Origin of the sequence: Solirubrobacter phytolaccae, assembly GCF_027587195.1 — a bacterium.
In the GTDB taxonomy this organism is placed as follows: domain Bacteria; phylum Actinomycetota; class Thermoleophilia; order Solirubrobacterales; family Solirubrobacteraceae; genus Solirubrobacter; species Solirubrobacter phytolaccae.
In genome coordinates this window covers 115,343-230,685 of record NZ_JAPDDP010000001.1, presented here as the reverse complement: position 1 = coordinate 230,685, position 115,343 = coordinate 115,343, and the positions used below count along the sequence as shown (strand labels likewise).

The 115,343-nt window shown below is 70.8% G+C and carries 88 protein-coding genes, 1 tRNA gene and 2 pseudogenes (2 of these 91 running past the window's edge); 35 read left to right on the top strand and 56 right to left on the bottom strand.

Going from position 1 to position 115,343, the window contains the following annotated elements:
* From OJ997_RS00875 to OJ997_RS00845, 7 genes are all read right to left on the bottom strand, one after another.
* Positions 1-695 carry the 5' portion of an SDR family NAD(P)-dependent oxidoreductase gene (locus OJ997_RS00875; protein WP_270023100.1) on the bottom strand. Its footprint begins 79 nt before the window's first position, so only the first 695 of its 774 coding nucleotides appear in the window; it begins with the start codon at positions 693-695; its stop codon lies off the left edge, out of view.
* Between the two features lie 63 nt (positions 696-758).
* On the bottom strand, positions 759-2,531 hold the full coding sequence (recD, locus tag OJ997_RS00870) for an exodeoxyribonuclease V subunit alpha (protein WP_270023099.1): 1,773 nt from the start codon (positions 2,529-2,531) through the stop codon (positions 759-761).
* The gene (locus OJ997_RS00865) at positions 2,528-5,851 is read right to left on the bottom strand and encodes a UvrD-helicase domain-containing protein (protein WP_270023098.1); all 3,324 of its coding nucleotides are present in this window, start codon (positions 5,849-5,851) and stop codon (positions 2,528-2,530) included. Before OJ997_RS00865 ends, recD begins: the two co-directional genes overlap by 4 nt.
* Positions 5,848-9,033 (bottom strand): exodeoxyribonuclease V subunit gamma, encoded by a 3,186-nt coding sequence (gene recC / locus OJ997_RS00860; protein WP_270023097.1) that lies wholly within the window; start codon positions 9,031-9,033, stop codon positions 5,848-5,850. Before recC ends, OJ997_RS00865 begins: the two co-directional genes overlap by 4 nt.
* Positions 9,034-9,044: 11 nt before the next feature.
* Positions 9,045-9,368, bottom strand: a complete 324-nt coding sequence (locus OJ997_RS00855; protein WP_270023096.1) for a YnfA family protein — start codon at positions 9,366-9,368, stop codon at positions 9,045-9,047.
* 89 nt (positions 9,369-9,457) lie between these two features.
* Complete coding sequence (locus tag OJ997_RS00850; RefSeq protein WP_270023095.1) at positions 9,458-10,156, bottom strand: hypothetical protein; 699 nt, start codon at positions 10,154-10,156, stop codon at positions 9,458-9,460.
* Entirely contained in the window at positions 10,153-10,644 is a 492-nt protein-coding gene (locus tag OJ997_RS00845) for an RNA polymerase sigma factor (protein WP_270023094.1), read from the bottom strand. Before OJ997_RS00845 ends, OJ997_RS00850 begins: the two co-directional genes overlap by 4 nt.
* Positions 10,645-10,682: 38 nt before the next feature.
* Between OJ997_RS00845 and OJ997_RS00840 the strand changes: the two genes are divergently transcribed.
* Positions 10,683-11,432 (top strand): DUF429 domain-containing protein, encoded by a 750-nt coding sequence (locus tag OJ997_RS00840; RefSeq protein WP_270023093.1) that lies wholly within the window; start codon positions 10,683-10,685, stop codon positions 11,430-11,432.
* On the opposite strand, the gene OJ997_RS00835 is transcribed toward OJ997_RS00840, so the two are convergent.
* From OJ997_RS00835 to OJ997_RS00820, 4 genes are all read right to left on the bottom strand, one after another.
* Positions 11,429-12,001: a C40 family peptidase gene (locus tag OJ997_RS00835; RefSeq protein WP_270023092.1), complete on the bottom strand. Its 573-nt coding sequence runs from the start codon at positions 11,999-12,001 to the stop codon at positions 11,429-11,431. The genes OJ997_RS00840 and OJ997_RS00835 overlap by 4 nt on opposite strands.
* A 141-nt stretch (positions 12,002-12,142) precedes the next feature.
* On the bottom strand, positions 12,143-12,697 hold the full coding sequence (locus OJ997_RS00830) for a hypothetical protein (RefSeq protein ID WP_270023091.1): 555 nt from the start codon (positions 12,695-12,697) through the stop codon (positions 12,143-12,145).
* An 85-nt stretch (positions 12,698-12,782) separates the two neighbouring features.
* Positions 12,783-13,646 carry a sulfurtransferase gene (locus OJ997_RS00825; RefSeq protein WP_270023090.1) on the bottom strand — a complete coding sequence of 288 codons (864 nt, stop codon included), beginning with the start codon at positions 13,644-13,646 and terminating at the stop codon, positions 12,783-12,785.
* A 24-nt stretch (positions 13,647-13,670) separates the two neighbouring features.
* On the bottom strand, positions 13,671-14,291 hold the full coding sequence (locus tag OJ997_RS00820) for a hypothetical protein (RefSeq protein ID WP_270023089.1): 621 nt from the start codon (positions 14,289-14,291) through the stop codon (positions 13,671-13,673).
* Between the two features lie 27 nt (positions 14,292-14,318).
* On the opposite strand from OJ997_RS00820, the gene OJ997_RS00815 reads away from it, so the two are divergent.
* The 3 genes from OJ997_RS00815 to OJ997_RS00805 are packed head-to-tail and all read left to right on the top strand — an operon-like array spanning position 14,319 to position 16,915.
* Entirely contained in the window at positions 14,319-15,050 is a 732-nt protein-coding gene (locus tag OJ997_RS00815) for an SDR family oxidoreductase (protein ID WP_270023088.1), read from the top strand.
* A complete protein-coding gene (locus tag OJ997_RS00810; RefSeq protein ID WP_270023087.1) occupies positions 15,007-15,993 on the top strand; it encodes an EamA family transporter in 987 nt (328 codons plus the stop codon). Before OJ997_RS00815 ends, OJ997_RS00810 begins: the two co-directional genes overlap by 44 nt.
* A 58-nt stretch (positions 15,994-16,051) precedes the next feature.
* Positions 16,052-16,915 (top strand): putative metal-binding motif-containing protein, encoded by an 864-nt coding sequence (locus tag OJ997_RS00805; RefSeq protein ID WP_270023086.1) that lies wholly within the window; start codon positions 16,052-16,054, stop codon positions 16,913-16,915.
* Here the strand turns inward: OJ997_RS00805 and OJ997_RS00800 are convergent, their stop codons facing one another.
* Positions 16,916-18,130: a type II secretion system F family protein gene (locus OJ997_RS00800; protein WP_270023085.1), complete on the bottom strand. Its 1,215-nt coding sequence runs from the start codon at positions 18,128-18,130 to the stop codon at positions 16,916-16,918.
* Positions 18,130-19,236, bottom strand: coding sequence for a type IV pilus twitching motility protein PilT (locus OJ997_RS00795; protein ID WP_270023084.1), 1,107 nt, complete (start codon positions 19,234-19,236; stop codon positions 18,130-18,132). The genes OJ997_RS00800 and OJ997_RS00795 overlap by 1 nt, the downstream gene beginning before the upstream one ends.
* Before the next feature lie 121 nt (positions 19,237-19,357).
* Here OJ997_RS00795 and OJ997_RS00790 point away from each other — a divergent pair, with 121 nt between their 5' ends.
* Positions 19,358-20,221, top strand: coding sequence for a protein kinase domain-containing protein (locus OJ997_RS00790; protein WP_270023083.1), 864 nt, complete (start codon positions 19,358-19,360; stop codon positions 20,219-20,221).
* A 19-nt stretch (positions 20,222-20,240) separates the two neighbouring features.
* Here the strand turns inward: OJ997_RS00790 and OJ997_RS00785 are convergent, their stop codons facing one another.
* The 6 genes from OJ997_RS00785 to alaS form a co-directional block, all read right to left on the bottom strand.
* Positions 20,241-22,037 (bottom strand): GspE/PulE family protein, encoded by a 1,797-nt coding sequence (locus tag OJ997_RS00785; protein ID WP_270023082.1) that lies wholly within the window; start codon positions 22,035-22,037, stop codon positions 20,241-20,243.
* The gene (aroE, locus tag OJ997_RS00780; protein ID WP_270023081.1) at positions 22,034-22,822 is read right to left on the bottom strand and encodes a shikimate dehydrogenase; all 789 of its coding nucleotides are present in this window, start codon (positions 22,820-22,822) and stop codon (positions 22,034-22,036) included. Before aroE ends, OJ997_RS00785 begins: the two co-directional genes overlap by 4 nt.
* Positions 22,822-24,726: an endolytic transglycosylase MltG gene (gene mltG / locus OJ997_RS00775; RefSeq protein WP_270023080.1), complete on the bottom strand. Its 1,905-nt coding sequence runs from the start codon at positions 24,724-24,726 to the stop codon at positions 22,822-22,824. Before mltG ends, aroE begins: the two co-directional genes overlap by 1 nt.
* A 189-nt stretch (positions 24,727-24,915) precedes the next feature.
* Entirely contained in the window at positions 24,916-31,026 is a 6,111-nt protein-coding gene (locus tag OJ997_RS00770) for a PAS domain-containing protein (RefSeq protein ID WP_270023079.1), read from the bottom strand.
* Between the two features lie 69 nt (positions 31,027-31,095).
* Positions 31,096-31,572: a Holliday junction resolvase RuvX gene (gene ruvX / locus OJ997_RS00765; protein WP_270023078.1), complete on the bottom strand. Its 477-nt coding sequence runs from the start codon at positions 31,570-31,572 to the stop codon at positions 31,096-31,098.
* Positions 31,460-34,096 carry an alanine--tRNA ligase gene (gene alaS, locus OJ997_RS00760; RefSeq protein WP_270023077.1) on the bottom strand — a complete coding sequence of 879 codons (2,637 nt, stop codon included), beginning with the start codon at positions 34,094-34,096 and terminating at the stop codon, positions 31,460-31,462. The genes ruvX and alaS overlap by 113 nt, the downstream gene beginning before the upstream one ends.
* A gap of 27 nt (positions 34,097-34,123) precedes the next feature.
* Between alaS and OJ997_RS00755 the strand changes: the two genes are divergently transcribed.
* A complete protein-coding gene (locus OJ997_RS00755; RefSeq protein WP_270023076.1) occupies positions 34,124-34,639 on the top strand; it encodes an NUDIX domain-containing protein in 516 nt (171 codons plus the stop codon).
* Here OJ997_RS00755 and mnmA read toward each other — a convergent pair.
* The 7 genes from mnmA to OJ997_RS00720 form a co-directional block, all read right to left on the bottom strand.
* Positions 34,629-36,029 (bottom strand): tRNA 2-thiouridine(34) synthase MnmA, encoded by a 1,401-nt coding sequence (gene mnmA / locus OJ997_RS00750; RefSeq protein ID WP_270023075.1) that lies wholly within the window; start codon positions 36,027-36,029, stop codon positions 34,629-34,631. The genes OJ997_RS00755 and mnmA overlap by 11 nt on opposite strands.
* A 13-nt stretch (positions 36,030-36,042) precedes the next feature.
* A complete protein-coding gene (locus OJ997_RS00745) occupies positions 36,043-36,984 on the bottom strand; it encodes a hypothetical protein (protein ID WP_270023074.1) in 942 nt (313 codons plus the stop codon).
* A gap of 68 nt (positions 36,985-37,052) precedes the next feature.
* A complete protein-coding gene (aspS, locus tag OJ997_RS00740; RefSeq protein WP_270023073.1) occupies positions 37,053-38,825 on the bottom strand; it encodes an aspartate--tRNA ligase in 1,773 nt (590 codons plus the stop codon).
* Positions 38,822-40,057: a histidine--tRNA ligase gene (hisS, locus tag OJ997_RS00735; protein WP_270023072.1), complete on the bottom strand. Its 1,236-nt coding sequence runs from the start codon at positions 40,055-40,057 to the stop codon at positions 38,822-38,824. The genes aspS and hisS overlap by 4 nt, the downstream gene beginning before the upstream one ends.
* Positions 40,054-40,689, bottom strand: coding sequence for an MBL fold metallo-hydrolase (locus OJ997_RS00730; protein WP_270023071.1), 636 nt, complete (start codon positions 40,687-40,689; stop codon positions 40,054-40,056). The genes hisS and OJ997_RS00730 overlap by 4 nt, the downstream gene beginning before the upstream one ends.
* On the bottom strand, positions 40,689-41,054 hold the full coding sequence (locus OJ997_RS00725) for a hypothetical protein (protein ID WP_270023070.1): 366 nt from the start codon (positions 41,052-41,054) through the stop codon (positions 40,689-40,691). Before OJ997_RS00725 ends, OJ997_RS00730 begins: the two co-directional genes overlap by 1 nt.
* A 5-nt stretch (positions 41,055-41,059) precedes the next feature.
* Positions 41,060-41,854 (bottom strand): hypothetical protein, encoded by a 795-nt coding sequence (locus tag OJ997_RS00720; RefSeq protein ID WP_270023069.1) that lies wholly within the window; start codon positions 41,852-41,854, stop codon positions 41,060-41,062.
* Positions 41,855-41,892: 38 nt separating this feature from the next.
* On the opposite strand from OJ997_RS00720, the gene OJ997_RS00715 reads away from it, so the two are divergent.
* The 3 genes from OJ997_RS00715 to OJ997_RS00705 are packed head-to-tail and all read left to right on the top strand — an operon-like array spanning position 41,893 to position 44,130.
* On the top strand, positions 41,893-42,318 hold the full coding sequence (locus tag OJ997_RS00715) for a MarR family transcriptional regulator (protein WP_270023068.1): 426 nt from the start codon (positions 41,893-41,895) through the stop codon (positions 42,316-42,318).
* Positions 42,315-43,643 carry an MFS transporter gene (locus tag OJ997_RS00710; protein ID WP_270023067.1) on the top strand — a complete coding sequence of 443 codons (1,329 nt, stop codon included), beginning with the start codon at positions 42,315-42,317 and terminating at the stop codon, positions 43,641-43,643. The genes OJ997_RS00715 and OJ997_RS00710 overlap by 4 nt, the downstream gene beginning before the upstream one ends.
* A complete protein-coding gene (locus OJ997_RS00705) occupies positions 43,585-44,130 on the top strand; it encodes a hypothetical protein (protein ID WP_270023066.1) in 546 nt (181 codons plus the stop codon). The genes OJ997_RS00710 and OJ997_RS00705 overlap by 59 nt, the downstream gene beginning before the upstream one ends.
* Here OJ997_RS00705 and OJ997_RS00700 read toward each other — a convergent pair.
* Positions 44,127-44,399 carry a hypothetical protein gene (locus OJ997_RS00700; RefSeq protein WP_270023065.1) on the bottom strand — a complete coding sequence of 91 codons (273 nt, stop codon included), beginning with the start codon at positions 44,397-44,399 and terminating at the stop codon, positions 44,127-44,129. The genes OJ997_RS00705 and OJ997_RS00700 overlap by 4 nt on opposite strands.
* A gap of 549 nt (positions 44,400-44,948) precedes the next feature.
* On the opposite strand from OJ997_RS00700, the gene OJ997_RS00695 reads away from it, so the two are divergent.
* Complete coding sequence (locus tag OJ997_RS00695; protein ID WP_270023064.1) at positions 44,949-45,914, top strand: tyrosine-type recombinase/integrase; 966 nt, start codon at positions 44,949-44,951, stop codon at positions 45,912-45,914.
* Positions 45,915-46,364: 450 nt separating this feature from the next.
* The gene (locus OJ997_RS00690) at positions 46,365-46,628 is read left to right on the top strand and encodes a type II toxin-antitoxin system Phd/YefM family antitoxin (RefSeq protein ID WP_270023063.1); all 264 of its coding nucleotides are present in this window, start codon (positions 46,365-46,367) and stop codon (positions 46,626-46,628) included.
* A 200-nt stretch (positions 46,629-46,828) separates the two neighbouring features.
* Here the strand turns inward: OJ997_RS00690 and OJ997_RS00685 are convergent, their stop codons facing one another.
* Positions 46,829-47,725 (bottom strand): hypothetical protein, encoded by an 897-nt coding sequence (locus tag OJ997_RS00685; RefSeq protein WP_270023062.1) that lies wholly within the window; start codon positions 47,723-47,725, stop codon positions 46,829-46,831.
* A gap of 327 nt (positions 47,726-48,052) precedes the next feature.
* On the opposite strand from OJ997_RS00685, the gene OJ997_RS00680 reads away from it, so the two are divergent.
* Positions 48,053-49,792 (top strand): AAA family ATPase, encoded by a 1,740-nt coding sequence (locus OJ997_RS00680; RefSeq protein WP_270023061.1) that lies wholly within the window; start codon positions 48,053-48,055, stop codon positions 49,790-49,792.
* 58 nt (positions 49,793-49,850) lie between these two features.
* Here the strand turns inward: OJ997_RS00680 and OJ997_RS00675 are convergent, their stop codons facing one another.
* Genes OJ997_RS00675 through OJ997_RS00665 form a run of 3 tightly spaced genes read right to left on the bottom strand, consistent with a single transcriptional unit; the run spans position 49,851 to position 52,910 of the window.
* Positions 49,851-51,536, bottom strand: coding sequence for a tetratricopeptide repeat protein (locus OJ997_RS00675; RefSeq protein ID WP_270023060.1), 1,686 nt, complete (start codon positions 51,534-51,536; stop codon positions 49,851-49,853).
* Positions 51,533-52,633: a protein kinase family protein gene (locus OJ997_RS00670; protein WP_270023059.1), complete on the bottom strand. Its 1,101-nt coding sequence runs from the start codon at positions 52,631-52,633 to the stop codon at positions 51,533-51,535. Before OJ997_RS00670 ends, OJ997_RS00675 begins: the two co-directional genes overlap by 4 nt.
* Positions 52,620-52,910: a helix-turn-helix domain-containing protein gene (locus OJ997_RS00665; protein WP_270023058.1), complete on the bottom strand. Its 291-nt coding sequence runs from the start codon at positions 52,908-52,910 to the stop codon at positions 52,620-52,622. Before OJ997_RS00665 ends, OJ997_RS00670 begins: the two co-directional genes overlap by 14 nt.
* 358 nt (positions 52,911-53,268) lie before the next feature.
* Between OJ997_RS00665 and OJ997_RS00660 the strand changes: the two genes are divergently transcribed.
* Positions 53,269-54,816, top strand: coding sequence for a S53 family peptidase (locus tag OJ997_RS00660; protein WP_270023057.1), 1,548 nt, complete (start codon positions 53,269-53,271; stop codon positions 54,814-54,816).
* Between the two features lie 14 nt (positions 54,817-54,830).
* On the opposite strand, the gene OJ997_RS00655 is transcribed toward OJ997_RS00660, so the two are convergent.
* Genes OJ997_RS00655 through OJ997_RS00640 form a run of 4 tightly spaced genes read right to left on the bottom strand, consistent with a single transcriptional unit; the run spans position 54,831 to position 58,521 of the window.
* Complete coding sequence (locus tag OJ997_RS00655; RefSeq protein WP_270023055.1) at positions 54,831-55,022, bottom strand: hypothetical protein; 192 nt, start codon at positions 55,020-55,022, stop codon at positions 54,831-54,833.
* A gap of 12 nt (positions 55,023-55,034) precedes the next feature.
* The gene (locus OJ997_RS00650; protein ID WP_270023054.1) at positions 55,035-56,606 is read right to left on the bottom strand and encodes a hypothetical protein; all 1,572 of its coding nucleotides are present in this window, start codon (positions 56,604-56,606) and stop codon (positions 55,035-55,037) included.
* Positions 56,606-57,118 carry a hypothetical protein gene (locus OJ997_RS00645; protein WP_270023053.1) on the bottom strand — a complete coding sequence of 171 codons (513 nt, stop codon included), beginning with the start codon at positions 57,116-57,118 and terminating at the stop codon, positions 56,606-56,608. Before OJ997_RS00645 ends, OJ997_RS00650 begins: the two co-directional genes overlap by 1 nt.
* 23 nt (positions 57,119-57,141) lie before the next feature.
* Positions 57,142-58,521, bottom strand: a complete 1,380-nt coding sequence (locus tag OJ997_RS00640) for a DUF4474 domain-containing protein (RefSeq protein ID WP_270023052.1) — start codon at positions 58,519-58,521, stop codon at positions 57,142-57,144.
* 574 nt (positions 58,522-59,095) lie between these two features.
* Between OJ997_RS00640 and OJ997_RS00635 the strand changes: the two genes are divergently transcribed.
* From OJ997_RS00635 to OJ997_RS00615, 5 genes are read left to right on the top strand one after another with little or no spacing between them, the layout of a single operon-like run.
* The gene (locus tag OJ997_RS00635) at positions 59,096-60,811 is read left to right on the top strand and encodes a hypothetical protein (RefSeq protein ID WP_270023050.1); all 1,716 of its coding nucleotides are present in this window, start codon (positions 59,096-59,098) and stop codon (positions 60,809-60,811) included.
* A gap of 14 nt (positions 60,812-60,825) precedes the next feature.
* On the top strand, positions 60,826-63,510 hold the full coding sequence (locus OJ997_RS00630; protein ID WP_270023049.1) for a hypothetical protein: 2,685 nt from the start codon (positions 60,826-60,828) through the stop codon (positions 63,508-63,510).
* A gap of 21 nt (positions 63,511-63,531) precedes the next feature.
* Positions 63,532-63,813 (top strand): hypothetical protein, encoded by a 282-nt coding sequence (locus tag OJ997_RS00625; protein WP_270023048.1) that lies wholly within the window; start codon positions 63,532-63,534, stop codon positions 63,811-63,813.
* Between the two features lie 3 nt (positions 63,814-63,816).
* Complete coding sequence (locus tag OJ997_RS00620; protein WP_270023047.1) at positions 63,817-64,605, top strand: hypothetical protein; 789 nt, start codon at positions 63,817-63,819, stop codon at positions 64,603-64,605.
* Positions 64,602-65,336: an SAM-dependent methyltransferase gene (locus OJ997_RS00615; protein ID WP_270023046.1), complete on the top strand. Its 735-nt coding sequence runs from the start codon at positions 64,602-64,604 to the stop codon at positions 65,334-65,336. Before OJ997_RS00620 ends, OJ997_RS00615 begins: the two co-directional genes overlap by 4 nt.
* A 42-nt stretch (positions 65,337-65,378) precedes the next feature.
* On the opposite strand, the gene OJ997_RS00610 is transcribed toward OJ997_RS00615, so the two are convergent.
* A tRNA-Met gene (locus OJ997_RS00610) sits at positions 65,379-65,452 on the bottom strand.
* Positions 65,453-65,625: 173 nt separating this feature from the next.
* Here OJ997_RS00610 and OJ997_RS00605 point away from each other — a divergent pair.
* The gene (locus tag OJ997_RS00605; RefSeq protein ID WP_270023045.1) at positions 65,626-66,843 is read left to right on the top strand and encodes a hypothetical protein; all 1,218 of its coding nucleotides are present in this window, start codon (positions 65,626-65,628) and stop codon (positions 66,841-66,843) included.
* A 5-nt stretch (positions 66,844-66,848) separates the two neighbouring features.
* Here the strand turns inward: OJ997_RS00605 and OJ997_RS00600 are convergent, their stop codons facing one another.
* Positions 66,849-67,262 carry a PaaI family thioesterase gene (locus OJ997_RS00600; protein ID WP_270023043.1) on the bottom strand — a complete coding sequence of 138 codons (414 nt, stop codon included), beginning with the start codon at positions 67,260-67,262 and terminating at the stop codon, positions 66,849-66,851.
* Between the two features lie 116 nt (positions 67,263-67,378).
* Between OJ997_RS00600 and OJ997_RS00595 the strand changes: the two genes are divergently transcribed.
* The 3 genes from OJ997_RS00595 (at position 67,379) to OJ997_RS00585 (ending at position 73,591) form a co-directional block, all read left to right on the top strand.
* A complete protein-coding gene (locus tag OJ997_RS00595; protein WP_270023041.1) occupies positions 67,379-71,104 on the top strand; it encodes an alpha-glucuronidase family glycosyl hydrolase in 3,726 nt (1,241 codons plus the stop codon).
* Positions 71,105-71,128: 24 nt separating this feature from the next.
* Complete coding sequence (locus OJ997_RS38230; RefSeq protein WP_270023039.1) at positions 71,129-72,925, top strand: endo-1,4-beta-xylanase; 1,797 nt, start codon at positions 71,129-71,131, stop codon at positions 72,923-72,925.
* A gap of 75 nt (positions 72,926-73,000) precedes the next feature.
* Entirely contained in the window at positions 73,001-73,591 is a 591-nt protein-coding gene (locus OJ997_RS00585; protein WP_270023037.1) for a TetR/AcrR family transcriptional regulator, read from the top strand.
* On the opposite strand, the gene OJ997_RS00580 is transcribed toward OJ997_RS00585, so the two are convergent.
* Together OJ997_RS00580 and OJ997_RS00575 are read right to left on the bottom strand one after the other, a co-directional pair.
* Positions 73,588-74,202: an O-methyltransferase gene (locus OJ997_RS00580; protein ID WP_270023035.1), complete on the bottom strand. Its 615-nt coding sequence runs from the start codon at positions 74,200-74,202 to the stop codon at positions 73,588-73,590. The two genes, OJ997_RS00585 and OJ997_RS00580, sit on opposite strands and share 4 nt — an antisense overlap.
* Positions 74,199-75,092: an NAD(P)H-binding protein gene (locus OJ997_RS00575; RefSeq protein WP_270023033.1), complete on the bottom strand. Its 894-nt coding sequence runs from the start codon at positions 75,090-75,092 to the stop codon at positions 74,199-74,201. Before OJ997_RS00575 ends, OJ997_RS00580 begins: the two co-directional genes overlap by 4 nt.
* Positions 75,093-75,295: 203 nt before the next feature.
* Between OJ997_RS00575 and OJ997_RS00570 the strand changes: the two genes are divergently transcribed.
* Positions 75,296-77,116 carry an Ig-like domain-containing protein gene (locus OJ997_RS00570; RefSeq protein ID WP_270023031.1) on the top strand — a complete coding sequence of 607 codons (1,821 nt, stop codon included), beginning with the start codon at positions 75,296-75,298 and terminating at the stop codon, positions 77,114-77,116.
* A gap of 70 nt (positions 77,117-77,186) precedes the next feature.
* Here the strand turns inward: OJ997_RS00570 and OJ997_RS00565 are convergent, their stop codons facing one another.
* The 3 genes from OJ997_RS00565 to OJ997_RS00555 all read right to left on the bottom strand — a co-directional run bounded on the left by OJ997_RS00565 (position 77,187) and on the right by OJ997_RS00555 (position 79,175).
* A complete protein-coding gene (locus OJ997_RS00565) occupies positions 77,187-77,687 on the bottom strand; it encodes an Ltp family lipoprotein (RefSeq protein ID WP_270023029.1) in 501 nt (166 codons plus the stop codon).
* Positions 77,688-77,770: 83 nt separating this feature from the next.
* Positions 77,771-78,895, bottom strand: a complete 1,125-nt coding sequence (locus tag OJ997_RS00560) for a serine/threonine-protein kinase (RefSeq protein WP_270023027.1) — start codon at positions 78,893-78,895, stop codon at positions 77,771-77,773.
* Between the two features lie 91 nt (positions 78,896-78,986).
* Positions 78,987-79,175, bottom strand: coding sequence for a hypothetical protein (locus OJ997_RS00555; RefSeq protein ID WP_270023025.1), 189 nt, complete (start codon positions 79,173-79,175; stop codon positions 78,987-78,989).
* 163 nt (positions 79,176-79,338) lie between these two features.
* Between OJ997_RS00555 and OJ997_RS00550 the strand changes: the two genes are divergently transcribed.
* Together OJ997_RS00550 and OJ997_RS00545 are read left to right on the top strand one after the other, a co-directional pair.
* Complete coding sequence (locus OJ997_RS00550) at positions 79,339-82,197, top strand: ATP-binding protein (protein WP_270023023.1); 2,859 nt, start codon at positions 79,339-79,341, stop codon at positions 82,195-82,197.
* A 91-nt stretch (positions 82,198-82,288) separates the two neighbouring features.
* Positions 82,289-82,816 carry a hypothetical protein gene (locus tag OJ997_RS00545; protein WP_270023022.1) on the top strand — a complete coding sequence of 176 codons (528 nt, stop codon included), beginning with the start codon at positions 82,289-82,291 and terminating at the stop codon, positions 82,814-82,816.
* Between the two features lie 5 nt (positions 82,817-82,821).
* Here OJ997_RS00545 and OJ997_RS00540 read toward each other — a convergent pair whose 3' ends face one another.
* A complete protein-coding gene (locus OJ997_RS00540) occupies positions 82,822-83,559 on the bottom strand; it encodes an FHA domain-containing protein (protein WP_270023021.1) in 738 nt (245 codons plus the stop codon).
* 56 nt (positions 83,560-83,615) lie between these two features.
* On the opposite strand from OJ997_RS00540, the gene OJ997_RS00535 reads away from it, so the two are divergent.
* On the top strand, positions 83,616-84,539 hold the full coding sequence (locus OJ997_RS00535) for an NAD(P)-binding protein (protein WP_270023020.1): 924 nt from the start codon (positions 83,616-83,618) through the stop codon (positions 84,537-84,539).
* On the opposite strand, the gene OJ997_RS00530 is transcribed toward OJ997_RS00535, so the two are convergent.
* From OJ997_RS00530 to OJ997_RS00515, 4 genes are all read right to left on the bottom strand, one after another.
* The gene (locus OJ997_RS00530; RefSeq protein WP_270023019.1) at positions 84,529-85,242 is read right to left on the bottom strand and encodes a L,D-transpeptidase; all 714 of its coding nucleotides are present in this window, start codon (positions 85,240-85,242) and stop codon (positions 84,529-84,531) included. The genes OJ997_RS00535 and OJ997_RS00530 overlap by 11 nt on opposite strands.
* Positions 85,239-86,363, bottom strand: a complete 1,125-nt coding sequence (locus OJ997_RS00525) for an ice-binding family protein (protein ID WP_270023018.1) — start codon at positions 86,361-86,363, stop codon at positions 85,239-85,241. Before OJ997_RS00525 ends, OJ997_RS00530 begins: the two co-directional genes overlap by 4 nt.
* Before the next feature lie 119 nt (positions 86,364-86,482).
* On the bottom strand, positions 86,483-86,761 hold the full coding sequence (locus tag OJ997_RS00520) for a hypothetical protein (protein ID WP_270023017.1): 279 nt from the start codon (positions 86,759-86,761) through the stop codon (positions 86,483-86,485).
* Entirely contained in the window at positions 86,758-87,333 is a 576-nt protein-coding gene (locus OJ997_RS00515) for a CAP domain-containing protein (protein ID WP_270023016.1), read from the bottom strand. The genes OJ997_RS00520 and OJ997_RS00515 overlap by 4 nt, the downstream gene beginning before the upstream one ends.
* A 697-nt stretch (positions 87,334-88,030) precedes the next feature.
* Here OJ997_RS00515 and OJ997_RS00510 point away from each other — a divergent pair.
* On the top strand, positions 88,031-89,425 hold the full coding sequence (locus OJ997_RS00510; RefSeq protein ID WP_270023015.1) for a hypothetical protein: 1,395 nt from the start codon (positions 88,031-88,033) through the stop codon (positions 89,423-89,425).
* On the opposite strand, the pseudogene OJ997_RS38225 reads toward OJ997_RS00510, so the two are convergent.
* Positions 89,422-90,591, bottom strand: a pseudogene (locus tag OJ997_RS38225) (choice-of-anchor D domain-containing protein); the annotation flags it as partial. The gene OJ997_RS00510 and the pseudogene OJ997_RS38225 overlap by 4 nt on opposite strands.
* A gap of 21 nt (positions 90,592-90,612) precedes the next feature.
* Positions 90,613-91,563, bottom strand: a pseudogene (locus OJ997_RS38220) (Vgb family protein); the annotation flags it as partial.
* A 143-nt stretch (positions 91,564-91,706) separates the two neighbouring features.
* Here OJ997_RS38220 and OJ997_RS00500 point away from each other — a divergent pair.
* Positions 91,707-92,051: a putative quinol monooxygenase gene (locus OJ997_RS00500; protein WP_270023013.1), complete on the top strand. Its 345-nt coding sequence runs from the start codon at positions 91,707-91,709 to the stop codon at positions 92,049-92,051.
* 3 nt (positions 92,052-92,054) lie between these two features.
* Here the strand turns inward: OJ997_RS00500 and OJ997_RS00495 are convergent, their stop codons facing one another.
* Entirely contained in the window at positions 92,055-92,408 is a 354-nt protein-coding gene (locus OJ997_RS00495; protein WP_270023012.1) for a response regulator, read from the bottom strand.
* Between the two features lie 109 nt (positions 92,409-92,517).
* On the opposite strand from OJ997_RS00495, the gene OJ997_RS00490 reads away from it, so the two are divergent.
* The 5 genes from OJ997_RS00490 (at position 92,518) to OJ997_RS00470 (ending at position 99,300) form a co-directional block, all read left to right on the top strand.
* On the top strand, positions 92,518-93,483 hold the full coding sequence (locus OJ997_RS00490) for an alpha/beta hydrolase (protein ID WP_270023011.1): 966 nt from the start codon (positions 92,518-92,520) through the stop codon (positions 93,481-93,483).
* Positions 93,480-93,962: a Dps family protein gene (locus OJ997_RS00485; RefSeq protein WP_270023010.1), complete on the top strand. Its 483-nt coding sequence runs from the start codon at positions 93,480-93,482 to the stop codon at positions 93,960-93,962. The genes OJ997_RS00490 and OJ997_RS00485 overlap by 4 nt, the downstream gene beginning before the upstream one ends.
* Before the next feature lie 4 nt (positions 93,963-93,966).
* Positions 93,967-95,694, top strand: a complete 1,728-nt coding sequence (gene poxB, locus OJ997_RS00480; RefSeq protein WP_270023009.1) for a ubiquinone-dependent pyruvate dehydrogenase — start codon at positions 93,967-93,969, stop codon at positions 95,692-95,694.
* Positions 95,695-95,818: 124 nt separating this feature from the next.
* Positions 95,819-97,603 (top strand): Vgb family protein, encoded by a 1,785-nt coding sequence (locus OJ997_RS00475; RefSeq protein ID WP_270023008.1) that lies wholly within the window; start codon positions 95,819-95,821, stop codon positions 97,601-97,603.
* Complete coding sequence (locus OJ997_RS00470; protein WP_270023007.1) at positions 97,600-99,300, top strand: CHASE2 domain-containing protein; 1,701 nt, start codon at positions 97,600-97,602, stop codon at positions 99,298-99,300. The genes OJ997_RS00475 and OJ997_RS00470 overlap by 4 nt, the downstream gene beginning before the upstream one ends.
* On the opposite strand, the gene OJ997_RS00465 is transcribed toward OJ997_RS00470, so the two are convergent.
* The 4 genes from OJ997_RS00465 to OJ997_RS00450 all read right to left on the bottom strand — a co-directional run bounded on the left by OJ997_RS00465 (position 99,297) and on the right by OJ997_RS00450 (position 110,798).
* Complete coding sequence (locus OJ997_RS00465; RefSeq protein WP_270023006.1) at positions 99,297-100,016, bottom strand: alkaline phosphatase; 720 nt, start codon at positions 100,014-100,016, stop codon at positions 99,297-99,299. The genes OJ997_RS00470 and OJ997_RS00465 overlap by 4 nt on opposite strands.
* Before the next feature lie 316 nt (positions 100,017-100,332).
* Positions 100,333-100,641 carry a hypothetical protein gene (locus OJ997_RS00460; RefSeq protein ID WP_270023005.1) on the bottom strand — a complete coding sequence of 103 codons (309 nt, stop codon included), beginning with the start codon at positions 100,639-100,641 and terminating at the stop codon, positions 100,333-100,335.
* 8 nt (positions 100,642-100,649) lie between these two features.
* Positions 100,650-109,787 (bottom strand): polymorphic toxin-type HINT domain-containing protein, encoded by a 9,138-nt coding sequence (locus tag OJ997_RS00455; protein WP_270023004.1) that lies wholly within the window; start codon positions 109,785-109,787, stop codon positions 100,650-100,652.
* An 837-nt stretch (positions 109,788-110,624) separates the two neighbouring features.
* Positions 110,625-110,798: a CsbD family protein gene (locus OJ997_RS00450; protein WP_270023003.1), complete on the bottom strand. Its 174-nt coding sequence runs from the start codon at positions 110,796-110,798 to the stop codon at positions 110,625-110,627.
* A 205-nt stretch (positions 110,799-111,003) separates the two neighbouring features.
* Here OJ997_RS00450 and OJ997_RS00445 point away from each other — a divergent pair, with 205 nt between their 5' ends.
* A complete protein-coding gene (locus OJ997_RS00445; RefSeq protein ID WP_270023002.1) occupies positions 111,004-113,610 on the top strand; it encodes a M1 family aminopeptidase in 2,607 nt (868 codons plus the stop codon).
* Between the two features lie 46 nt (positions 113,611-113,656).
* Here OJ997_RS00445 and OJ997_RS00440 read toward each other — a convergent pair whose 3' ends face one another.
* Complete coding sequence (locus OJ997_RS00440; RefSeq protein ID WP_270023001.1) at positions 113,657-114,229, bottom strand: hypothetical protein; 573 nt, start codon at positions 114,227-114,229, stop codon at positions 113,657-113,659.
* Positions 114,226-114,636: a hypothetical protein gene (locus OJ997_RS00435; RefSeq protein WP_270023000.1), complete on the bottom strand. Its 411-nt coding sequence runs from the start codon at positions 114,634-114,636 to the stop codon at positions 114,226-114,228. Before OJ997_RS00435 ends, OJ997_RS00440 begins: the two co-directional genes overlap by 4 nt.
* 144 nt (positions 114,637-114,780) lie before the next feature.
* Between OJ997_RS00435 and OJ997_RS00430 the strand changes: the two genes are divergently transcribed.
* Positions 114,781-115,343: the 5' portion of an RNA polymerase sigma factor gene (locus OJ997_RS00430; protein ID WP_270022999.1), read on the top strand. 43 nt of this gene lie beyond the right edge of the window; the window shows 563 of its 606 coding nt (coding positions 1-563); it begins with the start codon at positions 114,781-114,783; its stop codon lies beyond the right edge, outside the window.

Genomic DNA, 115,343 nt, shown 5'->3' with positions numbered 1-115,343 from the left:
AGGTAGGCGACCAGGTTCGCGATCTCGTCGGGCTCGATGAGCCGGCCGAGCAGCGAGTTCGGGCGGTGCTCGGCGACGAACTTGCGCTGCGCGTCGTCCCAGTCGAGGTCGTCACCGACGAGCTCGCGGACGAAGTCCTCCACGCCCTCGGTGTGCGTCGGGCCCGCGATCACGCTGTTGACGGTCACGCCGCTGCCTTTGACGGCCTTCGCGAACCCGCGCGAGACGCCGAGCAGCGCCGTCTTGGTGACGCCGTAGTGGACCATCTCCTCGGGGATGACGACCGCGGAGTCGCTCGCCATGAACTGCACGCGGCCGTGGCCGCGCTCGACCATGCCCGGCAGGTAGCCGCGGGTGAGTCGGATCGCGGACATCACGTTGACGTCCCAGAAGCGCTGCCAGGTGTCATCGTCGATCTCGAGCACCGGAGCCGGCGCGAAGATCCCGAGGTTGTTGACGAGGATGTCGACGGCGGGCAGCTGGTCGAGCACCTTCCGCGCGCCCTCGGCGGTCCCGACGTCGGCGGCGATCCCGCTCACGCCCAGCTCTGAGGCGACCGCGGCGACCTTCGCCTCGTCGCGCCCGTTGATGGTCACGGCGGCACCGGCGCCGGCGAGCTTCGCGGCGATCGCGCGGCCGATGCCCTGCGTGGACCCGCTGATGAAGGCCGTGCGGCCCGAGAGGTCGATGTCCATGCGATCACCCTAGGCGCCGCCCGCGAACGGACGCCGCGCGGGCGGCGGGCGGCGTGAGCCGCCCTAGGCGAGCCGGCGGCCCAGGCCGGAGGCGCGTGCGACCGGGCGGGCGACCGCGGCGCGGATCGTCTCCTCGGTGCCCGCGAGGATCAGGCGCTTGTTCGCGCGGGTGATGGCGGTGTAGAGCAGCTCGCGCGTGAGGATCGGCGAGGTCGCCGCGGGTAGCAGCACGGCGGCGGTCGCGAACTGCGAGCCCTGGCTCTTGTGGACCGTCATCGCGTACACGGTCTCGATCGCGTTCAGGCGCGAGGGCGCGAACGGCACGGGCTTGCCGCGCCGCTCGAAGACCGCCGACACCTTGCCCGGCGCCGTGGAGACGACCACGCCCGCGTCGCCGTTGTAGAGGTCCAGCCCGTAGTCGTTCTTGGTCACGAGCAGCGGCCGGCCCGGGTACCAGCGCCCGCGGCCGATCGCGCTGCCGAGCCAGCGCTCGATCCGCGCCGTCCACACCGACACGCCGTGCGACCCGCGGCGGTGCGCGCACAGCACGCGGAACGCGCCGAGCGCCGCCATCGCCGCCGTGTCCTGCCCCGCGCGTGCCGCCTCGATCACCTCGGTGGCGGCCGCGACCGCGCCCTCGCGGATCGGCGCGAGCTGCGCGAGCGACTCGGGCTCCCCCACGTCCACCGGGATCCACGTGATGTCGTCGTAGCCGTGGCGGAGCGCCTCGATCGCCGCGTCCGCGTTGCCGCTGCGAATCGCGGGCGCGAGCGTCTTGATGCCCTCCTGCCCGCGGTGGACGACGTCGAGCTCCACGACACCCGGCCCGCGCACCCCTACGATGTCGCCGAGCACGGCTCCCGCCTCGATCGAGGTCAGCTGCCCGGGGTCGCCGACGAGCACGAGCCGCGCGCCGGGCCGCACCGCCTCGACCAACCGCGCCATCTGCGTCAGCGACACCATCGAGGTCTCGTCGACGATCACGACGTCGTGCGGCAGCCGGTTGCCACGATCGTGCCGGAAGCGGCTGTGGCTCCCGGGCTTCCACCCCAGCAGTCGGTGCAGCGTGGACGCGTTGAGCGCGAGCAGCTCGTCGCGCACCCGCGGGGCGACGTCCATCTCGAGCGCCGCCGCGTGGACCGCCTCCTTCAGGCGCGTCGCGGCCTTGCCGGTCGGCGCGGCGAGCGCGACCAGCGGCAGCTCGTCGCCTTGCTCGGCCAGCGCGGCGACGATCCGCGCGACCGTCGTCGTCTTGCCCGTCCCCGGTCCGCCCGCGACCACCGCGAACCGCCGCTCGACCGCGGTCTGCGCCGCGAGCCGCTGCGCGCCAGGCTTGTCGAAGAGCCGGTTGAGCGAATCCTCGAGCTGCAGCGTGTTGACCGCCTCCGCCTGGCCGAGCGCGCGCAGGTCGTCGGCGACCTGCCCCTCCTCGCGCCAGTAGCGATCCAGATACAGCGCGGAGTCCACCAGCCGCAGCGGGCGGGGATCGTGCGCGTCGCGCTCACCGACGTGCACCAGCACGGACTCGCGCACCCGGTCGAGCCAGTCGCCCGGCGCGGGCCACGGCAGCGCGGACAGGTCGACCGGCTCGTCGGCGTCGACCGTCGCCGTCTCGCGGATGGTCGCAAGGTCCACGTACACGTGCCCGAGCCGCGGCGCACGCACGGCCAGCGCGGCCGCGAGCACCACGAGCTCGTCCTCCTCGCCGCCCAGCAGCGCCAGCCGCTCGGCGACGTGCACGTCGGCCGCAGCCAGCACGCCGATCGCGTTGAACTCGCGCAGCACGCCGGTCGCCCGCAGCGCGTGCCGGACCTCGAAGTCGTCCAGGGCGCTCATGCGAAGACCCCGATCTCGAGCAGGTCGCTCAGCGCGACGACCAGCGGCGCCGGCGGCTTCCACGCGAACACGCCCGACTCCGGCGCGCCGGTCATCCCGCGCACGAACAGGTACAGGACGCCGCCGAGGTGGCGATCGGGGTCGTAGCCGGGCAGGCGCCAGCGCAGGTAGCGGTGCAGCGCGGCGGTGTAGAGCAGCGCCTGCAGCCCGTAGTGGGCGTGTTCCATCTCCGCCCGCAGCGCCGCGGGCGCGTAGTGCGCGGGCGTGAGCGTCTCGCCGGGTGAGGCGAGCATGTTGGTCTTGTAGTCAACGATCGAGAAGCGCTCGCCGACGCGGAACACGAGGTCGATGCTGCCCGTCAGGTAGCCGCGGACGGCGGCGCGCAGCTCCGGGTCCTCCAGGCGCGCGGCGTAGCCCGCCAGCGGATCGTCGGCGCCGAGGTGCTCACGCAGCACGGCGCCGATCGCGCCCGGCGTCAGCCAGGCGTGCGGGTCGTCGCCACCCGCGAGCGGCAATTCGAAGCCGAGCTCGTCCAGCCGGTCCGCGCGCAGCACGTCGCGCAGGCGGATGCCGTCGACCAGCGGGCCGAGCGGCGTCTCGATCGCCGCGCGCAGCCCTTCGACGACCGCGGCCTGGGAGCCGATGTCGACCGGCCGTCGCGCCAGCGTCTCGCGCACGCGTGTGGTCAGCTCGAGGTCCAGGTCGCCCGCCGCGAAGTCCACCGCTTCGAAGACCGAGTGCACGAACGTGCCGAACGCGGTGCCGCCGGGAATGCCCGCGAGCGGCAGCGCGGGCGCGACCGCGGGGTCGAACAGCGACGGCACGACCGGAGCGGTGCCCACCTCGGTCTCGTCCATCAGCAGCTCGTCCGAGCGGTCGTCGTCGGGCTCGTCGGTGACCACCGTCTCCTCGGGCTCGCTCGCGACGCGGGCCTCGTGCGCGGCCGCCGTCATGTCGCTGTAGGAGGTGCGCCGCCACGAGCGGTCCAGCTCGCGGTCGAACACCGCCGTGGCCAGCTGCGCCGGCTCGGGCCGCGTTCCCGACCATGGCTTCGTCCCCTCCGGCAGCGTCGCGCGCTCCACGCTCACGCAGCCGGGCGCGTTCGCCGCGAGCGCACGGAAGTGGTCCATCGCCGCGTCGTCCGTCGGCGGATTCGGGCCGCGCGTGGCGACACGACCGTCCGCGTCGCGCGCGAGCAGCAGGCGGCTGAGCGCCGAGTCGCGGCTGTTCCACGTGCCCGCCCACCACGTGACCGCCTGGTGCTTCGCGCGCGTCAGCGCCACGTACGCGAGCCGGAGATCCTCCCCACGCTGCTCGGCCTCATACAGCCGCTTGTGCCGGCTGTACGCGCTGCCGGCGAGCCCGACGTCGATCGTGCGCTGGAACCCGGCGTCGGGATCGTGGTAGACGATCGGGACGGGCTTGTCGTCGACCCACGTCGGCTCCCACAGGTACGGCACGTACACGACCGGGAACTCCAGCCCTTTCGAGCGGTGGATCGTCAGGACCTGGACCGCCTCGGCGTCCGACTCCAGCCGCCGTGAGCGCTCCTCGTCACCCTCGCGGTCGGCGTCCTGGACGCGCTGACGCAGCCACACCGCGAGGGCGGCCGTGCCGAACCGCTCGGCCGCCGCGGCGCTGTGCAGCAGCTGACCGACGTGGCGCAGGTCGGTCAGCTTGCGCTCGCCGTCGGCCTGGGCCAGCACGCGCCCCGGCAACCGCTCGATCAGGGTGATCGTCTCGAACAGCGACGCGAGGCCGCGGCGGCGCAGCAGCGACGCCCAGGCGTGCAGCCGCCGGTGCACGTCCTCCCAGTCCTCGTCGCCCGCCGTCGCCACGCGCTCCGCGCTCCAGCCCAGGAACGAGGTCATCGTCGCCGCCCGCGCGCGCGGCACCGACGACGGGCGCTCGAGCGCCTCCAGCAGCCGCAGCCACTCGCGCGCCGCGGGCGTGCCGAAGACGCTGCCCGCGCCGTTGATCACGGCGGGCACGCCGGCCTTGTCGAGCGCGTCCCGCACCGGCAGCGCGTGGGCCCGGTTGTAGCGGACGAGCACCGCGATGTCGCCCGGCTTGGCCTTCCCGGACTCGAGCAGCCGCACGATGTCCGCCGCGAGGTCGCTCGCCACGTACAGCCGGGCGGACGTGAGGTTCGCGTACCCCTTGCCCGTGAGCGTGATCGACGGGTGGCTGCGATCCACGACCCGCATCCGCAGCGGCGCGCCGAGCAGGTCGTGGCGCTTGTCCGGGTCGTTCGCGCGGACGTGCAGGTACTGGATCCGCTCGTCACCGAGCTGCGCGCCCCCGAACATCGCGTCGTAGGCGTCGATCAACCCCTGGTCGCTGCGCCAGTTGACGTCGAGCGTCTCCGTCGCCGTCGCCGCCTCCTTGGCCTCGAGGTAGGAGTAGATGTCGGCCCCGCGGAAGGCGTAGATGGCCTGTTTCGGGTCGCCGATCAGCACGAGCGTCACGCCGCCCCCGCCGAACGCGTTCTTGAGGATCTCCCACTGGATCGGGTCGGTGTCCTGGAACTCGTCGACGAGCACCACCCGGTAGCGCGCCCGCAGCTTCTCCACGCCGCTGCGGCGCAGCGCGTCGCGCAGCCGCGTCAACAGGTCGTCGTAGGTGATGATCGAGCGCGCCCGCTTGCGCGCCTCGAACTCGACCCGCGCGGCCGCCGCGAGGCGTGCCCGCATCGCGGCCAGGTCGGTGCCGGAGGTGTCCCGCGGCTCGATCGGAGCGCCCGGGTTCTCGATCGCGTCGGTCGCGATCAGCTTGGCCTCCGCCCGGGTGATCGACGGCGGCTCTTCGGACTTCATGAAGCGCCGCACGTAGAGGTCGTCGACGATCTCGCCGATCAGGTCGTCGACGTCCTCGACCAGCTGGGCGTCGCGCTCGAGGTCTCCGGCCACGCCGAGGCCACCGAGCACCTCCTGGCAGAACTGGTGCGTGGTCGCGATGGTCGCGGCGTCGAAGTCGGCGAGCGCGCGCGTGAGCCGATCGCGCCGCACCACGATCTCCTCCTTCTCCCCCGTGGCCAGCAGCCGCGCGACCGCGTCCTCGAGGTCTCTGAGCGGCGCGCCCGCGAGCACCTCGCCGAGGTCTCGCTCGGTCTGCACGAGCCGCTCGCGTACGCGGTCGCGCAGCTCCCCCGTCGCCATCCGCGTGAACGTGACGAGCAGGAGCTCGTGCAGCGGCGTGCCCTCGGCGACGTAGCGCGCCGCCAGCGCCGCGATCGTGTACGTCTTGCCCGTCCCCGCGCTGGCCTCGAGCACGGTGACGCCGCTCGGCAGCTGGCCGCAGATGTCGAACGCGTAGCTCACTGGTCATTCACGTCCTCGACGCGGATGAGCCCGCTCCACAGGCGGCGCGCGTACTGCCCGAAGCGGCTCGTCTCGCTCGGCTCCCACCGCTCGTCCTCGTGCGCGGGGATCGCAAGCAGGTCGTCGAACGCGAAGCCGGAGAAGACCAGCTCGTGCTCGGGCTCGCGATCCTCCTTCGGGAAGCGGTCGGACTCCCACTCGCCGCGGGCGTTCTGGCCCGTCGCGTACGCCGCCGACGTGCGGCACGCCAGCGGCAGCGGCTCGCGCATCCCGCGGTCGTACAGGTCCAGCAGCAGCTCCAGCTGCTCGATCGCGGCGGCCCGATCGATCACCGGGATCCGCGCCACGGTGACCGAGGCCATGTGGTGCGCGCCCGTCTGCGCGCGCCCGACGGTGAGCGCCTCGTATTCCCCGCCCGCGGCGCTGAGCGCGAGCAGCCGCACCCACGCGCCGAGCCGGTGGCGCGGGTTGACCTTCGAGTACGTGACCGTGGTCAGCAGCGAGCCGCGCACGCCGGCCACCGTGCCCGAGAGGCGCCGCCCCGCGACGTCCACCTTCACGTCCACCGACCCCGGATCGCCCGCGGCGCCGATCAGCGCACGTGCCTTACCCGCGATGTCGTTGACGCCCTGCCAGATGCCGTCGATCACCGGCCGCCCGAGCTGGCCGGGCGGCAGCGTGCCGCGCGCGATCTCGGCACGGATCGCCGCGCGGCTGTCCGCGCCCGCCATCACCGCGCTCAGCAGCCGGTCGCCGACGGCCCACTGCTCGAGGTTGTCGAGCTGCACCGGCAGCGCGTCCGCGACGTCCTGCGCGTAGTCGCCGACGCTGATCTCCAGCCGCTGGCGCAGGAACGCGCGCACCGGGCGCTCGACGAAGTACACGAGCGCGTCGAGCTCCACGGGACCGGCCGCGCGCGATGGGAGCGGCCCGGGCAGGAACGGCCGCTCGCCGGAGCGCGGCGCCGTCAGCGCCCGCGCGCCCTCGAGCGTCACGCGGTCGAAGCTCCAGGGCTTCGCAGCGCTGAAGTTGCGCGGGTCGAACGGCTGCAGCGGATGCTCGGTGACGACGCCCTTGCCGACGACGTCGAGCAGCTCGCCGACCGGCACCGCGGGCGGGCGCGGGACGTTCGTGCGCTCGTCGTTGCCGGTGTAGGTGATGATCAGCCGGTCACGCGCGGCGAGCAGCGCGTCGAGCAGCAGCTGGCGATCCTCCGCGCGGGCGTCGCGGTCGCCCACGTGCGGCGCGTCTAGCGTCAGATCGTCACCGTCGCGCGGCGCCTTGCGCGGGAACGTCCCGTCATCGAGCCCGAGCAGGCAGACGACGCGGTGCGGCACCGAGCGCATCGGCATCAGCGTGCAGATCGTCAGGTGGCCCGTGCGGAAGTTCGCGCGGGTCGGGCGGCCCCTCAGGCGGTCGGCGAGCAACGCGCGCACCTCCTCCAGCGACAGCCGGCCCTCGAACGACGCCGCTTCCTGGACGACGTCGTCGAGCAGCCGCTGCAGTTCCGAGCGCTGCCAGCCCTCCAGCGGCGGCACCGCGCACAGCGCGTCCGCCGCCGCGAGCAGCGCTTCGGCCCAGGCCCAGACCGGTTGCTCGACCGCGAGCGCGTCCACGGCCGTCTGGAGCCGCGCGATGTACTCCGCGAGCCGGCCCGCCAGCTCGATCGCGCCGCTCTCGACGTCGTCCAGCGGCAGCACGCCCGCGAACTGACGCTGCTGCTCGTCGGTCATCGTGACGCCGACCAGCAGCCGATCCAGCCCGAAGCGCCACGTGCCCGCGTGCAGCTCGGCGAGCTTGAACGGCGCGCGGTGCTCGGCGTCCAGGCCCCAGCGGATGCCGCTCGTGCGCACCCAGTCCTGCAGGCGGGCGATCGCGTCGTCGTCCAGCCGGAAGCGCCGGCGCACCGGCTCGCGCTCGGCCAGCTCGAGCGCCTCGGAGGCCGTGAGCCGCCGCCCCGCCAGCTCCAGCAGCCGCGCGACCACGCCCAGCACGGGGTTCGTCTGCCGCAGCGACCGGTCGGCGAGCCGGACCCGCAGGTTCGGCGGACGGTCCTCCGGCGGCAGCGTGTCCAGCTCGTCGTCCTCGTCCTCGGCGATCTCCCCCGCCCCGAACGTCGCCTGGATCAGCGGCGCGAACGCCTCGATGTCCGGGCACATGACGATCACGTCACGCGGCTCCAGCGACGGGTCCTCGGCGAGCAGGTGCAGGACGGCGTCGCGGACGACCTCGACCTGCCGTGCGCGTCCGTGGCAGGCGTGGACCTGGACGCTGTCGTCGGGCTCGCCCGGCTCGGGCACGCGGTCCTCGCGCACCGCGGCCTGCAGCTCGGTGAGCATCGTGCCCGTCCGGTGCGCGACCGGATGCTCGTGCGCGGCGATGTCCGGCCCGAGCACGAGCTGCAGCTCGCGCGAGTCCTGCCCCCACGAGGCGAGCAGCCGGTTGCGGGGCATGCGGGCGCTCTCGTCCTTCGCCCGCAGCACCGGCCACTGCCCGGCACCCGCGATCGCCTCCCACAACGCCGGCGACGGATGCAGCAGGAACAGGTGCACGTCGCGGTGCACCGCGAGCGCCCTGAGCACGTGCAGCTGCGCGGCCGGGAGCCGCGTGAGACCGAACAGGCTGAGGCGTTGGGGCAGCTCGACCACTTCCGGCTCCCCGCGCAGGCGGGCGCACGCCGCCTCGACCCGCGCCGCCGGATCGGGCACCGCGACCCGCGTCCGCAGGCGTGCGAACAGCTCCGCCTGCCAGTGGGTGCCGCTCAGCAGCTCCGGACGGTGCGTGGCGTAGCGGTCGAACAGGTTCGCGAGGTGCCGGACGGCCGCGAACCGCCGGGCCCGCGGATGCCCCGCGAGCGCCGCCATCCACGGCTCGGCGAGTGAGTCCTCGACCACCTCCAGCAGCGGCCACACGAGCCGCTCGGGCAACCACGGGTCGCGGTCCACGTCGATCCCGGACGCCGCGGCCACCGCGGCGCCCGTGAGCCGGCGCGGGAACGGGAACTCCACGTTCGCGCAGATGCCGAGCGCGTTCGAGAGCTGCTGCGTGAGCCAGCGCTCCATGCCGCGCGTGGGCACGGCCACGACCTCGCCCGCGAACGGGTCCGCGGGCGGCACGGCCAGCAGCGCCCGCAGGGCTTCAATCAGGCCGTCGGCCCGGTCGGATCGGTGGACGTGGAGCATGGCGACAGGCGCTACCGCGAATACATGATGATCCCGACACCGGTCAGGCACACCAGCGCGCCGATCAGGTCGAAGCGGTCAGGTCTGAAGCCGTCGAAGACGACGCCCCACAGGAGCGAGCCGACGATGAACACGCCGCCGTACGCGGCGAGCACGCGACCGAACTCGTTGCTGGGCTGGAACGCCGCCACCACGCCGTACGCGGTGAGCGCCATCGCCCCGAGCGCGACGAACGCGACGCCCTTGTGCTCCTTGATCCCGAGCCACACGAGATACGCGCCGCCGATCTCGGCGAGCGCGGCGGCTATGAAGAGCGCGATCGAACGGCCGGTCATCGTCGGCGACCGTAGCGAATGCCCGGTCGCCTGCCGCCCGGGTGCGTGAAAAGTGGCACTTGCGTTGCACTTTCGGCACAGAGCGCGCGTCAGCCGTCACGTTCGGGCGCGAGCTTGCCGGGCGGGCAGCCACGGACCTCGCGGCAGATGCGCAGGTCGACGGGCCGCATGTCCTTGCGCTCGATGACCGCCCCCGCCGCGTCGTAGCCGATCAGCTCGCCGAGCGCTCGCCTGAGGTCCACGATCAGCGCGAAGCCGCCCGTCGCGCTGGACGTGAAGGTCGAAGAGCCGCGCGCGTAGGTGAGCTCGACCCGCGTGATCCCGCGCGCGGTCAGCCCGAACAGCGGCCGCTGGGTGTCGTTCGCCCGGGGAGCGCTCGGGCCGAGCACGATCAGCCGGCGGTCTCCGAGCTGCTTCGCCCAGTCCTCGACCGGGCCGCTCTGGCCGAACGAGCTGTCGAGGCTGACGTGCACGATGTCCCCTTCGCGGCGCACGAACAGCTTGGCGCCGTCGTTCTCGGCGAGCACGCGGGTCCCCTTCTCGCGCAGCCAGTCCGGCGCGTCCGGCGCGGGCCGGCCGGCGTCGCTGCTGAGCAACGACTCCAGCGCGCCGCGGAACGGCTCGACCGCGGTGGCGGCGGTCCCGGTCACGGCGATCGCGGCGGCCACGCCGAGGAACACCGGCCAGCGACGACGGCGACGCGGACGCAACGCGCGCGCGAGCTCCGCCGCGGTCGGCTCGAGGGTGCGGGCCGGCTCGAACGCCGCGCGCAGCATCGACTCGTTCATCGCGTCAGCTCCTGCAGTCGGGGCTCGTCACGGAGTGTGGCTCGGGCGCGCGAGAGCAACGCGTGCACGGTGCCGACACGGCAGCCGAGCGCTGCGGCGATCTGCTCGTCGTCGAGGTCGTGCACGTAGCGCAGCGCGAGCGCGACCCGCTGCCTGGGTGGAAGCGTCTTCATCGCGTGCGCGAGCACGGCGCGCGTGGCGAGCACCTGATCGTGGTCGGGCGTGTCGGCGGGGAGCTCGAGGGCGAGCGCGAACGGCACGTCGCCCGCACGCCGCTTGCGCAGCGCCCTCAGCGTCCGGCGCACGGTCATGCGATGCACCCACGCGTCGAACGCGGCCGGCTCGCGCAGCTTGTGGAGCGAGCGGAGCACGTCGATGGCGACGTCCTGCGCCACGTCCGCCGCCTCCTCGCGGCTGCCCAGGATGGCCGCCGCGGTCCGCAGCGCGACCGTCAAGGCCCTCCGTGCGGCCAATTCTCGCTCGTCCATGCCTACCTAGAGGCTGCCGCAACGCTATTTCTTGCGCGATGATCACCACGCTCGGCATCGACCTCGCGTCCCAGCCGCGGAACACCGCGCTGTGCGAGATCACGTGGGACGCCGGCGCGGCCACGGTCACGCAGCTCCAGCTCGGGGCGTTGGACGACGAGACGCTCCGGCGGGCGATCCGCGACGACCACGCAAAGGTCGGCATCGACGCGCCGTTCGGCTGGCCGGCCGCGTTCGTCGCCGCGCTCACCGGTCACGAGCGCTTCGAGCGGTGGCCGAGCCTCGAGGCGTCCGAGCTGGCGTACCGGGAGACGGACCGCTTCGTGCACGCGCACGCGAGCAAGCTCCCGCTGTCGGTCTCGACGGACCGGATCGCGTACTGCGCGTTCCGCTGCGCGCGGCTGCTGAGCGGCCTCGACGCGCCACGCGACGGCCGCGGGCTCGTCGTCGAGGCCTACCCGGACGCGGCGCTGCGCTGCTGGCTCCGCGGCTCGTTCGACACGGCCCGCGCGCCGTCCTACAAAGGCGAAGCGGGCTCGAAGCGGCGCGCAGACCTCGTCGACATCCTGCTCTCCGGCCTCGGCGAGCACTTCGACATCAAGGACAAATGGCGTGCCGACTGCGTCACGTCCGACGACTGCCTCGACGCGCTCCTGTGCGCGCTCGTCGCGCGGGCGGCCGAGCGCGGCGAGACGATCCCGCCCGACGAGGACCTCAGCGCGAGCGCGCGCGTCGAGGGCTGGATCCACCTGCCACGTCCGGACACCCTGGCGACGCTGACGGACTAGAGCCGACGGGCGGTCACGAAGTGGCCACCCCAGTACGCGTCGACGGTCGAGTGCTCCATCACGCCGCTGTTGGTCGCGGACACCGCCGTGGTCTTACCCGTCGCGATGCCCACGTGCGACGCGCCCGAGCCTGCCGTGCTGAAGAAGACGAGGTCGCCGGGACGGATGTCGTCGCGCGAGACGGGCCGGCCCATCGCCGCCTGGCCGAACGAGCTGTGCGGAAGCGAGACGCCGCGCCGCCCGAAGATATAGGCCGTGAGGCCGGAGCAGTCGAACGCGTCGGGCCCGCCGGCGCCGTAGGCGTAGCCGTCGCCGATCTGGGCTTTCGCCACGTCGACGACCCCGTCCCCCGCGCGGGACTCGCGGACCGCGGCGTCACGCCGGTCCTGCTTGCGGTCGGCGAGCGCGCGCAGCGTCTGCGCCTGCCCCGCTTCTTCGACGCGCTGCTCATTCCCCGGCAGCGGTAAGTCGACTCTCGTGTTCGGTGCGGCGCTCGCCCCGGCGCACGGCAAAGCGCACGCGATCAGCGTCGTGATCGGGACGAGCCGCCGCCTGGAACGGCGCGGCATCGTTGTCCTTTCGGTGATTGGAAGCCCGGACGCGTGAACGCGTGACCACACGGGCTGTGACCTCCAAACCACGCTAGCAGCAGGGACATTTGCGCGAACAGCGGTCGCCCCCATATGGGGGCGAGCGCCATTCTCAGCGGGCTACAGCCGCGCGCACTGGTCTTCCTTGTTGCCGTTGACGACGTTGCCGGAGCCCTTCGGCGCCGGACGGTTCTCCTTGCACTGCAGGTTGCCGTCGACGCGGTTCGCAGTGATCGTCACGCCGCCCGTGTTCTTGACGACCTGGATCGAGCCGCCGACGCGGTTCGCCCGCGCGGTGAGCGCCGAGCGGTTCTCGTCGAACTGGATATCGCCCGCGATCGTGCTGTCGCGCACGGTCGCGCCGCCGCCCTGCTTGACCTGAACCGAGCCGCCGACGCGCGAGCCGGCCTTGACCGTCACCGACTTCGCGTTCTCGGCCTGCACGTTGCCGACGAGCCGGATGCCACTCGCGGTCAGCGTCGCGCCCTTCTCGACCTTGAGCGTGCCCTTGATCGACGTGCCGGTGAGCGTGCACGTCGCGCCTTCGGGCACGCGCAGGTTGTCGACGGTGACCGCACCGAGCGCGCCGCGACACGTCCGCTCGTCGGCGGACGCCGCCGGGACGACCGCCAACGACGCCGCGACGACCGCGGCGATGCCGAGCAACTGCTTCATGTGAACCAACCTCCTGGTGGGTTTGAGGAGGCTGGAACTTCTCGCGCGGCGGTAAGCGCTCTGTGAGGTTTCGATTAGAGGGTTCTCACCCGACCTCGAGCGGGAGCGTGGCGTCCGAGGTCCACTCGCGCAGGGAACCGTCGTAGACCGCGACGTCGGTCTCCCCCAGCACGTACAGCGCGAGCGCGTCGCCCGTCGCCGCGATCCCGCCGCCGCAGTACGTGATCTTGCGGCCCGGCCGGGCAAGGACGTCCGCGAACTGCTCGCGGAGCGCGTCGGCGGGCTTGAAGGTGCCGTCGGCGGCGAGCAGGTCGAACACCGGCACGTTGAGGCTGCCGGGGATGCGACCGGGGCGCGCGTAGCGGTCGGTGCTCGTCGCGCTGAAGTCCTCCGCGGTGAGCGAGTTGATCAGGCACGCGCCACCGTCGTTGACCACGTCGAGCACCTGCGCCGTGTCGGCGACGAGCTCGGGGCGGTCGCGGGGCGTGAACGTCGCCGCGGGGGCGTCCGGCGTGGACTCGCCGGTCGTCGCGCGACGCTCGGCCTTCCAGGCGCCGAAGCCGCCGTCGAGCACCGCGACGGCCTCGAAGCCGTACGAGCGCAGCAGCCACCACACGCGCGTCGCCCACATCGAGGCGGCACGGTCGTAGACGACGACCTTCGTGTCGTCGCCGACGCCGAGGCGCTCGACCGCGGCCTTGAACGCGTCGGCGTCCGGGCGCGTGAACCAGCCGTCGTCGGACGAGAGCTCGGAGACGATGTCGGCGTAGCGGGAGCCCGGGATGTGCTCCTCGGCGTGCGCCGCGGCGCCGCGCTCGGCGGTCCAGTCCTCCCCCGCCTCGGTCGGCGGCGCGAGGAAGACCGTGGCGTCGAGCAGGCGCAGGTCGGCGTCGGCGAGGTGATCGGCGAGCCAGTCGGTCGAGACAAGCGGCGTGGGAAGCGTGCTCATGAAAACTGACGATACTCAGTCGGCTTAACGGCTTTTATGGATGAACGGCACGGCGGTCGGCCGCCAACCGCCGGCCAGCACCGCTACCAGCGACGGCGGTGTGATCACCACCGCGGTCCCACGCGGGCGACGGATCGCGTCGGCGTAGCCACCCGGCGTCCAGCGCCGCAGCGACGTTCCCTCCACCAGCCACGGCGCGCCTTCGCGCAGGACGAACGTGCCGTCCGGGAGCGCGTCGAACGTGTTCGAGTGGTGGCGTTGCGTGCCGTGCTCGTCGAGCCGCTCCGCGTGCAGCTGCGCGTTGATCACCGGCGCCCGCGGACCCGGCGGGAACGGATCCGGCCAGGCCTCGAGGAAGCGGTCGTAGTCCTCGCGCCGGCACTCGGCACACGGCCGGTGGCCCGCCGCGAGCGCCGTCGCGTCGTCGAGGAAGAACAGCTCCGTGTACCGGCCGGGACGCAGCAGCGGGCGGCGGCGGCCCTTGAACTCCAGCCGGCAGGCGATCCACAGCCGGCCGGAGTGGCTGCGCCGGATCTGCCCGTGCGCGTCGTGCAGGCACCCGCGGTTGCCGTACACGAGCCCACGGGCGGGGTCGGCGATGATCTCGCCGAGCGGCGTCACACGGTTCCGGCGCGGTCCGGACATCGACCGCGAGCCTAGTACCGTGGCGCCATGGCCACCGCCATCGTCACCGGCGTGAGCCGCGCGGCCGGGATCGGCGCGACGATCGCCCGGCGTCTGGCCGCCGACGGCTTCGAGCTGTTCCTCACGGGCTGGTCGCCGCACGACGCCGAGCAGGTCTACGGCGAGGAGCCGGGCGGCGGCGAGCGGATCGCGGAGGAGCTGGGCGCGCCGTTCCTCGCTCTCGACTTCGAGGACCCGGACGCGCCCCGGCAACTCTTCGCGGCCACGCGCGCCGACGTGCTGGTCGCCAACCACGCCCGCAGCTCCCAGCAGTCGTTGAGCGAGCTCACCGCGGCCGAGCTGGACCGGTCGTTCGCGGTCAACGCGCGCGCCACGCTGCTGCTCGTCCAGGCGTTCGCCGCGCAGGACCCGTCGCCGGACGCGGGCCGGATCGTCCTCTTCAGCTCCGGCCAGTACTACTCCGCGATGCCCACGCAGCTCCCCTACATCGCGTCCAAAGCGGTGCTCCAGCAGCTGACGGCTTCGCTGGCCTTCGAGCTCGCGCCGCGGGGCATCACCGTCAACTGCATCGACCCGGGCCCGAACGACACGGGCTACGCCACCGACGCGCTCCGGCGCAGCGTCGAAGCCGCGATGCCGACCGGCCGCTGGGGCACGCCGACCGACGCCGCGCGGCTCGTCGCGTGGCTGTGCAGCGAGGAGGCGGGCTGGGTCAATGGCCAGACGATCGCCTCCGACGGCGGCTTCTCCGCCCGATGACCGCGCTACGCTGCGCCCAAGCCACCATGCACGACTACGGGACTCATCGCGGCACACGCCGACGTGGTCTTCCCTGACCGCGCTGGCCGGACGTGCGATCGGCACGTTCCCGCCCACCGCACTGGTACTGCTCGGCATCGTCAGCGTTCAGCTGGGGTCGGCGGTCGCCAAGCAGCTCTTTGACGAGGTAGGCAGCTTCGGGACGGTCGCGCTGCGGCTGTTCTTCGCCGCGGCGGTGCTGATGCTGCTGTGGCGGCCGGCGCTCAACCTGAGCCGGCAGGCCTGGGGTGCCGTGCTCAGCTACGGCGTCGTGCTCGGGCTGATGAACCTGTGCTTCTACCTGTCGCTGTCGCGGATCCCGCTGGGGATCGCGGTGACGATCGAGTTCCTCGGCCCGCTGGGCGTCGCGCTGCTCGGGTCGCGACGCTGGATGGACGCGTTCTGGGCGCTGCTCGCGGCCGGCGGCGTGGTGTTGCTGATGGAGGGCGGCGGCGATCTGGACCTGCTCGGCGTGCTGTTCGCCCTCGCCGCGGGCGCGTTCTGGGGCCTGTACATCCTGGTCGGCGCGGCGCTGGGCCGTCACACGACGGAGGGCAACGGCCTCGCGCTGGGGATGGCGGTCGCGGCGCTCATCGCGGTGCCGTTCGGCGTCGCCGACAGCGGGACGGCGCTGCTGCAGCCGTGGGTCCTGATCGCCGGGTTCGGCGTCGCGCTGCTCTCGTCGGTGGTCCCCTACACGGTCGATCTCGAAGCCCTACGCAAGATCCCGCCGCGCGTGTTCGGGATCCTGATGAGCCTCGAGCCGGCGATGGCCGCGCTGATCGGCTTCCTGGTGCTCAGCGAGGCGCTCCACGTGTCGCAGTGGATCGCGGTGCTGTGCGTGGTCGCCGCGTCGGCGGGCGCGACCCGCAGCGCCCGCGCGCCAGAACCGGCGGCAGGGTGAGCCGAATCACTCCCAAGGGGTGCGCTGCGCCCAGCGGGGCGGACGTATGGTCGGGCGCGTGCTCGCCGTCGCTTCCGCACTGCTTCTCGCCGCCGCCGTCCCGCCCGAGACGAACATCTCCTCCGGTCCCGCCGACGGGTCCTCGCAGACCCGCTCGAGCGCGACGTTCGAGTTCCGCGCGCTGAGCGGGCGCACCTACGCGTACGAGTGCCGCCTGGGCACCGGCCGCACCGACTTCTTCGGGCCGTGCCGGTCGCCCCTCACCATGAAGGGCCTGACCGTCGGCAAGCACACGTTCCAGGTCCGCGCGGTCGATGTGACGGACGGGACCCTGGGCCCCATGGTCGAGCGCTCGTGGGTCGTGACGGCCATCGACGACGACCAGGACGGCCACGCCCTCCCCGCCGACTGCAACGACGCGGACCCGGCGATCCACCCGAGCGCGCTCGAGGTCCCCGGCAACGGCGTCGACGAGAACTGCGACGGCCTGGACTCCCTGCCCGTGACCGCCACGCCCACACCGGAAGCGCCCGTGACGCCGGCCGTTCCCGCGCCCACTCCGACTGCGGTTCTGGCTCCGGCTCCGGTGGCCGCCGCGCAGCCGCGCTCGACGCTCTCGTTCACGGTCACCTACTTCATGAACGCCAACAAGCGCTCGACGCGCTTCTCGACGCTGAGCCTCAAGGGCGTCCCGAGCGGCGCGACCATCAAGCTCACCTGCGCGGGCGGCTGCCCGCGCAAGACGCAGACGCTCACCGGCAAGCGCGGCACCGTCGCCCTCACGGCCTTCCGCAACCAGACGTTGAAGGCAGGCGCGAAGCTGACGATCGAGGTCACCAAGCCGAACACGATCGGCATGGCGAAGGTGGTCACGATCCGCCCGAGCAAACGCCCGACGATCGTGACCAAGACGCTGCGCTAGCTACTTGATGGCGTCGTAGACCTTGAACATCGGCATGTACATCGCGATCACGATGAAGCCGACGATGCCGCCCACGAGGATGATCATCACGGGCTCGAGGATCGACGTCAAAGCCTTCACGGCGGCGGAGACCTCGGCCTCGTAGAAGTCCGCGACCTTGGAGAGCATCGCGTCCAGGTTGCCGGTCTCCTCGCCCACGGCGATCATCTGCGCGACCATGCCCGGGAAGATCGGCGCTTCCTTGAGCGGGTCCGCGATCGAGCCGCCCGCCTTGACCGACTCGATCACGTCGTACATGGCCTTCTCGATCACGGAGTTGCCCGCGGTCTGGCCGGTGATCTCGATCGCCTGCATGATCGGCACGCCGGCCGAGTAGAGCGCGGCGAACGTGCGCGACCAGCGCGCGAGCGCGATCTTCTGCACGGTGACGCCGATCTTGAACGGGAACTTCAGGCGGATGCGGTCCCACTGGGGGCGGCCCCAGGTGCTCGTGCGCCACTTCTTGAAGCCGATCGGCCCGCCGATCGCGACCGCCAGCAGGACGTACCACTGGCCGGTGACGACGTTCGACGCCTGGACGGTCATCTTGGTGATGAACGGCAGGTCGCCGCCGAAGTCGGCGAAGACCTTGACGAACACGGGGACGATGAACGCGATCAGGCCGATCAGCACGCAGAGCGCGAACGTGAGCACCACGATCGGGTAGGCCATCGCGCCCTTGACCTGGCGCTTGAGCTCGTCGTCCTTCTCGAGCTGGTCGGAGATCCGGTCCAGCGACGCTTCGAGCACGCCGCCCGTCTCACCGGCGCGCACCATGGCGACGTACAGCGGCGAGAACACCTTCGGGTGCTTGGCGAGCGCCTCGGAGAACGCGAGGCCGGACTCGATGTCCTCGCGGACAGCCCCGATCGTCTCCGCGAGCTTCTTGTTCTCGATCTGATCCTCGAGCACGTAGAACGCGCGCAGGAGGGTCATGCCGGAGGTGATCATGGTCGCCAGCTGACGCGTCATGACCGTCAGCTCGGTGGCCTTGATGCGCTGGAAGAGCGTGATGTCGGCCTTGAGCGCCGACTTCTTCTCGTTGACCTCCATGGCCTTCAGGCCGAGGGCGCTGAGCTGCTGCTGCGCCTCGTCCTTGGAGGTGGCCTTCAGCTCACCCTTGGAGGGAACGCCGGCGCCGTCGACCGCCTTGTAGGTCCAGACCGCGGCGGCCATCAGACGGCCACCGGGGGAGCGATCGTGCCGCCGGCGGCGGCGGGCGCCTGCACCAGGCGGCGCATCTCGGCCGGCTGGGAGGAGCGGGTCTCGGCCGTGGCCATCGTGATCCGGCCCTGGCGGACGAGGCCGGCGAGTGAAGCGTCCATCGTCTGCATGCCTTCCGCGCCGCCCGTCTGGATCAGCGAGTAGATCTGGTGGGTCTTGCCTTCGCGGATCAGGTTGCGCACGCCCGGCGTGGGCACGAGCACCTCGGCGGCGACGCAGCGGCCCTGGCCGTCCGCGGTCGGCACGAGCGTCTGGGTGACGACGCCCTGGAGGCCGATCGCGAGCTGGGCGCGGATCTGGCCCTGCTGGGCGGGCGGGAAGACGTCGATGATGCGGTCGATCGTCTGCGGCGCGTCCTGCGTGTGCAGCGTCGCGAACACCAGGTGGCCGGTCTCGGCCGCGGTCAGCGCGGTGCCGATCGTCTCCTGGTCGCGCATCTCGCCGACGAGGATCACGTCGGGGTCCTGGCGCAGCGCGGCCTTCAGGCCGGCGGCGAAGCTCGGGGCGTCCTGGCCGATCTCACGCTGGTTGACGATGCAGCGCTTGTGGCGGTGCAGGAACTCGATCGGGTCCTCGATCGTGAGGATGTGCTCGTCGCGCGTCTCGTTGATCTCGTTGATCAGCGACGCCAGCGAGGTCGACTTGCCCGAGCCGGTCGGGCCGGTCACGAGCACGATGCCACGCGGCTTCTTGGCGAACTCGCGCACGACGGGCGGCAGGCCGAGGTTCTCGATCGGCACGGTCTCGGACGGGATCAGGCGGAACGCGGCACCGAGCGTGCCGCGCTGGAAGAAGGTGTTGACGCGGAAGCGGCCGATGCCCGGGACCGAGTAGGCGAAGTCGAGCTGCCAGTCGGTCTCCAACGTCTGCCGCTGGGAGCTCGAGAGGATCGCGTAGACGATCTCGCGCGTGTCGGTCGGCGTCAGGTTCGGCATGCCCTCGAGAGGAACCAGCGAGCCGCGGACGCGGATGGTGGGCGGAGCCCCCGAGGTGATGTGGAGGTCGGAAGCCTTGTGCTCCACGACCTTGAGCAAAATGTCCGCGAAGTCGAAGTTCATGCCATCCCTGGTATCGGCAGGGACGGGGAGCGCCTGAAGTGGGGCTCAGGCCCCACGCGCACCGATGGGAACGAACAGCTGTTCGCGTTCCGGCCGACGCTCCGCTTATTCTTCGTGAGAGATGCAACTTGGCCGTTATGTCTTAGATCCGAATCGCATGAAGGAAGGCGGCCAAGCCTTCGTGTACTTCACGACAGATCCGTACGATGGCGCTCGCGTAGCGATCAAAGTCTCGCGCCCGTCGACCTGGTCCCACCAACGGATGGTGCGGGAGATCCAAGCTCAAAAGGCACTGGACCACCCGAACATCCTCCCGGTGCGTGACCACGACACCGATCTGGGTTGGTATGCGACGGACGAGGCCGAATGCAGCCTCGACGATCTGGGCCCCTTCCCACGAGCCCAATGGATGTACCTCCGAGCCGGCATGACGGGCGTGGTGTCGGCCATCGCCTATGCCCATGCTCAGGGTTACGTTCACCGAGACCTCTCGCCAGGGAACATCCTGGTTTTCGGTGGCGGCTGGACCGTCTCGGATTGGGGGTTTGTCTATCTCCCACCGCGAAAAGCTCCGCGAATGACTGAGCCTTTGGAGCGATTCGGAACGCCAGAGTTCATGGCGCCAGAGCAGGTCGCCGATCCGCGCAAGGTGGGACCTGAAGCCGACATCTTCGCGCTTGGTCGTATCGCCGCGTGGGCCACGATGCTCAATCGAGACGAAGGATCTTCGGACGATCACCCGTTCACGGCATGGTGGCGGCGCCTCATCGACGGAACTACGGCCTATGACCCCGCCAAACGGTGGGCAATCCGAGACTTGCAGGCACATCTGCGTACCAAGCCATCTGTGCAACGGCTTCAGGAGCCGGAGTTCGACCAACCGCTGACAGTCAGTCGCGCTGACTCATGTCCCCAGTGCGGGAGCGCTCGCGGTCGCGACGCCGCCGAGCGCTGCCTGCATTGCCACACCCACCTCGCCTACTAAGGCGTTCGCGGAGACCGTACTAACGGGTGCCGGCGACGCGGGCGATCTCGGCGATCGACGTCAGGCCGCGACGGACCTTCTCCAGGCCGTCCTCGCGCAGGCGCATCATGCCCTCGTGCACCGCGGCGTGCGCGATCGTCTCCGAGGGCTCGCGGGAGACGGCGAGCGAGCGGATCGTGTCGCTGACCCACATGACCTCGTAGAGGCCGATCCGGCCCTTGTAGCCGGAGCCGCCGCAACGGGCGCAGCCGACCGGCTCGTAGGCCTCGAGGTCCAGGCCGACGTTGAAGCCGTTCGCGCGCATGACCTCGGACGTGATCGTCGTGCGGCGCTTGCACTCCTCGCACAGCAGGCGGGCGAGGCGCTGGGCGACGACGCAGTCCACGGCCGAGCCGACCAGGAAGGGCTCGACGCCCATCTCGATCAATCGCGTGACGGCGCCCGGCGCGTCGTTGGTGTGGAGCGTGCTCAGCACCAGGTGGCCGGTGAGCGCCGCCTCGATCGCGATCTGGGCGGTCTCCTTGTCGCGGATCTCGCCGACCATGATGATGTCCGGGTCGGCGCGCATCATCGAGCGCAGGCCGGAAGCGAACGTCAGGCCCGCCTTGTTGTTGACCTGGACCTGCGTGATGCCCTGCAGCTGGTACTCGACCGGGTCCTCGATCGTGATGATGTTCTTCTCGACCGTGTTGAGCTGGTTGAGCGCGCCGTACAGCGACGTGGACTTGCCCGAGCCGGTCGGGCCGGTCACGAGCACGGCGCCGTGCGCCTGGCCGAACGCCTTGGTGAACCGCTCGAGCGCCTGCGGGAGCATGCCCAGCTGCTCGAGCTGGATCATCACCTTCGACTGGTCCAGGATGCGCATGACGACCTTCTCGCCGTACTGCGAAGGCAGCGTGGCGACGCGCAGGTCGATCGGCTTGGTCCCCACCTCGAGCGAGATGCGACCGTCCTGCGGGATCCGGCGCTCGGCGATGTCGAGGTCGGAGAGGATCTTGATGCGGCTGACCACCGCGGGCACGGCGGTGATCGGGACCGTCGCGGCCTCCTGGAGCACGCCGTCGATGCGGTAGCGGACCCGCATCTCCTCTTCCTGGGGCTCGAAGTGGATGTCGGAGGCGCCACGCTCGACCGCTTCCTGGATCACGCGGTGCACCAGCTGGATGACGGACGAGTCCTCGCCGCCGGAGCCGAAGTTGATCGGCTGGTTCTCGCGCAGGTCGTACGCCGGCGCGGCGGGCTGGGCGGGCCGGTCCGGGGTGAGGTCCGCGAGCTCCTCGGCCTCCTCGGGCGCGACCGCGCCGTCGCCGAAGTTCGGGTCCTCCAGGCGCGTGAGCAGGCGCTCGACGTCGGCGAGGCTGGCGACCGCCGGCCGCACCTCGTAGCCCGTCATCACGGCGATGTCGTCGATCGCGAGGACGTTCGCGGGGTCGACCATGGCCACGATCAGCGTGCGGTCGCCGGTGAAGGAGACCGGGACGGCCTGGTAGCGGCGGACCGCGGCGGGCGTGACGAGCTTGGCGGCGTCCGGATCGACGCGGTAGAGCGCGAGGTCGATGTGGTCGAGCCCGAAGCGCTCCGCGACGGCGCGCGCGAGCTGCTCGTTGCTGAGCGTGCCGTCGGTGACGAGCACGCGCTCGGGGGCGGAGCCGGACTCCGTGCCGCGCGCGATCGCGAGGTCCATCGTGCCGCGGTCGATGAAGCCGAGGTCGACGATCACGTCGGTGAGCACGCGGCCGGAACCGCCGCGCCGGGTGGGCGTGGTGATGCCGTTGCCGCGGCGCGGCCGGGGTGTGGTTTCGAACGTCGAGCTCATGTGGCGATATCCGCGACAGCCTCCCGCATCGCCTGATCGGGAGCCGTCCGGCCGGTCCAGCGTTCCAGTGACGCTGCGCCCTGGGCGACCAGGATCTCCAGACCGTCGACCACCTCCGCCCCGTTCGCCTTCGCGGCGTTCAGGAGGAGGGTGCCGCCGTGTCGGTAGACCATGTCCACCACCGTGCATCCGGCACCCAGTTCATCGGCGCTAAGCGGCAGTTCCTTGAAGGTGTCACCAGGGTCGTGCAGACCGACGGACGTGCAGTTGACGATGATGTCGGCGGTCTCATCGCTGACGGTTGCGTTGAACTCTTCCGCCAGGGCGTGAGCTTTGGCTTCGGTGCGGTTCCAGATCCGCAGCTCGTCGACGCCCGCCTGCTTGAGCGCGTAGATGACCGCGCGCGCCGAGCCACCGGCGCCGAGGACGAGCGCGGTCTTGTCGTACGCGGACGTCTTCAGCGAGGTGAGGAAGCCCGTCGCGTCGGTGTTGTCGGCGTGGATGACGCCATTCTCGAACGTGAGCGTGTTCGCCGCGCCGATCGCCTTCGCGGTCTCGGTCGCCTCATCGGCGAGCTGGAGGGCCGCCTCTTTGTGCGGGATCGTGACGTTGACGCCGCGGAAGCCGGCTTGCGGGAGCGCGCGGACGGTGGCTTCGAACAGGTGCGGCGGCAGCGGCAACCGCTGGTAACGCCACTGGGTGAGGCCGAGCTGCGCGAGCGCGGCGTTGTGCATCTGCGGCGAACGTGAGTGGGCGACCGGCCAGCCGCACACGCCCAGGCGCATCAGCCGCCGCCGCGAGACGCCTCGTAGCGCAGCCGGGCCTTCTCGAACTCCGCGTATGTCGTGGTGAACACGTGCTCGCCCGAGTCGTCGTTGGACTTGCGCACGTAGTAGAGGTACTTCTTCGCGGTCGACGGCTTGGCGGCCGCCTTGATCGAGGCGAGCCCGGGGTTGCCGATCGGCGTCGGCGGCAGGCCGCGGTTGAGCCGCGTGTTGAACGGCTCGTCCTTGTCGAGCTCGGACTGCTTGATGCTTCGGGTCCAATTGTTCGTCGAGTAGCGCGTGGTCGCGTCGATCCCCAACGGGATACCCTCGCTGAGCCGGTTGTAGATGACCGCCGACACGAGCTTGCGCTCCTTGGCCAGCGACGCCTCCCGCTCGATGAGGCTGGCGATGATCAGCACGTCGTAGCGCGTGAGCTTCTTGCGCTTGGCGTAGGCCAGGTCGACCGACTTGAAGTTCTCCTCGAACGCGTCCAGCTGCGCGTCGACCAGCTTCTGCGCGGACGAGCCCTCCGGCAGCGTGTACGTGGCCGGGAAGAGGAAGCCCTCGGAGGTCTTCGTGCCCTTCGGGGCGCCCAGCTCGCGGATGCGCTTCAGCGTGGCGTCCGAGGCCGACGCCTTCGCGTAGTCGCCCTTGACCTTCTCGGACTTGTCGACGACGGGCGCGTTCTCCTTGCGAGAGGGCCCTTCGACCAGCGTGAGATCGACGGTCGGGACGGCGGTCGGCTTCTCCGGGACCTTCGTGAGCACGTCGATCGCCGCTTCGTTGCTCATGCCCTTCTGAAGCGTGTAGTCGCCCGGGCGCAGGTCGCTGCGGCTGCCGTTGACGGTCGCGTTGAGCACGAAGAAGCGCGCGGAGTCGATCACGCCCGCGTCGACAAGGATCTGCCCGACCTTGTCGGCGTCCGAGTTCTCGGGGATCGAGACCTTGACGGTGCCCTCGCCGTCGCCGTGGAACGGCTGGAAGGTCGCGTTGGCGACGTAGCCGGCGACCAGGATCACCGCGATCACGACCAGCATGAGCCCGCGGCGGGCCCAACGGCCGCCGTTCCCACCCCCGTTGCGCGTCTTGGGCGGCGGAGGCGTGCGACGCCGACGGCGCGGCGCGTTCGGCGCGGGACGCTTGCGCGGCGCGGCGGCCTCCTCACGCGGGGGCGCGGCACGCAGCGGCTTGGGCTCGCTCAACTCCGGCTCTTCCTCTGGCTCGTCGAAGAGGTCGTGCTCGGCGGTCGCGGTCTGCGCGGCCCGCGTGGCGCGGATCTCCGGCTCGTCGGCGCGCGGGTCGCCGAGCGGCGCCTCGTGCTCCTCGGTCTGGAACGGCGTGTACTCGACCGTCGGCTGGTGCAGATGGTCGCTGACGGGACGGTCGGGCTCGCGCGGCACCGAGTCGGCGGCCGGGGGCGCAGGGTCGCGGCGCGCGGCCTCGGAAGCCGACTCGAGGCGGGAGGCCTCCGAGTGCGTGTCGTCGCTCGGCGTGGCGTCGGGCGTGACCTCGTTGTGCGGTGCCGCGTCGGGCGCGTCGTCGCGCGGCGTGGCGTCCGGCGCGACCTCGTTGTGCGGTGCCCTGTCGGGCGCGGACTCGCCCCGCGGCGCCAGGTCCGGCGCGGACTCGCCACGCGCTGCCCGCTCGGGCGTGACCTCGTCACGCGGAGCCACGTCCGGCGCGGACTCGCCACGCGCAGCCCTCTCGGGCGTGGCCTCGTCACGCGGCGCCAGGTCCGGCGCGGACTCGCCACGCGGAGCCACGTCCGGCGCGGCCTCTTCACGCGGCGCGACTGGCGGAGCCGCTTCGCGCGGCGGCTCCGGGACGAACTCGACCGGCTCCGGCTCGCGTTCGACGCGGCGCACCGAGCGCGGCTCCACGTCCGGTGGGCGGACGGAGTCCTCGAACGCGTCCGCCGGCAACGGGCGACCCTCGCGCCGGGCAGCGCGTTCGGCCGCGGCGCGTGCGCGGTCCTCAGAAGTGCGGGGTTGGTCCGAGCGCTTGCCGAACAACGTGCTTAACGGGTAGGGACCCTGGCGCGCCGGGTGGACTCCCGGCAGGCATCAGGGTCAGCGACCAGTGGGAAATGCTAGCGAGCGTCGCCGACGGAGTTACGTCGTGACGCGGTCTTCGGCCTCGAGGACGAGGTGCGAAGGCGCGCCGTCGCCGCTCGTCGCGAGCGTGAGACGGCCGACGACCGGCACCATCAGGCCCTGGCCGTGCATGTACGTGCTGGTGACGTCGACCTGCCGGAGCTCGCCGAGGCCGATCTGCCGCAGCTGCTCGAGCTGCTCCTTGTAGTCCTTGCGGTCGTGCGGCGACGGCCACGCGGCCTTCTGGAACTCGTGCTCCTTGTAGCCGACGAGCTTCGTGAATGCCGGGTTGAGCTCCTTGAACTTGCCGTCCAGGGCGAGGATCGCCATCGGGGCGTGCGCGTCGTCGAAGCCGTGACGCGGCTCGCGCACACCCGGCTCGGGGCGCGGCGGCGGGGTCGGGACCTGCTGCGGGCGGCGCGTCTGCGCGTTGCGCTGCGCGGCCAGCCCCAGGATCTGCTGGAAGACCTCGGTGACGCGTTCGGTCGAGCCGTCCTGGAGCGCGGCCTTGCGCGCCTCGCCGGCCTCGCGCCGCGCGATCACGGCCGCCTGGCCCGCGGAGCTGAGGCCCTGCTTGAGCTCCTCGAGGCTGCTGAGCGCGAACTTCAGCTCGGACTGCATCGCCTCCATCCGGTCGTCGCCGCGCTTGGCCTCGTCGCGGATGATCGCGAGCTCGGTCCGCAGCTGGTCGAGCCCGTCGCGGACGTCCCCGATCTCGCCGCGCAGCGTGACACCCGTGTCGACGAGCGTCCCGCCGAGCCGGTCGACCTGACCGCCGACGGTGTCCAGCTCGCCCCGAAGCGACGCGGCGCGCTGGTCGATCGCGGCCAGGCGCGTGTCCAGCCCCTCGGTCGCCGCGCGGGCGGCGGTCGCGTCGGTCCGTGCGGAAGCGACCTGCTCGCCGAGCAGCTGGCTCCGGTTGGCCTGCGCTTCGAGGTCGCGCCGAGCGGCGGCGACGTCCTCGGCGGCCTTCGCCGCGTGCTCGCGTGCCGTGTTCGCGGCTTCGGTGGCCGCGACCGCGGCCTGCCGGGCGCCAAGCGCCTCGGTCTCCGCCGCGGCGGCCTGCCCGCGGGTGACCTCGAGGTCGCCGCGCATGCCGCGAACGTCGGCCACGACCGTGCCCGCGCCCCGGTCGATCTGCGCGAGCCGGTCGGCCAGCGCCTGCAGCTCGTCGCGCGAGACCAGACCCGCGAGCTCGTCGCGGCCCGCCAAACCCTGGAGCAGCTCGCGCAGCGCCGCGACCTCTTCCCGGCCCGCAAGACCGCTGAGGTCCTCGTGGCGGGCGAACGACCCGAGCCGCTCGCGCAGCGCGTCGACCTCGTCGTGTCCCGCCAGCGTGGCGAGATCCTCATGGCGAGCGAACGCGTCACCGCTCGGCAGCGCGTCGAGACACGCCCGCAGCTCCGCGACATCGTCGGTCGTCGCAAGATCGAGCAGCTCCTCGCGGCCCGCAAGCCCGTCGAGCTGATCCCGCAGCGAGGCGAGCTCATCGCCGCCGACGAGCCCGTCGAGCCGCTCGCGGAGCGCCGCCAGCTCATCGCGACCGGCAGCGCTTTCAAGGCGCGCACGAAGCTCGTCGCTCGCCCCACGCAGCTCGTCCCGCGTCGCGAGACCATCGAGTCGAGTCGCGAGATCGTCGCCGCCGAGCGCGTCGAGGCGCACACGCAGCGCCGCCAGCTCGTCGCCCGCTCCACGCAGCTCGTCCCGCGTGGCGAGGCCGTCGAGCCGCTCACGCAGCGCGGCCAACTCGTCACCCGCACCGCGCAGCTCGTCACGCGTCGCCAGGCCGTCCAGCCGCGCCGCGAGATCGTCGGCGCCGAGCGCGTCGAGGCGGGCTCGCAGCGCGGCGAGCTCGTCGCCCGCACCGCGCAGCTCGTCGCGCGTGGCCAGCCCGTCGAGACGCTCGCGCAGCGCCGCCAGCTCGCCGCCCGCACCACGCAGCTCGTCCCGTGTGGCGAGGCCGTCGAGGCGCTCGCGCAGCGCCGCCAGCTCGTCGCTGCCCGCAAGCGCGCGCAGCTCGTCCCGCGTCGCGAGACCATCGAGCCGCGCCGCGAGGTCGTCGGCGCCGAGCGCGTCGAGGCGCGCACGCAACGCGGCCACCTCGTCGCCCGCACCGCGCAGCTCGTCACGCGTCGCCAGGCCGTCCAGCCGCGCCGCGAGATCGTCGGGGCCGAGCGCGTCGAGGCGCGCACACAGCGAGGCGACCTCGTCGCCCGCACCGCGCAGCTCGTCACGTGTGGCGAGGCCGTCGAGCCGCTCGCTCAGCGCCGCGAGCTCGTCGCCCGCACCGCGCAGCTCGTCACGCGTCGCCAGGCCGTCCAGCCGCGCTGCGAGGTCGTCGCCGCCGAGCGCGTCGAGGCGCGCACGCAGCGTCGCGAGCTCGTCGCCCGTCGCGAGACCGCCGAGCCGCTCGCGCAGCTCGTCGCCCGCACCGCGCAGCTCGTCACGCGTCGCCAGGCCGTCCAGCCGCGCCGCGAGATCGTCGCCGCCGAGCGCATCGAGACGCGCACGCAGCATCGCGAGCTCATCGCCCGTCGCGAGGCCGTCGAGCCGCTCGCGCAGCGCGGCCAGCTCGTCGCTGCCGGCCAGCCCTGCGAGGCGCGCGCGCAGCTCGTCGCGCGTGGCGAGCGTGTCCAGCTCGTCACGGTCGACGAGGCCGGCCAGCTCGTTGCGGCCCGGGACGGCGTCGAGGCGCTCGTGGAGCTCGTCGCGGAGTGCGCGGAGGTCTTCGTCGCGCGCGAGGTAGTCGACGGCAGCGACGCGCTCGGCGAGGTCGTCGACGCGGGTGCGAAGCGACTCCACCTCGTCGAGGCCTGAGAGCCGCGAGCGCAGGTCGGCGAGCTCACGCCGGGTGTCCCCCAGCGTCGCCTGCAGGCGCTGCTCGACGGCGACCTCGTCGGGCGAGCGGCCCGCGGCGATCTCGGCCGAGGCGATCTGCGCGCGCAGCTCCTCGAACTCGGCGGACAGGCCCTCCTGCCGGTGCGCGACCTCCCGCAGCGACGCGAGCTCACGCGCCGCGGCGTCCTGGCGGGCGACGGCGGCGCGCAGCTCGGCCGCGACCGCCTCCTGGCGCGAGGCAAGGTCGCTGAGCGCACCGGCGTCCGCGGCCGAGCCGGCCCGCGCGGCAAGCTCACCGATCGCGGCGGCGTGCGCGGCCACGGCGTCGCGGAGCGCGACGACCTCACCAGCCGCCGACTCGTGCCGCGCGACCGCCGTGCGGAGCACGTCGAGACCGCCGACGGCGTCGCGCAGCTCGCCGGCCGTGGCCTCGTGGCGCGCGACGACCTCGCGCAGCGCGGCAACCTCGTCCGCGGCGGCGTCGCCCCGGGCAACGGCCTCGCGCAACGTGGCAATGTCGTCCGTCGCCGTCTCGGCACGAGCGACCGCGTCGCGCAGGCCAGCGACCTCGCCGGCCGTGGCCTCGTGGCGCGCAACGGTGTCCCGCAGCGCCGCGAGCTCGTCGGCAGCACCCTCAGCGCGCGCCACCGCTTCACGCAACGCCGCGACTTCGTCGGCCGCGCCCTCAGCGCGCGCGACCGCGTCGCGCAGACCCGCCAGCTCGCCCGCCGTGGCCTCGTGCCGCGCGACGGCCTCGCGCAGTGCGGCAACTTCATCCGCAGCGGCGTCACCGCGGGCAACGGCCTCGCGCAGCGCCGCGATCTCGTCCGTGGCCGCCTCGGCACGCGCGACCGCGTCACGCAGACCCGCCAGCTCGCCCGCCGCCGCCTCGTGGCGTGCAACGGCCTCGCGCAGCGCCGCGATCTCGTCCGTGGCCGCCTCGGCACGCGCGACGGCGTCACGGAGACCCGCGACCTCGCTGGCCGTGGCTTCGTGGCGCGCGATCGCGTCGCGCAGACCCGCGACCTCGCCGGCCACGCCCTCGTGACGCGCCACGGCCTCGTCCGCAGCGCCCTCAGCGCGCGCGACGGCGTCACGCAGCGCCGCGACTTCGTCGGCGGCGCTCTCAGCACGCGCGACCGCGTCGCGCAGACCCGCGACCTCGCCGGCCGCCGACTCGTGCCGCGCAACGGCGTCACGCAGCGCAGTGACTTCGTCGGCAGCGCTCTCAGCACGCGCGACCGCGTCGCGCAGACCCGCGACCTCGCCGGCCGCCGCCTCGTGACGCGTGACGACCTCACGCAGCGCGGCAACCTCGTCCGCCGCAGCGTCACCGCGGGCAACCGCCTCGCGCAGCGCGGCGATCTCGTCCGTGGCCGCCTCGGCACGCGCCACGGTGTCTCGCAGCGACGCGACCTCGTCGGCAGTGGCCTCGGCGCGCGCCACGGCCTCGCGCAGCGCGGCGATCTCGCCGGCCGCAAGCCCGCTCGTCGCGGCCTCCTGGCGGGCGACCGCCTCGCGGAGCGCTGAAAGCTCGCTCGTCGCTTCCTCGTGGCCGGCAACGGCTTCGCGCAGCGCGGCCACATCGGCCGCGGCCGCGCGCAGGGCGCCCAGATCCGCCGTGACCTCGCGCAGCGCGGCGATCTCGCCCGCCGCCGCCTCGTGGCGCGACACGGCCTCGCGCAGCGCGGCCACGTCCTCGGCCGTCGTCGACGAGGCGCGCAGCGACGCGACCTCTTCCGCCGTGCCCTCGAAGCGGGTGACTGCCTCGCGCAGGGCGGCGAGGTCGGCGGGCGCGGCACTCCGCAGCGCCTCGAACGCGGCGCGCAGGCCCGCGATCTCACCGGTCGACGACTCGTGGCGAGCGACGAGCTCACGGAGCGTGTCGATGCCCGCGACGGAGTCCTGCAGGGCGGAGATGTCGACGCCGAGGGACTGGCGCAGCTCGGCGAGCTGGTCGGTGGTCGCGAGGCCGGCGACCCGGGCGCGGAGCGCTTCCGTGGCCTCCGCCAAAGCGTCGACGCGGTCGTCGGCGACGGCAGCGCGGAGCTGCTCGCGGACGGCGTCCGCGCCGCGCTGGACCTGCTCGACCCGTTCCAGGGCGGCCGCGAGCTCGGCGCGAGCGGCGGAGCGCTCGGTCTCCCGGTCACGCTCCAGGCGCGAGACCGTGGCGGACAGTTCGGAGCGGATCGCGTGCGCCGCTTCCTCGTGCTCGGCGCGGACCGCTTCGAGCTGAGCGGTGACGTCGCCGCCGCCGGAGACCTGGGCGAGCGCCTCCTCGGCGCGGGCCTCGGCCGCGGCGATCTCAGACGCGAGCCGCGCGTCGGCAGCAGCACCTTCGCGCTCCAGTGCATCGAGGCGCGCGGCGACGCGCGCCGCAGCCGCCTCAGCCGCCGCCAAAGTCTCCTCGTCCGCGCGCTCCAAGCGCGCCAGACGACGCTCGGCCTCGTGACGATCGAGCTCGCTCGGGACGGCCGCCAGCGCACGCGACACGTCCCCGCGCAGGGCGTTGCCCTCGCGCTCGACGTCGCGCCGCGCCTCATCCATCTGCGCCGGCAGCCCGCCGGCGACGCGCTCGAGCTCGTCGATGCGCTCCATCGCGCTCAGCAGGCGGGCCACCACGGCCGCGGCGTCGTCGAGGTCGTTCAGCCCGCCCTGGATGCCCGGATCGGTGTTGCTCAGGCGCTCCTCGGCCTCGGCGTCCGCCAAAGCACGCTCCGCCGCGCGGCGGGCGAGCTCGGCCTCGACCCACGGCGTCGCGGCCAGCGGTTTGAAGACGACGAGCGTGCCCGCCGTGCGCCAGCCTTCCCACGGCTGTGCGGTCGGCTCCAGCGCCAACTTCAAAGCCCGCACCACAACCGGGTGCTGCTGACGCATGCGCATCAGCATCAGGTTCAGCGGCAGCTCAAAACTCAGGTCCTCGAGGAACAACGAGAAGTCGAAGCCCTCGTCGAGCTTGACCGGGACGAAGACGGCCTCCATCGGGAACGTCTCGTCGTCCGACCGGCGGCCGGTCAGCGTCACCGAGCCGGGCACGCGCGGCGGCTCGCCGGCGTCCAGGAACCCGCGCCAGGCCTGCCCGGCGGGCGGCAGCGTGCCGCCGATCAGCGTCTCGAAGAACCCCTGCCCGAGGATCTCCTCGCTCGGCTGCGCGAACAGCAGCTCGGCGGGCTCTGACCACTTCGAGACCGCGCCCTGGCCGTCCGTGAGCACGAAGAAGCCGTTGATGACCTGACGTAGGAGCGCGTCAAGCGGGTCGGCGATCTCCGCCAGCACCTCATCGGCCGTCATGGACTGCTCGGGGTTCATCCCCCAGAGTCATCGGCAGGTCCCCCGCTCCCCTTACATGGGGTCGTGGCCCTAGGGTTGCGTGCGGAGCCACTCCTCGAGCAGCACCGCCGCCGCCCGCGAGTCCAGCGACGCGTTCCCGCCCGCCTGATGCGCCAAGGACGTGGTGAACCGCTCGTCGTAGAGCTCGACCGGCACCGACTGCGCCCGCCCCAGGCGCGCCGCGAACTCGCGCACCTCGACGGTCTGCGCGCTGTCGGACCCGCTCAACGACACGGGCAGCCCGACCACCACGCGCTCGGCCCCCGATGCCGCGATCCGCGCCTTCAGCGCCGCCCAACCCTTCTTCGATGCGGGTCGGAGCACCGGCTCGAGCGGCGTCGCGAGCGTCCCCGTGGGGTCGCTTACCGCAACGCCGCAGCGAGCCGAGCCGTAATCAAGTGCCAGAACCCGCAAGGGCGCGTTCGATCTCGGCGCGCGCGGCGACGAGCGCGTCGGGAAGCTTCGATGGGTCCTTGCCGCCGGCCTGCGCCATGTTGTCGCGCCCACCGCCGCCACCGCCGACGACCGCCGCCGCGACCTTGACGATCGCGCCGGCCTTCACGCCCGCCGCGACCGCGCCCGGCGTCGCTGACACGAGCAGCGAAGCGCGGCCCTCGCCCGGAGCGCCCAGCACGACGACCGACGGGTCGCCGAGCTGTCCGCGCAGCTTGTCCGCCAGGTCCGGCAGCGCCTTCGGGTTCGGCACGTCGCGGATCTCGAACACGGCCTTCACGCCCGCGATCTCCACGACCTCGCCGACCGACGTGTCGGCCGCGCCCGCGCCCTTCTCGAGCGCCTTCTCGGCCTCGCGACGCTTGGCGACCGCCGTCGCCGCCGCTTCCGCGACCGCGTCCGGCGACGTGCGCAGCGCCACCGCCGCGGCCGTCAGCTCACGGTCGTGCTTGCGCAGCAGCTCGACGGCCTCGGGCCCCGTGATCGCTTCGATCCGGCGCACGTTCGCCGAGGAGGACGTCTCCTGCGTGATCTTCAGCAGGCCGATCTCCGCGGTGGAGCGCACGTGCGTGCCGCCGCACAGCTCACGCGAGAAGCCGCCGTCGCCGACCTCGACCATGCGCACGACATCGCCGTACTTCTCGTTGAACAGCGCCATGGCGCCGAGCGACTTCGCCTCGTCCAGCGTCGTCGACAGCGCCCGCACCGGGTTGTTCTCGAGGATCTGCGCGTTCACGCGATCCTCGACCCACGCGCGGTCCTCGGCGGTCAACGGCGCGCCGTGCGTGAAGTCGAAGCGCAGCTTGTCCGGGCCGACGTAGGAGCCGGCCTGGTGCACGTGGCCGCCGAGCCGCTCGCGCAGCGCGGCGTGCAGGAGGTGCGTGGCGGTGTGGTTGCACTCGGTCGCGCGCCGGGCGGCGCGATCGACGCGCGCCCACACCCGTTCGCCATCGTGCAGCTCACCCGTCAGCGGCTCGAGCACGAGCGCCTGGTCGTCGCCGAGGCGGACGACGTCGACGACCTTCGCCGAGCAGTTCCCGTCCTCGCACTCGATGATGCCGCCGTCGTGGATCTGGCCACCGCCGGTCGCGTAGAACGGGGACTCGACGAGCTTCGCCAGCACGCGGCCGTCCTCACGCACCACCGAAGCGACCGCCGTCGCCTGCTCGGTCGTCTCGTACCCGGTGAAGATGGACGGCGCGCCCGCGGCCGACGCGAACACGCGCAGCTGCTCGCGCGTGTCCACCACGCCGTCGGTGGCCTCTGGACGCGAGTTCTCGCGCTGGCGCTCCATCAGCCGCTCGAAGCCGGCCGCGTCGACGCCGACGCCACGCTCGGCGGCGAGCTCCAGCGTCAGGTCGAACGGGAAGCCGAACGTGTCGTGCAGGCGGAAGGCCTCGTCGGCGCCGATGCCTTCCTCGCCCGCGGCCTTCGTCTTCGCGATCACGTCCTCGAGCAGCTTCATGCCCTGCTCGAGCGTGCGGTTGAAGCTCTCTTCCTCGCTCGCGAGCCACATGTCGACCGTGTCGGCGTGCTCGATCAGCTCGGGGTAGGCCTTGCCCATCGTCTCGCGCACGACCTGCGCGTACTTGGGCAGGAACCCGGGCTCGATGCCGATCCGGCGGCCCTGCACGATCGCGCGGCGCATCAGGCGGCGCAGCACGTAGCCGCGGTCCTCGTTGGACGGCACGACGCCGTCCGCGATCAGGAACGACATCCCGCGCGTGTGGTCGGCGAGGATGCGCAGCGCGCGGTCGACCGTCTCGTCCCCGCCGTCGTACTGCTTGCCGGAGAGCTCCTCGCCGACCTTGATCAGCGGCACGAACTGGTCGGTCTCGAAGATCGAGGTGACGCCCTGCTGGATCAGCGCCATGCGGTTGAGGCCGAGGCCGGTGTCGATGCTCGGCGCGGGCAGCGGCGTCAGCGTGCCGACCGGGTTCTGCTCGAACTGCATGAACACGAGGTTCCAGTACTCCAGGAAGCGCTCGTTGTCTCCACCCGGCAGGTCGTCTTCGGAGCCAAAGTCCAGTCCGCGATCCAGGTAGAGCTCGCTGCACGGGCCGCAGGGACCGGTCGGGCCGGCCTGCCAGAAGTTCTCCGAGCGCGGGCACAGGACGATCCGCTCGCGCGGGACCCCGATCTCGAGCCAGATGTCGATGGCCTCCTGGTCCGGGCCGAGGCCGAGCTCCTCATCGCCCTCGAAGACCGTGACCCAGATGTCGTCCGGGTTGAAGCCGAAGCCCTCCAGCGACAGCTCCCACGCGAACCGCGCCGCGTCCGCCTTGAAGTAGTCGCCGATGCTGAAGTTGCCCAGCATCTCGAAGCACGTCAGGTGGCGCGTCGTCAGGCCGATCTGGTCGATGTCCGGCGTGCGGAAGCACTTCTGGCAGGACGTCAGCCGGTGATGGGGCGGCTTCTCTCGACCCTGGAAGTACGGCTTGAGCGGGTGCATGCCCGCGGTGGTGAGCAGGACCGACGGATCGTGCTCGGCAGGGACGAGCGACCCGGACGGCAGCCGCTTGTGGTCACGGCTTTCGAAGAAGCTGAGGAAGCGTTCGCGGATCTCGTCGGAGGTCATCGGGACCTGAGTCTAGGCTGCGCTCTCATGCGCGTCGTTGACACCCGCGTCGTCTATGAGAATCGCTGGATGCGCGTGCGCGAGGACCGCACCGAGTACGCGGACGGCACGCCCGGTCTGTACGGCTTCATCGAGAAGGGTCCGTCCGCCCTGATCGTCCCGCTCGACGCCGGCCACGTGTGGCTGATCGAGCAGTACCGCCACCCGGTGAAGGCGCGCTTCTGGGAGTTCCCGCAGGGCGCGCTGGAGGACGGCGAAGTCGCGCCCGAGGCGCTCGCCCGGCAGGAGCTGGCCGAGGAGACCGGCCTCCGAGCGGCGTCGATGGAGCACCTGGGCCGCCTGCACTTCGCCTACGGCATCTCCGACCAGGCCGTCGACGTGTTCCGCGCGACCGGGCTCGAACCCGGCGAGCAGTCCCTCGAACCGACCGAGCAGGACCTCGTCGTACGCCGCTTCACGGTCGCCGAGGTGGACGCCATGGTGCGCGAGAACGTGATCCGCGACGCGGCCTCAGTGGCCGCGTGGCACCTCGCTACGCGGTGATGGTGCCGACGCCGACCACGACGTCGCCGCGCAACAGGCACGCCGTCTGGCCCGGGGCGGCGCCGTGGAACGGCTCGCCCAGCTCGAGCTCCAGCGAGCGGCCCTCCCCCACGACGCGGCAGGGCACCGCGCGCGAGTGGTACCGCAGGCGGACCGCGTCGACCTCGCTGCCCGGGCGGTGCAGCCGCGCGCCGCGGACACGCACGCGCTGGGTGGCGAGCTCGTCCTTGGAGCCGACGACCACGCGGCGACCCTCCGTGCGGATGACGTAGAGCGGCTCGGGCGCCTGCACGCCGAGGCCCTTGCGCTGCCCGACGGTGAAGTTGTGCGCGCCGTGATGGTCGCCGACGATCTCGCCGGTGGTCGTGACGATCTCGCCCGGCTTGTCCTCCAGGCCCGCGTGACGCGCGAGGAAGCGGGCCTTGCCGGTGCCGGCGAGGAAGCACAGGTCCTGCGAGTCGGCGCGCGAGGCGACCGGCAGCGCCGCCTCCGTCGCGATCACCCGCACCTCGGGCTTGGTCAGCTCGGCGAGCGGGAAGCGCATCCGCGCGATCGAGGCCGGGGACAGCGCGGCGAGCATGTAGGACTGGTCCTTGGCGGGATCGGCCGCCGCGCGCAGCAAGCCGTCCTCCGTGACCCGCGCGTAGTGGCCAGTGGCGAGGAACGGCGCGCCCAGCCGGTCGGCCAGCGCGAGCATCTCGTCCAGGCGCACGTGGCCGTTGCAGGAGACGCACGGGTTCGGCGTCTCGCCCGCCGCGTAGCCGGCGAGGAACGGGTCCACGACGCCCGCCCGGAACTCCGGCCGCAGGTCCAGCGTGAAGTGCGGCAGGCCCATCTGGTGGGCGACCATGCGCGCGAGCCGGACCGCGTCAGCGGAGCAGCAGGACGCCCCCGCATCGTTCTCCTCGTCGCGCCACAGCTCCAGCGTCACCGCCACGGCGTTCTCGCGCAGCAGGTGCGCGGCCACGGCGGAGTCCACCCCGCCGCTCATCGCGACGAGCACGCGGCCCTCGTCCACCGGGACGGCAGCCTCGCGCGCCGCGGCACCCAAAGCCCGGTGGAGCGCGTCCGCGGCCAGGTCGGCGGCGTGCAGCTTCCCGGGTGAGAGCCCGCCGAGCTCCTCGGCGATCGCCGTCGTGCCCACGCGCGCGGCGGTGAAGATGTGCTCGCCCTCGACGAGCATGACGGCGGCCGAGCCCGCGGCGGTCAGCGCGCCGCAGCCGTCGGCGTCGAAGCCCGCGGCCACGACCCGATCGCCCTCGACGCGCACCGACACGCGGATGAGATCCCCGCACAGCGCGCCGCCGGCGTGGCCGTCATGCCCTCCGGAACGCAGGGCGCCGCGCCCGGTGGGCGCGGCGAGATGCTCTTCGAAACGCTCGCGGTCCACGACCGCTACGAGTCTACGACCGGCGGTCGAGGGCGCAGGCGGTGAGGCCCACGGTGTTGAAGCGGCGGTCGAGCTTGCGGGCGTACTTGGCGTCCCACTCGTCCATGGCCTTGAGGTAGGCCGCGTAGTCGTCGTCGATGACGGCCTTCATCACCTTGGTGCCGCTGTCGGTGCCTTCCTTGAGCGTCCGCACCCAGAGGGTCTCGAGGCTCTTCCACTTGGCCGGCGTCTCGAGCTTCTTCACGGCCTTGATGTACTGCTTGCCCATCACGTTCCAGCGCTTGACGGTGCGCTGCCAGAGCTTCTTGCCGCGCACGGTCGGCAGCGAGAAGCGCGACTCGTGGAGGTTGAACCGCTCGCAGACGTCGTTGGCCTGCTGGAGGTACGAGTCCGTGATGTACGGGTCGATGCTGTCGCGGCGGGCGTCCGCGATCGCCTGGTTGATGGCGATGCGGTCGACGTAGCCGGTGAGCACGGTGCCCTTGAGGTTGCGGTCGATGACGACCACGGCCGGCGTCTGCCGGACCTGGAGGTCGTTGACCAGCGGCGCGTAGTCGACGAGCTTGGCGACGCCGATGTTCTTGGCGAAGACCTGACCCTTGTAGCGGTTGGTCTTCTTGAGCGCGTTGCGCACGTAGCGGTCGTCGTCCGCCATCGGGCGGTAGGACTTGTCGTCGTCGGTGAACACGCCGAGGACGACCGTCTTGCGGGCCTTGATGGCCTTTGCGACGTCCTTGGGCAGCTTCGAGAGCACCTCGGCCGGGATGGCCACGGCCGCGACGTTCGTGTTCTCGTCGGCCGGCGCCTCCGTCGTGGTGGCGCCGGCGGGGGTCGCGGCGGGCTGCGTCGTGTTCGCGGCGGCGACGGGCGGAAGCGCTTCCTCGGCCCCGCCGGGCTTGAGGACCGTGAACCAGGCGGCGAGGAACACGGCGGCGCCGATGAGGAGGAGGCGCATAGGCATGGAAATCTGGCTCACATCCACACCATCGGCACCTCCCCACCGGAGGTTGAGTCGCTTAGGGTCTACACCGGAGGCGGAACGGTGAGCTTGATGCCCACTTCGTTCAGCTGCTGGCCGTCCACGCCCGCGGGCGCGCCGGTCAGCGGATCCGACCCCGAAGCCGTCTTCGGGAACGCGATCACGTCGCGGATCGAGTCCCGGTTGGCGAGGATCGCGACGATCCGGTCGATGCCCAGCGCGAGGCCACCGTGCGGCGGCGCGCCGTACTGGAGCGCGTCCAGCAGGAAGCCGAACCGCGACTGCGCCTCCTCCTCGGAGATGCCGAGCGCGGTGAACACCTGCTGCTGGACCTCGGGGCGGTTGATACGGATCGAGCCGCCGCCGATCTCCGAGCCGTTGAGCACGATGTCGTACGCGCGCGAGCGCAGGGAGCCGGGGTCGTCGAAGGAGCCGGTGGGCGCCGTGAACGGGTGGTGCAGGGCGTCCCAGCGCTTCTGCTCGTCGTTGTACTCGAACATCGGGAAGTCCACGACCCACAGCAGCTCGTGGCGGCCTTCCGGGATGAGGTCGTAGCGGCGCGCGATCTCCAGCCGCAGCTCGCCGAGCGAGGTCGCGGCGACGCTCGCGCGCGCGTCCGCGACGATCAGCAGCAGGTCGCCCGGCTTGGCCTCCAGGGCCTGCTCGATCGCGGCGCGGTCGGCGTCGCTCAGGGCCTTCGCGACCGGCGAGCGCCACGTCCCGCCCTCCTCCACGACCGCCCACACCAGGCCGCCGGCGCCGTAGCGCTTGACGACCTCGGTCAGCTCGTCGGCGATCTTGCGCGACGCCTCGCGCGGACCCGCGTTGAAGCCACGGATGACGCCGCCGCCCTCGAGCACGCCCTTGAAGACGCGGAACTCGGTGTCGGCGACCGCCTCGGCGAGGTCGGAGATCTCCAGCGCGAACCGCAGGTCCGGCTTGTCCGAGCCGTACTTGAGCATCGCCTCGTCGTACGGCATCCGGCGCCACGGTGGCGGCGGAGCCGGGAACGCGGCGTCCTCGAAGACGCGGTGCAGCAGGCCCTCGATCGTGCCGAGGACGTCCTCCTCCTCGACGAAGCCCATCTCGAGGTCCAGCTGCGTGAACTCGGGCTGGCGGTCGGCGCGCAGATCCTCATCGCGGAAGCAGCGGGCGATCTGGTAGTAGCGCTCGTAGCCGCTCATCATCAGCAGCTGCTTGAACAGCTGCGGCGACTGCGGGAGCGCGTAGAACGCGCCCGGGTTCAGGCGCGCGGGCACCAGGAAGTCGCGCGCGCCCTCGGGCGTGGAGCGCGTGAGGATCGGCGTCTCGATCTCGAGGAAGTCGTTCGCGTTGAGGAAGTCGCGGATCGAGCGGTTGACCGTGTGGCGCAGGATCATCGAGTCGCGCATGTTCTCGCGACGCAGGTCCAGCATCCGGTGGCGCAGGCGGATCATCTCGTCCACCTGGCCGTCCTCGTCGATCGGGAACGGCGGCGTCAGCGACTCCGCGAGGTGCTCGGCCTCGGCGACGGACAGCTCGATCTCGCCCGTCTTGAGGTTCGGGTTCACGTTGCGCTCGTCGCGCTTGACGAGCTCGCCGGTGGCGCTCAGCACGTGCTCGGGCCGGAGCTTCTCCGCGAGCGCGAACGACGGCGACTCGGGATGGAACGTCAGCTGGACGATCCCGGACCGGTCGCGCAGGTCGATGAAGATGACGCCGCCGTGGTCGCGCCGGCGGTTGACCCAGCCGGCCACGCGCACGTGCTCACCCACCCGCCCGGCATCCAGCTCGCCGGCCCAGGCGTCGCGGTACAGGTTGGCGCGGGGTGGTCTCACAGCGATCCTCTGATGTGGTGCATGACGGTTTCCGGGGCGACGACCTTGTCCTCGCCGCCGTCGCGGTCGCGCAGCTGGACGCCTTCGTCACCGAAGACGGCAACGTAGCGGGGCCGGATGCGCGAAGCCTGCTTGAGCTGGCCCTTGATGCTGCGGCCGGCGAGTTCGAGTCTGGCGCTGTGGCCGGCACGGCGGGCGTCGCTCGCGAGCTTGAACGCGGCGACCCGGTGCTCGGGCGGGTAGGCGACGAACAGGTCCACGGGCGCCTCGATCGCGGGCGGCTGCGTCGAAGCCATGAGCATGCGCTCGACCCCCGCGGCCCAGCCGACACCGGGCGTGGGCGCGCCGCCGAGCACCTCGGCCAGACCGTCGTAGCGACCGCCGCCACCGAGCGTGTTCTGGGCGGCCTCGAGCGCGCCGGACTGGAACTCGAACAGCGTCCGCGTGTAGTAGTCCAGCCCGCGGACCAGCGTCGTGTCGACCTCGTAGGCCAGATCGGCGGCCTGCAGCAGGTCCTGTACCGCGGCGAAGTGGTCGAGGTCCTCCTGCGGCAGCCGGTCGATCAGACGCGGGGCGTTGGCCATCACGCGCTGGGTGCTCTCGTGCTTGGCATCGAAGGCGCGCAGCGGGTTGAGGTCGATGCGGCTGACGACCTCGGGCGAGAGCTGGTCCTCGTTCGCGCGCAAGTAGGCCGTGAGCTCCTCGCGGTAGGCGGCGCGAGCGTCGGGCTGGCCGAGCGTCGCGATCACGAGCTTGGTGTCCCGCGCACCGATCGCCTCCAGGAGCTCCGCGAGCAGCACAATCAGCTCGGCGTCGACGGCGGGATCGGGCGAGCCGATCGCCTCCGCGCCGATCTGCCAGAACTGCCGGAAGCGGCCGGCCTGCGGCTTCTCACGGCGGAAGAACGACGACAGGTACCAGAGCTTCACGGGCTGCGGCAGCTTGTGCATGCCGTGCTCCATGTACGCGCGAACGGTCGGCGCCGTGCCCTCGGGACGCAGCGTGAACGACTTCTCCTCGTCGCCGAAGGTGAACATCTCCTTCTGGACGACGTCCGTCGCCGCGCCGACACCGCGCGCGAACAGCTCCGTGGACTCGAACGTCGGCGTCTCGATCCGGCCGTAGCCCGCCCGCTCGAGCACCTTCTTCGCGGTCTGCTCGAGCCGGTCGCGTTCGACCGCGCGGTCGGGGAGCACGTCGTACGTGCCCTCGGGGGTCTGGAACTTCCTCACGGCCGCGCGAGCTCGTTCAGGAACGGGTTCGACCGGCGCTCGCGGCCGAGCGTCGTCGGCTCCATGTGGCCCGGGAGGACGCCCGTCTCGTCCGGGAGCGTGTCGAGCAGCTTCTGGATGCTCGCCATCAGCGTCGCGTGGTCGCAGCCCGGCAGGTCCGTGCGGCCGATCGAGCCCTGGAAGAGGACGTCGCCGGAGAAGATGGCCTTGTCGGCCGGGATCGAGTACGTGACGTGGTCCGGGCTGTGGCCGGGCGTGCCGATGACGTCGATCTCGAACCCGGCGAGGTGCAGCTTGTCCCCGTCCTTGACGGTGTGCTCCGGCGTGTAGTTCTCGAACGTCAGGCCGGGAAAGGCGAACGAGTTGATGTCCTCCAGCATGAAGACCTCGCCGGCTGGGCAGTAGACGGGCGCTTTGGTGGCTTCCGCCATCGCCTTGACCGCTCCGACATGGTCGAAGTGGCAGTGGGTGATGAGGATCGCCTCGGGCGTCGTGCCCAGGTCCGCGAGCGCTTGGAGCAGCTTCTCGGGCTCGTCGCCGGGATCGATGAGGAGCGCCTTGTCCGAACCGTCTTGACGGGCGATCCAGGTGTTCTCCTGGACCGGCCCGACGCTCAACCAGCGTGCTTCCATCAGCGCTTGGGTTGCTTCGCCCGAAGCAGGTTCTTCTTGTAGACCCAGCGGTCCGTGACGTAGGCGAGCGGCGTGTAGATCAGCATCGCCATCGCCGCGAGCAGGACGCCCTGCTGGATCGTCGTGTCCCCGCCGAAGATCCCGACCTGGGTCAGGACGAACAGCAGCACGGCCATCATCAGCGCCTTCAGCGCGGCGCTGTTCCAGGTCGGCGGCTTCGACACGCGGCGCTCACGCGCCTGCGCGCGCACGGACTGCTTCTGCTCTTCCGGAGTGGGCTTGCGACCGGTCCGGCCGCGGCTCTCGATCGCCCCGGCGGCGTTGCCCCGGTGCTTGGTCCGCCTCTTGCGCTTCGTCTGGGCCATGGAACCTACGAGGATAGGTGATCTTCCAGCGGTTCCGGGCCGCGGAGCGGGACGTCCTCGGGGAAGTCTTTGTGAGCGGCCCGTGGGGCGGGCGCGACCAGCTCCGCGCCGGTGACCATGGCGTGCTCACGGACCGCCGCGACCACTTGCGCCATGGTCACGCGCGTGTGGTCCTCGATGTTCGTGGAGACCTGCGTAACGGTGCTCAGTTGCAGGCCCAGCGCGCGCACGTCCAGGTCCTTGCGCAGGCGCAGCGCGATCTCCTTCGCCGTGGCCAGGGGCGCGTCGATCTCGACGTTGAACGCGACGAGCGGCGGGCGTGCCGTCACGAGCGTCGCGCCGGCCGTCGGGTGGAGCGTGCTGGGTCCGAAGTCAGGCGTGAAGTTCTGCAGGCCGCCGGGCTTTCTGAGCTCGGCTCGCGTTCGCCCACCCGCGAGCTCCCCGTACAGGAAGACGGGGATGCCGAGCCGGCCGAGCTCGTCGGCGAGCACGAGCGCCTCCGCGGTCGCCGCGCCCTTGTCCTCCTCACGCAGGTAGACGATCGGCGCCACGTCCAGCGCTCCCACCCGCGGGTGCAGCCCGCGGTGGTGCGTGAGGTCGATCTCGTCGAGTGTCACCCGCGCGCCCGCGAGGACCTGCTCGTGCAGCGACCCCGGCTCGCCCGTGAGCGTGAACACCGCGCGGTTGTGATCGGCGTCGCTGGACCAGTACACGGGCGCGAACGCCTGCGCGATGCGGTCGAGCTTGGCCTGGTCGCGGCCTTCAGAGACGTTCGGCACCGAGATCAGCACGGTCGGCATCCTGGCAGGAGCGAGATCGTTCGCTAAGCTAATTAGCCATGCGAACCATCTCCACCACCGACCTTGCGCACCGCCTGCGCCCGGTGCTCACCCGGCTCGCGCGGCGGATGCGTCAGGAGGCGAATGGAGATCTCACCCCCACGCAGGTCGCCGCGCTGGCGACGATCTCCCGCTTCGGGCCTTTGACGCCGTCGGAGCTCGCGTCGCGCGAGAAGATCCAGCGGCCGACCGCCACACGTGTCTTGGCACTGCTCGAAGAGCGCGGGCTCGTGGCGCGCACCGCCGATCCTTCCGATCGCCGGTCCTCCCTGGTCGCCGCCACGCCGGTCGGCCTCGAGCTGCTCGACGCCGTGCGTGAGCGCAAGGACGCATTCCTCGCCCTGCGGTTGGAGACCCTGTCGCCTGAGGACCTGGTGATTTTGGATCGCGCCGCCGAGATCCTGGAGCGGGTGCTCGACGAGTGACGGCCACGCTCGAGCGCACCTTCTCTTCGCTGAGAGTCCCGAACTACCGCAAGTACTTCACCGGCCAGGTGGTCTCGATCACCGGCAACTGGATGCAGATCGTCGGCGAGATGTGGCTGATGGTCAAGCTGACGGGGTCGGGTGTCTCGGTGGGGTTGACCGCGGGTTTGCAGTTCCTGCCGATTCTCTTGTTCGGCGCCTGGGGCGGCCTCCTCGCCGACCGGATGTCCAAGCGGACGCTGCTGACCATCACGCAGCTGTCGATGATGGTCCCCGCCGTGACGCTGTTCGTGCTGGCGTTGACCGGCGCGGCGCAGCCCTGGATGGTGCTGGCCTTGGTGCTCGTGCGCGGAACGATCCTCGCGCTCGACAACCCCGCACGGCAGTCGTTCGTGGTCGAGATCGTGGGCGCGGATCGGGTGCTGAACGCGGTGGCTCTGAATTCTGTGGTGGTTCACTGCTCGCGCATCCTCGGACCCGCCGCTGCGGGGACGATCATCGCTTTGGTCGGCATCGCGCCCTGTTTTGCCGTCAACGCGCTGTCGTTCCTGGCGATGTTCATCGCGCTGCGGACGATGGACCCGTCGAAGCTGCATACGCCGAAGCTGGCGGTGAAGGCGCGCGGCGAGCTGCGGTCCGCCCTGCGGTACGTCGCCCGAACGCCCGAGCTGCGGATCCCGCTGGCGATGATGGCGTTGGTCGGGACGATCTCGTTCAACTTCCAGGTGCTCCTGCCGCTGCTCGCGGACTTCACCTGGCACGGCACCGCGGCGACCTACGCCGGCCTGACCGCGGCGATGGGCGTGGGCTCGGTGATGGGCGCACTGGCCGCGGGCGCGCGTGGGCGCGTCTCCGGGAACCTGCTCGTGGTGTCCTCCCTGCTGTTCGGCGTGTTCTTGCTGGCCGCCGCTGCTGCTCCGACCCTGTGGCTTCAGATCCTGGCCCTGGTGCCTTTGGGCGCAGCGTCCGTGACCTTCGCCGCGGGCGTGAACAGCTCGCTGCAGATCGCGGTCGAGCCGGTCATGCGCGGTCGCGTGATGGCGCTCTACTCGATCGTCTTCCTGGGTTCCACGCCCATCGGCGCCCCCTTGGTCGGCTGGCTCGCCGAGGTCGCGGGCCCCCGAGCCGGGTTGGTCGCCGGGGGGATCGCCGCACTGGTCGCCGCGGGTTTCGCCGCTGCGGCATATTCGCGCGCGGACGGCTATCGTCGCCAGGACAATGGGAACGAGCCCGCTGGAGACGGTCGCACGCAACCACGGAGCGGCAATGGCCGAGCGCCACGGCCGCAGAGTGCCGGCGCACTTCGGCTCCTCGATCGGAGCTGAGGAAGCCGTCTGCCGAACGTCCGTCGGCCTGGCGGACCGCTCCGACCGAGAGACCTTCGAGCTCCGCGGCGACCCCGTCGCGATCGAAACGGCCCTGACCGAGCTCGGGCCCCTGGTCTGGGCGTCCTTCATCGCGCCGGATCGCGCGTTGGTCCGCAGCGAAGCCGAGGGCGCCTCTGAGGTCTCCGACGTGCTCGAGCACTACGGCGACATCTCCGCCCACGTCCGCACCTCGGGCTACGCGGCGATCGGCCTGATCGGCCCGCGTGCCTCCGAGCTGCTGAACGAGGTCGACCTCACGCCTTCCGGCCTCATCCTTCGCGAGGCCCGCGACGCCTTCGAGATCCTGCTCCCGGCCGACCACGGCCCGGAGCTCTGGGACTTCCTCGTCGAAGCGGGCAAGCCGTTCGATCTGGCCTGCGTGGGCATCGACGCGCTCGACCGCCTCGCGGCCTCCCGTCGCACCGGCCAGGCCGCGTCTGACTAGTTCGACTTGAACGCGGCGCGCGCTTCTCTGGCGATGCGCTCGTTGTCTGCGATGAGGTCATCGATCTCGTCGCGGTTGGCCTCGTAGTACGCCACCGCTGCGTTCACGAGCTCAGCTGAGACACCGAGGTACTCCGCTGTGGCATTTATCTCGTCCCCGTTGTCGTGGAGTGTGGCCACGACTTCCCAGACGTCCTTGCCCGTGCCCACAAGCCGAGCGCGGCAGCCCGCTGGACCATCGACGAACCGAATGAGCGGATGCTCATCCATCCGCGTCTGGCCCCTTCCATGCACTTTCGACGCTGGTCGAACGTGGCCGATCGGAGACTGCCTCATGCGCTCCATCTTGCCCGCCGCCGCGAGCCGTCTGAGGGCGTCGCGATCATAATCCGCGTGCCGTGGGTTCGAGTGCTCTCACTGCATCCTCATTATCCCTGCAAAGTAGCTGTTTCGGGTCGTCTAGATAGTTCGATGGGCATCGACCGTGTCCCGAATATGTCCCGAACTTTGCCGTAGCGTTTGCACTCGTGAGCGCCTTCAGGACCTCGATTCTCGGCCGATTCAAGAGCTGATGGCTGCCGTATCGAGCCGCAACCGGAAGCCGCGCCCGATCTCGGGCCACGTCTTCCGCGTAGAACTTGCACGAGGTCCCGTCTGGCGGGCCAAATACCGCCTGCCCGACGGCCGGCAGATCCAGCGCACCATCGGCTCGGCCTGGACGCTGCGCGGGCGCCAACAGCGGGCCACTTCACCAAGCGCACGGCCGAGGCGTGGCTACGCGACGTCCTGGACCAGGCGCGCCTCGGCACGTTGCCAGGGATGGTGCAGACCGGCGAGACCATCGCCCAGGCCTGCGACGAGTACATGGAGTGGCTACGAGGCGACCAGCAGAGGAAGCCGACCACCCTCCGCGACTACGCCTCGATCATCCGCGTCCACATCCTCCCGGCCTTCGGCGACATGAAGGTCGAGGACCTCACGGCCGAGGACGTCGAGGTCTTCAAGGCCAGCCTCTCGATGAGCAACCGGACCAAGATCAAGGTCCTCACGGTGCTCCACGGGATCATGCGTCGAGCCGGCAAGCGCCACCGCATCCAGCACAACGTGGTCCGCGACGTCGACAAGCCGAGGCAGCTCAAGCGCTCAGGCGAGATCAACGTCTTCACGCCCGAGGAGGTCCGCGCGCTCGTGCGCGCGGCTTCTTCCGAGCAGGACGCGGCGATCTACCTCACGGCCGCCTTCACGGGTCTCCGCCGCGGCGAGCTCATCGCGCTGACCTGGCGCGACGTCGACTTCGCCGGCCACCACATCCGGGTTCGAGCCTCCTACAGCGAGCGCCACCTCACGACCCCGAAGAGCGGCAAGGTCCGTTCCGTCCCGATGGCGCCGGACGTCGCTCGAGTTCTCGACACTTTGAGTCGCCGCGGGTTCTGCGACAGCGACGACAACGTCGTCTTCGCCGGCATCGACGGTGGCTACCTCGACGGCTCAGCCCTCTACCGCCGCTACAAGCTCGCGCTCAAGGCCGCCGGCCTGCGCGAGCTGCGCTTCCACGACCTCCGCCACACCTTCGGCACGACCATGATCCGCAACGCCTCGATCCTGCAGGTCAAGGAGTGGATGGGCCACGCGGACGTCGACACGACCATGCAGTACCTGCACTACTCCCCACGCGCGGAAGACGCCCAACTCGTGGCCGCCGCATTCGCGGCCGCCGAGCCCGATCCGCTGCTTGCGGCGACGCTCGATCCGCCCGTTCCTTCCCCCTCCCCTGGTCGCTTCTAATCGTTCGGCTACTCGTTCGCCGGGAGAACGAGTAGAACCGCCGCAAACCCGCTGACCCAGCCAAAAGAGACCCTTCCTCAAAATCCGACCACCCGCACCCACCGGAAAGAGCGTTGGTGAGTGAGGGTGGTCGGAATTCGTTCCAGGGATGGAAGTCTGGGCCAGCGGGTTTGCGGAGTCCTGAAGAGGTCCAGGAGTCGAGGACTGGGATGGGAGGCAAAGGTCGGAAAGACGAGAGGCAGGGGTTCGAGGTCAAGAAGCGGAAGATGGCAGCGGTGATCTGGGATCAGGAGACCGAGATCACCGGTGCCGGTGCCGGAAGCGGTGCTGGTTGATAAAGCCTCAGCGGGTCAGGTCGACGAGCACGGGCGACGACCTGTGCAGGGATGGATTCGGGCACCGTGCCGTTGCGAGCTTGAAATCGCCGAGCGACGCCCGAGAATCAGCTTCGTGATCGAGATCAGCGCGGCAGAAGCAACCGAGCGGTTCGCCGACGTGCTCGACGCCGTCGAGCATCGCGGCCAGACCTTCAGGGTGGTCCGCCACGGCCGCGTGGTCGCGACCATCTCACCCCCCGCGCGAAATGGCACCGGCGCCGATCTACGTCGCGTCATGACGCAGCACCCGCCCGATGACGAGTGGACAGACGACTTGCGCGACTTGCGCCGATTCGCCGATGACGCACTGGTCGACGACCCGGGGCCCGAGCGATAGTCGACACCGGGGTGCTCACCGCCGTCGAGCGCAGCAAGACGATCCCATCTGATCCCCTCAGACGACGCTGACGTCCCGCTCGCCGCGCCCAGAATTCGCGTGACCCGGTCTAAGCGGCCGAGTCGCAGTCCACTTCCGCGGCGCTCGACCCGTCGAGCTGGCCCACGCGACTGTCCCTGTCGCCAATTTCCTCGGAGGGCCTAAATCAGATGCCACGACGCTCCGTACGCCGCTACAACCGTGACTATGGTCGCAAGATCGACGATCGCTTCACGCTGCGTCGGCCCCAACTCAGGGACCTCCCGCTGTAGGTCCCCCGCCCAGCGAACCACCGACCTTCGCAGCTGCGGTTCGCGCTCCCGCGCCGCCGCTGCTACCCGCTTCAGATGGGACTCGACGGATTGCCGAAGGACAAGCTCGCCGCCAACGGGCGGCGGAACGGCGGACCGCTCGCGAGCTGATCGCAGATCGTCGAACGACTCGAATCGAGTTCGCCGGCCAGTCGGATTGGCGAGACCATCCTGGCCTGGGCCGACGTAGGTCCAAACGCGGTGCCCAGCCAGGCGATCAGGGCCTACAAAGCCGGTCTGAGTCAACACGGAGCGACTGACGATGGCGGCCTCGAGATCACCCTGACTCCAGAAGGCTGGGGACGCGTAGCGGACCAGTGCGTCTGCGCCGAGCTGCTTATGCAGTCGCAGCAGCACGGCCTGCTGACGAGGTGCGGTTGTGAACCGGAAGTAGGGAGCGTGCCAGAGCCCCCACTGCTTCGCCCGAGCACCGCGCAGATGCTCGGGGCGCTTGTACTGGACGACAAGGCTTACGGGAACGGTCGGCAAGCGGCTCGCCGGCGGGCGCCGGCCGAGTTCCCAGAGACTTCGGATAAGCACGACGCCACGCGGTCTCCGCACACCCAGAACACGCCACACGACATGGCCGATCGGCGGGGCGACGGCGGCGTCGTAGCCCAACAGTTCCTCAAGCACCTGCCCAGACGAGAACACGTACCCGGGGCCTGACGGGGCGTGCGAGAGTTCAACCGCAGCCGCGACCTCGAACTCCTTCTCCTCGAAATGTGCCCAAGTCATGGCCGCCACGCATCGAACATGCAGGGAGCCTAAGGACCGGAGACAACCGACGTGCCGACACGATCGTGAGAAGTGGGAGGTGCCCCGGGGCCGGCGCGCGCGCCAATCTCAACACGGGCGGCTTGAACTAGCGAGGCCAGGAGCTTGACCCGCCCCGCACCGCGGCGCAGCTGATGTGCGCTGTCGTCGTTTCGCGAGTTCATCGCCGAGGGTGAGCGCCTCGCTACGGGTCATGAGAGCGAAGAAGCGGGCGCGACGCACCGGACGCATGGCTTGCTAAGCGCCATCCAAATCAAGAAGTCAGCAAGTTCAAATTGCTTCTTCTACGCTTAGCGGATGCCGGGACGATTTCGCCTCACAAGCATTCGCTTTCGCGCGGGCGCAGCGCCTAGCGAACCCCCGACCGAGTTCGAGCCAAGCTATGTGACGGTAGTAGTGGGGCCGAACAACAGCGGGAAGAGCCTGCTGTTGAAAGAACTCGAACAGTGGAGTACGGGTGGACAGGTTCCGCCGGTGACGCCGTGGCCCGGTGGAGACGTGCTCGCCGCCGCGAGCGCGGACTGGCCAGCAGACGAGGAGGAGCTACGCGCCGAACTCGCCGAGCGAGAAGTCCCCGGTCAGATCCTCAGCGATCAGCAGATGATGATCTACAGCTTCCAACCTGAGGCCGTTGGTACGCAAGGGATGCCGGGCGCAAGCGTAGGCCCGGGCGAAGTCGCGATTCAGCTGATCAACATCTTCGGTCTCGAGTTTGGCGAGTTTTGTCGAACCATGATCATGCAGCACTTCCGTATGCGTCTCGACGGCCGGCAGCGGTTTGCGCTTGCGGACCCTCGGCAAGTCACATCGCTTGATCGCGGCCCTTCGAGCGCAGTCATGGCCGTCTGGCGCGACCCCGGGAAATACCGTCGCGTCCGCGACCTCATCCTCGCCGCCACTGGCCTTCACTTCGTCGTGAACATTGCGGATCTTCCGTCGCTGTCGATGTCCCTCAGCGAACAACCGCCGCCCGAGAGTCCCGTCGACAGCCTCGCACCGGAGGTCATCGCGTACCACCGAGCCGCGGTACCGCTCCAATCGTTCAGCGATGGCATCCAGATCTACACGGGACTCGTCGTCGCCGTGTTCAGTCTTCCCCACAGGGTCTTGCTGGTCGACGAGCCGGAGGCGTACCTGCATCCGACCCTGGCACGCCGCCTCGGCGGGGATCTCGCGAAGGTCGCTCGCGAACGGCAAGCAAGCCTGGTTGCGGCCACCCACAGCGCAGAGTTCTTGATGGGGTGCGTCTCCGAAGTCCCCGATACATCAATCGTGAGGCTCACATACGAGTCCGGTGTGGCGACTGCGCGCGTCCTTGGAGGCACGGACGTTGCGGCGTTGACCCGAGACCCGCTCCTAAGGTCGGCCGAGGCACTCCGTGCGTTGTTCTCACGGGCAACCGTTGTATGCGAAGCAGATTCGGACCGAGCGTTTTACGAGGAGATCAATCGCCGACTACTTGCGACAGAACACCGTACCGGTTCCGATGACACTACTTTCCTCAACGCCCAGAACTGGCAGACCATCCCCACCATCGCCGCGCCCTTGAGACGTCTGGGGATCCCTGCCGCAATGGTCGTCGATTTGGAAACCCTGATCGAGGGCTCCGGCTGGAGCGCCATCATCGGTGCGTTGGGTCTCGAGGACGGAACAGCCGGCCCGCTGAACCAGCGTCGATCAGCGTGCGGGAATCTTCTAGCGGGCGCTGGTCGAGTTGGTGGGGACGGCTCTCCGTACAGGATCAAACGCGCTGGGCTCAATGCTCTCGAGGCAGCGCCGCGCGAAACCGTGCGCGCGTTCCTCGCCGAACTCGCACAGTACGGCGTTTTCGTGGTTCCTGTGGGAGAACTCGAGAACTGGCTGCCGCCACTCGGTGTCACCAACAAGCAGCGCTGGGTAACCGAAATGCTGGTGCGACTAGGAACGCTGGGAACAGAGACTTATGTCCCACCTGGTGCTGGCGACGTGTGGCAATTCCTCGAGGAGATCGCCGCTTGGACTCATGACCCGAACCGACTTGGCATTCCGGTCGCGTGACCGGCGCATGCCTCAGCGATGTGCTGCCGCCTGGGACGCGGCAGCGGGTCCGGACACGCTACCGCTCTCCAGAATCGACATCGAGCTCCCGCCTCACGCGATGCGACACCATCCAAAAGGTCGGTGACTCCTTCCATTGCTCAGGGATTGTGGGAAGCTCCATCTCGTCCTTACATCCGGGTGCGCGGCGCATCGCCAGGGCCATGTTCAGCGCCGCCAACGCTTCGAGGTCAGGTCGTCCTTGCTCACGGGCAAGGCGCTGCGCTTCCCGATATCCGGCTTGCCCCTGCTCGCAGTTGCCGAGCATCAGATCGGCTAGCGCCTCGGTTGCCCGAAGAGCCACACGCTGTCCGGCGGCGGTCTTCGTGCTCGCGATCAGGCGCTTTGCCTCAGCGGGACGCCCGGCGAGACATAGTGCGTAGGCGGTGTTGTTGAGCAGAAGGGGGTCGGCGGGAGCGCGCCGAATCGCCTTCAACCCAAGTTCCGCTGCCTCTGGTGCCCGGCCTTCAGCGTCTGTTAGAAGGTGAATCGCGAGCGACGCGGCGGTCGAGTTAAAGATGTCACTTTCAGCCCAGGCACACGCATACGCCGCGGCAGCATGCGCGTCACGCATGACAACGGCGTGGTGGAAGCGCAGGCTCAACAGACTGTCTTCCGGGTGTTTTGTCGCTAGCCGCGCGATCTCCGCGGCAAGCACAGGCGCCTCTGGCGGGTCTCGAACAAGATTCATCAGCAGGTTTCCGATCGCGAGGCTGCTGTGCTCGCAGCTGGCAAGCGCGCGGAGTACCACTGCAAGCGTCGCGGTGCGGTCCTGCCGCCGTGTGCTCCAGCGCAGGAACGCGAGATTCGCCTCGAGTTCGCTTCGGCGCGTTCGGTCGGCATGCGCCCACTCTCGTGATGTACGCACCCGCTGAAGCACATCGTGTGCCTTTCCAGCCTCTCCAGCTTCGAGCAAAAAATCAGCCAACACGAGCGCGAGCTCGATGTCCGGACGAGCGCCCGCCACGCGCCTGATCTCGTCGACGGCGGCCTCGTGATGACCGAGCGCGCGCTGAAAGCCAGCGAGATTGAGGCTGATTCCCCGGTCGTTGGGGGCAAGCGCAGCCGCCTGACGTGTGATTTTGATGGCTTTCTCAAGGTTGCCAACCGCCGCGTGCGCATACCCGAGATTCATCAAGAGCCCCGGACCGGTCGCACCAGTTGCCTGGGCCGCTCGCAGGTCCCGGATCGCGTCTTGGTACCGCCCTCTGGTAATCGCAACCCAACCGCGCGTCACCAACGCTGTTGGTGACTGCGCCTCGGAAACGATCTGCTCGATGCAGGTTTCGTCCTTGGTCTCAATCGCCATCCAGAGTCGCAAGTCGTTGGGGATCGAGTTCGCCCCGTGGCTTTGCAGCGCCTGGAAGACGGTCTCCGTGCGGCCGTAAGAGGCCAAGACGGTCACCGCTGCGTGAATCGCGGGGCGCGAAAGCTGACTAATACCCATGGCCAGCGCTTTGCCGGCAGCATCGAGGGACTGCTCGATGTCGGCGCTCGCCTGGGCAGACTGCGCGAGCCGCGCCCACGCGATCGCACTGTCTGGGTGACGGTCGACGAGGCGACGCGCCTCGACGAGGTGGCTCGGCGGCTGGTTCTGCTCGGTGTTGTTCGGCCGAGGCAGCTCACTTCCGAACAGGGTCGGTCCCGTAGCGCGGAACGCAAATGGCGTTGCGAGCTGCTCGGGGATATCCAAAGCGGAGTTCATAGCTTTCGGGTTCGAGGACGAGATGATTTCGTGGTTCGGGGACGTCCCGCCAAGTAGGCGCGTCGCTGCGTTGGGTCGATGACCCGTCGCATGCTGTCAACCCAGGCCAGCATCCATTCGAGGTTCCATGGCCCGTGCTGTCGTTTCCCGCCGCGCGGACTTGGGACGCGCGCGTTGGGAGCCGGCTCCGTCAGCAGCGACAAAAGTTCCGTCGCGCGCAGCCGGATCGGAGCCGGGACTTGCAGCGCGAACGTCTCGTGAGCGTTCTGAGACCCATCCCGCAACCAAGGGATTGCATGCCGCCAGGCCTCGGCTCTCTCAGCTTCCGTCAGATGTACATTTGCGCCCATGATCGCCAGTGGGTCGTTGGTTATCAACGCCGTGATGCCAACCCCCGTAGCGACCTCGAAGAAAAGCGAGCCGAGCAAATAGAGATCAGCGAGCGCCTGCGAGTCTCGACCCTGCGTTCCTTGCCCCCAAAGGAACTCGAGCGGGGCGAAACGTGGGTCGCCACGACCCATGAGATAGGCCTCAACGGCGAACCTCGGGGGCTCACTGGTGTCGTGTGCTCGCCCGAGGTCCGCGACCTTCGCTCGAGACGGCTGCTCGAAGAGCAAGACGTTCTCGGCTTTGAGATCACGATGGACGATCTCGCGGAGATGCATCTGATGGATCCCCTTCACAACGTCCCGAAACAGCTTCAGGCGCTCGGGCCAGCCGAGATCGGGGGCGGCGAGCAGCAACTGCGTCAGCGACCCGGCGGCAAGTTCGAGTACCGCGAACTCAGCCGTGACCGGGAACTGGCCACCGGTCGCCGGATGCTGCAGGTTGATGGTGTGCTGACCGCTGTCGAGCACGTCTACAACACAGTCGCAGCCGTTCAGCCGCCTGAGCATTGCAACTTCGTCGCGGAACTCGCGATCCGCATCCGGGCTCGGTCGACTGACCTTGCGCAGCTTGATGGCAACGGCAGCGCCCGAGGCAGGATCCACGGCCTCGAACGCGCCACAGAATGCTCCCGCTGAAAGGAAGGCCGCAGGCTTATAGCCGCCTGTGAGCGTCTCGCCGAGGAACAAGGCGATTTCAGCTGGCTCCAAATCGCTCCCTCAACTCAAGCAGCAGCTCGGGGTGGCGCTGAAGGACGGCAATTATGTCCTGAGGAACAACCCCGCGGGAAAGCGAGAGCAGCTCTTCGGGCACGTCGTAGTAGTTCGACGCGCGCTGTAGCAGATCACCCGACACCGGCTTCTCGCCTCGCTCAACCCGAGAGAGATACGCCGGATCAAAATCGAGATCTCGCGCAGCCTGTCGCAGCGTTCGTCCCCGGCTCTCGCGCAAACCTCTGAGGAGATCGTGGAGAGGCGGTTGATCCATGCGATCCATAGTACGGATGTTGTCCTGAGAGGTCAACGTAGACCATATCGGACAACACCGGCTCCGACTTGAGCCGACTGATTACAGCGCGCCGTCGAGCAGACGTGATCACACCGAATCTGTGCTCCACCAGATCGTGTCCCGAACCGTGTCCCCGACACGGCAAATCTGACCCCTTCGGGACATGGTTTACCCGACCGTACTTGGCTCTACAGAGCCAAAATATGAGCGGTTGGGCGCCATCATAATCCGCGTGTCGCCCACCGAGCGCGAACATCCACCCCGCAGCGCGACACCAGTGGAGACTTCTACTAAGTTGCGTTATTAGCACGTTCAAGATCACTGGTACGGTCGCGGCATGGTCGACCGTACGGTTCTCCACGACAGCGTCGCTCCGCTTCCGGACCACGCCCAGTCGCGGCCAGATGATCCGTCCCAGCGCCTGAAGCTGCACTTCGCGCTGAAGGTTCCCGCCGAGCATCGACACGCGCTCGAGGCGGCCGTCGCCCGCGGAGAGGTGATCGCACCCGAGGCGCTGAGCAACGACTTCGGGCTGCCGGACGACACCGTCGCCAAGCTCACGGACTGGCTGAAGAGCCAGGGCTTCGAGATCAAACACGTGAGCGCCGACAACACGTCGGTGTACGCCGAGGCCCCGCTCGACACGATCGAGCGCAGCCTGAAGGTCGAGTTCGCGACCGTCACGCGCCGCGGGAGGACGCATCCGGCGGCGCGCAACGCGCCCAGCCTGCCGGAGGACCTCGCGCGGGACGTGCGAGCGATCATCGGCCTGCAGCCGCACCGCCAGGCTCGCAAGCACGAGCACACGACGACGGAGACCCGCCCCCACGCGAAGCGGCCCGACGGCTATCTGGTCGAAGACGTCCTCGCCGCGTACGGCGCGCGCGAGCTCGAGGCTACGGGAACGGGTCAGGTGATTGCCGTGCTGATCGACACGTTCCCCGACGCCGGCGACCTGAAGGCGTTCTGGAGCGCCAACGGGCAACCCGCGACGCTCAAGCGCGTCACGAAGGTGAATCTCGCGGGCAAGCAGCCGCTGCCGGCGCCGGAGGGTGAGGAGACGTTGGACGTCCAGTGGGCGAGCGGCGTCGCGCCGGGGGCGACGGTCCGGCTGTACGCGGCCGGGACGCTGTCGGCGGCGTCGATCGATCACGCGCTGGATCGGATCATCGACGACCTCGCCGAGGTGCCCGGGATGCGGCAGGTGTCGGTGAGCTTCGGGCTGGGCGAGAGCAACTTCGGCTCGGCGCATGCGGAGATCGCGGTGCAGCATGAGAAGTTCCTCCGGCTCGCCGCGGCGGGCGTGAACGTGTTCGTGGCCAGTGGGGACGCGGGGGCGATGCCGGACGCGGGTGGGCAGAGCGCGACGGGGGCGCTGCAGGTCGAGTACCAGGCGTCCGACCCGTACGTGATCGCGGTCGGCGGGACGACGCTGCGGCTCGACGAGGACGGGACGGTCGTCGAGGAGACGGCGTGGTCGGGCAGCGGCGGCGGCAAGAGCGCGGTCTTCCCGCGGCCCGCGTGGCAGCAGGGCGCGGGCGTGCCGGACGGGACGGAGCGGCTGGTGCCGGACGTGAGCCTGGTCGCGGATCCGGAGACCGGCGGGCTGTCGGTGTTCGAGGGGATGCGCCAGCCGATCGGCGGGACCAGCTGGTCCACGCCGATCTGGGCGGGGTTCTGCGCGCGCCTGAACGAGGCGCGCGCGAACGTGGGCAAGCCTCCCCTCCCCTTCCTGGGTCCGCTGCTGTACCCGCTGGCGGGGACGGCGGCGTTCCGGGACGTGACGAGCGGCTCCAACGGCGGCTACGCGGCGGGCCCCGGGTACGACATGGTCACGGGGCTCGGGACGCCGAACCTCGCCGCGCTGGTCGCGGCGCTCACCTGACCTTCGGCCGGGCCTCACTCCTCCTGCGCAGGCGGGACATGGCGCAGCGAGATCGAGCGCCGGCGGCCGGCGTCGAGGTCGAAGGCCGCCACGCCGGCTTGGTCGGTGGTCGCCTCGGCGAGCACCTTGCCGCGCGCCGCGAGCTGGAAGACGAGCCCTTCGCCGATCGGCTCGCCGTGGGCCGTGAGAATGCTGACTTCGATCATGGTTCCTCCGTCTCACACGCCGGGCGAGCCGTCGACGGCCCAGGTGAACGGTGTTTCGGTCAGGGTCGGGCCCGCGGCGCCGGTCGGGCCGTCCTCGGTGCCGGGGAGTGGCGGCCAGCCGAGCTCGCCGTTCGGGCCGGTCTCGTCGGGCGGGTAGGTCGAGTACATGCGCTTGGGCATGCGGATGGGCGAGCCCTTCATCTTCGCGACCGTGGACGTGATGCCCCAGGTCCACGGGGAGAGGCCCTGCTTGCAGAAGGTGCGATCCGACGGGTCGAGCAGGGCGTTGCGGCGCATGACCATGTTGCTCGACGGATCCCACCAGAACAGCGGGGACCAGTTGTTGGGGTCGTCGCGGTGCTGATCCGCCGTCGGCTCGGCGGCGACCTCGCGGACCAGCCTGGCGACGTACTTGAGCACCCCGAGCGCGTCGGTGTCGGTCACGCCGCCCGCGGCGAAGCTGTCCCAGACGTCATCCATCGACTGCTGGACCGCCCGCTTGGCGATCACCCGGCCGGCCGCGTTGTAGGTGTCCCGGTAGCGGGAATCGCCGTACGCGACCCAGCGGTCCCCCACCGAGTTGGTGACCCAGAGGCCGAACTTGTTGTCCTCGTCGTGCATCTGCTTGGCGCACAGGCTCGCGCCCATGCGCGTGAGATCGGTGTCGGCCGACTCGTAGAGCTTGCGCCGCGGCGTGCGCATGTGCCCCGACGCGAACAGGTCGGTGAGGAAGTGGTCCGAGAACGCGTTGATGGCGTACGCGGTCAACAGCGCCTGCGCGCGCGAGCCGGGATCGTCGATCGCCTTGGCGGCCGCCGCCGTCTGCTGGGCCAGCCGGTGCCCGGCGGTGTAGGCCGCGATCGCGTCGACGCCGAAGTGGTCGAAGTTGGTCGAGGCGAGGTTGAGATAGCGGCCGTTGCGGAACGTGGTTCCCCCCGTCGCCTTGTCGAAGGCCCGGTCCTCGTCTGGAACGACATGCCCGGCTGAGGTCCCCAACCCCGCGTAGACGCCGGACGGCTGATGGCCGTCACGGACCGCGGAGCTGATCGGGCCGAACTCGAACTTCTGCGCCACGGCGAGGATCGCCTGCACCTCCGCCTGGGCGCCGCCCATCCCGTTGAAGTTGCGGGCGAACTGGCACACCGGGTCCGGCGCGCTGCAGACCGGGTGCGCGGGGTCGCCGTAGAAGTCGCCGCCGAGCGCGATCAGCTGGCCGTAGGTCAGCGAATAGGTCGCGGGAACGTCCTGCGTCGGCGAGCAACCGGAGACCGCCACCTGCGCCATCGGCAAGGCGGTCGTGGCGGCGTCGACGCGCGCCGCCTCGGTCTGCAGCGTGAGCCCGGACACGATGATCGCGTGCTCGGCGGTGTTGAACGCCGGCTGGAACACCGGGCCGTCACCGCCCGAGGCGACGGCCCCCGCCCGGCCGGACACCGCCCGGCCGCCCGCGTGCGAGCAACACGGCGCCTCGGCCACGACGACCACGTGCCGGTCGGTCTTACCGAGCTTGATCGACACCCCCGCCTCGCTCAGGAGATCGCCGAGCTCGGCGGTGACCACGGCCTCGCGCGTCCTCGGAGCCATCAGACCGCCCAGAACGTGTCGCTGGTCATCGACACGTCGATGTTGCGGTTGGCGTAGACACCCGGGAGCGTCCCGCGCGCCTGCGCGGACCCCCACTGGGTCGCGTCCGCCGTCCCATGCACGCCGAAGCCGCACGCCGACGAGCACAGATGCGGCCGCCCCGTGTAGTGCGCGGTCCAGAGCCGCACCTGGTCGCGCAACGGGCCGAGCGCCTCGATCACGCTCGTCCAGCTCGAGACCTGGAAGTAGACGACGGGACGGTGGACGTGGGCGATGCGCTTGCGCGCCCACGTGCCGGCCTCTCGGTACGGCATGTCGCCGGCCTCGAAGTCGCCCGCGTTGCCGACGCCCTGGCCGGAGACGTCGATCTCCAGCAGATGCGCGTGCGGGAACTTGGCCTTCGCCGCCGCGACGTTCGCGAACTTCCCGTTGACGTACGCCGCGACCGCCTCGACCTCGAGGCCCTTGAAGGTCTCCGACAGATCGCCGACCGTGTCGAACATGGTGCCCATGTGACTCTCCTTAGCTGCGGCGCTCAGGCGACCGCGACGAACTTGACGTAAAGGGGATGGCCCGACCGCGGCGTTGACTCGCGCCACTCGCCGTTGCCGGTCTTGACGCGCACGACGAACTGCCCGGACACCGAGACGACGTTCGAGGTCCAGAAGCCGAAGGGGCAGCTGTAGGCCAGGGAGGCGTCACGCACCTGCATCCCGTTGAGGCAGTGGCGGTAGCGCACCGAGCCGCCGGACCCGGTGGGCTGGAGCTTGGTGTCCTGCATGACGAAGCGCCCGACGTCGCCCTTGGGAATCCACTGCGGCGGAGCGATCGCGTAGGTGCCCGCCTCGGCGTCGGCGCGTTCCAGCAGCAGGTCAGACGGACCCTCCCGGTTGTCGATCTCGACGACGCAGGCGTAGTCCATCGCCAGGCCCAGATCGCGCTGAACCGACGTCAGCCAGGACGACAGCTCCTCCCGCGCCGCCGCGAACCACTCGCGGGCGACCTGCGTGGCCACGCCGAAGAAGCGCGCCAGGTCGTCGATCACCTCGCGCGCGGCGTGGCCGAGCTCGAGGCCGGCCTGCGTCGCCAGACGCCCGTAGACGTCCGCCGCGCGGAGCAGCCCGAGCCCGCCGAACAGCAGGAACTCGGCCTGGACCTGGTTGGGATCGTTGGACGCGGCGCCGAGGCTGCGATAGCGCTCGACGATGCGCTGGTTGGCCTGCATCGCCAGCTCCACGAGCTGCGGGACGGCCGCGCGCGGCTGGGGCGCGAACGCCTGCTCGAAGCGGAAGGCGACCGTGTCCCCATCGACCGTGAGGTCCGTGTGGCCACGCGCCCGCAAGGCCTGCTCGAACGCCTCGCGCATCTCCCGCCCCGGGAAGCCGATGCGGATGTCCACCGCCAGCTCCTCCGGCCGTGAGAGCACGCCCCACTTGAAGCCGGTCAGCCACCAGTGCCGCTCCGGCCCGCGCGAGAAGAGGCGCTCGCCGTTGCGGTAGAGCGTGAGCTCGATCAACAACCGGTCGTCGTCGCTCGCGCAGTCGTAGAACAGGTTGTGCGCCGGGTCGTCGTCGCCCGGGCGCCGGCCGACCGTGGCGTCCAGGAGCTGGTACCCGACGTTCGGGGCCGAGTTGATCGCGCGCGAGTAGACACCGACCTCGCACCCCGTCTCGAGGCCGTACTGCCCCTTCCAGAGCTCGATCATCCAGTGCTTGCCGCCGTGGTCGAAGAAGATCGGCTCGCAATCGATCACCGCACTCATGCCGAGCGCCGCGTTGTCATAGCCCCAGGCGTAACCGAACTTGCGCTGGAGCGCGTCCATCCGCGAGTAGATGATGTCCTGCTCCGGGTCATAGGTGAACCCGGCAGCCCACACCGCCCCACCGAGCACGGTGGACGGCTTCCATTCACTCATATCTGGCTCCTTGCCGTGGCTGAAACCAAGAACGTCGTCGCCGGCCAGCCGGACCGAGCGGAAGCGGGAGTGAAGCCTACTTACCGTGACTCGTCAAGACCGAAATCCCCGCTTCTGAGCGGCGTGTCAGTACTTGAACAACAGTCCCAAAGTCGCCACGAAGGGCATGGTTGCACTTCTCCCGGGAAAATCCATTTAACTTAAAACTGTGCATTCAAACTATCGCTCCGAGCAGCGAAAAACCCGGCTTGCGCACTTGCCGCCGATCGGTATCGTCCGCATCGGTTCATACATCTGTATCGCTTCTTCTATGCGGTGCCGATGGGTCGATGCCGATGCTTCGTGTGCTGGGCATTTGCATGCCCGCAGAGGAGCAACCGTGCGCACGTGACCGGATTTCGAGTCACCCTCGCGCCGCGCAATCCAACCAATGGAGGTGCATTTCTCACCACGGTCAAGAGTGACCGAGGGCAATCACGCATGTCACTTACACCACTCCTTGTTTTCACCACACCTGCACACCCGCGCCGGCCGCTGCCGCGTGCGCGATTCCCCCGTTACCAGAAAGCGTGAAATGACCACCATTGCCGTTAACACCGCCTGCCAGATCACCAACAGCGCGGGCCAGCCGCTCGTCGTCGTCGACGCCAGCAACACCTCCGCCGCCACCGCGCACCAGGGCTACCAGCAGCAGCTGAAAGTGCTGCCGCTCGGCTCGGGCGCCGCGACGCTCGCGGCCGGCGCCTCGGACACGGTCACCCTGAACGACACGTACACCGACCCCAAGAAGACCGGCCCGCAGCCGAGTTACCTCTACCAGCTGCTGCTCTCGTCGCCGACGGGGCTGTTCCCGGTCATGAACGTGTCGGAGGCGGTCAGCTTCACCGCCCCGATCGGCTACCCCGCGATCGAGGCGACCGCGGCGGCCGCGGCGAACATGGTCAAGGCCGCGACGTTCGTGCAGAACCTGATGGCCTACCCCGGCTCGGACCTGGCCAAGGGCTTCAACACCGCGATGAGCGGCGCGCAAGGGCAGAGCACCGCGAGTGGCATCAGCCAGGCCGTGGCCGACTACTTCAACAGCACCAAGAGCTTCCAGGGCCTGGACCTCGGCAGCTACATCGCGGTCAGCACCCACATGAAGACGTTCGCGTGGACGTGGGGGCTGAGCTCGACGATCGCCGCCGGCACGCTCGGCCGCACCTACTACCTGTACTCGACGTCCGACGCGCAGGGCGCCAACAAGAGCAAGACCCCTTCCTCGCAGGGCAAGGTCGTGCTGACGGCGCCGTCCTCCCCGCGAGCGGTCGCCGATCCGACCGATCCCAACAGCGGCATGACGATCGTGTTCACGGACCCCTCCGGCAGCTCGACGAACCTGACGTTCTCGAACGGCGCCTTCGTCAACGACGCCAGCTCGGACAACCCGTCGATCTGCCTGATCGGCTCGTACGCGCTCAAGAGCACGTACACGCAGAAGCCGGCCGACTCGACGCTGTGGCCGATCCTCACGGGCACGCTGAACGGGACGAAGGTGATCGGCGTCGACCAGGCCCCGGAGGACGCGGTCAAGAGCTGGCTCAAGAGCCTGATGCCGACCGACTTCAACAGCCTGGAAGGCACGTTCCAGAAGCTCGTCGGGCTGTGGATGGCGCTCGACTTCCTCAAGAGCAAGCTCGGCGCGAAGAAGGAAGCGCTCGAGGATGCCGAGACCAACCAGAACGAGGGCGAGCCGCCCACCCAGGAGCAGATCGACGAGGCCGACGCCACGGCCGCCGAGGTCGAGCAGAGCGGCCAGGCCGAGCTCCAGGCCGAGGCGGCGCGTGCCGGCTCCGGCATCGAGGTCCCGGAGGCCGCGGACATCCCCGCGACGCAGGACGCGGTCAAGGCCGAGCAGGTGGAGGCGCTCGACGACGTCCAGGGCGACGCGATCGAAGGCAGCCTCGCGGAGACCGGGTCAGAGCTTCAGGACCTCGCGGAGGTCGAGGTCACGCCCGACCTGGAATCGGCCGAGGGCGACGTGATGCAGGCCGAGCAGGACCTCGCGGACGCGCGCCAGAGCGGCGACTTCAAGCAGGTCGAGACCGATGTGGTCCAGACGGACATCGACGCGAGCTCGGCGGAGGAGGCCGTCGACTCCGAGATGTCGCAGGCGCAGCAGCAGGAAGCGGAGGCCGAGCAGGCCGAGGCGGAGGAGATGGAAGACGCCGCCGAGGAGGCCGAGTCCGAGTCCGAGGAGACCGAGTCCGGCGACTCGGACTACGACTCCGACACCGAGATCGTCGAGTAGCGGGAGCCGCCGCCATGACCGATCCCACGACCACGCAGTATCCGCCGGTGACCGTCAACAACCAGCTCGCCGGGAGCATCACCGTCTACGACTCGTTCGACGACGACCCGGGCGCAAACGGGCAGGAGGCCATGCTCGGGACGCAGACGCTGCTCGCCACCGTCCCCGGCGGTGGCAGCAGCGGCAGCCTCACCCCGCTGCACGGCCCGATCTCGGCGTACCTCGTCTACGACGCGAACAACGCGCCGGTGGCGCGCGAGGTCGCGATGGGGCTCGCCGCGTCGACCTTCGCCGTGACCTCCGACGACGTCGCGCGGATGGCGACCACCAACGGCCTGCTCGACTGGCTCGCCGCGCACCCCGAGGACCCGGACGCCCAGTCGTTCCAGGCCGCGCTGAAGGCCGCCCAGCCGGTGCCGGCCATGACCGCCTGGTTCACGGCCCACGCCACCTACTCGACCTGCACGGTCGCCTCCTACCTGATGGCCGTGGCCGCCCGCGCGCGCACCGCGAACCAGCCGCCCGACCGCGCGACCTACAGCCTGCAGACGCTCTGCAGCCTGTGGGGCGGGACCTGGCCCAGCGGCCTCCCGGACGTCGAGGTGTCCAACTTCGCGTGCTCGGACGCGAACGACGTCTTCCTGTTCAGCTGCGACATCGACCTCACCACGCTGCCGTACGGCCTCGTGGCCGGGGTGCAGTCGCTGCTGCCGACGCCGCCGACCGTCCACGCCACGGTCCAGTTCAACCACGACGTCGGCCTGAGCGCGCTGAGCACGGTCATCACGTGCACGCTGCCGACGCTGAATCTCCCCGACTCCGCGCAGCTCCAGCAGCCCACCGTGAGCCTGAACATCACGCCGCTGTTCAAGTTCGTCGTCTTCGAGGCCAAGGCGACGATGCCGTTCTCGATCTTCGGCAGCCCGCAGTTCAGCGCCGACCTGTCGCTCACCGTCGACAACGTCGAGGCGGCCGTGGGCGCGGTGATCGACGGCGACGGGCAGACCCTGTTCACGCCGCCCACGATGCCCGGCGTGCACTTCGACGAGTTCGGCGTCGGCATGGGGATCTTCTTCGAGCCATCGTCCTTCGCGCTCGGCCTTGAGGGCAAGTTCCACCTCGGCGACGGCTCGGTGAACGTCGATCTCGACGACGACACGTTCGTCGTCGTCTGCGGCCTCGACGGTGACGTGCCGAACCCGCTCTACGTCGCGTTCTCGGTGCCGCAGATGACGCTGTCGGACGTCATCACGGTGTTCACGAACTCGAGCGTCGACGTCGGCATCCCGATCAGCATCAGCGACCTCTCCTTCACGTGGGTCGAGAACCCGATGGAGCCGGTGACGCTGCCCGACGGCTCGCTCACGCACATGCAGTTCGGCTTCAGCGGTGCGCTCTCGGTGCTGGGCTGGTCCTTCTACGGCGACGTCGAGCTCGACGCCAGCACCGGCGCCCAGGCCGAGCTGACGGCCGCGCCGCTGGATCTGGGGCCGCTGCACCTGACCGGCAACGGCCCCGGCGTCACGATCCGCGTGGACAGCGCCGGCAACCCGATCCCGAACAACCAGATCCCCAAGACGCAGGCCGACAAGGACGCGATCGCGAACGCGACCACGAAGCAGCTGGTGCCGCCGGGCGGGCCGTCGCTGTCGCTCACGACCGCGGGCTCGCCGTACCTGTCGCTCGGCATCAGCGTCAGCCTGCTCGACATCGTCAACGAGTCGCTGTCGGCGGAGATCACGTCCACCGGCGCGTCGTTCGAGCTCGACTTCGGCACGATCCTGAGCGGCACCATGAGCTGCGTGCTGGTCGACTCCGGCACGTTCAACGCGGCCTTCTCCTACGGGCTGCAGCTCGACGTCCCGCTCCCCAACGTGCTCGGCGCCGACCTCGGGACGATCTCGATCGACGCCGGCTGCAACGCCACGCTCGCGGTGGTGGCGAACGCGCAGAGCGTCGACATCACCGCCTCCGCCGGGTTCCACTTCCAGGACCTCGACCCCACCGTCGGCCCGTTCACGGTCGCGATCGACATCTCCCGCATCTCCGACGTGCTCAGCGCGATCGAGCAGGAGATCGTGCAGGACGCCGAGCAGATCTTCGCGTCGGTGATCGCCGACGCGACGAAGTGGGCCCAGTGGCTGGCGAACGGGATCATCGCCGGCGTCGCGAGCGCCGCGGCGGTCCTCCGCCAGGCGTTCGGCCAGAGCATCCAGGACGCGGCGCAGATCCTGCACGACGTCGGCACGGACATGAACGCCGCGGCGAGCGACCTCGCCTCCGCGTACAGCGCCACCGCCGACGCCGTCGCCGGCGCGCTGTCGACGGCGTACGGGGCCACCGCGAGCGAGATCGCCTCGGCGCTCAACGCGGCGGGCTTCGGGATCGACGAGGCCGCGCAGGCGCTCACGAACGCGCTCGGGACCGGGGCGAACGACGTCGCGAGCGCGCTGCAGACCGCCTACGGCGCCACGAGCGGCGCGCTCGGGGAGGCGCTGAACGCGGCCGGGTTCGGGATCGCCCAGATCAGCTCGGCCCTGAACACCGCGCTCGGCCTCGCGCCGGACGCGGTCAACACCGTGCTCCAAGGGCTCGGCTACACGACCGACGAGATCGCGGACGCGTTCGAGTCGCTCGGCGGCGACTTCGCGAGCTTTGGCCAGACCCTCGGGCAGGCCCTCAACCCCAGCAACTGGTAGTTGCGACCGGAAAGGCTGCACATGACGACTCCGAGCAACACGAGCGGTCTCGAACGGCTGATCGCGGACCTGAAGACCCCGGCCGTGCGGGTACACCTCGCCCGCGGGATCGCGAACCTGGCGGCGGGCGATTGGCCGGCGCTGCTGCGCTGGGGCGCGGCGCAGGGGTACGAGCTCACCTACGACGAGCTGCTCGACGCGTTCAAGCGGTCCCCCCGCCTCGAGGGCATGCTGGCGGCCACGCACGGCCTGGGCGGCTGGGAGCCGGCGTCGCTGCGCGCCGCCGCCGGCAACGCCGGGTGAGCCGTGCCCGACCTCCTGGCCATGCCCTTGCCGGACGGGGTCGGTGAGCTGCTCGACGGCCAGGCGCTCGTGACCGCGGAATGGTCGCTGCGCCTGGCCGGCGGGAGCGCGGCCGTCCGGCCGCACCTGACGTTCTGGATCGGCGGGCGTGGCCATCCGGGCAACGCCGCCGCGTTCGCGGCCGTCGGGCGGTTGCTGGGCCGGCTGGACGCGCCGCAGGCGATGCGGCGCGTCCAGCTCGCCCTGGCGGACGTGAGCGTGCGCCAGGGGGTAGCGGTCGTGGGGCGCGAGGCGGTCTCGCTGTACGTGCACTCCGCGCGCGCGGGCGGCGGGCCGGACCGGTACCGGGCGTACAAGCGCCGTGGCGACGCGGTCACCGCGTCCGCGTACACGTTCGAGCGGTTCGAGACCGCGGCGCGAGCGCGGGAAGCCCGGGCGCACGTACATCCGGCGCTCCGGCGGCAGTTCGGCGAGCTGCTGCGGGACGCCCGGCTGATCGACCGCTCGGGGTGGTGGCGGCGGCGCGCGGAGCAGGTGTGCATCACCTATCCGTGGCTGCCGCCCGTCGATCGCGTCGTCGGGCTCGGGGGTGACATGGCGGGGCTCGAGCCGTACCGCCGCTCGCATCTGCGTCACGTCTCGCTGGCCGGGCGCGGGGCGGAGTCCCCGGCCGTCACGCTCTACTTCTCCGGGCCGTTGACCGCGACGCCCTGGCCGCGGACGTTCGCGGACGTGCAGGCACGCGTCGACGAATCGGCCCGCGTCCTCAACGGCGCGATCGAGGGACGATGACCCTCGCGACGTTCTACGGCGGCTCCGTCGCCACGTGGCAGCGGGTGCTCGGTGACGAGCTGCACTACCACCACGGGCTGTTCGCCGACGGCGACGACCTCGCCGACGCGCTCCGGCGCGCGGTCCGCGTGCTGTACCCGTACCTCCCCCACGGCGCGCGCGTGCTCGACGTCGGTTGCGGTTGGGGTGGTCCGCTCGCGATGCTCGTGGAGGAGCGCGGGTGTGCCGCGACCGGCGTCACGATCAGCTCGACGCAGCGGCACCATGCCGCCGTCCGGGGGCTCGACGTCCGGTGTGTCGATGTCGAGACCGTGGCCGAGCTCGGCCGCTTCGACGTCGCCCTGCTGCTCGAGTCGTTCGAGCACATCGTCGACAAGGCCGCGCTGCTCGCCCGGCTGCGCGGCTGTGCCTCCCGGATCGTGCTCCGCGTCAACTGCCAGGACCACGCGCCCGCCGGCGTCCGGTTCGGGGGCACGATGCACATGGTCGACTCGCGCACGCTCCGGGCGCTGCTCGAGGCGGCCGGATGGCGGATCTGGGTGTGGCGCGACCGCCGGCCGGCGTCACTGGCGTCCCAGCCCGCGTGGCGTGAGCGGCTCCGGCGTCTGCCCCCGGACGTCGTGGCCGGCGACGAGCACCTCGCCACGTTCCTGGGGTGGGTCGAGGACGTGATGCGCGACCAGCGCGCCTGGGCGCAGGCCAACCCACTGCTGGAGATCGTGGCCGATTAGACGACGGGCGGCGCGCCTTCGCACGCCGCCCGATCGCCTGCATAGCTGGGGGGAGACTCGAACTCCCGACCTCACGATTATGAGTCGTGCGCTCTAGCCAGCTGAGCTACCCAGCCACGAGCGGCTCAGGATATCGCGCGGCCCCGCGGACGGCGGTGGACCCGCTGCACCGATGGCCGAAGGTCGGAAAGCGGCGCCGTCGAGAGCTCGAGAACGGGGCGACGTCACGGGTCCGACACGACCGCTCGCACCTGGGAATGCGTTCGCCGAGGGCCACGTCCTGCCCGGCATGCGAGACCTCACCGCTGCTGGGCCCGAAGTCGCCGCCGCCACGCACGCACCGGAGGCCGCCGATGCGGCCCGGGCCCCCGCCCCGGCGGAGCGCGTGCTCGCGCTGCAGCGCAGCGCCGGCAACTGCGCGGTCGCGTCCATGCTGGGTTCGAACCGCACTCGGGCGCTGGGTCGCGCCACGGCCGACCAGCGACCGACCGCGCCGGCGCCCGAGGATCGCCGGCTGCTCGCTCGCATCGCCGACGAGCGGCAGCCCGCTCCTCGGTGTGCGTGCGGCGGGTTGATCGGCGCGGACGGGATGTGCACCAAGTGCCGGCAGCAGGCGCAGGGCGCTGGGAGCCCCACCCTCGCGCGGTACACCGCCGATCCCAACCGGGAGATCGGGCTGACGATCGCCGAGCAGCTGTCGAAGGTGTGGCCGGACGCGAGCCCGGAGCTGACGGCGCTCGTGATGTGCATGATGCGCTTCGTTCCGTCGATCGCGGTTCCGCTACATCTGTACCGGGTCGCGCGGCTGGCGTACTCGGTGCTGTTCGGTCCGCAGGCCAAGTTCGAGGAGTACATGACGGAGGCGATCGCGAGCGGGGTGTTCGGGGGTGCCGCCACGCTGTGCGACTGCATCCCCAGCCGGGCGTTTCTGCCGTTCGCGCGGGAAGGGCTCGCGCCCTATCCGCTCGCGACGTCGTTCTTCGAGCACTATGTCGCCGGCGCGGGCAGCCCGCGGACGTTCGACCTGAGCGAGATGCTCACGGAGGAGCCCGATCAGCGCAGCAACCTGTCGGCGGAGATCGTCTCCGACGCGGGCACCGAAGGGATGCTGCGCATGGCGTTCATCCAGGGCGCGTACCGGACCAAGAAGTGGCAGTACGCGTTGGGTGGGATCGAGCAGACGTGGTTCCGGATCCGCGACGACGCGGCCGCGCGGGACGAGAACGCGGAGCGGGCCGACGGATGCGCGCTCGTGCACATCCGGGTCGAAGACCCGTACTGGTGGCACCCGGACGACTGGAACCGTCGCAATCCCTGTCTGCATAGCGCGATGGAGAACATGAAGGCCGGCGGCGCGAAGGAGTTCCTGGTGACCGCTGAGACGGATCTTCGGCTCAAGCTGCCGAAGGCGAAGATCCCGCTCCCTGGAGCGGCAGACCCTGCGGGCGGTTCAACGAGTGGACCGGCGCCGGTCGCCGCGCCGCCAGCGCCGCCGGTTGACCCGTGACGCGCTCATGACTCGGAGCGCACCGCGAAGACGGCACGCGCACGCACCGCCTCCTCCCCATCCGCGTGGAGCGAGCAGTCCCCGAACGCGAGGCGGCCGGTGAGCCGCTCGACCTCGGCGCCGGCCTCGAGCCAGACGCCCGGCGCGGCCGGTCGTAGGTAGTCCGTCGTCAGCGAGACCGTCGCGACCGACGCTCCGTCCGCCGCTTCGTCGCGGATCGCTCGGCCGAAGGCGAGATCGACCAGCGTGGCGAGCAGCCCGCCCATCGCCGTGCCGGCGACGTTGAGGTGACGGTCCTCGACACGGAGGCCGAGGGCGCCGTCGGACGGGCGGACGTAGATCGGGCCGACATGGTCGACGAACGCGCCCGCGTCGTGGAGCACTTCGAAGTCGGGCGGGGCGTCTGGCGGAGTCGGCATGTCCTCACCCCTACCCCGGGGTCGCGCGACGGCTCTCATCTGCTTGACACACTGTAAGACAATCGAGATAGTTGTGGGACTGGCCGAACCCGGCGGCCTACGAGAGGGAGAGCTCGATGACAGGGGAGATCCGGCGGCGCGCTGTGGCGCTGCTGGTGCTGTGCGCGGCCGCGCTTGCGGCGCCGTCCACCGCGCAGGCACAGGGCGATACGTACAACGGCTCGCAGCTCTGGCTGCGCTACGCGAAGGTCGCCGACGCCGAGCGGCTGGCGCAGTACCGGGCGCAGATCACGGGCATATCGGTCGAGAACGCCACCGCCAATCCCGTGCATCGCACGACGACGACGCTGAGGATGGAGAGCAGCGCTTCGGAGACGCTCCCCCGCACGAGCCTCGAAGCGGCACGCGACGAGCTGACCCGCGGCCTCACCGCCCTGCTCGACCAACCCGTCGCAGCGACGCCAGACGGCTCGGTCGTCGTCGGCACGCGCGAGAGCTCAGCGGCGGTCCGCGACGCCATTCCCGCCACGGACCTCGTCAACCCCGAGGGCTACGTGATCCGCACCATCGCCGGCAAGACGATCATCGCGGGACGCACGGAGCTCGGTGCGCTGTACGGCACGTACGCGTTCCTGCGGCACCTGCAGACGCTGCAGCCGATCGGCGCGCTGGATCTGAAGTCCGCGCCGAAGATCAAGCACCGCCACCTGAACTACTGGGACACGGAGCGGCTGTATGCCGGCAACAACACGGCGGGCACGGGTGGGCTCAATGGCGAGAACGGCGCGATCTTCAACTTCGCCGCGACCGCGGCGAGCGCGCCGCGCAACCTGCCGCTGATCCTGGATCGATACGTGGTGATGGCGCGGGCGCTGGCGTCGGTGGGCATCGACGGCATCACGATCAACAACGTCAACGCGAACAACGCGTACCTCACGCCCGCGTACATCACGCAGGAGGCGGCACTGGCGGACGCGCTGCGCCCGTACGGAATCCGCCTTGCGCTGTCGGTGCGGTACGACGCGCCAACGGACAACCGCTTCGCGCCCGACACGCTCACCGCCGCGCAGCTCGACCCGAAGACCGCCGCGTTCCGGGATTGGTGGACCCGCAAGGCGACCCAGATCAAGCTCGCCATCCCCGACTTCATCGGCTTCACGGTCAAGGCCAACTCCGAGGGCCAGCCCGGTCCGCAGGATTTCGGTGATGACCACGGTGACGGCGCGAACGGGATCGGCGCGGCGCTCGCGCCGCTCGGCATGAAGGTGTTCTGGCGCACGTTCGTCTACAACGCGGACGTCGACAACGACCGCCTCAAGCGGCCGCTGCTCGAGTTCGGGCCGATCGACGACGAAGCGCAGCCGGACGGGACGCGTGGGCGGTTCGCCGACAACGTGTTCCTGCAGACGAAGAACGGCCCGCTGGACTTCCAGTCGCGCGAGCCGCTGCACCCGATGTTCGGCCGGATGGAGAACACCAACCAGGCCATGGAGCTGCAGATCACGCAGGAGTACACGGGTCAGAGCCGCATGCTCACCTACCTCGCGCCCATGTGGGAGGAGGTGCTGAAGACCGACACGGGCGGTGCGGGGCTGGCCGGTGCGGTGGTCGACGGGACCTCGCAGGGGCAGGCGGACACCGCGCTCGTGGGCGTCGCCAACCTCGGCAACGCGGAGAACGTCACGGGCCACCACTTCGGGCAGGCGAACCTCTATGCGTTCGGCCGCCTGGCGTGGGACTGGCGGCAGGGGTCGGAAGCGCTGGCGCGGGAGTGGACGAAGATGACGTGGGGCACGTCGCCGGCCCTGGTCGACACGGTCGTGGCGATGATGATGGGCTCCTGGGAGGCGAACGTGAGCTACGAGACGCCGCTCGGGGTCGCGCATCAGTTCCGCTCGAGCGACCACTACGGCCCGATGCCGAACGAGTGGTTCCAGCGCGACGACTGGAGCCCCGTCTACTACAACAAGGCCGACAGCGCGGGTCTGGGCTTTGACCGCTCCCCCACCGGCTCGAACCTCGTCGCCCAGTACTTCTCGCCGCTGAAGGAGCGCTACAGCAGCATCGAGACGACGCCCGAGAACCTGCTGATGTGGTTCCACCACGTGCCGTGGGATCGGCGCATGAGTAGCGGGCGGCCGTTCTGGGACGAGCTCGTCTACCGCTACCAGATGGGCGTGCAGTACGTGACCTGGCTGCGGGAGACGTGGGACACGCTGCAGCCGGTGGTCGACGCCCGGCGCTTCGCCGAGGTCAAGGCCAAGCTGGTCCAGCACGAGACGGACGCGAGCTCGTGGCGCGACACGAGCGTGAACTACTGGCGGGAGTTCAGCGGCCGGCCGAACCCGGTGGACGGCGGACCGCTGTCGATCGCGGTCACCGTCGGCGGCGTGGAACGCCGCGGGTTCGACCTGTCGGCGGCGGCGTACACGGTCCCGGTCAAGGCGGGCGCGGCGAGGTCGATCACGTCGGTCCGCACGTTCGATCCGTCGGCACGTGCGGAGATCGTCAGCCAGTCGCCCGACCAGGCCGTAGTGAAGGTCACCAAGACGGACTTCTTCGGGCCGCTCGTGAAGAACTACGTCTTCACCTTCATCCCGGACACGACCTTGGCGTCGCTGCGGGTCAACCGGCACGCGCTGACGCTCAAGCCGGAGCAGCTCACCTACACCGCGCTGACCGAAGCCGGGCCGGAGCAGATCCCGGTGGTCGACGCGACCGCCGTCGACGCGGCCGCCACGGTCACGGTCGAGCAGGCGACCACACGTACGGGCACGGCGAAGGTCACGGTGGCCAACGGCTCCGCCACGTCGATCTACACCGTCAACCTCGACTCCGCGCTGCGCGGCGGCGACGACTTCACCGGGGACACGCTCGGCAAGCAGTGGCAGGTCGTGCGACCGGACGAAGCTCGCCGCCAGGTCACGAACGGCGCGCTCGTGCTCACCTCCCAGACCGGCGACCTGCAGGGCAACGCCAACACGGCACGCAACCTCGTCCTGCAGGACGTCAACGGCGACTGGACGGCCGAGACCAAGGTCGTGTTCTCGCGCCCGCTCGCGCAGAACAACGAGCAGGGCGGCGTGCTCGCCTACGCCGACGACCAGAACTACGTGAAGGTCGGCTGGGAGATGGCGAGCTCGACGCAGGCCATCAACAAGCTGCGCGTCGTGCTGCTGCGCGAGCAGAACGGCACCGCGACGACGCTCCAGGTCACCGGCGCGGACGCCCAGCGGATCGTCGGCGCGTCGGGCGCGATCTGGCTGCGGCTCGCCAAGGCCGGCAACGCCTACAAGGCCTACTACTCGTCCGACGGCACCGTGTGGCGGTTCTTCGGGGCGACGACGCTCAACGTCGAGGCGGCCCGGGCGGGTGTGTTCGCGTTCAACCGCGCGGGTACCTCGACCGACCTGCAGGTGGCGTTCGACGCCTTCCGGCTCACGAGCGCGGGCGAGGTCGTGCCGAGCCTCATCACGGAGACCCCCGGCACCGTCGGCGGCACCGTGCCCTCGACGCTCGCCCTGTCGCTCGAGGGGGCGGCGGCGTTCCCGCCGCTCAGGCCCGGCGTCGCCGCGGAGTACACCGCGACCACGACCGCGCGGGTCACGTCGACCACGGCGAACGCAACGTTGTCGGTGAGCGGGACCGGGCCGCTGGCCAACGGACCGTTCAGCCTCCGGGAGCCGGTCGTGGTCTCGCTCGCGAAGACGGACTGGAGCGGCCCGACCAGCAACGAGGCCGTCGGCGTCACGTTCAAGCAACGCATCGCCGCCGACGAGCCGCTGCGAACGGGCACGTACTCGCGCTCGGTCACGTTCACGCTGTCCACGACGGCGCCGTAGCGCCGTCACGAGGGAGGAGAGAGCATGCATCGGTCCCTGGGCGCCGCGCTCGCGGTGACCGCCTTCGCCTGCGCGGCACCGTCCACCGCGCGGGCGCAATTCCCGGTCTACAGCAAAGACAAGTGGCTCGGCAGCATCAGCGAGTTCACGCGGCCGCTGTTCAGCCAGTACTTCAACCAGGTCACGCCCGAGAACGGCGGGAAGTGGGGCGTCGCGGCGGGCACGACGCGCACGGCGGCGATGCGCTGGGGCCAGCTGGACACGGCGTACAACTACGCGCGGGACAACGGCATGAAGTTCAACTTCCACGTGCTGCTGTGGGGCAACCAGCAGCCGACGTGGATGGCGACGCTCCCGCCCGAGGAGCAGCTGGCGGAGATCAAGAAGTGGTACGCGGCGGTCGCCGAGCGCTACCCGAGGATCGAGTGGCTGCAGGTGGTCAACGAGCCGACCTGGGACCCGCCGGACGGCTCGACGCCCAAGAACGCGGGCGCGAACTTCGCCTCCAGCGGCAACTACGTGCAGGCCCTCGGCGGCGCGGGTGAGACGGGCTACGACTGGATTCGCACCGCGTTCCGGCTGGCGCGCCAGTACTTCCCCAACACGAAGCTGATGCTCAACGACGTCGCGATCACGGGACAGACGGCGTCCACCGACGAGTACCTGAAGATCATCAACATCCTCAAGGCCGAGAACCTGATCGACGTGGTCGGGCTCCAGGCGCACGCGTTCGAGTTCATCCCGGACAACCCGAACGTGCCGTCGATCCCCGGCCATCCGTACGACCCGCACGCCTCGATGGCGGTGCACAAGGCCAACCTCGACCGGATCGCGGCGACCGGCGTGCCGATCCAGGTCACCGAGCTCGACCTGGACGGCTTCGCGGTGGGCGGTGTCCCCGGGGACGAGATGCAACTCGCGCACTACCGGCGGGTCGTGCCGACGTTCTGGGAGCACCCGCGCGTCGAGGGCATCACGCTCTGGGGCTGGCGGCAGCCGAACCACTGGCGCAATGCGCAGAACGCGCCGATCGTGCTCTCCAACGACACGCCCAAGCCCGCCGGACTCTGGCTCTACAACTACGTCCGCGGCATCGCCCCGACCATCGGCGCCGGCCAGACGTTCACGGTCGCCGACGGCAACGCGAACCGCGTCGGCACCGTCGCGGCCAGCGACTGGGCGTCGCAGATCGGCCGCCCGCACCTGCGCACGTTCACGTGGCGGATCACGGGTGGGAACGCGGCCGGCATCTTCGCCATCGCGCCGAGTACCGGCGAGCTCACCGTGGCCAAACCGGAGCTGCTCGACGAGCTGACGACGTACGGCCTGAAGGTGCGCGTGAGCGACGGTTTCCACGAGAGCGCGGAGGCCGACGTCACCGTCACGACCGCGGACCTCGCGAACGTGGTCGACCAGCCGGTCGGCGGGACCGTCGCGGCCACGCTCGCCTTGTCGTTCTCGGGCCCGGTGAGCTTCGGCGCGTTCATGCCCGGTGTGACGCGTGACTACGAGCGCAGCGTGGACGCGACCGTCACCAGCACGGCGGGCGACGCCACGCTGAGCGTCTCGGACCCGGCGACCGAGACGCCCGGGCGGTTGCGCAACGGCGCCTTCGCGCTGGCCCGGCCGGTCGAGGCGACAGTGGCCGGAGCGTTCGCGCCGATCGGCGCGACGCCGCTGACGCTGCACGGCTACACCGGGCCGGCGAGCCAGGACGTGCTGACGATCCGTCTGCGGCAGTCGATCGACGCGTCCGAGCCGCTCCGGACCGGCACGTACGCGAAGACGTTCACGTTCACGCTGTCGACCACGACGCCGTAGGCCTCCACGTGAGCGGCCGCCTGTCGGGGCGGCCGCTCACCGCATAGACAGGACGGCGCGTCTAGGCTTCGCGGCGTGTCCCCCACCCCACCTAGACCGCGCTCCGGGAATCGACGCGACGAGGCCGCCCGCGACGCGGTGTTGCACGCCGCGGACGACCTGCTGGCGGAGAAGGGGTTCGGCGCGTTGACGATCGAGGCGATCGCGCGCGAGGCCGGGGTCGCCAAGCAGACGATCTACCGCTGGTGGCCGTCGAAGGTCGAGATCCTGCTGGACACGCTCGTCGAGGACGCCGAGCGGCAGCTGCCGGTGCCGACCGACAAGGCGACGGCCGCGAGCATCCGCACGTACCTACGCAAGTTCGCGCGGTTCGTCACCCACGACGCCGCCGGGAAAGTCCTGCTCGCGCTGCTGGCCGAGGCGCAGCACGATCCCGAGACGGCCACCCGGATGCACCAGCGCTACCTGGGGCCGCGGCGGCGTCAGGAGCTCGAGCTGCTCAAGGGCGCGATCGACGCCGGCGAGATCGCGCCGCGACTCGGGCCGGACGCGGCGATGGACGCCCTGATCGGCCCGATCGTCTATCGCGCGCTGACCGGCGCGAGCATCCCGCGCGGGTTCGTGGACGCGCTGGTCGAGGACGTGCTGCGGCCGCGAACCGGCTAGCTCGCGCGCATCGAGACCTCGATGTCGCCCGCGAACGGCACGGACACGTAGCCGTCCGAGCGCACCTGTCGGAGGTACTCAGGGTTGCGGTCCGCGTCGTCGGCGACGATCAGCGCGCCCGGCGCGAGGCTCGGCTCGAGCAGCGCGAGCACGTCGGGGTACAGGCCTTTCGCGCCGTCGAGCAGGACGAGGTCGATCGCGTCGGGCAGATCGCGAGCAAGGGACTGCAGCGCGTCGCCCTCCCGGATCTCGATCAGGTCGTCGAGACCGGCGGCGACGAAGTGCTCGTGCGCTCGCGCGGCCTTGGACGGCTCGAACTCGGTGGTGACGACGCGACCGCCGCCGTTGTCGCGCACGCCGGCGGCGAGGTGCAGGGTCGAGAGGCCGAACGATGTGCCGAACTCGACGATCGAGCGCGCGCCGCTCGTGCGCGTGAGCAGGTAGAGCAGCCGCGCCGTGTCGCGAGAGACCGCCATGTAGACGTCCTTCGCGGCGGCGTAGAACGACCGGTAGTCAGCGCGCGGATCGGCCGGGATCGTGGCCGGCGCCTCGGCCTCCGCGAACAGGCGGTCGGCCAGCGACGCGAGCGGCTCGCATGTGAGCGTGCTCATGCCTCGACCGTCGGCTTGAGGACCGCTTCGCACCACGCGCGGAAGGTCGTCGGGGTCGTGGCGTCCGCCGTGCGCGGCTCCGCGTTGTCGAGGCCGGCGTTCTTGGCCTCGAACATGTCCGCCATGCCCTGTGCCATCGCGGGGCTGAAGCCGAAGCCCACCATGCGCTCGACCATCGCGGCGCTCGGGATCTGCTCGTAGCGGACCGGCGTGCCGAGCACGTCGGAGATGGTCCGCGCCCAGTCGTTGGGCGAGAGGTCCTCCGGGCCGAGACACGGGACCTCCCCCGCGCCGCTCCATTCGGTGTCCAAGAGCAGCCGCGCCGACGTGGCGGCGACATCGCGCGCAGCGACCGTCGGCGCCTTCAGCTCCGGGTCGATCGTCATGAAGAACGCGCCCTGCTCCCTGATCGAGCCGACGTGGTTGAGCAGGTTGTGCATCAGCGACGGGCAGGTCAGCGCGCGGTAGGCAACGCCACAGCCGGCGATCAGGTCGTCGAGCGCGAGTGTCGCGGTGACCGGGCCGGCGTGCTTGGCCTGCGGCGTGCCGCGACCGAGCGCCGAGATGCCGACGACGCGCTTCACGCCATGGCGGCCGAACGCGTCGACGGCCGGCCGCGCGAACCCGGCGAAGCTGTCGTCGACCGTCACCGCCTCCGGCAGGTTCGGGGAGAGCCAGAAGACCGCCTCGACGCCCTCGCAGGCGCGATCGATGACGTCGGCGTCGCCGTGCGAGCCGGTCATGACCTCGGCCCGTTCGCGCACGTCGGCGGAGAGCGCCGAGGGATCGCGGGCGAGGAGTCGCAGCCGCGCGCCTCGCTCCAGCAGCTCCCCCACGAGCTCGCGACCGATCGTGCTGGTCGGCGCGGTGATGAGGATGGTTGAACGCATATGGTTCACCTTAGACGCAACGGTGCGTCTTGTCTAATGGATTGTCGAAACGCACCGTCTCGACAAACGATCGCTCCAATCGCGAACGCGCTGCCAAGGACGTGCGCGGGCGACGCGTACGGCAGCCGGACGAGCGCGGTCGTGATGGTCTACCGCTACAAGGGTCTAGGTTCGCTCAAGGCTCCCTCATCTACATTGCCGCCATGCGCACCCTCGCCGCCGCTGTCCTTGCATTGCTCGTCACGGCCTCGCCCGCATGGGCCGCGCCGGCCACGATCACGTTCGACAAGAACACGACCTTCGACGTGCCGGCCGGTGTGACGAGCTTCTCGCTGGTCGCGGTGGGCGGCAGCGGGACTTCGCGCGGCAACGCGATCGGCGGCCGCGGCGCGAGGGTCACAGGCACCATGACGGTCGTCCCTGGCGCGCGGCTCAGGGTCGCCGTCGGCGGTGGCGGGGGCGCGGGCTCCGCCGGGTCACCGGGCGGGACGGGCGGCGGAATGGCCGCGCTGCTGGAGGGTGCGACCTACCGGTTCGTCGCCGCCGGCGGTGGCGGCGCCGGCGCGTCCGCACTGTCGATCGTGGGCGGAGACGGCGGAAACGCGCTCGCCGCGGGCAAGGACAGCACGGGCCTCGTCACGCACGCGAAGGGCGGCGGAGCGGGCACGCAGTCCGCCGGTGGTGCCCCCGGCACCGGAGGCGGGGGGAGCGCCACCACGGGCCAGCCCGGCGCGGCCGGTGTCAGCGGTGCCGGCGGCGCGGGTGGCAACGGCCACAGCACGGTCGGCTCCGGTGGCGGCGGTGGCGGCGGCGGGTTCTTCGGCGGTGGTGGCGGCGGCGGGGCGGGGAGCGCCGTGGAGAGCGCGGCCGGTGGCGGCGGCGGCTCGAACTACTTCGACCCCGCCGTGGTGTCCGGGACGTCGCAGGCGATCCTGACCTCCGAGTCGACGCCGCAGCTGTCGATCACGTTCGAGGACCCGGCCGCGCCGGCGCTCGCGTTCAACGCGACCGGGACGACGCTGAGCGGAACGGCCGGCACGAGCCTGGGCGACAACCCCACGGTCAGCCTCGAGCTCACGGACGCGGGCGGGCGCACGTACCCGCTGGCGCTCACGCCCGGCACGGGCGGCGCGTTCTCGGTCCCGACCCGAGGGCTGGCGGAGGGCGACTGGACCGCGGTCGCCCGCCAGACCGACGGGTCCGGTCAGACGGCGACGGTCACCCGCACGTTCACGGTCGACCGCACCGCGCCCGCCCTCACGCTTCTCGCCGAGGGCGCCCGTCTGAGCGGCACGACCACCGACACGACGCCCGTGACGATCACCGTGCGCAACGCCTCGGGCGCGCCGCTCGCGATCGTGGCCACGCCGGCAAACGGCGCGTTCGCCACCGACCTCACGCTGCCCGACGGCAGCTACACCGCGAGCGCCGTCCAGGACGACGCCGCCGGCAACCACGGCACCACCGGCACCGTCACGTTCGTCCTCGACACGGTCGCGCCGAACCTCAGCATCGACGGCACGACCGACGACCCCAGCGACGTCACGCTCGAGCTCTCCAACGGCACGACCCGGGTCGTGAAGGTCACGAGCGGCCGCTTCGAGCCGATCCCGACCGACCTCGCGGACGGCACCTACACCGTCAAGGCGCGCCAGACCGACGCCGCCGGCAACACCGCGACCACCGCCGAGCGCGCGTTCACGGTCGAGACTCCGAAGGGATCGCCGCAGGTCATCACCGTCCCCTCGCCGCCCGAGCGGATCATCGTCCCCGCGGCAGCCGGCAAGCAGGCCGCAGGCCTCGCGGTCACCAGCGCCCAGCGCAAGCGCGGCAAGCTGACGCTCGCGGGCACCGCCGCGGGCACCGGGAAGGTCACGGTCAAGGTCGGCAAGGCCAAGGTGACCGCCACGATCGTCCGCGGCAAGTGGAAGGCGACCCTGAAGGCCAAAGCGATCAAGGTCACGGTCACCTACGCCGGCGACGCGACGCACCTGGGCGGGAGCACGAGCCTGACCGTGCGCTGACGCACCGCGCTGACGGCCTACGATCCGTCCGTGCTCAGCCACGCCACTGGCGCGAGGGCGCGGGCGGGCTTCAATAGACCTTGTCCGCCGCGTAGCGCGCTTGCGCCGGGGTGAAGTTGTCAGCCGCCGAAGACGAGAGCTGCTCGATGAGGCCCTGCTTGGAGAACCCGCCCATGTCGAGGTAGCTCTGCGCCGCCTCGACGGCTTCCTGCTTCCAGTCGGCGCCGACGTGGTTCGCGGCGAACTTCGCGTCAGCCTTCGAGAACCCGTCCGCCGCCGAGGAGGACAGTTGCTCGATGAGGCCCTGCTTCGAGAAGCCGCTCATGTCGATGTAGCTGCGGGCGGCCTCGAGGGCGTTCTCCTGGCCCGAGGTCAGCTCGCGCTTCTTCTTCTTGGGCTTCTTCGCCTCGGTGGGTTCGTCCTGCGGCGTGGTCTCGTCGACCTGTTCCTCCGCGGGTGAGGCGCTGTCGGAGGTGCCCGAGGGTTCGGTGGCAGCGCACGCGGTCAGAGACAGGCACAGCGCGACGATGCCGGCAGCAAGTCCGGTCCGGGAGATCAGCTCAACACTCATAGTTCGAGTGTCGGGTGCGGCGCTGATCTACGTCAATATCGCGATCTATATAGAGTTAATCGCGCGGGTGCATACGTCGGGACTCAGCAGGCCACGCCGTCGCCGTCGCCGTCCAGACCGAAGTCATCGCGACCGACGACGCGGACCGCGCCCGCGATGTAGTTGGGTCCGTCGCCGTCGCCGCCCTTGCAGTCGTAGTCGCCCGCGTCGGCCTTCAGGCAGGCGCCGGTGTAGCTCGTGTGACAGGCCGGCCCGCGATCGACGAGGGAGGCGACGCCGTACACCATCGCCGGCATGAGGACGAGCGCGGCGCCGCCGACGCTCCACATGCGGCGCGTGGCGCTTCGGCGCGGCGGCTTCGGGTGGACCGGACGCTCGAGCGCCTCCCGCAGCTCGGAGACGAACGCGCGGGCAGAAGGATGGCGGCGGGACCGGTCGACCGAGAGCGCGCGGAGCATCACGCGGTCGACGTCCGGGCCGAAGCGATGATTGTGGGCGGAGAGCGGCACCGGCGCGGTGCCCGGGGGCTGCGAGGGCCCACGCGGGAGCGCGCCCGTGGCGATGCGGTAGGCCATCGCGGCAAGGGCCCAGCGGTCGCTCGCGGGCGTCGCGGGCTCCCCCATCAGCGTCTCGGGGGCCATGTAGACCGGCGTGCCGATGCGGCTGCCCGCGACGGTGATCGTCGAGAAGTCGTCGGTGAGGGCGATGCCGAAATCGGCGAGCAGACCGCGGCCGTCGTGCGGGTCGATCAGCACGTTGGCGGGCTTGAGGTCACGATGGACGATCCCGCGGGCGTGGCAGTGGTCGAGCCCAGCCGCGACGCCGCCGAGCACGTCGAGGATGTCCTCGAGCGGAAGCTGACGGGCCGCCAGGAGGTCGGCGAGTGAGCCGCCCGGCACGTAGCGCATCGAGAGGAAGTGCCGGCCGCGCACCTGGCCGTGCCGATAGATGGGCACGATGTTCGGGTGCTCGACCGTCGCCATCGTGCTCGCCTCACGGGCGAAACGACGGACGAAGTCGTGGTCGGCGGCGAACTCGGGGCGAACGAACTTCAGGGCGACCTGGCGCTTGAGGGCGAGCTCGGTGGCCAGGAAGACCTCTCCGAAGCCGCCGGCGCCGAGGCGCTCCTCGATCACGTAGTCGCCGACCGTCTCGCCCGGCGAGAAGGCGGAGCGGGTCCCGAACGCGTCAGCGGCAGCGGCACACATTGCGCAGGGAACCTATAGCTGAGGGGCGCCGGAAAGCAAGCGCCCCCGGTCGTGCCCCGGCCGGACGGCCAGGGCACGACGGTGAGGTGAGCTAGTGGCCCGAGGCCTGGCGGCCCAGGGCGTCGCACACGGCCTGATCGAAGATCGGCGTGCCCTCGGCGTCGTGGCAGAGGGGCGTCGGCGGGGGCGGCGGATCGTCGTCGGCGAACGCGGGGCTCGTGGCGCCGGCGAGGGTCATCGCCGTCACCAGGGTGAGCAGGGACTTGGCGGTACGTGACACAGAGTCCTCCTGTGCGTTGGAGTTGACTTACACTCACAACTCTGTGGCAGTTTTGGTTAATCACGCACCCGGGTTGAGGTAAGTGAGTCCTACGGTCTCGGAGGGGTTCACCTCCGTAAAGGGAAGGGTGCCGGATCGCTCCGGTGCGCTATAGGGTTCAGGCGTGCCTCATCGGATCTCGAGCCCGCGCCTGATCGGGCGCGAGTCCCAGCTGCAGCACCTGCAGGAGCTGTACGCGCGCGCCGCCGCGGGAGCGTTCACGCTGGCCTTGATCAAGGGGGACGCGGGCATCGGCAAGTCGCGGCTTGTGCGCGAGCTCGAGGCGTCCGAAGCGCTGTCGCTGCGCGGAGCGTGCTTCCCGATCGCCGGCGAGGAGGCGCCCTACGGACCGCTGGTCGCCGCGCTCCGCGACGTGCCGGTGGACCGGCTCGAGGCCGCGGCGAGCCAGCTCCCGGAGTCGACGATCGCCGAGCTGGCGCTCCTGCTCCCGGCCCTCGGGCGCCAGGCCCCGGCAGGGCGCGACAGCTCACGGGGCGCGCAGGGCCGGCAGTACGAGTACCTGCTGGAGCTGCTCGCGCGGCTGGCCGACGAGACACCGGTCGTGCTGGTGGTCGAGGACATCCACTGGGCGGACCCGTCGACGCTGGACTTCCTGTCGTTCGTGGCCCGCAACGCGCGGAGGGAACGCGTGCTCCTCGTCGCGACACACCGCCTGCACGACGGGCGTGACCTGCAGGCGCTCGAGCGCTACGTCGACCAGCTCGAGCGCTGCCCGACGGTGGAGACGATCGCCCTCGACCCGCTCGACGAGGCGCAGGTCAGCGAGCAGATCGAGGCCATCCTGCAGCGCCCGGCCGACGTCGGCATCACCCGGCGGATCACGGCCCGGACGCAGGGCAACCCGTTCTACGTCGAGGAGCTGATCGCCCACGGCCACACCGCCGAGGCGCCGCTCCCGCCCGGCCAGGCCGCCGCGCTGCTCGAACGCGTCAGGACGCTGAGCGCCGAGACCCAGCACGTCCTGCAGGTGCTCGCCGCGTTCGGGCGCGCGATCGAGCACGACCTGCTGGCGGAGGCCGTAGCGACCGGCGAGCCCGAGCTCTCGAGCCATTTGCGGACCGCAGTGGACTCGCACGTGATCGTCGCGGACGGCTCCACCCTGACCTTCCGCCACGCGCTCACCCGCGAGGCGGTCTACGACGCGCTGCTGCCGGGCGAACGCCGGCGACTGCACGCCGCCGTGGCGGGTGCGCTGCGCGAGCACCCGGACCTGACGGATGCCGCCGAGCTGGCGGTGCAGTGGCGTGCGGCCGGCGAGCCCGCAGCGGCGCTCGCCGCCTCACTGGAAGCCGCCCGGGCCGCGACCGGCGTCTACGCGTACAACGAGGCGGTGGAGCACTACACGGCCGCCGTCACGCTCTGGAGCTCGGCCGAGGCGACCGGCCTGGACCGCGCCCAGATGCTGCTGGACGCCGCCGACGCGGCCTATCGAGCGGGCGCCGACGACCTCCCGATCCAGTGGTGCGAGCTCGGCCTGGCCGCGCTCGGAGACGACCCGGACCCGCGCCGGGCCGCGGTTTTCCTCGAACGCCTCGGCCGTTTCCAGGACCACCATCTCGACAAGTCGCTGACGTTCTACGGCGAGGCGCTGGAGCGGCTCGACGAGACCGCGAGCGCTGAGCGCGCCCGTCTGCTCAGCAACGAGAGCCTCACGCTCACGCTCAGCGTTCGCTGGCACGAGGCGCGGGAACGCGCCCAGCGCGCGCTCGCGGTCGCCCAGGAAGCCGAGGCCGAAGCGGAGGAGGGGTACGCACGGTCGGTGCTCGGCCTCGTGCTGGCGTACCTCGGGGAGTTCGAGGACGCCGAGGCGCACCTGCACGAGTCGCTCCGCATCGGCCAAGCGCGCGGGAGGCCGGAGGACGTCACCGGGGTGTACGTGCACCTCGGCGAGGTCCGCCGGCTCCGCGGCGACCTGCCCGGCGCGCTGGAGGTCATGGCGGCGGGGCTCGAGACCGCGCAGCAGCTCGGCGTCGAGGCCTCCTACGGCCGCTACTTCGCGCTCAACGCCGCCGAGGACGAGTTCGAGCTGGGTCGCTGGGACGCCGCGCAGGCGCGGATCGACCAGCTCGAAGGCGCGTCGCTGACCTGGACGGAGACGCTGCTCCGGCTCACGGTCTCCGGCCAGCTCGCGGCCGGGCGCGGCGCGTTCGAGCAGGCCCGGGCCTGGCTCGACGAGGCCAGCGGGCTCCTGCGGGAGTCGTCGGCGACGGAGTGGACGGCCTACGTCGGCGCCTGCGTGATCGAGCTGGCCCTGACGGCGGGCGAGCCCGACGAGGCGCTGGTGATCGCGGCGGCGGAGCTCGAGCGCGTGCGCGGTCGCGAGGAGCGGCTGTACACGCCGGCCCTGATCGCCGTGGCCGTGCGGGCCGCGGCCGACGCCGGCGCGCCGGACGAGGCCGAGCGCCTCACGGCGTGGCTGTCGGACTTCCTCGACGAGTCCGCTCCGCCGATCGCCCTGGCACACCTGGCGGGTGCGCTCGCCGAAAGTGCCCGGGCCCGGAGTGCGTCCTCGGCCGAGCAGTGGGAAGGCGTCGCGAACGTGTGGGACCGGCTTGAACACCCGTACCGCGCGGCGTACGCCCGTGTCCGGGAAGCCGAGGCCCGGCTCGCCGAGCGCGACCGCGACGCGGCGGCGCAGGCCCTCGCGAAGGTGCTCGACGTCGCCCAGCTGCTCGGCGCGGCACCGCTCGAGCAGTGGGCGGAGGATCTCGTCAAGCGCAAGCGACTTCGCAACGCCGTCGTCCGGCAGCTCGAGTCCGCCGGGCCCGAGGACCGGCTGACGCGCCGCGAGCGCGAGGTCCTCGGTTTCCTCTCGGAAGGCCGGACCAACCGAGAGATCGCCGCCCAGCTGCACATCACCGAAGGGACCGCGGCGCTGCACGTCTCCCACATCCTCGGCAAGCTTGGCGTCAGCAACCGCGGTCAGGCCGCGGCGATCGCCCGCCGCGGCGGCGCCGACTGACCTGAGCGGCCGACATATATGTCGCCGTCGCGCGAGATATATGCACTTCCTGTGATGCCGTGAGACACGGCTTGGCATAGCTTCGGGGAGCATGAGCCTGCCCGCCGCGATCGAGTGCGACGACGCTCTGATCGTCTTCGAAGGTCCGCGCCGGATCCGCCACCACGGCGCCACCGGCTTCGACCTCTGGCCCGATCCGGCTGAAGCGCGGGAGGTCAGGGACCGCATCGCACGCGGGCGGCCGATCCTCGTCATCTTCGGCGGACTCCAGGCGGAGGCGACGGTCCTCACCGAGCAGTTCGCCGGCGCGCCGCCCGCGCTGGCGGAGCTCGTCCATGCGATCGCGCGCGATCTGGCTCCGATCCCGGTACCCGCGCTGGACTGGCTCCCCACCGACGTACGCGACCGCGGCCTGCGGTTCTTGCGGGCCACCACCATGCGCATCCGTCGCACGCCGTCGCTGCTCTGTCCCGCGCTGGCTCTCGACGATCGCGACGCGACGTGCCCGAACGTCCGCTTCGCCCACCTCTCCCGCGTCGGCCCGGAGACCGAGCGGGAGCTGTCGCTGGTCGTGGCCTACGCGTTCGCGGAGCTCACGCCGGTGAGGCTGACGCCATGATCCGGCTACGCGTAGTCGCCGGCGTCGATCAGGTGCTGCTTGGCGAGCGCCACGAGCTGCAGGCGGTTCTGCTCCTTCGTTCCGTGCAGGTCGTACCGCCGGTACAGCTGGCTGAGCAGATCGCTCACCCGTTCCGGGCCGATCGGCGGTTTCAGACGCGCCGCGATCTCCGCGTTGCTCGGCGGCGCAGCGAACGCGTCGGGGGACGCGAACGACGGCCGGCAGAGCTCCACCAGCACCTCGCGCTCGCGGATCGTCGGTTGCTCGAGCTCGTCACGGTCCGACGTACGGCCCTCGTCGAGCGGCACGCCGCCGATCAGGAGGAAGCGCACGCCCGCGAGCCGCACGTCGTGCTCGCCCGCTTCCAGTTGGGCCGGTCGCGCCGGGACCCGCGGAACGGGCTGCCACGCCCCCTTCTCCTGCGTGACGCCGCTGCGCAGACGCACGGCACGGAACTCCGTGCCGTGCCTGGACGCCACATCGAGAAGGTACACGCACACCGCGGCGGGGTCGGTGTACTCGCGCACCGTCACCTCCGCGTGCTCGCGGGAGATCTGCCGGTCCTGCGGGAACGTCACCGTCCCGTCCACGCGGCCGATCGTGGCGGGAGCACGCGGACTCAGCCCGTGCACGTGCAGGCGGCCGTCCACGCCGCGCCACGCGACGTACGGCTGCTTGTTCGCCACCTGCCCGATGCGGGCCGCCTCAGCGGCTCCGTCCGGACGCACCGGTTCACCAGTCACACACGCACAGTACGCAATGAGCGATCAGCCGAGGAGGCACGATGAGGATCGCGATCGTGGGCGCAGGCCGGACCGGCCTCGCCGCGGCACAGCTGCTCAGTGAGGACCCCCGCCATCTGATCACCGTCTTCGAGACCGGTCCACGGTTCGGCGGACGGGTCGAGGAGCGCGCGGTCGCCGACACGGTGGACCAGCTCTTCCGCCTGGGCGTCACGCTGCATACGAGCGCGCAGGTCGAGCGGCTCGCGGCCGACGGGACCGGGGTCGACCTCTGGATCAACGGGCTCGCCGAGCGGTTCGACGTCGCGCTCGTCGCCACCGCTCCGGCCGACGTCCGGGGACTGCTGCTGCGGTCCGGTGTCCGACGATCCACGGTGCGCAGCCGGGTCTACTTCACCGCCGACGTGAAGGACGCGGCCCGGGAAGTGCTCGGCCGCGTGGCCGCGGACCATCTCGACGTGTGGCTCCGGCGGCCGAGCGACGCGCGGATCACCGACGTCCTGCGGTCGCTGGCGCGACGAGCCGACGGGCTCGTCGGGTCGCACGTCGAGTGCCTGGACCTCAGCCGGGAGACCTGGCCCCCGAACGGCCCCGCCGTCTACATCGCCAACCACCGGCGGGCGCTCGACGCGGTCGTCCCACGGCACGTGTCCGCCACCGACGTCGTGGCCACCGCGACCATCGACGACACCCGGGAGTCGCGTGCTGCAGCGCTCGCCGCGCTGACGATCAACGTCCCGATCGTCCCGATCGGCGTGCGGGAACGGCCTACCGCCACGTCGTGGACGCGGCTGGGACGCCCGCACGCACAAGTCCGGGTCGTGATCGGCGAGCCCTTCTATCCCGAGACGTCGTCGATCGTCGAGCTCATGGACGACATGCGCGTGGTCGTCCGGCATCTCGAGCAGCTCGCGAGCAGGCCTCCGAGCCGGTCGCCGACCGGCCCAACGCCGATCACGACCGGGCGGATCACCGGGTGACGGTCACCGGCACGCCTCGCCCGATGCGTGCGGCCAGCCAGCGGATGGCGGCGTCGCTCAAACGCACGCAGCCGTGGGAGACGTCCGTGCCGAGCGCGCCGGCGAGGTGGTTGGTCCCGTGGAGCGCGATCTGCCCCGGACCGCCCTCGAACTCCTGGAGCACGGTCGAGCGCGCGCTCGTGGCGAGCGCGTAGGGACCGCCGGCGGCGGTGGCGGCCAGCCGCACGGCCTCTTCGACGAAGAACCGGCCGCGAGGCGTCGGCGTGCCGGGCGCGCCGACGATCGCTCGGAAGCGTCGCTGCACGACCCCGTCGCGGTAGGCGGTGACGCGACGCGCGGACAAGTCCACGCGCAGCTGCCAGGGCGTCGACCGGCGCAGGGTGCGGTAGGTGCGGATCCAGGCCGTACGTCCGTTGGGACGCCCGGGGAGCATCACGCGCACCCACCCGCCGCGCGCGGGGCCGACGACGGGAAGGGTCGTACGCACGCGCGTCAACGGAGCGCGGGCGGGGACGGACTGGATCACGCGCGCGCTCGCACGTGGGTGTGCGCGTGCGACGTGCGGCGCCGTCAGCACGACCAAGGCCTGCTCGGCGGGCACCGCGGCGCGGGCGGGCGTCGCGTGGACGCCCGCACCCGCGATCAGCGCCAGCGCCAGCGCCACGATCCCCCGGCGGCGGCCGGGGGAAGCAGCGATGGTCATCCCGTGAACTGCGAGGGACCGTACGTCGGGCGCAGGGCGACCGAGGCGCACGCGCGGTAGTTGAGGCTGAGCGTCCGCGCCGGGGTGGCGTCCTTGAAGGTCACGCGGGCCGTGACCTTGTGGCGGCCGGGCAGGCCGCGCACGAACAGGCGGAACGGCGACTTGGTGGTGCCGCGGACGACGCGGCCGTCGAGGCGGAAGACGACGCGCTTGATCTGGCGGCCACGCAGCGTGGCGTTGAAGCCGTCCGCGCAGGCGGGCTGCCCGGACCGGGCGCGCGGCGTGGTGCGCGTCCACACGGCGGTGCCGCGGCGGGGCGCGACCGCGGTGCCACCGGCACCGGGGCCTGTGGGCGCTGCGCCCCCGCTGCCGCTGCCGCTGCCAGTGCCGGTGCCGGTCGACGGCGGACCCGTGGTCGAGGTGTCCGTCGGCGTGGTCGGCGTCGCGGCGCACATGGAGGCGTCGATGACGTTGTTGATCAGGCTGATCTGGCCGCTCGAGGCGAGCAGGCGCCCCTGGACGGTCGCGGCGTTGTTGAGCGAGATCGAGGCCGCGGCCATCAGGTTGCCCTGGAACGCGGTGCCGGTGTCGAGCGTCGCGCTCGTGCCGACCTGCCAGTAGACGTTGCACGGCGTCGCGGCGCCGACGAGGCTGACCCGGCTGACGCTGGCGGTGGTGAGCGCCGACCCGATCTGGAACACGAACTGCGCGGCGGGATCGTTCTGCGCGTCGAGCGTGAGCGTGCCGGTGAGCTGCGCCGAGGACGTGAAGCGATACGCGCCGGGCGTGAGCACGAGCCCGCCGAGGTCGGTGCCGGACAGGTCGACGGTCAGCGGCTGGCCGGCGGCGACGCCGTACGCGTTGGTGAGGTCGAGCTGCGCCTGGGCCGCGACAGCGTCGTTGTTGTGCACGGCGCCGTTGAGCGTCGCGATCCCGAACCCCGTCAGCGCCGTGCCGGGCGACACGCCGAGCTCGCCGTTGAGCACGGACGGCCCGGTGTTGGTGACCGCTGAGCCGCCGAGCACGACGAACGGCTTGGCGGTGGCCAGATCGACGGGTGCGGCGCTCGCCGCGGCGGGGACCGCGACGAACGCGCAGCCGACCGCGAGGGCAGTGCCCACGCTTCGGAGCACAGGGGTACGGAACGGGTGCGACATACGTGCCTTCCTGCCGGCGCGGCGCGCCGGGACTTCCTTCAAGGACGGCACGCGGTGGCGTGCCGGTGTGATGCGGGTGGAGGTCATGACGCCTCGCTCTCCGAGCGATAGCCGCGGATGATCAGCGCGTCGCGCGCGTCCGCCGTGATCGTGGTCACGTACGTCAGATCGAGCGTGAACGCGTGCGCGTCGCGCTCTGCGGCCCGCGCCACGTCGTCGATGGCCTCGATGGCTTCGCAGTCGAGGACGCCGACCACGGTGACGTGGGTGCGGGCGAGCGAGGCGCGGCGGCAGACGGTCAGGTGGTGCCACGGCGTGACGACGACGAGCGGCGCGTCGACGAGGAGTGTCGGGGCGCTCACAGCTTCACGCCGAAATCCGTCGTGAACGTGGCGCCGACGTTGCCGTCCTTCGGGACGCCCGGCTGGATGCCGATGCCGAGCTCGCGGTACGCGGCCTTGAGGATGTTGGCCCGGTGGCCGCTGGAGCGCATCCACGCTTCGTGGACGCCGCGGGCGGTGCCGAGGTCGCCGGTGCCCCAGGCGAGGTTCTCGCCGAGCGACCAGCCGTCGTTGCGCTCCGTGTAGCCGGCGCGCACGATGCGGTCGACGAACGTCGTGCCGCTGGGCGCGGTGTGCGAGAAGTAGCTGCGGCGGACCATGTCCGACGAGTGCCCGAGCGCGGCCTTGCGCAGCTTGGGGTTCTCGCGCAGCGGCGTGAGGTCGTGCAGTCGGCGCTCGGCGTTGGTGAGGCAGAGGACGCCGCCGCGGATCGCGTCGGCGTTGGTCGCCGTCAGCGCGACGTCGATGCTCGGGCATTGGGCCTTCGCCACCGGGGCGGCGGCGGAGGCGGACGGGACGGTGAAGCCGAGGGTGGCGAGGACCGCGCCGCAGCTCAATGAGCCGCGGACCAGCGTGGAATGGGACGAACGCATGGCGTCGTCTCCGATCTTCTAGCCGGGAGGAAGGATGCGCTGAGCGGTTCCCGCAATCGCACGAGCCGGTGCTCGAGGCGACGCAATCAATGGAACCGCAGGACGCGGGCGGCGAACCGAGAGCGGTCCCGCCCGACCTATGGCGCACCGCTCCTGGCGAGCACGCTGTATTGAGCCCTGTCCTTGGGCCGGTAAGAGCACTCAGCTGAGGCTCCAAGCCGTGATCCTGCACCGGCTACTCACCGGTGACGCAACTTCCGACTGGTTCTGATAGTAGACCTACCGATCAGGATCCTCGAAGTTTTCAATGAATATCTGACAACGGTGAAAAACAGTTAATCGGGACGATCGGTCCGCTTCCCTGTTCCCAGGCTAAAACGCCGCGTCAACGCGAGTACACACCAGTTGGTTCCGCCTGCCCACGTCTGAGATCCCCGCGCTACGGTGTGCCTCGAGCGCTCAGCTGAGCGCTCGCCACCGGGCCCAAGGACAGGGCTAGATACAACGTGCTCGCCAGGAGCGGTGCGTCATAGGTCGGGCGGGATCCTGTGGTCCGCCGCCCGCGTCCTGCGGTTTCAATCGACGTCTCGAGCACCGGCTCGTTCGGTCGCGGGAACCGCTCAGCGCACTCTCCCCTCCCGGCTAGAAGAACGGAGACGACGCCATGCGCTCGTCCCACTCCTCCCCGCTCCGCCGCGTGAACCCCTTCGCGGGAGCGACCGTCCTCATCGGCGCGGCGCTCGTGCTCCCCACCCTCGCGTTGACCGCGGAAAGCTCCTCCGTGGCGGTGCATCGCGACACCCGGGCCGAGCTGGCCAGCGTGAACCTCGCGCAGGCGGTCGTCGTCGCCCAACAGCAGGCCGACGGGCCCGACGGCCTCCCCGCCGTGTGGTGCGGCGACGCGACGACCGTCGACGGCACGGCCAACGCCTCGGCGCCCGCGTCCGCTCCCCAGTTCAAGGTGGTCTACGCGTACGCCGCGGACCGGCCGAACCGGTTCAGCGGGTTCCAGGACGCGCTGCAGGCGAACGTCGCGATCACCGAGCGCTTCCTGAGCGCCCAGAGCGGCGGCACCAAGGCGATCCGCTTCGACATGGGCACGCGCTGCGGGCCGCAGTTCGTCGACCTGCAGGTGGTCGCGCTGCCCGGTCCGCGGGCGGCCTACGCGGGCGACTTCACCGCGATCACCACGGCGGTCGGTCGTGCGCTCGGGACCGGCGCCGGCCCGCGCAACACGGTGATCCTCGCCGACAGCCTCTCGTCGATGGGCTCGGAGTTCGGGCTCGGTGAGACCGTGATGGGCGACTCGGGCGAGCAGCCCGGCGCGGAGAACCCGCACAACCGTGGCGGCCTGCGCTCCGTGCTGTTCAGCCGCGACGGCGACGCCGCCCCCGGTCCGGTCCGCGGCGGCTGGTGGCCCGAAGGGTTCCTCCACGAGATCACGCACAACCTCGGAGGGGTGCAGTGGAGCGCCCCGCACTCGACCGCACCGGCGACCGCGGAACGCTCCCGCTACGGCCACTGCTGGCAGGGCGCCGACGTGATGTGTTACGTCGAGGACGCGGGCGCCGCGCACGCCATGCAGTACGACTGCGCCGGCATCCCCGGCACGATCCCCCAGGGCTACGACTGCGGGCGCGACGACTACTTCAACCCGGCCCCGCCGGCCGGCTCGTATCTCGCGACGCACTGGAACACGTACGACTCGGCGTTCATGGCGGGCTGCGCCAGCATCACACCGGCGTGCGGCGGTGGCGAGCTCTGGGTCCCCACGCCGCCGGTGGCCACCACGGCGCCGTCGATCGGCGGCCGCCCGCGCCGCGGCACCCCGTTGCAGACGAACGACGGGACGTGGCTGAACACGCCCGAGACCTACGTTCGCACCTGGCAACGCCAGACCCGGAAGAACCGCTGGGTGAACGTGAGCGTCGATGACGACGAGAGCTACATCCCCAGCACACGCGACCTCGGGTATCGCCTGCGCGTCGTCGTGGTCGCCGAGAACGCCGACGGCACCACGGCCTCGATCTCGGCCCCGACCGCCCCGATCGCGGCGAGCGCGATCGCCCGCCCCACCTCCAAGCGCAACTAGGCCTTGCGGAGCACCCGGCTGAGCGTCGCGGTCGTGTCGCCGTCCGCGAGGACGACCGACACCTTCGCGGCGCTCGCAAGCCTGCGCGCGGTGCTCGTGGAGAGCTTCAACCGCAGCGTCGCGGTCTTGCCGGCGCGGATGCGGAAGGACGCGCGCGCGAGGGCGGTCGTGCCGCGGCGCAGCGCGGCGGTGCCGGCGCAGGTGCCGCGGGGCGCGTCGCAGCGCACGCTCAGCTTCACGGTGCCCGAGGCGGCCAGCGACAGCGTCTTGGGCGAGAGCAGGGTGACCTGCGGCTCGTCGCGAGCGATCGTGAACCGCTCGGTGTCGAGCGCCGTCCCGCCCGGGCCGGAGGCGCGCACGGTGACGTCGTGGCTGCCCGGCTGCACGTTCTTGAGGACGTAGGGCGAGGCGCACGCGACCCAGGGACCCGAGTCCAGCCGGCAGTGGGTGACCGAGGCGTCCGTGGCGGTGAACGCGGTGCGGACGGTGTGTCCCGACACGGCCGCGCGCGTGACCGCGACCGTCGGTGCCGGGGCGGTCGGCGGCGCGGGCGGCGGCGGAGTCGCGGCCGTGGTGAAGGTGCCGTCGGCGCCGCGGACGGTGCCCGACGCGTTCACGGTCACGAGCCGGAAGTGGTAGGTGGTCCCCGCGGTCAGGTGGCTGAGCGTCTCGGCGACCGCGACGTCGGCCGTGCCGTCGCCGAGGGCGCGCGCCGGCGTGGTCGCGCCGTACGCGGTCGTCGTCCCGTATTCGAACCAGGCATCGGTCGCCGCGCCGTTGGGCCCGGCGAGACCGGCGAGCGTGGCCGCGTCGACGCCGACGCCGGTGGCCGCTCCGGTCGCGGCGCGCGGCGGGGGCGGAGTGCCCGTGCCGGTCAGCGCGACGGTGCGGGGCGAGCCGGACGCGTCGTCGGGGACCGTCACGGTCGCGGTCTGCGCGCCGAGCGTCGTCGGTGCGAAGCGGACCGTGAGCTCGCAGCTCTCGCCCGGCGCGAGCACGGTCGTGCCGGTGCAGGTGCTGGCGCCGGCCAGCGTGAACGCCGCCGCGCCCGTGACCGTCGGCGTGGAGAGGGCCACGTCGGTCGCGCCGGTGTTCTCCAGCGTGATCGTCCGCGTGGCGGCGGTGCTCGTCCGGAGCGCGCCGAACGCGGCGGAGGTGGCGCTGAGGGCCGGCGTGGCCTGCGGGAAGAGCCGGCCGAGCTTGCCGGCGTCGTGCTCGGTGAACCAGATCGCGTTGCCGGGGCCTGAGGCGATCGCGCCGGTCGCGCCGCCGGGGACGCTGAACTCGGTCACGACCCCGGCGGGCGTGACGCGGTCCACGGTGTTCCCGTCCTCGTGCGTGATCCAGAGGTTGCCGTCGGGCCCGGAGGCGATCGCCCACGGCTGCGACGCGGACGGGACCGGGAACTCGGTGACGACACCGGACGGGGTGATCTTCGCGACCTGATGCGCTCCGGTCTCGGTGACCCACAGGTTCCCGTCCGGGCCGGCGACGATCACGCCCGGCTTGGCGGCGGGCGTCGGGAGCGCGAACTCGGTAACGGTGCCGGCCGGCGTGATCCGCCCGATCTGGCTGGCGGCGAACTCGCTGAACCACAGGTTGCCGTCCGGCCCGACCGTGATCCCGTACGGCTCCGTCGCGGCGGGCAGCGCGAACTCGGTGACCACACCCGCGGGCGTGATGCGGCCGATCTTGTCGGCGGTGTACTCGGTGAACCACAGGTTCCCGTCCGGGCCGGCGACGATCCACGCCGCGCCGGCGCTCGTGGTCGGAAGCGCGAACTCGGTGATCGTCCCGGACGGGGTGATGCGTCCGATCTTGTCGGCCCCCCACTCCGTGAACCACAGGTTGCCGTCAGGCCCGGCGGCGATGCTGTTCGGCATCGCGTTCAGCGTCGGGACCGCGAACTCGACCGCGGCGCCGCCCGGCGTGTAGCGGACGATCTTGTTCTCCATGAACTGGGCCCACCACAGGTTCCCGTCGGGTCCGACGATCAGGCTGGAGTTCTGCGAGCTCGCCGTCGGCGCCGTGAACTCACGGACGATCGGGCTCGGCGCCGCGAGCGCCGGGCCGGCGGACACCAGCGCGACGACCGCCAGAGCAGCGGGCACGGCACGACGAAGCAGCGCAGAGAGCATGCGTTGCTATCGGCAGACCACTCAGGCGGGACGAGTGGACTAGACGCTCGTCCGAGAGATCACGGCGTGGCCTCAGCTTTCGCAGGCGCTCCTGTCGTCGTCACGGGCGAGAGCGTGTCGTGACGATCAAATACGATCGCGGCGTGCCCGACTCAGTACTCGCCATCACCCGCATCCACGGCATCGCCGGACGCCGTGACGAGCTCCGGAGCCTGATGCGCGCGACCGAGCAGGCGGTCGCGCAGGAGGCCGGCTGCCGCACGTACCGCTTCGCGGCGATGCTCGACGACCCCGACGAGTACGTGCACGTGCAGGAGTGGACGGACGAGACCGTGTGGAAGGCGCACCAGGTCTCCCCCGCCTTCCGCGACTATCAGCGCGCGCTGTTCGAGCTGCTCGCGCGGCCGTCGGACATGGAGATCCACCGCGGCGCGCAGACGACGAAGCCGGAGCCGTCGGGCCTGCCGGACCCGCGCGCGGTGGACTGACGCTCAGCCGGCCAGGAGGTCGGTGCCTTCGCCCACGAGGTCGTGCTTGCGGACGAAGCCGCACGCGCCCCGGCGGATCGCGTCCTCGGTCGTGGTCGCGTCCGGGTCGGACGAAGTCAGCAGCACACGCGGCTTGCAGTCCAGGCCGCACAGCTCGGCGGCCAACGTCACGCCGTCGCCGTCGGGCAGGTTCACGTCGAGCAGGATCGCGTCCGGCTGCAGCGCGACCGCGACGAGGGCTCCGTCGGCGGCGGTGCCCGCCTCACCGATCACGGTCAAGCCGGAGGCGGCGAGCACCCCGCGGGCCAGTGAGCGGAAGCTCGCATCGTCGTCGATGAGGAGGACTCGGACTGGCACGACACCCACGGTAATCCTGGCTCGGCGACGTGACTGTCCGGCTGACCGGACATCGGTCTCCGGCCCGTACACATGGCCGGGAGGCCTTCCCGACGATTGAGTGCTGGCCATGGCTACCACCCCCGCAACCACGCCGGTTGTCCTCGAACCCGCCGCCCAGGCCTTCGCCGAAGCGACCGCGAATCCGCCCTACCTGTACGAGGTGCCGCCGGCCGAGGGTCGCAAGATCGTCGACGACACGCAGTCGGGTGACATCTTCAAGCCGGCGGTCGACGACGAGTGGATCACGGTCCCCGGCGGGCCGACCGGCGAGGTCAAGACGCGGATCGTCAAGCCGCAGGGCGCCACGGGCGTGCTGCCGGTGATCCTCTACATCCACGGCGCCGGCTGGGTGTTCGGCAACGCCCACACGCACGACCGGCTCGTGCGGGAACTGGCCGTCGGCACGGGCGCCGCCGTCGTCTTCCCCGAGTACGACCTGTCCCCGGAGGCGCGCTACCCGACCGCGATCGAGCAGGAGTACGCTGTCGCGCAGTGGATCGTCCGCGAAGGCGCGACGAAGGACCTCGACGCGTCGCGGCTGGTCGTCGCCGGCGACTCGGTCGGCGGGAACATGGCCGCGGCCCTGGCGATCCTGGCCAAGCAGCGCGGCGAAGTCGACTTCAAGGCGCAGGCGCTCTTCTACCCCGTCACCGACGCGAGCTTCGACACCGACAGCTACCACCAGTTCGCCGAGGGCTACTGGCTGCGCCGCGACGCCATGCTCTGGTTCTGGGACCAGTACACGACCGACCCGGACGAGCGGGCGGAGATCACCGCGAGCCCGCTGCGGGCGACCGCCGAGGACCTGGCCGGCCTGCCGAAGGCGCTCGTGATCAACGGCGAGGCGGACGTGCTTCGCGACGAGGGCGAGGCGTACGCGCGCAACCTGCGCTCGGCGGGCGTCGACGTCACCGCGACCCGCTACGGCGGCGCGATCCACGACTTCATGATGGTCAACGCGCTGCGCGAGACCAACGCCGCCGGCGCGGCGATCGAGCAGGCCATCTCGTTCATCAAGGGGGCACTCGCATGAGCACGCTGAGCACCGATCACCACCCCACCCTGCGCCACGTCGACCGCGAGGCGATCGGCGTCGAGCTGCAGGCCGTGCTCGCGATCCTCACGGACCTCGCGCTCACCGGCAAGCACGCGCACTGGAACGTCCAGGGCCCGAACTTCCGGGCGCTGCACCTGCACCTGGACGAGCTGGTGGACGCGTGGCGCGACCAGGCCGACACCGTGGCCGAACGTGCCGTCGCTCTCGGCTACGCGCCGGACGGACGGGTCGCGACGGTCGCCGTGCAGACGCCGCTGCCGCTGCTCCCCCCGGGCCCGCAGCTCGACCGCGAGCTGCTCGTGAACCTCACCCGGATCCTGACCGAGGCGATCGGCGCGATCCGCGAGCGCATGGACCGCCTGGAGGACGTCGACACCGTCACCGCCGACCTGCTGCACGGCGTCGTCGCCACCCTCGAAGAGCAGGCGTGGATGATCCGCGTCCAGACCGCCTGACGCCATGTCCGAGACCGTGGCTCAGCAGCTCGTCACCACGCTCACCCGTGCCGGGGTGGAGCGCGTCTATGGCTTGCCGGGAGACTCGCTGAACGGGTTCACCGACGCCCTGCGGCGCGACGGCGGGCTGGCCTGGGTCCACGTCCGCCACGAGGAGGCGGCGGCCTTCGCCGCCTCCGCCGAGGCCGCCCTGACCGGGGACCTCGCCGTCTGCGCGGCGAGCTGCGGCCCGGGCAACCTGCATCTGATCAACGGGCTCTACGACGCCAACCGCAGCCGCGTCCCGGTGCTCGCGATCGCCGCGCACATCCCCAGCGCGGAGATCGGTGGCTCCTACTTCCAGGAGACGCATCCGCAGGACCTCTTCCGCGAGTGCAGCGTGTACTGCGAGCTGGTCTCCTCGCCCGAGCAGCTCCCGCGCGTGGCCGAGATGGCGATGCGGGCGGCGATCGAGCAGCGCGGCGTCGCGGTGCTCGTCGTCCCCGGGGACGTGCTGGAGGCCAAGGCGCACGACACGGGCGAGCGGCCGGCGATCCGCCCCACGCAGACCGTCGCCCGCCCCGCCGACCTCGCGCTTGACGCGGCCGCCGCGGCGCTCAACCAGGCCGAGCGTCCCGCGATCCTCGCCGGCGCGGGCTGCGAGGGCGCGCACGCGGAGCTCGTCGCGCTCGCCGGTGCGCTCAAGGCGCCGATCGTGCACACGCTGCGCGGCAAGGAGCACGTCGAGTACGACAACCCGTACGACGTCGGCATGACCGGCCTGCTCGGCATCAGCTCGGGCTATCGCGCGCTCGAGCACTGCGACGTGCTGGTCATGCTCGGGACCGACCTGCCGTACCGCCAGTTCTATCCCGAGGACGCGACGGTGATCCAGGTGGACACGCGCGGTGAGCACATCGGCCGGCGCGTGCCGGTCGACCTGCCGCTGGTCGGCACCGTCAAGGACACGATCGACGCGCTCCTGCCGCGGCTGATCCCCGGCAAGAGCGCCGAGTACCTCGAGCGCATGCAGCGCGAGTTCGCGAAGGCCCAGCACAAGCTCGGCAAGCTGGAGAGCGACGCGACGCCGATGCACCCCGAGACGGTCGCCGGCGCGATCGACGCGCTCGCCGCCGACGACGCGATCTTCATCCCCGACGTCGGCACGCCCGTGATCTGGGCCGCGCGCCACCTGCACATGAACGGCCGGCGACGGCTGATCGGCTCGTTCAACCACGGCTCGATGGCCAACGCGCTCGCCCAGGCGATCGGCGCGCAGGCGTCCCACCCCGGGCGCCAGGTCGTGGCGCTCTCGGGCGACGGCGGCCTGGCGATGCTGCTCGGCGACCTGATCACGCTGCGCCAGAACCAGCTGCCGGCCAAGATCGTCGTGTTCAACAACGGCTCGCTCGGGTTCGTGGAGCTGGAGATGAAGGCCGCCGGCATCGTCAACTTCGGGACCGAGCTCGAGAACCCGGACTTCGCCGCCGTCGCGACGGCGCTCGGCCTCTACGGGCAGCGCGTGTCCGATCCCGCCGGCCTGCAAGACGCGTTGCGCGCCGCGTTCGCGTACGACGGACCCGCGCTCGTGGAGGTGATGGTCGCGCGCCAGGAGCTCTCCCTGCCGCCGACGATCACGCGCGAGCAGGTCAAGGGTTTCGCGCTGTGGGGCGCGCGGACCGTACTCTCCGGGCGCGGCGACGAGCTGATCGACCTCGCGCACACGAATCCCTTGCGCCGCCTGCTCGGATAGCCGGACATTCGGCCAGAACGCCCCAGCGGGTAGAAGGGTCCGGTACGGTCGAGGTCCCCACCACGCAAGGATTTCGCAGGGTCTCGATCGGCCGGAAAGACGTGTGACGGAGGGGTTTCCGACCATGAGACGCTTCCGCATGATCCTGCCGCTGATCGGGCTGCTGGCCGCGCTACCCGCTGCGGCCGGCGCGCAGGAGCGCGTGACGCCGATCCACGGGCTCGGCGAGGCGGCCAACGCGATCGTCGCCGGCGCCGACGGCGCGATGTGGGCCTCCCTGCCCGCCGACCCGGGCCGGATCGCCCGCATCACCACTGCGGGCACCGTCGTCTACGCGGGCGCGGGCGGGTTCGCCGGATTCCCCGCCAACCGGCAGCCGTCGGGGTTGACGAGCCACCGCGGCGCCGTCTGGTTCGCGCTGTCGGACGGCTCGTTCGCGCGGCTGCGGCCCGGCGCGGCCGTGACGACGTTCTCTCTGACGGCCGGGCGGCCGACGTCGCTGGCCTCCGGCGCCGACGGCGCGCTGTGGATGACGGTCGACGGCCCGGACGCGATCACCCGCTTCACGAGCGAGCCACTCGACGAGGTCACGTATCCGACCGGTGCCGATCCGCGCTCGATCGTTGCCGCGACGGACGGCGCCCTGTGGTTCGTCGAGGGCAGCCGGCTCGGGCGCATCACGCCTTCGGGCGCGCTCTCGTACCGGCCGGTCGCGGGGGCTTCGCCGGACGCGCTGGCGGCCGACGCCACGGGCGCGATCTGGTACGCGCAGGGTGCCGTCGTCCACCGGCTCGACGATGCGGCGGCGTACGACGTGGGTGCTCCCGTCGCGGCGCTGGCGTCCGGGCCGGACGGCGCGCTGTGGGCGGCCGTGGACGGCGGCGTGGCACGGATCGTCGCGGGCGAGGCGCCGACGTCCATTGCTCTCGAAGGCCGCGCGCGGGCGATCGCGGCCGGGCCCGACGCGCGCATGTGGGTCGCGCGCGACCGCGCGCCGTACGTGGTCAAGATCACGGTCCCGCCGACCGTGGGCGAGGTCTCGGTCGTGGACGGCGTGTTGTCGACGACGGTGCGCTCGCACGGCCTGGAAGCGCTGGCGGCCGCCGAGCTGCAGCAGGCCGACGGCACGTGGCGGGAGCTCTCGCGCGCGGACCTCTACGGCACGACGTCCCCGCGCACCGTGCAGTTGGCGCTCGGCGAGCTGGCCGCGGGCGTCGTGCGCGTGACCGTCACGAGCGCCGCGGGCCGCACGTCCTCGCGCCCGCTCACGCTCGAGGAGCCGCCGGTCGAGCCCGAGCCGACCGCCACGCCGATCCCCGTTCCCACCACGAGCCCGACGCCGGGCGCCACGCCGGCGCCGCCCCCGCCGCCCGCCGGCCCCGTCGAGGGCAAGAGCGTCGAGGTCGCGGTGGTGAGCGGCGTCGTGAGCTTCCGCGCCCCGGACGCGAAGACCTACACGCGGCTGACCGGCAAGGCGGTGCTCCCGCTCGGCGTGCTGCTGGACACCGAGTCCGGGCGGGTCCGCGTCGCCGCGCAGGTGGACGGCGCCACGCAGCAGGGCACGTTCAACGGCGGCAAGTTCAGCGTCACGCAGACCGCCACCGGCATGACCGAGCTGGCGCTCGCGGGCGCGCTCGAGTGCAGCGACCGCGAGCGGGGCGCGACCGCCTCGCGCGCGAAGAAAAAGAAGAAGCGCTCGCTGTGGGGCAAGGACAGCGGCGGCTCGTTCCGCACGCGCGGGAACGGCAGCGTCGCGACCGTCCGCGGCACCGAGTGGCGCACCGAGGACACCTGCGCGGGCACGACGATCTTCGTGCGCGAGGGCGCGGTGTCGGTGTGGCCCCGGCGCGGCGGTCGCTCCAAGCTCGTCCGCGCCGGCCAACGACTGTTCTCGCCTCGGCCCGGATGATCCGGCTGGCCAAGGTCCTTGGCGCGCTGGCCGCGCTGATCGCCCTCGTCGCCGCGCTCACGCCGCCGCTCGAGCGCGCGGAGCTGGCGACGGTCGACATGCGCTTCAGCGTGCGCGGGACCCAGGCGGTCGACGGCGTGGCGGTGGTGGGGATCGACGAGCGCTCGTTCAGCGAGCTCGACGAGCGGTGGCCGTTCCCGCGCACGCTGCACGCGCGGATGATCGACCGGCTGCGCGAGGCCGGCGTGCGCCAGATCGTCTACGACGTGCAGTTCACCGAGCCCGCCGAGGACCCGGACGAGGACCTCGCGCTCTATGACGCCGTGGCGCGGGGCGGACGGGTGATCCTCGCGACCGGCGAGGTCGACGACAACGGCGGCACGCGCGTGCTCGGCGGCGACGAGAACCTGGCCGAGGCGGGCGCCCGCGCCGCCGCGAGCACGTTCCCGACCGACCGCGGCGGCTCGATCCGCCGGTACGCGCGCGAGGACACCAAGCTGGCGACGATCCCCGCACTCGTGGGCTCGCGCTTCGGCTCCCCCATGCGGACGAGCCGCGCGCTGATCGACTTCCGCGGCCCGACCGGCACGATCCCGACTTACTCGTTCGCGGACGTGCTGAACGGGCAGCGCGACGATGCGCTGCGCGGGAAGATCGTCGTCGTCGGCGCGACCGCCCCGGCGCTGCACGACGTCCATTCCGTCTCCGCTCCCGGCGACCGGCCGATGCCCGGCGCCGAGATCCAGGCCAACGCGATCTGGACCGCGCTGCACGGCAACCCGCTGAGCACGATCCCGGGCTGGGTCGCGTTCGTGCTCGCGCTGGCGCTGGCGTCCGTCGCCGCGGTCGGCGTGCGGTTCCTCGGTCCGGGACGCGGCGCGGCCGTCGCCGTGGCCGCGGGCGTGGTCTACGCGCTCGCCGCGCAGGTCGCGTTCAACGCGGGGACCGTCATCACCGTCGCGGTGCCACTCGTCGCGCTGGCGCTCACGCTGGCGGTCTCCCTGCTCGCGCGCGCCGTCGCCGAGCGGTCCGCCCGCGCCCAGGTCAGCCGCTACAACACGGAGCTCGAAGCCGCCGTCCACGCGCGCACGAAGGACCTGGCCGCGACCCAGCTCGAGGTCGTGGCGCGTCTGGCCCGCGCCGCCGAGCTGCACGACGACGACACCGGCGAGCACATCGACCGCATGAGCCGGATGTGCGGCGAGGTCGCGCTCGAGCTCGGCCTCTCACCCACCCGTGCCGAGACGATCCGCTACGCCGCGGTCCTGCACGACGTCGGCAAGATCGGCGTGCCCGACGACATCCTGCGCAAGCCCGCCCGCCTCACCCACGACGAGATGACGACCATGCGCAAGCACGTCGTCGCCGGCGCGCTGCTGCTCGAAGGCTCGCCCTCCCCCGTCCTCCAGGTCGCCCAGATCATCGTCGACACCCACCACGAGCGCTGGGACGGCACGGGCTACCCGAACCGCCTCGCCGGCGACGCGATCCCGCTCGAAGGCCGGATCGCCGCCGTCTGCGACGTCTTCGACGCGCTCACCCACGAGCGCCCGTACAAGGCGGCGTGGAGCGTCGAGCGCGCCTGCGAGGAGATCGAGCGCTCGCGCGGAACGCACTTCGACCCGACGGTCGCCGACGCGCTGCTCACGGTCGTGCGCCGCAAGACGGGCGCCGGCGCCGTGCTGGCGGTCGACTAGCCGATGCGGATCGGGTCGCCGTCAGCGGTCTGCAGCGTGCCGTACGCCTTCGCCTCCCCCGGGCGCACGATCTGCGTCGCGTCACCGTGATCGGCCGTGACCACGATCAGCGTGTCCGGATGCGTGCGCTGATACTCGAGCAGGACCTCCAGGGCCTTGTCGGCTTCGCTGACCTGGCCGAGCGAGCCGCAGATGTTGCCGTCGTGCGCGCCCTTGCCGGTCTGCGCGCTCTCGACCTGCATGAAGAACCCGTTCGGGTTGTCGACGAGCTGGAGCGCCGTGCTCGTCATCTCCGCGAGCGTCGGTTCGTCGCCGCGGCTGTTCGGCAGGCGCCGGTACGTGATCGAGCCGCTGCCCGCCGCCGTCGCGATCAGCGGCTGATACTTCGTCGTCATGTAGCCACTCGCGAACAGGCCGAGCACCGGGCCGCCGGCGAGCGAGTCGATCGCGGCCAGCTGATGCCCCGTCCAGCAGCAACACCACGACGTTCCGCGGCTCGGCGTCGTCGAGCTGCGCAGCCACCTGCGGCGTCCGGTCGACCCGGTTCGCCCCCACCGCGAACGGCACCCTCCCAGCCGTCGCGCCCCAGCGAACCGCTGAAGGCGTTTTGAAGTTCTTAACGCAGAACCTAGGCGCTGTCGCGGACGGAACGCTACGCCGCTCCTACACGGCTTAGTCGTTCGGGGTCCTGGTGCGGTGGCGTGGCGTTGCGACACGCGCAAACGCGTCCTCTACGGACTCGACCTCCAGTTCTTCGGGCTCGTAGAACAGCGCGCGTGGCCCCGGCTCGACGGGCGTGTCGAGCCGGGCGAGATCCGCTTGGGCGCCGTTCACTTCAGCCGCAGCCGACCCGACGTGTCGAAGTTGTCGAAATCCGCGTACACGCCCGCATGCGGTTTGACGGCCGGCCCGGGCCATGATCCGGCGGGCACCCGTCCGTCGCCGAGCCCCGTGCTCGCGGTCGTCCACCGCGAGACGGGGCGCGGCGCGGTGCGAAGCTCGAGCCCGCGGCGCGCAACGGGCTCGGGCCTGCTAGAGCGGAAAGTCGGTTTCCCACGGAACGGTGAACGCGTCCGAGTCCACGCCCATCCGACTGAGAACCCTCAACACGTCGTCCAGCGACTCCGCGCCGACAGTTGACTCGTTCTGAATATCGCCGGGCGCTAGATAGGTGTTGACGCCGTCCAGCGCCGATGAAACCTCGAAGGAGACCACCGCGTAGCCGCCCTGGCTCCGAGCGATTACCTCGACCCAGCGACGAAGCGAGGGGTTTGACGGTGTCACTTCCGCTACGACGTTCTGGCTCAGCATCGTGAGTCGATTCTTGACCGCCTGCTTCACGTCTACTGTCACTCTCCGAAAAAGATCCGCACGATTGATGGGTTGCCTTCCTTGGTGTGCACTTGGAGATGTGGCGAGCTGTGCGGATCGTTCGGCCCGAAGTCCGTATCCCAATGATATGTACCTCGCTTGCTGCCGAGCACACGATTCGCCTCGGAGGGCTGCCATCCCGTGGTATTGCGGTAGCCGTCGCCTTGGTAGACGCGCAGGAAGAGCTCCTCAGCCTCGGAGCGGTTCCGCACGGTGACCTGGTCCGCTCCACGCTTGAGGCGGTTGGCCGCGCTCTTGACCTGGGGGTTGCTCCACGGAATGCAGTCGTCGTTGTGGACCAGGATCGAGGACCGGCCCACGAAGTACGTATGGAGCCCGTCGACCGTGAGGTTGTACGCGCCGGCACGACGCATCGTCTCGGCCCACAGGCCATCGACAACCAGGCGCTCGCCGGTCGCGGAGAGAACGAGATCGCCCGCGTCGACGTCGGCAGCCTTCTGCCAGGCCTGGTCGCTGACGTTCCAGAACGGGTGGTCCTCGGTCGTCGCGAGCGCCTCGCCGCCGACCACGAGGTCGATCAGCAGGTCGTCGTGCACCCAGACCGCCGTGACCCGCCGAGGACCTCGCTCACCCGTACGCGGGTCGAGGGCCATGACCGAGTCACCGACTTTGACCTCAGAGATCGGTCGCGTGGTCCCGTCGGCCATGAGCACGGGTGTCTCCCCCGCGAAGGACAGACGCCCGTTGCAATCCGGAGTGGTGTTCGACCGCTTGCGGGCCTTGTTGGCGTCATTGGCCTTGTCGACCGCGTCGTCGCCGCCGCCGAAGGCCTTCTTGCCGGCCCGCCAGGCGTCATCGCCGTACTTGCTGGCCAGGTGGCCGCCGAGCTTGCCACCGACCCGCCCGAGCGGGCCGCCCGCGAAGTTGCTGGCGATCTCGATCGGGTTGTCGCCGACGATGAACTTGATCCCGTCGAAGAAGGCCTTGCGACCGGCTGCGAGCTCGCGTTGCCGCTCGGCCGAGTAGATCGGGTAGACGCAGCCGACGGTGCAGCGAGCCTCCGGAACCGGCTTGCGCTCCGGCTGTGCCTGGCCGAGCGCGCCGCCGGCGTTCTGCGCGTTCTCGTTCGCCTTGTCCTTGTTGTACGCGTCTGCCGCGCTCCGGCCGTTGAACGTGTCGTGGCGTGCGGCCGTCTGCTGCGCGGTCTCCTCCGGGGCCTCCCCGCGCTTGCGCTGCGTGGTGCCGTCCGCGGACTGGATGATCGGCTGGGCGCCGCCCTCGCTGCCCGGCCCGTGGCCGTCGAACTCGACGCGGTTGACGGGGTTGCCGGCGCCAAACGCGTACCGCTCCTGCGTCAGCGGATCCGACTGCAACGCGAAGTCGCCGAGGGCGTCCTCGAAGCGGTCGGCGGTGGTGAAGCGACCGAAAGACGGCAGGTAGGCGCGCGCCTGCATGTCGTAGGTCTGCAGGCCGGAGTCGTAGTGGTGGCTCTGGAACCGGAACGGGTTCTCGCCGGCCTCCGGGCTCGGGGTGTCCTTGTCCTCCTGCTTGCCGTACGGGTCGAGGTCGTAGCGGTCGTTGGTGCCGATCGATCCGGCCGAGTCCTCGAGCCCGATCACGGTCCCGTTCGTCGGGTCGGTGAAGTAGCTGTGGTAGTCGTGCCCAGTGGTGCTGTCCGTCGCCTGGCCGATCCGACCGAAGTCGGAGTCGTAGTCGAAGGTCTGCGTCTTGCTGGTGCTGCTGCCCGGCTCTCGAGCCCAGGACAGCTGCTCGCCGAGGCCGATGTAGTTGAACTCGCGTGAGGTTCCGGTGTCGCAACCGCTGCCGTTCCAGCCGCACTCGTTCTCACGCCGGTCGAGACCGTCGTACTGGAACCGCTTGTCCGCGCCCGTGCCCTCCGTCACCGACAGGCGGCTGAAGCCGTCGTACTTGTAGCGGTTGCCGCCCGCGCAGGCATCGACATCGCCGAGGTCGTCGTCGGTGGACCCGATGCACCCCAGATTGCCTGCGGTGTCGTACTTGAAGTAACGCGTCTCGGGATCGTTCGGATTCTCGTCCGAGTCCTCGACGGTCGCCGAGGTCATGCGGTAGCCGGTGACGTCGAACTCGGTCTTGATCGAGTGGTTGTCCTCGCGTTCGTCGAGCTGCTCGAGGATCGCGCCGGCGCCGTTGACCTTGTACTTGACGGTCGAGCCCTCCATGGTCTCGCCGTCGACGGGGCGAGCGTCGACGCCGCGGGTCCACTTGACCAGCTGGTCGCGCGAGTTGTAGTCGTGGCGGTTGTAGTGCTCCTTGACGGTGTGGTTCGAGTTCCAGCGGTACTCGTCGACCCGGTTGCCGTTGGTGTCGTACTCGAAGAAGCGGTACCGGGTCTCGCTGTGCTCGCAGTCGCGCTCGTCGGCGTTGGTGGTCCGCTCGCGACCGGTGACGCGACCCTGGGTGTCGTAGTAGGTGCGCTGGCAGACCTCGCCGTTCTGGCGGATGATGTTGGCCTTGCGGCCTGAGGCCCACCATGTCGTCCGCGTGATGCGGTCCGGTTGATCCGGCGTGTCGACCGTCAGCTTGCGCTCGCGGCCGACGGAGTCGTACTCGAAGGTCGAGATCTTCCCACCCGAGTAGGAGCCGCCGCTGAGGTTGCCGTCGGTCCGACGAGCCGTGATGTTGCCGTCGGCGTCGTAGGTGAACTTCGTGTCCTTGTCGACCTCCCAGTCGTCGCCGGTCGACTCGTCGACCTGGTCGACCTCGATCCGGCGGTCAGCGTCGTCGTAGCTCGTGTGCGTCTCGCGGTCGTCATTGGTGTCGCGAACACGGATGACGGCGCGGTTGGCGTTGTAGCCGTAGCTGTAGCGGCGCGGGCCGGTGCTGTCGCCGGTCGCGACCCGCCGGAGCAGCAAGCCGTTGGGGTAGTAGGTCCGGCTCACGCTCCGCGGGCCCGCGGCGTCCCACTGGACCTGGTTGCCGCGCTTGTCGTAGTCGTAGGTGTACGCGCCGTCCTGCACCGACTCCGTGTCGGCCGGGTTGATCACGTGCGCGTCGGTCGACTCGCGGATCCAGCCGTTGTCGTAGTAGAAGTAGCCCGTCCGCGCGCGCTTGGCGGTGGAGTCCTTGTACGGCGCGTCGATGTACTCGACCCGGCCGCGGTCGTCACGTTCGATCCACTGCCGCCAGCGGTCGTTGTCGTCGGCGTCGCGGCCACCGACCGGCATCCAGGTGCGGATGAGGAGGTTGTCCTCGTCGAGGCTGTAGATCGTGGCGTGGTAGTTCGCCGATGTCGCCGGCGGGTTGTTGCCGGTCGGGGGGATCTCCGCGCCGTTGTCCGTCGTCAGCTCCGCGAGGGCGGCGCCGGGGTTGTCGAGGTCGATGTCCTCAGGATCGGGCGCGCCGGTGGGATTGACGACCCGGCGCAGGTTGCCGGCCAGGTCGTACTCCATGACGGTGACCGTCCGGTCGTCGAATGCGTCGTCGTCACCGTCCCCCGCGTGCTCGGTCCCCTGCATGACGATCCACGGCCGGCCGGCACCGTCGTAGCGACGCTCGGTGACCTGCGTCCGGAGACCACCGCCCGGCCCGCGCCGGGCCCCGGGCGCGGTCATCGTGATCTGATTGCCGTCGAGGTCGTAGGCGTACGACGTGCTGATGACCTGGTCGCTCTCGCCGGTGTAGTCCGCCTGCTGAACGGACGTCGCGACCTCGTCGAAGCGGGTGAAGGTCGACGTCGTCGCGAAGTCGCCCGCGGCGCAATCACGCGACGACGAGCTGTTGCCTCGCGGCGTGCGAACGCACGTCTGGTTGCCATTGGCGTCATACGCGTAGGTCGTGACGTGGTCGAGCGGATCGGTGACGCTCTCGAGGCGGTCGACCGGGTCGAACGTCCGCGTCGTCAGCTTGTGTCGCGCGTTCTCGTACACCGTCTGGTTGCCGTTCGCATCCCAGGTGGCCTCGGTCACCTCGTCCTCGAACGTGCTGGGTCCTGGCCCGGTCGGCGAGCCACCGTCCGGAGCGGCGCCCGGGGCTGTCCGCCGGTTCCAGCGGTCGAACTGGTCGAACTCGGTGACGGTCCGCTCGCCTTCGCCGTCCTCGGACATCACCAAGTTGCCGTTGCGGTCGTATCCGAGCTCGGTCGGGATCCGCACCGGGTCGTTGGCCGGCGTTGCCGAGTTGTCCGCCTTGTACGGGTATTCGACGCCCTTCACGCGATCCACGTCGTCGCGACGAAGGTCGATGACCTTGTTCGCCGCGTCGACGACGCTCTCGAGCCGCATCTCGGGGTCGTAGCGGAGCGTCGTCGCGCCGGCCATCGGCAGCAGCGACGGCAACGGCATCCCCGTCACCTTCCCGAAGTCACCGGGACCGCTCGGCAGGGCGGGCTGGTTGCCGTCGAACAGGATCCACTCGTCCGGGGTGCGCTCGCGCACCTCGGACGCCGCGCCGATCTCGACCGTCCACCAGCTCGGCCGGTCGGTCCAGCGCAGCTCGCCGGTGTCGTAGAAGCGGTTCGAGAAGTAGTGCGCGGGAGGCGCCGGCGATCCGCCCTCGTCGTTGCCCCGCGGATCCTTGATGTCGATCGGGTCGCCGACGGCGTTGCGGCCGTACTTGATCTTGGCCGCGCGCGCCGGAACCTGGCCTGGGGCTCGCGGCAACGTGACCGTCGCGACGTCGCCGTTGCGATCGTACGTGTAGCTCGTCTGGAAGTCGCCCTCCACACCGGTGCTGGCCACGCCGCGCGGTGAGATGACCGCCGTGACCTTGCCGTCGGCCCGGCGGGTGTACGCGGTCGTGCGCTGACCACCCCGGGTGGTCGAGATCACGTCGTCGTGGACGTCGTAGACATACGTGGTCGTGAACTCGGCGGCATTGCTGCCCAGCCCTGTCGGCGTCATGCCGCGCGGGGTGACCATGCTGGCGACGTTGTCGTTGGCGTCGTACGTCGTGTAGGTGCGGAGCTTCAGGCCTCCGCTCGTCTTCGGGTTCTCGATCGCGTCGGTTCGGTTGTCGACGAGGTCGTACCCGTAGGCCCACCGCTGCTTCGCGTTGTCCGCGGCGTTCGCCTTCGCGTCGCCGCTGGTGTTCGCGCGTGGATCGGCGATGCCGACGACGTTGTCGCGCCGGTCGTACGCGTAGGACGTGATGAGGTCCTTGCTGACGCTTCCGCGCTGTTGGCGCTGCTCGATCACCAGACGATCGATCGGGTCGTACTCGTACGCCGTGGCATGATCGCCGGCCACGCTCCCGGACTGGCTGCCCTCCGGCGAGGTGACGAGGATCAGGTTGTCGCGAGCGTCGTACTCATAGGCCGTCTCCTCAGCTGCGGGGTCCTCCTCACCGTAGTGGTTGACCTCCGGCGTGAGCTCCCGGGACACCGCGTCCATGGCGGTGAACACGCGAGTGGTGACCTTGCGTCGGCCGTCCGTCGAGTCGGTGGGGTTGCCGTTCGGGTCGTACGCCGTCGAGCGACGGATCCAGGTCTTGACCGGGCAGCCCTCGTCCTCGTCGTCGCTCGGGTCGGTGCACTTGGGCGCATAGGACTCGATGACGCGGTCGAACGGGTCGTACTCGAAGTACGTCGTGTATGGCTGCTCGGCGGCGAAGGAGGTGCCGCCGCGGGGGTCGATGACCGCGAGCAGGTTGCCGACGGGGTCGTAGCTGTAGCGCCAGGTGCCGTCGTAGGAGGTCTCGCCCCCGTTCTGGCGGGGATCGACGACGACCGTCGGCAGGCCGTTGGCGTCGTAGGCGGAGAAGCTGGTGCGGTTGTCGTGCTCGTCCTCCTCCCAGTTCACGAGGCCGTAGCTGCCGTAGTTGGTCTCCGACGAGGCCAGGCCGGCATAGGTGCGGCTCGTGACGTTGCCCTCGTTGTCGAGGCCGAACGTCACGGTCGGCAGGGCGAACTGCTGGAGGTTCGCGCGCGCCGGGCGGCGCATCGAGATCAGGTCGGTGACGTACTGCGTGCCGTCGTCGACACCGCCGTTCGTCGGGCCGGTCTCGGTCCCGAAGCGGTACTTGAGGGTGGTGACGCGGCTGAGCGGGTCGGTGATCGTCTCCGGATCGCCGAGGCGCGTGTACGTGATGTTGGTCTCGGCGGCCTGGTCGACGAAGTTCGCGGCGACCTTGTAGCGCGACATGTAGTTGTCGCTGCTCCAGTCCAGCTCGGTGAGCGTGCCGAGCTCGTCGGTGATCTCCTGGACGCGGCCGACGCTGTCGTAGCAGTAGACGGTGTCGACGCTGCCCGGGGCCGTGGCGCTGGTGCAGCTGTTGGTGCCGTAGTTGAACGTCGTCGCGTTGTTGCGACGGTTCGTGACCGCGGTGGCGCGCTGACCGACGCTCTTGACGCCGGCGAGCCCGGGCGCGGCGGCCGTCTCGTAGGTGAAGGTCGTGTCGTTGCCACGCGGGTCGACGACGCTTGCGAGCTGGCGGTTCACGCCCGAGCCCGCATACGTGAACGTGGTCGTGCGCACGTGCTCGGTGCTGGCCGGGCTGAGCACCTCGCCCTGCGTGAGGGTGGTCAGGTAGCCGGCGCTGTCGTAGCCGAAGTCGGTCACGCGGCCGGCGTGGTCGACGATCCGGGAGATCTTGTCCGGCCGTCCGCCGACCGAGCCGGTCAGCGCGTCGGTCGCCACCGAGGGATGCGAGCCGGTCGGGAGCGTCGGGCCGCTCTTGTAGCTGATCGTCAGCGAGCGAGCGGTCGCGGTGGTGCCGCCGTGCTGGACGCCGTACGGGTCGACGACCCGGACCACCCGCTTGGTGCACAGCAGCGTCGCCGCGGGAGTGCCGGAGCAGCTCGAGACCAGGCCCGTGACCTTGGAGTACTTCTCGTACTCGAAGCGGATCGTGTTGCCGTTGCGATCGGTGATGAACGTCTGGTAGCCGTCACTGTCGAAGAAGAAGGTCACGCCGTCGGGGCGGGTCGCCGCCCACTTGCGGGTCGCGTCGGAGCTGGAGTAGTCGCGCAGCTCGAGCTCCACACCCGCCGGCGGGGCGAACCGCGTCATCCGCGACGCGTCACGCACGAAGCGGTGCGCGGTGCCGTCCACGTCGACGAGCTCGATCACGGCGGGCTGGTCCAGGCTCGGACCGGAGATCCGCCGCAGCGGCTCGTTCAAACGCGTGAGGCCGGAGATGCCCAGCGAGAAGCCCGGTCCGACCTCGCCGTACGCGAGACCGCCGAGCCAGCGGCTCTGATTGACGCCTTGGCCGACCACGGCGGCTCCGCCGTCCTGGATCAGCGAGTTGACGTAGCCACCGCGGTCGAGCGAGTTGTAGGTGAGGTTCACGACACTCGACAGGCCACGGCCGGCGTTCACGATCGGCGTCGAGTGCCAGACGGCGTTGCCGTTGGCGACGTTCACGTGCGCGGCGGTGCCGGCGCCCGTCGGAGTGCTCTCGTAGGCGAAGTAGTTCTCCAGGCCGAGCTGCGCGCGGTTGATCGACTCCTCGTCGATCACGTAGACGTTGCGCGTCAGCGGCGAGGAGACGTTGCCCGCCGCGTCCTCGTAGCGGAACGTGACCGTGTGCAGCCCTTCCGAGTACGCGCTCGGCGTGAGCGAGAAGGTGTGCGCCTGCGACCCCGAGCAGCTGGGTGAGCACGAGAACGTCACCGGCGTCTGCGCGACGCCGTCGACGTCGATCAGCAGTCGCTTGATGCCCGAGCTGTTGGGACCGTCCTGGCCCCACACCTGCACCGACGCCGCGGGGTCGACCGGGTTGACCATCGCGCCCGTCGCGGTCACGGTCGGCGCCTGGGTGTCCATGAAGATCGTCCAGCTCGACGTGCTGGACACGTGCCCCGCCGCGTCGTAGGCGCGCAGGCCGAACGTCGCGCTGGTGCCCTGCGGGATCCCGCTCAGGCTGTAGTTGATCGAGGGCGACCAGGAGCCGGTGCAGGCGCCGGCCTCCGGCACACACGTGCGGTTGACGGTGTTGACGACGTTGCCGTCCTTGAGGACCTCGAGCTTGACCGGGCCGAGGCCGGCGTCGCTGATCGTGGCGGACGCGGTGCGAGTGGTCCCAGACCCGGTCGCGCCCGTGCTCACGCTGGAAAGGGTCGGAACCTCGGGATCGTCGAGCGTCAGCGTCGCCTCGCCCGTCTGCCAGCCGTCGTTAAGCGTCTCCGAGTTGTCTCGGCGCTGATCGACGCGGAACACGGCCTTCGTGCCCGAGAAGTAGCTGAGCGCGCTGGTCGGGGAATCACCCGCGACCGGCTCGTCGCAACTCGAGATCAGGCACACGTCGACCGGGACGTACTCGCCATACATGCCCTCGACGAGGACCGGCGGGACCGCCCACGTGCCGTTGCTCCGTCGCAGGCCAGCGTTGCTCTCGGAGTTCTCCGCGAGCATGTAGTCGACGGTCACGCCACCCTCGAGGCGGGTCACGTAGCCGGTTCCGGGCGGCGTGTACGTCCACTCCGCCCAGTCGCCGGCGCTGGTGTCGTTGTACGTGTTGATCTCGAGGTATGCGAGAGATGCATCCGACGCCCACACCCCCTGGTCGGCGTACGCCCAGTGCTCACTCGACGTGCCCGAAGCCAGCGTGTACGTCGTCGGATCGACCAACAACGGGTAGCGCAGGTCGCGGCCCTGATGGTCGACCGCGATCACGAGTTTGTCGCCGACCACGGTGCTCTTCACCGGCACCGGACGGCGATCCGCGTCGAACGCCACCACCGCGCTCGTCATCGCGACCGTCTTGCCGCCGCGGACCACGACGGCGGCGAGATCCGGGTCCTGCGAGCTGCGCAGGCTCAGCCCCGACTCGAGGCGGTAGTCGAGCACCAGGCGCTCCGGGCTGGCGGCGCTGCGCAGCGCCCACATGGCCTCGAGCCCGCCGCCGCGCGGCGCCAGCAGGTAGTCGGTGTCGCGAGCGACGTTGGCGAAGAAGACGGTCGCGTCCACGTGCCGGCCGGAGACATCGGCGGCCCCGTGCGGCGCGAAGCCCACGCCGGCTTCGACGAACGCCGCGCCGGCCGCCGCGGTCGCTCCGACGCGCACGTCGGCCGGCGCCTTCGCGAGCGAGAAGCCGCCGCGCCGATCGGTGCGCCAGCGTAGGTCGACCGGGTTCGCGGCGACCTTGACCGTCGGCAACGCCCGGCCGTCGGCGGCCCGCGTGGTCACGGGCCGGGCCAGCGAGAGCGGCGCGGCGGTGGTGGCCCGCGCGCTCATCAACGCACCGAACTCATCGCGCACCGCGGCGACCGCGCCCGTCGACGAGAGGCCCGCGTGCGCGGTCGCCGAGCCGGCTCGTACCGACGGCGAAGGTGGCGCCGAGGCTTGCGTCGACGCCGATCGGGTATCTGCCCCCTCCCACAGCGATCCGAGCGGCAACCCTGCAGCGACGAGCGCGCACAGGGCCGCCACCAGTGCGGTCGCGGCCACGGCGACGCCGGACGGTCCCTCGTCGACCGACCCGTATCCGGGCAGCCACCAGCGAACGACTCGACGCGCCGTAGAAGCGAACATCCCGTACCCGCTCTCTTGTGTGGGGCCCGCCGCAGGCTCCCCCGCGGCGACTCCGGCGGAACCCAACACCCGGGGCGGGAATCTGTCAACCGCTCACGAGCTGCTCACCATGGAAATGTCCGCGCCCGAACACTGCTCGAAAGTCAGGTTTGAAGTCGAGGCGGATGGGTACCCGGTCGGACACAACTGGGGTGGGCTCCGCCTGCCTCGAGCGTCACCTTCGGGACGCCGTACGCGGTCGGGCCGAGAGGTGATCGGCTAGGTTGTCCACGTCGAGTGTTGACGCGCTGTGGCGCGTCTACTCAACGGGTCATGGCAATTCAAGCGCCGCACTCGGCCGCCGGCCGGGCGTGCTGGGCAAAGGTTGACGATTCGTACCCGCTCTCCCTTTCCCTCGCCCCGGCCGGCACTCGGCTCACCGACCATAGACCCGCGACGGCTTTCGGGTGTGACGAAGCTGGCGCGGCGATGCCGTCAGGCATCGCCGCTGAAAGGGAAACTTCGGTTCTCACGTGCGCGCGTGCGGCGCGCACCCGCGCGTCAGTCGCGGTTGACGGCGTCCTTGAGCTTGTCGCTCGCGTCGCCGACCTTGTCCTTCACCGTGCCGGTGGCCTGATCGACCTTGCCCTCACGCTTGAGGCCGTCGTCGCCGGTCAAAGCGCCCGCGGCTTCCTTCGTGCGGCCCTTGGCATCGTCTGCGGCACCGTCGCCCATGGTGTGCTCCTCTCGTGGTTGGACGTCCCTGCCCTACCCATGAGGCGGATTCGCTAGCCGCCTGCCCTTGTGGCTCAGCGGTTAGCAATCCCACACTCAGGTGATGTTCATCTGTTGATTCCGCTCCACGGCGGGGGAATTGACTCCTCGTCAGCACCGTGGAACGCTCGGCTCCTACTCGCGTCGCAACGAGGGGGTCAAACCAATGAATAAGGGTTCCAGGCGCGCCATCGGCGCGTCATTAGTCGTGCTGGCCGCGCTGGTCGGCGCACCGGCCGCGCACGCCGCGGGCGTCGGCGTCACGTCGCTCAGCTCACTGCCGGCCGGAGCCGGCTCCGGAACGCTCACCGGCGTCGTCACCAACGACACCGACCACGCTGCCACCGCCGACGTCAGCGTGCGCGTGATGCGCCGCTCGACGGGCGGCGCGCTGATCGGCAAGGCCAAGGTCGGCGTCGCCGCCCACGGCACCAAGAGCTTTCTCGTCAGCGTGAAGCTGCCGAGCCTGAAGAAGGGCACGTACTACGTCGCCGCGTGCACGCCGCAGGGCGGCGCGGACGCCGGCAAGCTCGGCTGCGCCACCAGCGCCGCCGACCTGAAGATCAAGGGCGGCGACCCCGTCCAGGGCAAGCTCGCCACCAAGGCGTTCGAGCAGCAGAACGGTGCCGCGAAGGCCAAGGCCGCGCAGGCCGCCGACTGCACCCCGGGCGCCCGCACGCTCTCCCAGCCGGGCAACCGCGTCTGGCCGGAGCTCGGCAACGGCGGCTACACGTCGCTCCACACCGACGTCTTCACCGTCTACGACGCCGTCACCAACAAGTTCCTGCCGGGCAACCACGTCGAGCTCACGCAGAAGTCGACCCAGTGCCTGTCGGAGTTCAGCTTGGACTTCGACCGCAAGAACAACATCTCCGCGACGGCGACCACGCCGGGCCCGGACATGACGATCTCGTCGATCACGATCGACGGCGTCCCGGCCACGTTCTCGCACAAGCAGCCGACCTACGCCGGCGATCCGAAGGGCTGGGACGATCCCGACCCGCTCGCGCACGCCGCCTCCAACACCAACCCGGTGAGCGCGACCAACCCGAACCCGCCGGCCTGCGCGCCGATCAACAACACGGCCGCCAACCAGGGCGCGCCGTGCGGCGAGACGAAGCTCGTGATCACGCCGGCGCAGCCGATCCCGAACGGCACGACCTTCAAGGTGGTCATCAACTACACGGGCCAGCCGGGCATCCGCTCGAACCCGTCGCTGGGCTCCGAGGGTTGGTTTCGCAACAACAGCCCGGTCGGCGACGGCGCGATGGTCACCAACGAGCCGTCCGGCTCGATGGCCTGGATGCCGCTCAACAACCAGGCGTCCGTCAAGCCGACCTACGACGTGCACTCGACGGTCAACTACGACCCGGCGGTCGCGCCGGAGGCCAACCGCGTCTTCATCGGCCCGGGCCGGCTCGTGTCCACGGTCGTCAACGCGCCGGACGCGAACTACCCCACCGGTGGCTCGCGCACGTTCAACTGGCACTCGGCCGAGCCGATCGCCTCCTACCTGGTGGAGAACAGCGTCGGCCACTTCGACGCCAGCCAGCGCGTCGCCACCGCCGGCGACGTCATCTACTACCAGTACCAGTCGGCCAACATCACGGCCACGCGCAAGGCCTCCAACAAGGCCATCATGGACATGCAGGAGGACATCACCCACTTCCAGGAGTCGGTGAACGGGCCGTTCCAGTTCAACGCGAACGGCATCGTCGTCGCGCTGCCGAGCGCCTCCTTCGAGGAGGAGATGCAGACGAAGATCGTGTTCGTCGGCGGCACGATCGGGTCCAACGCGCAGACCTTCAGCCACGAGAACATGCACCAGTGGTGGGGCGACGCCGTGTCGTACGCCCAGCCGAAGTACACGTTCTTCAAGGAGGGCTACGCGGACTTCTCGGAGTACATGTTCATCGCCCGCAACGCCGGCCTCGCCGCCGGTCCGGAGGGCTCGGACGCGTTCAAGGCGGCCTACGAGGCGAGCATCGTCAGCCGCTTCAACTCCCGCTACGCCACCACCAGCGGCACGTTCTGGGGCGTCGCGCCGAACAACCCGACCTCGGGCAACCTGTTCTCCACGGCCAACACCTACACCCGCCCGGGCCTGTCGTACACGGCCCTGCGGGCGATTCTCGGCCCGGAGAACTTCAACAAGGCCAGCCAGCAGATCCAGACCGACTTCCGCTACGGCGCGATCACGCCGGAGCAGGAGATCGCGATCTTCCACAAGTGGATGCCGAACCAGTCCAAGGGCTGCTCGAACAAGCTGGACGTGTTCTTCAAGCAGTGGTGGGACACGTCGTACACGGGCACGCCCGCGAACGGCAACCGTCCGCAGATCACGGGCCCGGGCCTCGCCGGCGGTGGCTTCTATGACGCCAACGGCGGCTGCTCGGACTACGGCGTCGACCAGCCCTTCACCCCGGGTGGCACGGTCGCCGCGACGCTGAGCCTCACGCTCGGCACGCCCGCCTCGTTCGGGACGTTCATCCCGGGCGTGGCGAAGGAGTACACGACCTCGACGCTCGCCAACGTCATCTCGACGGCGGGCGACGCGACCCTGGCGGTGTCCGATCCCGGCCACATGACCAACGGCGCGTTCTCGCTGCCGCAGCCGCTGCAGGTGGCGCTCTCGAAGACGTCGTGGACGGGCCCGGTCTCCAACGACCAGGTCCAGGTGCTGTTCACGCAGGCGATCGGAGTCAACGACGCGCTCCGGACCGGCTCGTACAGCAAGACGCTCACGTTCACGCTGAGCACGACCCAGCCGTAGCCAACCACGTGGTCCGGCGCCGGGTGGCGCCGGACCACGGGTCAGGTCAGCGGCTCGAGTCCAGCCCCTGCGCCTCCGCGTAGCGCACTTCGCGCTCGTGGGAGGCGTCGCACTGCGTGAGCAGCGCGGCCGACGAGTCGCCGCCGCCGCCGACGAGCTCGCCGATCGCCCGCGAGAGGACCGCGGCCGTCTCGGAGTCCCGCCACGACGACCAGCTCGGGATCGCGGCGAGGATCTGGCCACTCACGTCGGTCTCGCGACCGTCGCGATAGGCCCGCACCCACTGGCACATGGCGTTGTACTGCAGGACGCTGCGGGTCTCCGCGGCCGAGAACTCGCCGCCGGCGGCCTCCCACTGGATGCCGTCGAACGTGCCGCCCTGCGGCAGCGGAATGTCGTCGGCAAGCCCGTCCGCGAACGCGCGGGCGGTGGCCGCCGGGACGGCCGTGCCGGCGGAGAAGCGGTTCGAGGTCACCGCGGTGGCGAGCGCCTCGGAGCGCTCCAACGCGGCGGCACTGGCCGCGCTCGGAGGCGCGCTGGTCGCCGAGCCGGCGCGCGGGATGGCGAAGTAGAGCAGGCCGGCCACGAGGACCAGGCCGAGGACGAATGCGCGCTTCATCGTGACACCCGCCCGTCGTGGTTGACCATCGAGCCCGAGCCGCTCGTCGTGCGCCCGCGCAGGCGGAAGCAGAGGTCGGTGTAGCCCGTGAACAGCAGCTTGTAGGTCGTGTCGTTGATGGCGATCGTCGCCGGGCTGCCGAAGAGCGACAGGTCGGAGCATGAGTTGCCCGAGACCACGGTCGCCTTCGCAGGCGTGTCGAGCCAGCGGTACTGCACGGGGCCACCCCCGCTGGAGCTGACGTGATACGTGCTGCCCCAGGTGCTGGTCGTCTCCGTCAGATTCCAGTCGGTGAGATCGGAGGGCACTTGCGCCGCGGCGCCGGCCGGCAGCACGAGCCCGGCGAGCGCGGCGACGAGCGCCATCGCGCGCAGGCGTCCGCCTGCCCTGCGAGAGCGTCGGTCCATTGTGAGTCCTTTCGAGTTGAGATACGGACCGGTGCGCGCTCCGGCGAGCCCTTATGACCCACTCGCGGGCTCGTTTGTGACCGTTACCGAAATGGAGTCCGTCGCGTTCGGCGACAAGCCCGATCAACTAGGCTCGGTAGCCCAGTGCGGCCCCGGCTTCGTCTCCTCAAACGAGCCTCGGACAGCCTGCTCGTTGACGCGCAGGAAGACCCGAGCGCTTTCTCCGCCTTCTACGACGCGTACGCGGACCGCATCCTGCGGTTCCTCGCGCGGCGCGTCCTCGACCCCGAGGTCGCGTTCGACCTGCTGTCAGAGACGTTCGCCAAGGCGCTCGAGCGGCGGCTGCAGTTCCGCGGCACGAGCGCGGCGGAAGAACAGGGATGGCTGTTCGCGATTGCCCGCACCGAGTTGTCGCACTACTGGCGTTCTGGTCGGGTGGAACGCGCGGCGCTCGAGCGCTTCCGGATCACGACCCCTTCGCTCAGCACGCTCGAGTACGACCGGATCGAGTCGCTGAGCGGGATCAACGCGCTCGAGGAGCCGCTGCTGGCCGCGATGCACGGGCTCCCGGACGAGCAGCGCCGGGCCGTTGAGCTGCGGGTCGTGGAGGACCTGTCCTACGCCGAACTGGCCACGACGCTCGGCGTCTCCGAGCCGACCGCGCGCGCCCGCGTCTCCCGTGGCCTGCGTGCCCTGGCGATCGCGCT

Bases quoted from the DNA above. Each gene is read 5' to 3' on its own strand.
- recD (WP_270023099.1), bottom strand. From the start codon at position 2,531: ATGAGCGCCCTGGACGACTTCGAGGTCCGGCACGCGCTGCGGGCGACC.
- recC (WP_270023097.1), bottom strand. From the start codon at position 9,033: ATGCTCCACGTCCACCGATCCGACCGGGCCGACGGCCTGATTGAAGCC.
- OJ997_RS00855 (WP_270023096.1), bottom strand. From the start codon at position 9,368: ATGACCGGCCGTTCGATCGCGCTCTTCATAGCCGCCGCGCTCGCCGAG.
- OJ997_RS00850 (WP_270023095.1), bottom strand. From the start codon at position 10,156: ATGAACGAGTCGATGCTGCGCGCGGCGTTCGAGCCGGCCCGCACCCTC.
- OJ997_RS00845 (WP_270023094.1), bottom strand. From the start codon at position 10,644: ATGGACGAGCGAGAATTGGCCGCACGGAGGGCCTTGACGGTCGCGCTG.
- OJ997_RS00840 (WP_270023093.1), top strand. From the start codon at position 10,683: ATGATCACCACGCTCGGCATCGACCTCGCGTCCCAGCCGCGGAACACC.
- OJ997_RS00835 (WP_270023092.1), bottom strand. From the start codon at position 12,001: ATGCCGCGCCGTTCCAGGCGGCGGCTCGTCCCGATCACGACGCTGATC.
- OJ997_RS00830 (WP_270023091.1), bottom strand. From the start codon at position 12,697: ATGAAGCAGTTGCTCGGCATCGCCGCGGTCGTCGCGGCGTCGTTGGCG.
- OJ997_RS00825 (WP_270023090.1), bottom strand. From the start codon at position 13,646: ATGAGCACGCTTCCCACGCCGCTTGTCTCGACCGACTGGCTCGCCGAT.
- OJ997_RS00820 (WP_270023089.1), bottom strand. From the start codon at position 14,291: ATGTCCGGACCGCGCCGGAACCGTGTGACGCCGCTCGGCGAGATCATC.
- OJ997_RS00815 (WP_270023088.1), top strand. From the start codon at position 14,319: ATGGCCACCGCCATCGTCACCGGCGTGAGCCGCGCGGCCGGGATCGGC.
- OJ997_RS00810 (WP_270023087.1), top strand. From the start codon at position 15,007: ATGGCCAGACGATCGCCTCCGACGGCGGCTTCTCCGCCCGATGACCGC.
- OJ997_RS00800 (WP_270023085.1), bottom strand. From the start codon at position 18,130: ATGGCCGCCGCGGTCTGGACCTACAAGGCGGTCGACGGCGCCGGCGTT.
- OJ997_RS00795 (WP_270023084.1), bottom strand. From the start codon at position 19,236: ATGAACTTCGACTTCGCGGACATTTTGCTCAAGGTCGTGGAGCACAAG.
- OJ997_RS00790 (WP_270023083.1), top strand. From the start codon at position 19,358: ATGCAACTTGGCCGTTATGTCTTAGATCCGAATCGCATGAAGGAAGGC.
- OJ997_RS00785 (WP_270023082.1), bottom strand. From the start codon at position 22,037: ATGAGCTCGACGTTCGAAACCACACCCCGGCCGCGCCGCGGCAACGGC.
- aroE (WP_270023081.1), bottom strand. From the start codon at position 22,822: ATGCGCCTGGGCGTGTGCGGCTGGCCGGTCGCCCACTCACGTTCGCCG.
- OJ997_RS00770 (WP_270023079.1), bottom strand. From the start codon at position 31,026: ATGACGGCCGATGAGGTGCTGGCGGAGATCGCCGACCCGCTTGACGCG.
- alaS (WP_270023077.1), bottom strand. From the start codon at position 34,096: ATGACCTCCGACGAGATCCGCGAACGCTTCCTCAGCTTCTTCGAAAGC.
- OJ997_RS00755 (WP_270023076.1), top strand. From the start codon at position 34,124: ATGCGCGTCGTTGACACCCGCGTCGTCTATGAGAATCGCTGGATGCGC.
- OJ997_RS00745 (WP_270023074.1), bottom strand. From the start codon at position 36,984: ATGCGCCTCCTCCTCATCGGCGCCGCCGTGTTCCTCGCCGCCTGGTTC.
- OJ997_RS00730 (WP_270023071.1), bottom strand. From the start codon at position 40,689: ATGGAAGCACGCTGGTTGAGCGTCGGGCCGGTCCAGGAGAACACCTGG.
- OJ997_RS00725 (WP_270023070.1), bottom strand. From the start codon at position 41,054: ATGGCCCAGACGAAGCGCAAGAGGCGGACCAAGCACCGGGGCAACGCC.
- OJ997_RS00720 (WP_270023069.1), bottom strand. From the start codon at position 41,854: ATGCCGACCGTGCTGATCTCGGTGCCGAACGTCTCTGAAGGCCGCGAC.
- OJ997_RS00715 (WP_270023068.1), top strand. From the start codon at position 41,893: ATGCGAACCATCTCCACCACCGACCTTGCGCACCGCCTGCGCCCGGTG.
- OJ997_RS00705 (WP_270023066.1), top strand. From the start codon at position 43,585: ATGGCCGAGCGCCACGGCCGCAGAGTGCCGGCGCACTTCGGCTCCTCG.
- OJ997_RS00700 (WP_270023065.1), bottom strand. From the start codon at position 44,399: ATGGATGAGCATCCGCTCATTCGGTTCGTCGATGGTCCAGCGGGCTGC.
- OJ997_RS00695 (WP_270023064.1), top strand. From the start codon at position 44,949: ATGGTGCAGACCGGCGAGACCATCGCCCAGGCCTGCGACGAGTACATG.
- OJ997_RS00680 (WP_270023061.1), top strand. From the start codon at position 48,053: ATGCCGGGACGATTTCGCCTCACAAGCATTCGCTTTCGCGCGGGCGCA.
- OJ997_RS00675 (WP_270023060.1), bottom strand. From the start codon at position 51,536: ATGAACTCCGCTTTGGATATCCCCGAGCAGCTCGCAACGCCATTTGCG.
- OJ997_RS00665 (WP_270023058.1), bottom strand. From the start codon at position 52,910: ATGGATCAACCGCCTCTCCACGATCTCCTCAGAGGTTTGCGCGAGAGC.
- OJ997_RS00660 (WP_270023057.1), top strand. From the start codon at position 53,269: ATGGTCGACCGTACGGTTCTCCACGACAGCGTCGCTCCGCTTCCGGAC.
- OJ997_RS00655 (WP_270023055.1), bottom strand. From the start codon at position 55,022: ATGATCGAAGTCAGCATTCTCACGGCCCACGGCGAGCCGATCGGCGAA.
- OJ997_RS00650 (WP_270023054.1), bottom strand. From the start codon at position 56,606: ATGGCTCCGAGGACGCGCGAGGCCGTGGTCACCGCCGAGCTCGGCGAT.
- OJ997_RS00645 (WP_270023053.1), bottom strand. From the start codon at position 57,118: ATGGGCACCATGTTCGACACGGTCGGCGATCTGTCGGAGACCTTCAAG.
- OJ997_RS00640 (WP_270023052.1), bottom strand. From the start codon at position 58,521: ATGAGTGAATGGAAGCCGTCCACCGTGCTCGGTGGGGCGGTGTGGGCT.
- OJ997_RS00635 (WP_270023050.1), top strand. From the start codon at position 59,096: ATGACCACCATTGCCGTTAACACCGCCTGCCAGATCACCAACAGCGCG.
- OJ997_RS00630 (WP_270023049.1), top strand. From the start codon at position 60,826: ATGACCGATCCCACGACCACGCAGTATCCGCCGGTGACCGTCAACAAC.
- OJ997_RS00625 (WP_270023048.1), top strand. From the start codon at position 63,532: ATGACGACTCCGAGCAACACGAGCGGTCTCGAACGGCTGATCGCGGAC.
- OJ997_RS00615 (WP_270023046.1), top strand. From the start codon at position 64,602: ATGACCCTCGCGACGTTCTACGGCGGCTCCGTCGCCACGTGGCAGCGG.
- OJ997_RS00605 (WP_270023045.1), top strand. From the start codon at position 65,626: ATGCGAGACCTCACCGCTGCTGGGCCCGAAGTCGCCGCCGCCACGCAC.
- OJ997_RS00600 (WP_270023043.1), bottom strand. From the start codon at position 67,262: ATGCCGACTCCGCCAGACGCCCCGCCCGACTTCGAAGTGCTCCACGAC.
- OJ997_RS00595 (WP_270023041.1), top strand. From the start codon at position 67,379: ATGACAGGGGAGATCCGGCGGCGCGCTGTGGCGCTGCTGGTGCTGTGC.
- OJ997_RS38230 (WP_270023039.1), top strand. From the start codon at position 71,129: ATGCATCGGTCCCTGGGCGCCGCGCTCGCGGTGACCGCCTTCGCCTGC.
- OJ997_RS00580 (WP_270023035.1), bottom strand. From the start codon at position 74,202: ATGAGCACGCTCACATGCGAGCCGCTCGCGTCGCTGGCCGACCGCCTG.
- OJ997_RS00575 (WP_270023033.1), bottom strand. From the start codon at position 75,092: ATGCGTTCAACCATCCTCATCACCGCGCCGACCAGCACGATCGGTCGC.
- OJ997_RS00570 (WP_270023031.1), top strand. From the start codon at position 75,296: ATGCGCACCCTCGCCGCCGCTGTCCTTGCATTGCTCGTCACGGCCTCG.
- OJ997_RS00565 (WP_270023029.1), bottom strand. From the start codon at position 77,687: ATGAGTGTTGAGCTGATCTCCCGGACCGGACTTGCTGCCGGCATCGTC.
- OJ997_RS00560 (WP_270023027.1), bottom strand. From the start codon at position 78,895: ATGTGTGCCGCTGCCGCTGACGCGTTCGGGACCCGCTCCGCCTTCTCG.
- OJ997_RS00545 (WP_270023022.1), top strand. From the start codon at position 82,289: ATGAGCCTGCCCGCCGCGATCGAGTGCGACGACGCTCTGATCGTCTTC.
- OJ997_RS00530 (WP_270023019.1), bottom strand. From the start codon at position 85,242: ATGACCATCGCTGCTTCCCCCGGCCGCCGCCGGGGGATCGTGGCGCTG.
- OJ997_RS00515 (WP_270023016.1), bottom strand. From the start codon at position 87,333: ATGCGTTCGTCCCATTCCACGCTGGTCCGCGGCTCATTGAGCTGCGGC.
- OJ997_RS00490 (WP_270023011.1), top strand. From the start codon at position 92,518: ATGGCTACCACCCCCGCAACCACGCCGGTTGTCCTCGAACCCGCCGCC.
- OJ997_RS00485 (WP_270023010.1), top strand. From the start codon at position 93,480: ATGAGCACGCTGAGCACCGATCACCACCCCACCCTGCGCCACGTCGAC.
- poxB (WP_270023009.1), top strand. From the start codon at position 93,967: ATGTCCGAGACCGTGGCTCAGCAGCTCGTCACCACGCTCACCCGTGCC.
- OJ997_RS00475 (WP_270023008.1), top strand. From the start codon at position 95,819: ATGAGACGCTTCCGCATGATCCTGCCGCTGATCGGGCTGCTGGCCGCG.
- OJ997_RS00470 (WP_270023007.1), top strand. From the start codon at position 97,600: ATGATCCGGCTGGCCAAGGTCCTTGGCGCGCTGGCCGCGCTGATCGCC.
- OJ997_RS00455 (WP_270023004.1), bottom strand. From the start codon at position 109,787: ATGAGCGCGCGGGCCACCACCGCCGCGCCGCTCTCGCTGGCCCGGCCC.
- OJ997_RS00450 (WP_270023003.1), bottom strand. From the start codon at position 110,798: ATGGGCGACGGTGCCGCAGACGATGCCAAGGGCCGCACGAAGGAAGCC.
- OJ997_RS00445 (WP_270023002.1), top strand. From the start codon at position 111,004: ATGAATAAGGGTTCCAGGCGCGCCATCGGCGCGTCATTAGTCGTGCTG.
- OJ997_RS00440 (WP_270023001.1), bottom strand. From the start codon at position 114,229: ATGAAGCGCGCATTCGTCCTCGGCCTGGTCCTCGTGGCCGGCCTGCTC.
- OJ997_RS00435 (WP_270023000.1), bottom strand. From the start codon at position 114,636: ATGGACCGACGCTCTCGCAGGGCAGGCGGACGCCTGCGCGCGATGGCG.